Origin of the sequence: Paenibacillus sp. MY03, from assembly GCF_002165585.1 — a bacterium.
GTDB classification, from domain to species: domain Bacteria; phylum Bacillota; class Bacilli; order Paenibacillales; family Paenibacillaceae; genus Pristimantibacillus; species Pristimantibacillus agaridevorans.
This window is the reverse complement of record NZ_MXQD01000009.1, coordinates 1-115,343: the sequence shown is the minus strand read 5'-3', so window position 1 is coordinate 115,343 and position 115,343 is coordinate 1. Positions and strand designations below refer to the sequence as shown.

The following is a 115,343-nucleotide window of genomic DNA, read 5'->3' as shown; positions in this document are numbered from 1 at the left end:
CCTCGTAATCCGAGCGGAAAGCGGCGTTCATCCAGTTGCCGATGGCCCACAAGCTTTGAGCGTCGTCCGGTTTAATGGCCAATCCCCAAGGCAAGAAATCCGCGTCCGCCAACTGCTGGTTCACCTGCTTCCATTCGTTCCATGTCGCTGGAGGCTGCGCAACTCCGGCCTTTTCATACATTTCCTGGTTATAGAACAGCCCCAGGCTAAATATGGACCATGGCACCATGTTCGATCGTCCCGCCCCATCTCGCGTCATATCGATGTAGGGGGCGACAAAATCGTCCTTCCACGGCTTCTCCGTATCCGAGTACGGATTCGGAGTATTTAGATAGTCGTCGAGCGAAATGATCGAGTCCTGCGCCCGGAACGTATTCGCCTCCTCCGTAAACATGACGTCCGGCGCGCTGCCTCCAACCAGAGTCGTTTTCAGAAACGTTTCGTAACCTTCCCAAGGCTTGATCTGATAATCGACCGTCACATCGGGCTGTACCTTCTTGTATTCTTCGATTGCCTTTTCCAGCAGCGCCGTTTGCTCAGCCATTTTGTTAGAAAGGACGATCCTGCCCTTAAGCTTGCCTGAAGCATCGGGATTGTCCGTAGGCGTGTTTATTGTCGGACTGGGACTGTTGCCTTCGTTGCTGCAAGCAGATAAGCCGACCATAACCGCCAAAAGGCTAATCATTATAGTGCTCTTCGTTTTCGAACCGATAAATTTCATTTACTTTTCCCCCTTAAACAAATATATCACTAAGTATTAAGCGCTTTCATTATGCGTTTACAAATTATCTTTAACGATCGCATTTTTACCAGCGGCGGCCGCATGCACGCCAGCTTCCGGCGACACGTTGCCGGTAATGGTGTAGTAATCGGTATTGCCGCTGACATGAATGCCATACCGATCGAGACTGCCAAACACCCGATTGTCCGAGACGATGACATAATCTCCTCCAGTAATCTCCACGCTATCGCAAGCACAGCCGGAATTGACGTTTTCTTCGATTGTATTGCCTTGAATAATGACGTTGAATCCGGCAGAAAGTATGGCCTGCTTGCGCTGATCGCCAATTCTGTTGTTGGCGATCGTCACTTTTTGCGTTGTGTCCTCGATGACGATCCCGGCGCGGTCGTTCTTATCGTTGCGACTGCCCGCTCCGATCCACGAATCGGATACGGTGACCCGCTGCGAGCCTTCACCGATATAGATTTGTTCTTCGAGCGCATTTTCAATGATCGAATTGCTGATGTAGCGGGCGAAGCCTTTGCCAATGCTGACAATGCCCTTCTTGTAAGGCGCGCCGTTAATGACGGTCGTTTCGTTGATGTTGATACCGTTCGCATTGCCCGTCATCAAGATACCGACATGGGTCGGCTCTACGAATGTCGTATTAACCTTATAGTCCGCGCCTGACCAAAAAACGATATTTGCGCCGGGAAACGTCGATACCGGCTGCATGCTTCCGGAATACATGACATACGAATTTACAATATTCGTAAATTGGTTCGGAAACCCGTCCCCGCCCTTTTCGCCCACTCCGATGCCATAGGCTGCATTATAGACGATGACGCCATCCAAAGTAGTGAAGCGCGCACGCTCAACATGAATGCCGTACGAGATCTTTCCCTCGATATCCGGATCAGGCGGCACGGCACGGTCAATCGTCAGATTCGTTACTTTGTTATGCGTCGTATGCATCATTTCATTTTCGTTGCCGATTTTAATGACCGTACCGTCGCTCTTATCCATAAAAATGACCGAAGCCTTGCCCGCCCCCCGCAGCTCTACATTATTGCCTGATAGAAGCAGCGTTGACGAGACTTTGTATTTGCCGGCAGGGAAAAAGACGATTCCCCCTCCCGCGCTCTGCACATAGTCGATGACGCTGCGAATCGCCTCTGTGTCGTCCGTCGTTCCGTCGCCCTTGGCGCCATGCACCTGAACGTTGTAGACCCCCTCCTTCTCCAGGAAGCCCGAAGAAACGTTCTGTCCGCCCCGCTGGCTCCACAGAACAAAAAAAGCGATTGCCGCAGCTGACAACAACAACAAGGGCAAAAAAATGAACTTCGCTCTATTTGTCTTTACAAATGGCATATAACCCCCCTCTTGCCTGTATATTTCAGCCAGTAAGTTTAAAGTTCTGGCCAGAAACCAATAACTTCACTGTCCGATATGATTAAAATTAGCACGGTCGATTTGTAATGTCAACAATAATTTGTCATGATATTTAGGATTGACTCCTCCTAATTTAACATGATATATTCCACACGTAACCAGTTGTATTTTTTAAAAACGGGAGGTGAGGGAGCACCGTTCTCGCATTCAGTCATAATGGGCCTGACATGATCCATCTATCCTAAAGGAGGAACACAGTGTGAGGAGTTTACGGCTTGTCCTGCCAATCCTTTGTTTTACGATCATAGTAATGGGAGCGCTTGCAATGAAAAAAGCTGAAGCTTTTACCGACAAGGCCAGCCTTAATGGGACCTGGCAGATCTACCCGGATATAGAAAATGATATTCGCATCATCAAATACGATTCCGGCGTTCGCGACACATCAACGGTAATTGGGCGCTATTCACCCAATGGCAAGACTTACATCGAACGCATGGTATTGAATATTCCCGACAAAAACGATGTCCAATATGCCAAAATCATGGCTCAAATTCATGTGGGCAGCAATCTTACCCGTAAAACAGGGGAAACCTGTTACTGCTTAAAGGTGAATATTAATGATGGTCAATGGCAGCATGTAGATCTTCGCCAGTATATGGACAACAAGACACATTGGATCGAAATTCCCTTAAATCATGCCGATCTGCTCGATGGCGATAACGCTGTCACTTTCGATTCGACCATTGTTAGCGGCAGTAATATGGGGGATGATTCGCTGGACTTATTGGCAACAATCCCTGGCGGCACGACCCATTTGGCATGGTACAGCAATGACGGCGTCAACTTTATGCAAAACAGCGATCGACATTGGAATGTCCGCCTGCAATATTCGAAGCTTGATGATGCAGTCTGGCAAAATATTGCCGTTCCTTCGGCATGGGAAACAAGTCTGTCCTTTTCCGGTGTCAAAAAAAATTTTGTAAAAGTAAAACTAAATGACAACGAGTGGGTATCCGCCGATATTTCCAATCTGCAGGATAACGGCAACCATTGGATCGAAATCCCCGTTCCGATCAGTTATCTAAAGGCGGGCAATAACTCGATCATTCTTGATTCGACAATCGACAACCCCGGAAACATGCAAACGAATACGCTGGATTTATTCGCCAGCGGCAACGCTCCATCGGGAAACAGCTACTGGTCGAATGATTTAACGAATTGGACAGCCGCAACGGATCGCAACTTTAATATTCGGCTCATGACCTACAATTCCTCGCTGGGAGCTTGGGAAGAGTCCAAATACGATAATGGAGGAACGGACCATACGGTCGTTATCGGCCATTATAATCCAAACGGATTAAACTATTACGAACGTACGGATCATCATATCGGAAGCCTGTCCAACCTTTCCGCCGCGAAAGTCCGAATTTACGCTCACGTAGGCAGTACAATCGATTCCGTTTACCAAGACCCAAAACGATTCGACGGAGTAGGCTGGTACAAGACGAATATTTCGATCCCTTCGCTTGCATCCGATGAAATCAAGTGGCTGCAGTTCGATGCTGCCGACTATAAGCTGGAGGCATGGTTGAACGGCAAGTTCATCGGTTCTCACGAAGGCGGCTATGTGCCGTTTAAATTCGACATCAGCTCGATGAACAACATCGTTAATGCAGGCGGAACGAACTCGCTGATCGTTCGAGTAACCGATCAATTTGATTCGCGATTGAACTCCGGTACCGGGACAATTCCCGTTAAAGAGACGAATGCCGGCTTTCTTCAGGATACAATTGCTATTAATTACGGCGGAATTTGGCAAGACGTCAACTTAAGCACCTCCAAAAACATCTATATAGAAAATGTATTTATGAATCCCGATATCGATAATAATCGTGCAGAAGTGCGACTGAGCGTGCACAACAAGAGCAACATCTCAAGATCATTAACGTTTCATTCTGATATTGCGCCCCGCGCTGGGGGTGGCACTTCCTATTCAGGTTCGAGCTCCGTAACGCTGGACGCGCACGGGATGGCCGACATCAGCTTTTATGTAAATATGCCGTCCTTCGAGCTTTGGTCAACATCCGCCCCCCATCTCTATACTTCCACCGTATCGGTCAAAGAAGGGTCGTCCGTGCTCGATGCCGAAACCGTAGACTTTGGGATGCGAAAAATAAGCGTATCAGGCAAAAAAATTCAACTGAATAATGAAAACATCTTCCTTACCGGCATGCTTCACTGGGGACTTTATTGGGACACGCTTGCAGAGGCGCCTTCTGTCTCGCAAGTACAAAAAGAAATCACCGATCTAAAGAACGCAGGATTCAATACCATCAAATACACCCTGACGGTGCCGCCAAAGTATGTTCTTGATGAAATGGACCGGCAAGGCATGCTTGTCTACATTGAATATCCAATCTGGCATCCGGTCGAGTCGGATGACTTCTTCTCCCGATCGCGCAGCAATATAACCGAAATGGTGATAAAAGATCGTAACCATCCGAGCGTCATCATGAGCGACTTCAATTGCGAAATGATAACCTTCTCGCCAAAGATGGACTCGTTAATGTTCGATTTGTACAACATGGGCAAGTCGCTGGCTCCTAACCGGCTATTTCTGGACAACAGTTCGGGAGGGATGACGAAATACGGCGATTTCTACGCGACCCACCCCTACTATCAACTAAACAAATTCAAAGAAATTATCGATGTTTGGGCAAATGCCAGAGCTAGCGGCGGCGTTGATAAACCCCTTATTCTGGGCGAATATGCCGATACCGATACCATTCGCAATACGACCGCGATCAAGAACGCCAACGGCGGGACATTGCCTTGGTGGTGGACGATGTTCGGAACGAATGATCCCGAGACGATTTTGCAAAACCAAGGCTTCAGTCTCGCGCAAATCAATGCGTTTAGATCTTCTTCCATCGCAAATGCGCAAATGTCCAAGAAGCATTATATCGAAGCATCCAAAATGAATAGCAGAGTAGCCGGATTGTTCGTTACACACATTCGCGATATCGCGCAAACGCAAGCCGGTTTTTATGACGATAACGGCGATCTCAAGTTCGACTCGGCTGAATTAACAAAATCGACAAACCCGACGGCGTTGCTGCTTGATCGGCAGACACTCAACGTGTGGGGAGGTTCTTCATTTACCGTTGCCCCGAAGCTGTCGCATTACGACGGAACCGCAATTACGAATGGCTCAGTCACTTGGAAGCTGAAAGCAGACGGGACGATCATTTCGTCCGGAACGAGCCAGAACGGTGTAACACTTGCAAACGGCGATGTATACGACTTGAATGCTATTACATTTACCACACCGGACGACGCAAGCTCGTATAAATATACGCTTCAAGTGACGCTAACCGCCAATGGCGGAGATTATATCGTTACGAACGACTGGCCGGTCTGGGTATATTCGGATACACCTTTATCTAGTCCGGATAAATCGGTTCAGGTTTACGACCCTGCCAATAAGTTGGATCTGATAACCCGTTATCCCTGGATGACGGCTTGGGCTAACGACAATCCGGATCTACTCATTACAACAGATTGGAGCGCGACCATCAACAGCTATTTGAACAACGGCGGGAAAGTGCTTTATGTCGGTCACGGCGCCGGACCGGTCGCATCACAATCAGGCACATTTAATATCGGGGCGTTTGCCTTTATTCCGAATGAGCATCCCGCACTGGGACAATTCCCTCATGAAGGTTTCGGCAACCAGCAGTTTCTCGATTTGGCAACCGACTATTCGCTCGATTACAAAGGGTTTTACGGGGGGACGAATCTTGCGGCTCATCAACCTATCATTGCGAGAATGGATTTACGCGGCTATTCCGTAAGCTCCTACTTATCTAAATTCAATGTTGGCAGCGGCACGCTGCTTCAGACGACACTGCGCCTCGACAGCCTTGCGGCAGGCGGCGACCTGACCGGCGATCTCATTACGGATCATGACGCCAGGGAAAACGTGGCAGGAAAATATTTGCTGGATCAATTGCTGAAATATGAGTTAGGTCTAGTCGTAAGCGGCAACAAAGCGCCTGCAGCCAACAAATTGGAAACCTCTTCGGCCGATCCGACCTTAAATGGCGCCCTAACAATCGATGGCGTCAAACATATTTGGGGAGCCGGAGAATGGGCATCTAATGGCGAGGAGCGTCCATGGATCAAATTGACTTGGAACGCTGGCATTACAATTGAATCCGTCAAATTATATGACCGTTCTAATCCGTATGATAACATTCAGTCCGGTACGCTGACCTTCAGTGATGGATCGAGCATCGCTGTCGGAGCGCTCGATAACGCCGGGGCTCCGATTACAGTGACCTTTCCCGCAAAAAGCGGCATTACATGGATGAAGTTCCAAGTCGATTCGTCCAACTCTGGCTGGCTTAACAACGGCTTGTCTGAAATCGAAGTTTTTTAAAGAGTTGCCAGGAAGATGCTTCTCATATAAGAAGAAACTACTAAACACAAATAAACACGCCGAATGCGGCGTGTTTATTTCTTTAAGACGTTTTTTATCCCTTGGACGCCCCAGCCGTCAGCCCTTCCACCAGGAATCGCTGCAAGAACATGAACAACATGGTGACCGGAATGGCCACCAGCACGGCTCCGGCTGCAAACAATGTGAATTCCGTTGAATTGCGTTGGCTTACCATCCGATAGAGACCGACGGCCAGCGTCCGCTGCTCCTCCGTGCGGAGCACGAGATCCGCGAATATGAAATCCACGAAGCTGCCGTTAAAGATCATGAGGCTCGCATACGTCAGCATCGGCCTGGACAGCGGAATCATAATGGAGAAAAACAATCGCATATGGCTGGCGCCGTCTATCCGCGCCGCATCCTCCAGGCTTCTGGGAATCGTGTCGAGGAAACCCTTGGCCACGAACACGTTCGTGATGATCGCCCCGCTGCTGTAGACAAGCACCAAAGCCCAATGGGAGTTCAACAAGCCCACGGTATTAAGCAGCACATAGATGGCAATCATCGCCATAAATCCCGGGAACATCTGCAGGACGAGCAGCGTGGTGAGCGTTGTCTTCCTGCCCGCGAACCGATAACGCGAGATCGCGTAAGAGGATAACAACAGCAGAAACGTGCCGAGCACCGTCGATAGCGCCGCTACTTTAAGGGTATTCAGAAACCACAGCGGATAACTGGTATTTTGGAATAGATTTATATAATGTTCGAAGGTGAAACTTTTAGGTATGAAGGTGTCGCTGAACAAGCTGTTGCCGACCTTGAGCGAGGACATGACAATCCAGAGCGCCGGGAACAGGCTGATGCAGCTGAGAATAATCAGAATCACATAGCTTAACGATAATTTGGCGACAGCGGCCGGTCCTCTGTTCATGCGATCATGTCCTCCTCTTTGTAGGATCGCGTCCGCCTATAGCTCCAGATGGAGAAGGAAGCCACCAGCAGGAAAATAACAATGCCGATTACCGAGGCGAAGCTGTATTGCGACTGGTTGAGCGCCAGCTTATAAAGCCAAGTGACGAGCAGATCGGTATGGCCGGCATACTGATAATTGGAATTGACCGGATCGCCGCTAGTCAGCAGGTAAATGACGTTAAAGCTGTTGATATTGCCCGCGAACTGCATAATTACGATCGGCGCCGTTGCAAACAGCACCATCGGCAATGTAATCATACGGAATTTCTGCACGGAACCCGCGCCGTCCACCTCGGCTGCTTCGTACATATCCTTGGGAATCGTAGTCAGCACGCCAATCGCCAGGATCATCGTGACCGGAATGCCCAGCCACATATTGGCGAGTATCACCGTAACCTTGGCCCAAAACGGGTCCGTCAGCCACGGGATCCCCTCCAAACCGATTGCCCGCAGATAACCGTTAATGGGACCGAACTGATTGTTGAACATATTGCGCATGACCAGCAGCGAGATCATGCTCGGAATCGCGAACGGCACAATAAGAACGGTACGCCACAGCTTCTTGAAGCGGATGCCCGGTTGTTGAATAAGGACGGCGACCAGCACGCCGCCGACATAGGTCGTGAACGTAGCGATTACAGCCCATGTCAATGTCCAGGTCAGCACGCCGCCGAAGGTCGAGCTCCATACCTTGAGATTCACCATTTTCACGAAATTGTCAAAGCCCACCCAATCAACAAGATTGGCAGGCGGGAGAATGGGATCCGCATAGTTGGTAAAGGCAAGCAGAACGGAAAAAATAATCGGCAGGATCGTCAGGAACAAGATGGCAACGGCCGGCAAGGCAAGCACCATATAGGCAAAGTGCTTGCGATTAATCTCTCTAAGGGATTCTATGAAGTGATGGGGCCGCTCGCCTTGGTCGCGCGACCGCCCGACCAGCCAGGCGTCCCTGATATTCAGTCCATACAGGAACAGATACAAGATCAGCGCAAGCAAGGCGACCAATCCGTCGATCATCATGAAGATGGAGTGATCCCCCTCCACCATCTTGGTCAGCTTGCCTACCTTGACCATCGCGCTCGGCTGAACGCCGAGCGTGATGAGGCCGCGCAGATAGTCTTGCAGGTAATGAAGCATGCTGTATATGCCCGCTGCATGGATGAACAGAAACAGCAGCCCTTTTAAATATTGGCGGTTATACAGCTGCCCCGCACCCATAAACAGGATGGATAGAAGGACTGCGATTGTTTTTTTCTGCATGCCACAACCCACCTGTCATTTATTTCGAGGCGATATCCGCCTTAATCGTCGTTACCATCTGATCCAGCGTCTGCTTTGCATCCAGCCCGGCATCGTCCCATAGGGAGATAAACGCCGCCTTCAGCGGATCCCACACCGAGTTGATTTGGGAGATCGACGGCATCGGAACGGAATTCTGGAACTGCTGGAAGAAGCCGCTTGTAATGGGGTCATTTTTGATCGCCGGGTCTTCGCCCGCCTCGATATTAGCCGGAATGGCGCCTGTCATCTCGAAATTTTTGAGCTGGTTTTCCTTGCTGCTGGCGAAGTTCGCGAACAGCCGGGCCGCGATTGGGTAATTCGAATACGAATTGACGTAATAGGATTTTACGCCCGAGAATGACAGGGATGGCTGACCGTCAGGAGTCTGAGGCAGCGGGGCCACGCCGAAGTTCACCTTGTCCTTGAAGGCCGCCACGGACCACGGACCATCAATATTCAGGGCCAGCTTGCCTTCCTGGAACAGCTGGGTCTTTACGTCATACGTTACGTCGCCGGCATTCATCGGCAAAATGTCGCGAAGGCTCTGCAGGTACGTGAAGCCCTTGACTGCTCCTTCGTTGTTCAGCCCGATATCATTGGGGTTCATATTGTCTTCCCCGAAAATATAGCCGCCGAAGCTGCCGATGAACGGGTAAGAGTAGTAACCTACGAACTCCCACATAATCGCGTACTTGTTCTGCTTCGGATCATTATGGGTATTGGCGAAAGCGATCACGTCATCCCAGGACTGCGGAGCCTCGGGCAGCAGATCCTTATTATAGAACATGCCGTAAGTCTCCACCGACTTGGGATAGCCGTACAAGATGCCATCGTAGGTGGATGCGGTAACGGCGGCCTCTACCATGTTGGCGCGCGTCTCTTCTTCGAACAGATCATTGGGCAGAAGCAGCCCCGCCGTAACCGCCAGACCGATCTGGTCATGAGGGAGCGTCAGTACATCGGCTGCCAGCTTGGATGGCCCGTCTGTCGCCAGACGTCCGCCTTGATCGCCGCCTGCAACCTCTTCTACCGTAACCGGAACACCGAATTGCTCTTCGAAGGCGGCACCGACTTGCTGCATGTACGCCAGCTGTTCTTTGGCTTCCCATACGACCAGCTTCGCTCCCTCCTCCGGCGCAATCTCCTCTTCTTCGTTGCCGCCTGTTTCCTCCGGCGTCTCGCTATTTACGCCGGTATTGCCCGGCGAAGAAGTTTCAGCCCCATTGCCGCCTCCGTTGTTGCTGCATGCCGCCATCATCACCGCCAATGCCAGGCCCATCAGAAGCATTCCCCATGATGTTTTCCTTGCTCTCTTCGCTCCGTTCATTGTAATCGCCCCTTCTTCAATCAGAATAAATAGCATGGTTAATTGCTTCATCCTGCTTGCCCACCGTTGTCATTCGATCATTTGCGCAAACGCTATACCACCTGTCCATATAAGGCCATGCATGCAAAAAAAGAGTACAAACCCGCTGCACAAGGTGCCGAGGTTGTACCCTTCCAGGTAACATTGCCTTTAAATTATGGTGAATCAGTTGGTAAATCGTTGGCTCGCATTCATCATACAGCAATCGTAAAAGCGTTTGCAATTCGCTTATTCCCTTAAATTCACTCATAAAATGGCAGAAATCTTCCAAATTCTATTTATTCCTCTTCTATACTTGCTCTATCGGCCGTTTTCATCTTTCCGTTGCTGTTTTTCTTCTCCTAAGCTATGATTAGGAATCATCAGGTGAGCAAGCGCTTGCACAAAGGGACGGGAGGCTCTCATGAGGGTTACAATCAAAGATGTTGCCAATAAAGCGCAGGTATCCCCTTCGACTGTTTCGCGCGTCATTGCCGGCAATGGAAGGATCGGAAAAGATACCATTCTCCGGGTCAGGCAGGTACTCGACGAGCTCGGCTATCATCCCCACCATGCCGCCCAGGGGCTGGCCAAGCGCACAACCTGCACGCTTGGCATTATTCTGCCGCGGACACCGGATGATGTATTCAGCAATTTCTTTTTCCCCGAGCTGATCCGCGGCATCTCCACGCGCGCCTCCCGCTCCGGCTTCGATATTCTGATGGCCACCGGTTCCCTGGCGCAGGAAGAACGGGAAAGCCTTACCCGGATGGTTCGAGGGGGCCGGGTGGATGGCGTCGTGCTGCTCAGCTCGCGACTGGAGGATCCCCTGATCAGGCTGCTGGAAGAGGAGCAATTCCCTTATGTTCTTATTGGACGCAATGACTATTCCGCAAGCACGCTCTCCGTGGATACGGATAATATCCGGGCCGCCTATGAACTGACACAGCATCTGATCGCCCAAGGCAACCAGCGCATCGGATTCGTCGCCGGACCAGCCAATATGATCGTCAACCGGGACAGGCTGGAAGGTTACCGCAAGGCGATGGAGGAGGCCGGCTATCCTGTGCAGGACGAGTGGATCATCGACGGCGAGCTGCTTCAGCAGAGCGGATTCCGCGCGATCTCCATGCTGATGGAGCTGGAGGACCGGCCGACGGCGCTTGTCGTGATCGACGATGGGGTCTGCTTCGGCGTGCTGCGCGGGCTGGGAGAGCTGGGTTACCATGTTCCGCGGGATATCAGCCTGGCTGCCTTCAACAACATCGCTTTATCCGAGCTCTGCACCCCTTCCCTGACCAGCATTGATATCGGCACCTATCAGCTCGGCTATACGGCTGCACATCAGCTGTTGCTGCTGCTCGCGGGAGAGGAAAAAGCCAAATCACGCTTCATCATCCCCCACCGCCTGGTGGTTCGGGAATCTTCGCTTCGCAAATGAAAATGTTATTGTGTTGGCAAAGACGTTATGGTATGATTTAGAAAATTTAAAGGCAATGAAACTTTCGGGTTCAACCTCGTTCTTAACAGAGGTTGGCCCTTTTTTGTGTTTTCATGCCTAAGGAGGCCTGGTAATGATGATTATGCTGGAAGCCGTTTACCACAGGATGGGACAAAACTGGTCCTATGCCTACAATGATTCGACCCTGCACATCCGCATCCGCACCAAACGGAACAATGTCCCGCGCATCGACCTGCACTGCGGCGACAAATACAATTCGGAGAAGTACAAGGAAACGATATCGATGGAGCGTCTGGCATCCGACGGGCTGTTCGACTATTGGCAAGCCGCCGTGCAGCCCAGATTCCGCAGACTTGTTTATTACTTCGCGTTGCACTCGGACAATGGCGAGATCCTTTACTTTTTGGAGAAGGGATTTTTTGACCAGCCGCCCAAGGTCATGTACGAGGGATTATTTGACTTCCCGTATCTTAATCCGCAGGATGTTCACATGCCCCCGGCATGGGTCAAGGATGCGGTATTCTATCAGATCTTTCCGGAGCGTTTCGCTAACGGCGATCCATCAAATGACCCCGAGGGCGTGCAGGAATGGGGCGGTACGCCCAGCGCCGGCAATTTCTTCGGCGGTGATCTACAGGGAGTGATCGACCACCTGGATTACCTGAGCGAACTGGGGATTAATGCTTTGTATTTCAACCCGCTGTTCGCCGCCACCACCAACCACAAGTACGACACTGCGGACTATATGCGGATCGATCCTCATTTCGGCACAAACGAAAAGCTCAGAGAACTGGTCGATGCCTGTCATGCCCGGGGCATTCGCGTGCTGTTGGACGCCGTGTTCAATCATTGCGGCCATACGTTTCCGCCGTTCGTGGATGTGTTGAACAACGGTCCGGATTCGCGTTATGCGGATTGGTTCCATATTCGAGAATGGCCGCTGAGAGTCGTTGACGGGATTCCGACCTACGGTACGTTCGCATTCGAGCCTATCATGCCCAAGCTCAATACCGCTAATGAAGAAGTAAAGGCTTATCTGCTTAATGTCGGTCGCTTCTGGCTGGAGGAGATGGGGCTGGACGGTTGGCGTCTCGATGTCGCCAATGAGGTGGATCATCAATTCTGGCGGGAATTCCGGAGCGAGATCAAACGGATCAATCCATCGGCTTATATCCTGGGCGAGATTATGCATGATTCCATGCCGTGGCTGCAAGGCGACCAATTCGACGCGGTCATGAACTATCCCTTCACGAACATCCTGCTGGGTTTCTTCGCCCGCAGGCTAACGAATGCGGCCGAGTTCGCCCAGGCAATTGGCACGCAGCTCGCCGGTTATCCGCAGCAGGTTACGGAAGTATCATTTAATCTGCTCGGCAGCCATGATACGACGAGGCTGTTGACGCTATGCGGCGGCAATGTGGAGCGCATGAAGCTGGCGACATTATTCCAGCTGACCTATCTGGGGGCGCCATGCATCTATTACGGCGACGAGATTGGCATGGACGGAGAGCATGACCCCCTCAACCGCAAGTGTATGGAATGGGACAAGAGCAAGCAGAATACGGAGCTGCTTTCGTTCTTCCGCAGCATGATCAGCCTTCGCAAGGCTCACCCTGCGCTGCGCGGCAGCGGTCTGCGCTTCCTGCCGGTACCGGAACATCCGCAGTTGCTGGTCTATGAGCGCTGGGACGACAATGAGCGGTTCCTCTTCATGCTGAATAATGAGGATGCTCCTGCGGTCGCTGCGATACCGGCAGCACATCCGGCTGCGTCATGGCGCACCGTGAACAGCGAGCCATACGCAGTGGTTGAGGAGAGTGCGATACAGGTCGCTCTCCCTCCATACGGCTACACCATCCTGCATGCGCCAGCGGCAGGAACGGCCGGGTAGGAGCGCTCCGGGAGCGCAGCGATCGGGGAGCCCTCATCCAGGAACGATTGATGGGAGGGCTCCCTTGTTTTCCGGTCTGGTCAATTACACATGAGTGGCGAGCTTTCGCGAGATTGTCCGGTATGTTGTCGGTGACATGCCTTTTTTGGCATTAAATTGCTTGATAAAATAAGTGTCATACTCAAATCCGATAGATCCAGCAATATCATTAAGACTCATATCTGTGTGCGTCAATAGATCGCAAGCCATCTTCAAACGATGTGAAAGCAAATAGCCGATCGCTGTATATCCGCATCTTTCCTGAAATAATTGATTAAGCGTCACACGATTCATATGAGCGCATTTCGTCAAATCCTCTAATAAAATCTTTTTGGGATAATGAGTGTGAATATACTCTAACACAGCATCAACAGGCGAGTGTTGACTCATTCGATTCAAATCCTCTAACAATCCCAGTATTTGAATCAGATACTTTTTGATTCGGCACGCCCAGCGCTCATCGCTTTGCGCCTGTACTTCCGTACCCAGAACAAAAAACCACTGGAACAATAGCGGATATGCTTTTTCGGTCATACGAGGAACTGCCATAGACGGATGTTCTCTTACAAAGAAAGAGCGGCCTGTTTGTATCCTGGGCGCTGTTGGCAAATAATCCTCGGTCTCAACATAAATGGCGGATACAAGAAACTCAGGATGAAAATTAAACGATTGTGCAGCAAGCTTGTGCTTCTCCGTCACTTGCCATTCATCGTCTCCGGCCAAGCAAAGAATACCGGGAGCGTTAATGCATATAGGACGATCGTTTAATAACCCTTTTATACGGCCGGAAGTAATAAAAATTAGCGAAAACCGGTCCGCGTAAGGGAGCTGACTGAAATCCTCGACTGCGAAAAATTCAATATTTACGGCACGCTGTTTGTATCGATCTACTTGAGGCATCGTAATCACCTATCAAATCGTATAGTTCATTGCTTCATTTATAACAGTGTACCATACCCTTTCAAAGGATATAATGATCATGCAAACAGCAAAGGAGGATTTTATTATGACTGTCGAACGTTTCCATATTCATGTCTCCGATGAGTTGCTTGATGATCTCCAGTACAGACTGCAACATATTCGTTGGCCCGAGCAGTTAGAAAACTCAGGTTGGGAACGCGGAACCGAATTGCGTTATTTGCAATCTCTCGTCTCGTACTGGAAGGACCATTATGATTGGCGCAAGCAAGAATCCAAGTTGAATCGCTTTGCCCAATTTACTTGCGAAATTGATGAGATTAATGTGCATTTCATACATGAGCGCGGCAAAGGCCCCCATCCTCTGCCTATTATCCTGACCCACGGCTGGCCCGACAGTTACCTTCGATACGAAAAAATGATTCCTCTGCTCACTGATCCAGCCAGCTACGGCGGTAATCCTGAGGATTCTTTCGACGTCATCGTCCCTTCATTGCCCGGGTTTGGTTTCTCCAGTCAGCCTGCTTCTCCTGGCATCAATAACTTTCATGTCGCCGAGATGTGGACTAAACTCATGACAGAATTAGGCTACAACAAATTCGCCGCCGCTGGCGGGGACATGGGCTCAGGAGTCACAAGATACCTGGCGGCCAACTTTCCTGAGCGATTGGTCGGCATCCATCTGACGGATGTCGGTATTATTCGAAGTCTCCTGAATTCAAATGATTCGGAACACCTTTCTGAAGAAGAACGGCAATACAAAATAAAGGCTGCTACATGGATTGCTCAAGAGGGCGGGTATATATCCATTCAGTCCACAAAACCGCAGACTCTGGCGTATGGACTTTCTGATTCGCCGGTAGGATTGGCCGGCTGGATCCTTGAGAAATTTCGTTCCTGGAGCGATTGCGATGGTGACCTTAGTCAACGATTTAGCGAGGATGAGCTGCTCAATCATATTATGATCTATTGGGTTACCAACTCCATTGGCTCTACAGCGCAAATGTATTTTGAAAACTCACATTCTTTACCGCCATTAGGCCGCATCGAAGTGCCGACAGGCATGGCCCTATTTTCGGCAGATATCCTATTGCCCCCCAAGGAATGGGCCGAGCGCAACCTGAATATAACTCGCTGGACGTCAATGCCTCGGGGCGGACATTTTACGGCTTTGGAGGAACCGGAGCTTATGGCAGATGATATTCGTGCGTTTTATAGACCGCTTAGAAAATTGGATTAACGATGATCATGTTAATTTGTATCCCTTAAACAGCCTTGCGTTTGTACGCTCGCATCGCAAAGAGATAGGCGACGATCAGTATCCCTAAGCACCATGCTAACGCAATCCAAATATCATGCCCGACAGGCTGTTCGGCAAGCAATGCGCGGATGGCTGACACGATTGAGGTTACCGGCTGGTTTTCGGCAAAGACTCGGACGGCCATCGGCATCGACTCCGTCGGCACAAAAGCCGAGCTGATAAATGGCAGGAAGATTAGGGGGTAAGAAAACGCGCTTGCACCTTCCACCGTTTTTGCGGACAGTCCGGCAAGCGCCGCGATCCAGGTCAAAGCCAGCGTGAACAGTGCGAGTATTCCAGCTACGGCAAGCCATGACAATATACCCGCCGATGAACGGAAGCCCATCATGATCGCTACGAGAATAATGACGACTACGGAAATGGCGTTGGATACCACCGAGGTCAGTACATGCCCCCACAACACGGCGGAACGCGCGATCGGCATGGAGTGAAAGCGCTCGATGATGCCCCGTTGCTTATCCAGGAACAGGCGGTAAGCCGTATAGGATATTCCGCTCGCAATCGCAATAAGCAGAATGCCGGGCAACAGGTAGTTCACATAGTTATCCGTACCGGTCTGGATTGCGCCTCCTAACACATAGACGAACAGCAGCATCATCGCAATCGGAGTGATACAGACCGTGATGATGGTGTCCATGCTACGGAATACATGGCGCATGGAACGTCCCAGCATAACGCGCATATCGTTAAAAAAGTAGTTTTTTGAAGTCTCCATTTACTTCCCCTCCTTTTTGCCGACAATGGCGAGGAATATCTCCTCTAATGTCGGCTGTTTTTCCACATACTCCGTCTTTGCGGGCGGAAACAGCTTTTTCAGTTCTTCAAGCGTGCCGCCTGCAATAATTCTGCCCTCATGCAAAATGGCAATTCGATCGGCAAGCTGCTCGGCTTCCTCCAGATACTGCGTGGTTAATAATATCGTCGTGCCATTATTAGCAAGCTCTTTGACCGTCTTCCACACCTCGATGCGCGCCTCGGGGTCAAGCCCGGTCGTCGGCTCGTCGAGAAATATGATCGGCGGATTTCCTACAAGGCTCAAAGCGATGTCGAGCCTGCGGCGCATGCCGCCCGAATAAGTTGACGGCTTGCGGTCGGCGGCGTCTGTCAGCCCAAAGCGTTGCAGCATGTCATCCGCCACCTGACGCGGATTATTGAGGTGACGCAGCTTCGCAATCATGATGAGATTTTCCCTCCCGGTCAAAATCTCGTCCACGGCGGCAAACTGGCCGGCCAGGCTGATCGAACGCCTTACATGATCGGGCTTTGACGCGACGTCAAACCCGTTAATGACAGCGGCGCCTCCGTCCTGCGCAATCAGCGTGCTAAGGATTTTAACAATCGTCGTTTTGCCAGCGCCGTTGGAGCCGAGCAAGGCGAATATCTCACCTTGTTTCACATCAAAATCGACGCCCGTTAGGACTTCTTTGTCCTTGAACGACTTTCGCAGACCTCTCGCTTCGATTGCATTTCCCATCCCGATCCCCCCTTTACTTTGATTGATCCGTCGCCTTTTTCATGGCCTTGTTTACTTTTTGGTCAACCGTTTCTTGGTAGAGGTCGGCGTATGTTTTGGAATCTTTGATGAGTTCGTCGCAGAAAGCCGCTACGTCACTGCCCGTCACTTCGAGCACGCCTTTCCTCGAGGCTGCGCCTTCTTCAAAAAGATCAACAATTCCCGAGAGCAATCCCGTCCCGTCGGTTAACTCAACAGGGCCGACCTTAAAGAGATATTTTTGAATCTCTTTGTACACAATCCGATAATCTTGCGGCAGCGCTTTGACACGCGCCACATGCGCGCGCCACTCTTTTTTGCCTTGGATGATATCTTGTATGCTCATTATATTTCCCTCCTATTTGCCTAATTTTTTGGCGATATTATGATTCAGCTGAGCACGCCACTTGTCGCGGTAAGTCTTTGCCCCTTCTTCGCCGGCTAGCGCTGCACAGAAGCCTTTGATATCGTCACCCAATACCTCTTGGACACTCTGGCCGTCCGCCGCCGTTTCTTCGAGCAGGCCAAGCACGCCGTCAAGAATGGGCATGAGGTTGCGCCCCGTGAAATCGGAGTGCGGCCAAAGATGGGTTTTAATGTTTTCCCATGCCGCTTGATAATCGGCCGGTAGCATTTTGGCTCGCGATTCAAAAGCTTTAAATTCTTTAGTCATGTCGCTTCCCGTGATTTTTTCCCAAAAGTTCATTGTTTTTTCTCCTTTAACTCATTCATTTTTGATGATACGAACTCCCATCTTTCCCAGAACTTCTGTAGTTCCTTGCGTCCCGCGTCGTTGAGCGTGAAGAACTTTCTCGGCGGCCCCATATCGGAGGGCTTCTTGGCGATCTCTACAAGTTTGTTTTTTTCAAGCCGGATCAGGATCGTATACACCGTTCCCTCCACAACATCCTGGAAGCCGAGAGCGTTCAGCTGCCGCGTGATTTCGTAGCCGTACGTTTCGTTGCGGCTAATAATTTCAAGGACGCAGCCCTCTAGCGCGCCTTTTAGCAGTTCTGTTAAGTTTTCCAACCTCATCATTCCTTTGCTATTCTGTATGACTGGTATCAAGTATCACTTACTACTTCTACATAGTATTACGTAGTAGCCGGTTTTGTCAATAGCGACGGTACTAAAAATTTGGAAGCAAGTCCCTAAACAAAAAAGCCGCGGGATGGTTGGAATTCACACCTTTTATTTGCGCAACATTTGCAAACCTTCATCCTCCAGATTTTGCAGGGCTTGCTCAATCGATATTTGCCCTTCATAAACCTTGGTTAATTCCCTTTCACCTGCTTCGTTAAAAGCGGAATGAAAACCTTGAGGCAGCCTTTCTATCCAACCTGGGCCGCCCGATGTAATCGATAGGTCATAAAAAGCTGCATAATTATGGCCCTCTGTATCCTTTAGATAGCTCGTGCGCGAAGTCAGACCACCATTATTTAATCGAGCGGCTGATGATATCCTTGCATATTCATCCCCATTCACATATTTCACAAATTCCCAAGCGGCTTTCACATTGGGGGCCTTCGAATTTATTGTCACAACGTCTTCCAGCCAAATAAAACTGGAGAAATCGATCGTACGACCATCGCTAGGGATGGTCGCCATGTCCCAGTTTAATTTCTTTTCATGATCCAGCAATTGAACATCCTTAATTTGTTCTGCCAAAAAACTCCCGCTAATAACCATCGCCGTTTTACCCGATAGAAACGGATCTAAATGTAGAATGTCGTTGTAGGTCATCCCTGGTTGCGGTTGATCGGCATCGCTTGACTCATAAATCGACTTTGATTGAAATGACTGCACGGCCATTTCGAATATATGCCTCCAGTGTTCTCCGCTAATTGTGATTTTTTCTCCTTTGCCGTCCACATAACGCATACTTTTGCTAAGTCCAATTTGAATAGCCAACTGGAAAGGGCTTGAAGCTTGAGTCAGCATTAATCCATACGATTCGGTTCCTTCCCGATTAAATAGCTGGGCCAGTTGCAATACTTCCTCCCAATTCATTCCATCTCGAGGATAGGGTATGTTCGCACGATCGAATAGGTCTTTATTGTAATACAGCGCCTGACTATAAAATCGATTAGATAAACCGTATAATCTACCAGAGCCGATGCTTCGAATATAATCGGTTACCGTGGGAACCATACCCGAGAGAAACTGTTTATCTTTGTCTTGGTTTAGCAAAGTATCCAGTTCCATAAGCAAATTTTCTGAAGAAACATCTTTAAATTGTTGTTCCGAAAGGAGTAATATATCCGGTTGCTCAGATTCGATAAATTGAATCTGTTTGTCTTTGCGTTGCTGCGGGCTTTCTTCTAAAAACAACGGAAGCGTTACGACCTCGATATCCACGTTCGGAAACCTGCTCATAAAAGGCACCCCGTATGTAGAATAAAATCCTTTCTCACTGAGACTTAGAACCTTTAATTGGACTCTTTCATCATCGGATTCCGAAGACTCTGTACATCCCGCAATTATGTTAAAGAGCGAAATCATTGCTAGGATCATAACTGGCGTTCTGAGTTTACGTTTCCATATATAATCGTGCAAGTCGAATCATATCCTCCTTCGATAAATTCCCCATGATATGCATATCCAGAGCATGTTTTTCATTGGATGGATGAAAGCGAAGAGAAATTAGACCTTCATTTTTGTCATCAACAATAAAAAAGCCTATTGCTTCTTGAGTCTCTATTACTTTCTCCCATGCCCCTAAATAGTTCGAACGAATCTGAAGGCTCGGATCAACAGCCTCTACTCCTTGTATGACGATTGCCCATTTGTCATCCTTCCTATAAAACTGATAAATGGTTGGTTCAAAGCGCTTTTGATCATCCAAGACAGGATCCAGATTCGTATGAATCCACCCGGCAACAGTGCGGTCTAGTTTAAATGCAAAATCTGTAGCGGGTCTTCGAAAAATGGTAAACGGATAAACTTCGTCCATCTCGGATGGAGCAATTGTTTTAAGGATATTGTTTGGATCTGATAACTGTTCTTCAATTCTAAGTTTCGAGCTAATCTGACTCGTGCTGCCTGACTCTTCCGTTCCACTAGTCACAAAATCAATGTTGAACCATTTGAACTGTTGTACAAGGCCTGCGGCAGCAGCGGCTGTATATAAGGATGCAAAAGAAAGAACGAGAATGGACAAGACGATCACATATCTGGAATTGACAATCAGAGCTCGCCTTGCATTCTTTTCATGATTTATCCTGGCCTTAATTTGTTTCGATAGATCGATGCTCGGTATGTCTGTTTCAAGCATTGCTTTAACTTTCTTCTCGAATTCGTAATCGGAGCTGTTGATACAAATCCCTCCCTTCGCTGTCTCTGTGCTTCTTCACTTTTTTTCTAATCCGCTCATATCGTTTACGCAAGGTTGCAGAAGGAATATCGAGTATTTTACTGATTTCGTCGAATGTCTGATCATGGATAATCCGGAGGACCAGAATTTGTTTGTCAAGAATCGATAGTGTTTGAAACCACTCCACATTCGCCATGGTATGCTCAAAATATACTTCTTCCGTGCTCATCTGCGTGTCTATCATTTTGAATTTTGCAAGCAAATTATACAGCGTAGTTTTTCTTTTTAGTATCGTGCGGCATTCGTTTGAGGCTATTTTATAGATCCAGGGACGCAATGCTCCCCCTTCGCGGGAACGCCTAATATTTTTATATACTTTTATAAAAACCTCTTGCACAACATCTTCCGCCTCATGTCTATTGCGCAGCATGTAGTAGCAATATGAAAAAATACTCTGCTGAAACTGCATGATAATTTCGTCATAAGCTGTCTCCTCCCCGGCTTGAGCTCTTTTTAACAAGTCGTCCAAATCCAATGGTCTTCACCTCCATCCCGTCAAAACAACTTTCAACTTTCAAATCATATAACTAACGAGACACCTTATTTTGTGACAACTTTTATTATTTTTTCAAACTTTTATCGCTTTACCCGAACTGCTTTCCTCAGGCACCTGAACAGCCGATTACGATCTGACGTACCCAAATCGTCAAGTCGCTACGAATATTATACTTTATATGTAGTAACCGTTTAGGCAACAACAGGAGGATCGCAATGGAACCAGCAATCAACAAATCGAGAAATGCCAAGAAAAAGTTTAGCATATGGAAAAAGCCATCCCGGCGTTCGGTGCTTATCCTATCGATCGTCGTAGTCACCGTGGCAGCAATCGCCTGCTGGAGCGGATTCCGCCTGCTGGTGGCCGCCCAAGATATCAGCGAACTAGACAAGCCGCTTCCGGCGGCAACCATATTGTACGACCGCAACGGCAAGGAAGTGGAGCGGCTGTCACGCAGTGAAATCGTCCCCGTCGAATACAGCATGCTGCCGAAGCCGTTAATCGATGCAGTGACGGCCGTAGAGGATAAGCGTTTTTTCGATCATAAAGGGATGGATACGCGGGCAATCGGCCGGGCGTTTTATGCGAATATAAGGGCAGGCGGCACCACGCAAGGCGGGAGTACAATTACGCAGCAGCTTGCCAAAAACGTCTTTTTGTCCCACGAGCGCACTTGGATGCGCAAATGGAACGAAGTACTGTTAGCGAAAAAAATCGAAGAAAACTACAATAAGCAGGAAATCCTGGAGATGTACCTCAATCAAATCTATTTTGGCGAAGGGGCCTGGGGAATTAAAAGGGCTGCCGAGACCTATTTCGGCAAAACAGTTGACAGGCTGACGCTTTCGGAATCGGCTGTACTGGCAGGCCTTATTCGAGCGCCATCCGCCCTTACGCCTTACAAACATCCGGAGAAAGCGAAGGAGCGGCGAAATCTGGTACTTCGTCTAATGGAGGAACAAGGAAAAATCACATCCGCCGATTATAAAATCGCCATTAGCGAGCCGATAAAGCTGTCCGTAGCCAAATCAGACAAAGCGGCAGCGATGAAATATCCCTATTACGTCGATCAAATGATTCGCGAAGCGGTCGTCAAATACGGATTGACGGAAAACGAGGTATTACACGGCGGGCTGCATATTTATACCGCGCTGGATACGGGCATGCAGCAAGCTGCGGAAAGTGTATATGCTGACGAGTCGTTGTTCCCGGAAAGCAAAGCGGATCAGCTCATTCAGAGCGGCGCAGTGTTGGTCGATCCAAGGGACGGGGGAATTCGGGCGTTAATCGGCGGGCGCGGCAATCAGCCGTTCCGTGGCTTCAACCGCGCATCGCAGTTGAAACGGCAGCCGGGCTCCGCGATGAAACCGATCGCCGTTTATGCGCCGGCACTGGAGCGAGGCTACAAGCCAAGCGATACGGTTGTCGATGAACCGGTAGACTTCGGCGGCTACCGACCCAAAAATGTCACCGGACGTTACTACGGCGAAGTATCCTTATACGAATCGCTGGTACATTCGTACAATATTCCGGCGGTCAAGCTGCTCCATGAGATCGGAATCGACGCAGGTATGGATGCCTCCGCACGATTCGGTTTGGAACTGACGGATGGAGACCGTACGCTAGGTCTTGCGCTCGGCGGCCTGCAGGAGGGCGTTTCGCCGCTTGATATGGCGGAAGCGTTCGGAACGTTTGCAAGCGACGGCTCCCGCATGCCGGCCCATACGATCGTGCGCATCGAGTCCGCTGACGGTATTGTTCTTGCAGACGCCAGCCAACAAGCACCTGTGAAGGTGCTTGAACCGGAAGTCGCCCGTACCCTAACCGCGATGCTGGAGGGCGTCGTGCGTGAAGGCTCTGGCCAGGCAGCATCGCTTCCCGGAAGACCTGTCGCTGGCAAGACAGGAACGACCGGGATGCCCGGAACAGATGGCGGAATCAAGGACAATTGGTTCGTCGGCTTTACGCCGCAGCTTGTCGGCGCCGTCTGGCTCGGCTATGACAAAACGGACAGCGACCATTACTTGACGACCACTTCCAAAGCGGCTGCATCCGTCTTCCAGACGTTGATGGCCAAAGCGCTCGAAGGTGAGCCGGTCATCGCATTTCATACTGTGAAGGGCCTTAAGCAAAAAGATGTGAAAATTCGAAACGACGACAATGAAAAACAGGGCGATAAAAATAAAGATAAAGGAAAAGGCAAGGATAAGAAAAAAGACAAGGATCGCGACGATAAGAAGAAGGAAAAGGAACGCAGAAAAGCAGAAAAGAAAAACAGGGAACAAAATAAAAAAGATCACGATAGTGCTGACGATTGACCCTATCACACCCTAGCCGATCTCGCTGCCAAGCGCAAAAGAAGCTGTCCATGAACCATAACGGTCATGTGCAGCTTCTTTTCTTTTGAAAGCTTCTCCTTTTGGTTACTTGCATAAATCCCTATCGATAGGGAATGAATACTTGTAGAAAACCCGTACTTCGGAGGTTTATCCGTGACTCAATTCCATAAACGATTCTCGAAATCGTCTCTACAAAAACAGGCTCGGCGGGAAGCTTTGCTGCAAGAGAATCATGGCCATCCAAGCCAACAATTTGTTGCGGATTTAAATCAAAATGAACAAGCTATAAAGGAACTGTTTCGAAACTGTTCCGATGTTGTATACCGCCCTATTCAAATTCATGAAAAAAAGAAAGCTTTACTGATCTATATCGATGGAATGGTGGATACGAAAAGCTTAGAACAAACCTTGCTTATGCCCCTAATCCTCAAAGAAATGCCGGAAAGATCGAGCAACCTGGAGTCTTTGGATAAGCTTATCCGCGATCAAGCTATCGCTACCCGGCAAACAAAGCTGGCAAGCAGTGTATTAGAAACGGTGCATGATGTTTTAAATGGTCAAGTCGCGATTTTTGTGGAGGGAGAGAATCAAGTTTTACTCGCCGACCTCAAAGATTATGAAAAACGGCAAATTACAGAACCGGCAGTCGAATCCGTCATACGCGGTCCCCGTGAAGGTTTTACCGAATCGTTACAAACGAATACGAGCTTATTAAGGCGAAGATTGCGAAGTGCCAGATTGAAAATTGAATCTTTAACGATCGGTACATTGTCTCAGACGGATGTGGCCATTGTATATATTGAAGGTATCGCTCAAGATTCGATCTTGGAGGAAGTTCGAAAGAGAGTTGGCCGCATTCAGATAGATGCTGTATTGGATTCGGGATTTATTGAAGAATTTATCGAAGACAACCCCTTTTCTCCGTTCCCGCTGGTACAAAATTCGGAACGACCGGACGTCGTGCTCTCTAGCCTGTTGGAAGGCAAAATCGCTATTATAGTGAACGGCACACCGTTTGTGCTTATTGTCCCTCTAACGTTTTGGTCGGTCATCCAAGCTGCGGAAGATTACTATGAGCATTTCATCTATACAACGGCGATTCGATGGCTGCGGTTCATGTTGCTGGGTATTTCGTTCCTACTCCCGTCACTATATGTTGCAGCCACCACGTTCCATCCGCAGTTAATTCCAGCTGATTTCCTACTTAGTATCGCTGCCGCTCGAGAAGGCGTTCCTTTCCCCGCCGTTGTGGAGGCGTTATTGATGGAAGTCATGTTCGAGGCGCTTAGGGAAGCCGGCATCCGTTTGCCCAAACCGGTCGGTTCGACGGTCAGTATGGTCGGGGCATTGGTGATTGGGGAATCCGCGGTGCGTGCCGGCATCGTTTCGGCGCCCATGGTCATTGTCGTTGCGTTTACAGGCATAGCTTCGTTTACTATTCCCCGATACAATTTGGGGCTAGCTTTTCGAATTCTGCGCTTCCCGCTATTAATCTTGGCGGGCACGTTAGGTATTTACGGGATTGGCTTCGGAATAATCGCGCTCCTTATTCATCTGGTCGATCTTCGTTCGTTTGGAGTGCCTTTTCTAGCCCCGGTTTCTCCTCAGATTCCCGGGAATTTAAAGGATGTTCTGATCCGTTCACCGCGATGGGCTATGAATGCTCGTCCGACATACCTTGCAGGAAGGAATAAAAAGCGCATTCCAAAAGGGCAAAAGCCCGATGAAAAACGAGGGAGAAGCGAATAGGCATTGAAAATCGTATCCGATTAGCCATAGATAGGAGCGCTTACGAATGAAAATATCCGGACTGCAGCTTTTTTGGCTGATCGTAAATACGATAACCGGCCTTGGTATTTTGTTTACTCTGTCTCCAGCCATTGCCGAGGCTAAGCAAGATGCCTGGATTTCCATCGCATTGGCTGGAATAATCGGGCTCTGCATGATGATCCTCGCTGTAAAGGTAAGCCTTCTTTACCCCAAGCAAACATTTATACAATATAGCCAGACGATATTAGGGAAATGGTTAGGTAAAATGCTCGTCGTTCCTTTCTTTATGATGTGGTATTCGGTAAGCGGGATTATTTTACGCAATTCCACCGAATTTATATATGTTGCGCTGTTTAACGAAACTCCCTTAATCGTGTTATCGATCGTCATGTTAATTTTGGCGATTTATGTTGTTTATACGGGAGGCCTTGAAGGAATCGCGCGTTGCAGTGAATTGATAGGCCCAATTATTGTACTTATGCTTTTGGGCACTTTCGTTTTTAGCTTGAATCAGCTGGATTGGCAGCAATTAACACCCGTCTATGCTGATTCCGGTTGGAAATCCATTTTGAAAGGGGCGACCCCCCTCGTTGCTTTTTATGGCGATATCATCTTGTTTGTCATGGTGTTCTGTTTTCTAACAGATTTCCGTCAAATATTCACACGGTCCATGTGGGGAATGGCTGTTTCCTCTATTTTGACTATTATAGCAACGGCGATGATCATTATGACGTTTGGGCCGACGATCCCCTCGCGAATGTGGTTTCCTTTTTTAAGTATGACGCGATTCATTTCCGTCTTGGGATTTATTGAAAATGTCGATATCTTTGTCGTGATCATCTGGATGTTTTCTGTTTTTATCAAATTGTCTTTATACTTGTTTGTCACCATTTACGGAACCGCACAATGGCTCAATATGAAAGATTGGAGAAAGTTAATTTGGATTGTTGTTCCAATTATATTTCTTTACTCGCTGTTGCCAAAGAACATTGCGGAGGTCGTCGTCGGTTTCCAACAATCTTTGATACCTCGTGCCCTGCTTATCTACGCATGTGTTTTTCTCCTATTCTTATGGATTGTTGGGTTGATCCGCCAAAGTGATCCAACAAGAAGGTGAGGCCGCAATGAAACCAATACACTTTATGCTTCCTATCCTATTACTCTTGCTCTTGCTGTCGACGACAGGTTGCTGGGATCGCAAAGAACTCGACGACCAAGCCATTATCACCGCTTGGGGATTTGACTTGATCGAAGATGAAATGTATACGGGGACTGCGCAGTTTGCAATTCCTTCGAAACTAGGCGTCGGTGAAGGAAAAAGCCAGGACAAGGCTTTTTTTACCATATCGGGAAATGGGAAAAATATGTACGATGCCTCCAAGAATATGCGGTTAAAACTATCAAGGCCGTGGTTTGAAGGGCATAGCGGGGTAGTCATAATTGGGGAAACATTAGCGAAACATGGCCTTGCAAACATTTTGGATGAATTAGGTCGGGATCCCACTGTTCGGCTGCGAAGAGACATATTAGTCTTACGGGGAGGCTCGGTACAGGATTTTCTCGAATTGCCGTATCCTCTAGAGAGTCTATCCGCGCATGCTATTGTCAATATGCACGATACAGCTGGATTAAAGGCCAATCATACGTTACGAAACTTTTATATGGCTGCTGAGAGCGAGGAGAGCAGCCCTTTCTTGCCTGTGATCGAGATGACTGACAGTTCTTCTGTAAAAAGCTCTAAACGAACAGATCCAAAGATGAAGCTATGGGGTTTCGCTATTTTTAACAAAGACTCCCGGCTCGCCGGATATTTGCCGATGAATAAGGGCTACTACCAGCAATGGGTCAAAGGGCTATTGAAATCAATAATCGTCACGGTGGATATTCCTGGGGAGAAGGGAAACGTCGTTGTGGAGGCAAACCATTTGAAAAGCAAAATCGTGGCATCCCAGCGCGGCTCGAAAGTACATTTTCTCGTTACGCTTAGCGGAAAGGGGAAAATTCGGGAAAACAACACTCGCTTAGACTTGGCTGTTTCTAAAAACATAGCTCTGGTCCAAAACGAATTACATACACAAGTCGGTACAGATGTCCATCAGATCATACAGAAAGTGCAACCTCTCGGCACGGACATTTTCGGTTTTGGCGAAGCTTTTCACCGACAACATCCATATAAGTGGAAAATGTTAAAGAAAGAATGGCCAGAGAAATTTGCAGAGGCGGAAGTTTCCGTTTCAATGAAACTGCAGATTCAAGAAACAGGATTAACTGGCGCTCCGTATATTTTGAAAAATAGGGAGATCAAAAAATAAATGGGGAGACAAGCAACTAGGCTATGGGATCTGCAAAAACGGTTGCCCGCACATCGCGCGGACAACCGTTTTCTTCACTTCTCTTCAATTTGATCTATTTTCCATTTCCCATCTTCCAGCTTCAGGTGAATCGCAACGGCATCTTTGCCGACAATCTCGCCGCCAGCCATTCCAATGATATGCCCTTGCACTACACTGGCCGCATCATTAGTAAAAATCACGGATTGGACTTCTATCCGCTCTGGCCATGGACTGGATAACTCTCTTCCAGGCGTCGATTCGATGTGTTCCTTCCATGCCGTAATTAATTCTTTTGCAACATACGGCGTATAATATTGATCAATCAGCTCTTTCGTTTTTTCTTCCGGCACTGTAACGATTCTTACATGCTTTAGATTTTGCCCGAAGCCTTCTACTGTCTGAATCACTTGATCCTTCAGAGCCAATTCATCAACTGTTTTCAAGAAAGCGAGAAAATCCTCCTTCTTCTCCGTTAATGAGAAAACCGGCTTTTCCACTCTCGCTTGCGCCCATTCTCTAGTATAGAACAAGCTATTTTCCTCAGACTCACCTTTTAATTGGAACACAATTTCATCCACATTTCCAATTAAGCCATACAACAATAAAGCATTTTTGTGAAAATAAGGCTTGGCAGCTGCAAGCTGTTCAGCAGTGGGCAGTTGATGCTCTGTTACAGCTTCCTCCATCGCTATATACACAGTCAAACCATAAGGTTTATTTTTTGTTTGCAGCTCAATATGATCATATTTGAATGGTGCCGGATAATCCAAATGGCCGCTAATGCTGCTTACTTTCCCCGAATTGCCGACGTATTCCGTCCGATACTTCCACAACTGCTCATATTGTCCTTCCGGCTCTAAGGCTTTGAGAGGATTGGACAAAAGACCCACTGAAAAAATAATAACGATCGCAATCATTACACAACCAGTCCAAAAAACAGGTTTTTTGTAATTCATAATATTTCGTACTCTCTCCTTCACGTTGCTCTCCCCGAACGATAATGGCCCAAGGAAACCTCTTTGCTTGGATGCCAGCGATAACAGCGTATAAGAATAAGCCGCTCGCGTATCGCCTTCGGACCGTTTCATAACACTTTCATCGCAAGACATTTCCATATCCTTAATCATTAAATAGTAAGACAGCCAAATCATCGGATTAAACCAATGTACAGCCAGCACTAAAAAGGCCGCGGGCTTAATCAAATAATCATATCGTCTAATATGAGTCTGTTCATGCTTTACAATATAATTAAAATCCTCATTCGCTAATCCTAACGGCAAAAAAATACGCGGCCGCAGCATTCCCATTACAAAGGGTGCCTTAATTTGATCCGATTCATAAATATAGTCGCGTACTCTGGTGGCTATAGACAGCTTACGATGCAATCTAGCATAGGAAACGATCGCGTAGCTGACTAAAGCTAACATGCCAACGATCCATACTGCTGCCAAAGCCTCCATAATTATACCCATCGGGTTAACGGAGTTCGCTGGATTAGGAGCAGGCAAAGCCGCAATCGCATTGTTAACAGAATCATCTGCCGCATTAATTCCTGAATCTATTTTAGGCGTTAGTTCCGAAGTGATTTGCCCTGGAATCATATTCACTTTACCCGGAACTAAACTTAAAGGGCTTTCGAACGATATGGGCAGTACCAAACGGATGAATACAACCGCCCACAGCATATATGCAAATATGGTTGGCAGCTTCAGCCTCTTTAGCCCCCACCTGGCAATAAAAACAAGCCCTGCCACATAGCTCGCTGTGAGACTCATATTAAGAATGGAGATAAATAGATCCTTCATTTCGTTGCACCTTCGATCATTCGTTTGATCTTATCGGCTTCTTCCTTAGACAATTTTTTGTCCTTGAGAAAGGCTGCTATAAAGGAAGGTAAAGAGTTGTCAAAAGCTTTTTCCAGCAGCACTTCGCTCTCGTACTTCTGCACTTGTTCCCGATTAATCAGAGTGGTTACAACAGCCTGCTCATTTCTCAAAATTCCGCGTTCCGCAAGTTTACGTATCATATTATAGGTCGTTGATTTCTTCCAACCCAGTTCTTGCAAACAAAGCTTGGAAAGCTCTGTAGAATTAAGCGGCTCATGCTCCCAAATTAAACTTACAAACTTAAACTCAGCGTCAAACAGCTTATATGACTCCATCCGCTCCACCTCCCGTATAGGTTTGTTGCGATAAACCCTTTAGTAATGAGTTTACTCCGACAAACCTCTTGTGTCAAACAGATAATTTGCTCCGGCAAACCTTCACAAATAAAATAAAAAACGGCATCTCTGCCGTTTCTGATTTAAAGTATGGTGGAGCTAGAAACCACATAAAACCGTTTCAGAGATCACCGCTAGATAACTCATGCTCAATCAGGAATTCCTTTTTCGATATCTGCAAACGCCTCACGAAATGGCCGCACTTTTGATTTTTCTTAGCATCCAGTCCCTCATCCAGCAATTTATAAAGTTCAAACTTTCCAACCCGTTTTTCATATGTTTCAATACTCATCACATCCAGATCGCCTTGGCCATTCTTTGTAATGTAGACAGGTTCATCATATTTATGGCAGAACTCAGATATTTCACTGTATTTATTTCGCAAGTCTGAGCTTGGTCGAATAGTCGGCATGACACGTCCTCCTTGCAATTTCATGTCATTATTTTATCCAAATAATGATATGCAATCAATCCCATAGTATCTTGCTCATTGCCGTAACTCAATAAGGAGGGTTTGCAATTAACGACACCATTATAGACGTTCTCATCATTGGATTCCCTTGTTCTATTTACACCAAGAACGTACAGCGGACTTCCCGGACTATCTTTTCCGGGAGATAGGAAAGTATTCCCGAGCAAAAATGAAACTGCTGATTATTTGGAAAATTACGCAGATAAGTTTCATCTACCTGTTCACCTTAATACCTGCGTAACTAAAGTAGCAAAACATGATGGTTACTTTCATGCTTGGACGAACAACCGTAAGTATACATCCAAAAACATTATAATAGCCACGGGGCCATTTCAAAAGGGAAAGCTCCCCTCTTTTGCCTCCAACTTACCGGCTAATGTAAACCAATTGCATTCTTCTGACTATAGAAACCCTAATCAACTTCTCCCTGGAGACACTTTGATTGTAGGGGGAGGAAATTCTGGGGCTCAGATTGCTGTTGATTTATCCGGCCGACGGAAAGTTTATTTGTCGGTTAGTCATCGTCCTTTCTTCCTTCGGCGGGGTAGGCGAAGATGCTAAGTCTATCGCCCATATCATTAATCAGACTATGAACTCCACTACATAATTCTGATCGATTATGATCACCAGTCAATTTTCACAAAAAAAGGGGCTGTCCGAGTGAAGTAGCCCCGTTGTCCTTATGGCTCGATTATATGGGTAGGCTTGTATACAAAATTCAACAAAAGTAGCTTCACCGGGGTAAGTGTGTATGAAAATTCATACACAATCCACCAAATAAGCCTGCATCTGGACAAACGTGCATAAAAATTCATACACAATCCGCCAAATAGGCCTGTATCTAGCCAAACGTGTATGAAAATTCATACACAATTCACCAAATAGGCCTATATCTGGCCAAATGTGTATGAAAATTCATACACAATCCGCCAAATAGGCCGACATCTTGAAAAATGGGGTGCTGGACGTCCCGTTTTGGTTGAATGTTAAGTGGCAGGCAGCCACCTTGCTACTTTCCTGAAAAAGCAGGTACAAAAAAGTTGGACGGAAGTTTTTCACCCAACTTTTTTTGAGACTTATTGGACAGCCCCTACTTTTGTATGGAGCCTAGATGTAACGAGCCCGAGGAAGCGGCGTCGGGGCGTCATACGTAGAAGTCGGAGGCGCCATCACGCGCCCGCAGTTCATCGCGGAAGCGCGGGACGCCTTACCGGCTTCATCCATCCATTCAGGAAGTTTTATTTTGTATCGTCGAAAAAGCACATCCCGGGCGCGTTGCCGCGCTAATCGGAATGTGCTTAAATCAATTGTTTCCGCGTCTACTTCTGCTGCTGCTCCTCGATGAATTGAAGAACGCGATACAAGAACGTCGCCGCTTCCGCTCTGCTGGTCGTACTCTTCGGCTTCATATAGCCGCCCGAACCCGTAACCAGCCCATGCTCGAACATCGTTGCCACGCTGTCCGCAGCATATGGCGCAATCTGGCTCGCATCATGGAAGCCCTCAAGCGTTGAACCGGATGCGGACGGCTTGATTGCCCCAGTCGTTTGCAGCGCTCGGGTCAGCATAACCATAGCGTCCTGGCGGCTGATGGAGTCACGAGGAGCAAAGTTAACTTCGTTCACTCCCGAAACGATTCCCAATTGCTTGGCGATGGACACCGCATCGTAGTAATAATCATTCGGCTTCACATCGGCAAACGTCGAGGTAATCTCGGCGCGCAGATCAAGCATGTTCACCAGCATCAGGATAAAATCAGCTCGCGTTACTTGATTTGCGGGGCTGAAAGTGCCATTTTCGATCGAGGTGCCTTTGACGATGCCTCTTTCGGCCAGCTTCTCGATCGCCTCGCGCGCCCATTCATGCTTGCCTAGGTCAGTAAACGCAACCGGTTTCTTGCCGCCGACAGCATAGACGCCGACTTGGTCGATGGAGAATCGCAGTACGCCCTTGTCTTTGTCATAAGACGCGCCATCAATTGCCGCCGCGCTGTTGCCCGTCAGCTCAAAAGCTTGCAGATCAGCTGCTTGCTCTCCCGCTTGAAGCGAATATGGAATCGCAATGGAAATCGGTGCCTTCGCATTGTTCCAAGACAGAGCTTCTCCGTCCAGTTGCAATGCAATTCCCACGATTGGCCTGTTGCCGATCCGGCCAGCCGCTTCGTTGCCGCGATACTCGCCTGCACGGTCGCTTACGATAACGAGCAGCTTTCCGGCATTCTCCTTGACTCCAGCCAGCATGTCGCCAGTCAGAGCAAGCTGGGCATACGACGTGGAGAGATGCAGAATCAGATTAGACTGGTTCGTCAGACTAACTGCCGGAAGCTCCAAAGCATAGCTGCCAGCCGCGTTCGACGGCTTCAATTCAAGACGAATGTGCTTGTTGCCGTTGCTGTCGGCTGTTGCCTTGCGAATCGCGGCATTTAGATCCGCCGCTCCGACCGAAGCAGCAGCCTGATTGCCTTTCAATGTCGGGACAAGCACGGCTTTGACTGAACCGTCCGCTTGCAACGTATACGGATCTTGCGCCGGACCGCCTCCGATGCTGCCCCCATTGCCTCCGCCAGTGGAAGGCGGCTTGCGATATTCGAAGGTTGCCTGCTTTGGAGTCGTCATGTCATCCGTTTCCAGCTCGACCGTATACAGTCCTTGCTCTTCTCCGTTCAACGTAAAGGCGATGCGGAAGCTTCCGTCATCCTCGGTACCCGTCTGACCGGTATATTGAATGTTGCCTTTTGGGTCAAGCACTTTGACATACAAATGTTCTTTCTTGCCGTTCATGACCAACCCGTCGATCGTGACTTTCTTCGTGGAGGCGTCCACCGCGGCTTGTATGCCGTCCAATGTCTTCAGCTCTTGCTGCTGGGCAAGATCGTACACGCCAAATTCATAGAAGGAATAACCGTAGAACGTTGCCCGAGTCAGTCCCTCAAACTTGATATATCTTGCCGTCGTTGCAGGGAATACCAGCGTGTTCTTGCCGTCGGCAGCTTTAACCACGCCATTGTTGCCGACTTTCAAGGGCTTCCACGTCTGATTATCATCCGATACGCTCAGACGGTATTGGTCCGCGCGCGCATATTCCCAATCGATGCGGATCGTATCGAAGGTTTGCCGGCTGTCCAGATCGACCTGGAACCAAGACGTGTCGCGCACTTCGCTCGCCCAGCGCGTGCCCGGTGCGCCATCCAGCGCCTTAGAAGGCTCCAGACCTGCGGCTTCCGTCGATGATGCTTCAGCTTCTTTGTCTTCCGCAATGCTGCCAATCTCGTAATACACGCCTTCCTTCAGCGCCGTATAAGCGCCTTCCGTTACAAACTCAAGACCTTTAGCCTCTTCCAGCTTTGCATGGAATGCCAGCAAATAGTTTTTGGCTTGCTCAGGGTCGCTCTCTTGCGTACGCTTCATCATGATCAAGGCGTTGCGCATCACACGTACCGTATTGGCATTGCTAAGCTGCTTGTTGTCCGCGTACTTTTCAACAAGAGCCAATAGGCCTTCAGCGCCCAAACGTGCTTCGATTACGAATTTAACCGTCTTGGATTTGGCGGCTGCCACCGTCAGCTCCAGCACGTGCTTGCCCGGCTTGCCCGTCAGATCTACAACAGTTCCTTGCGTATAAGGTTTGCCGTCATACTTGGCCGTAACTTTAACGATCCCGCTGCCGTCATCTCCCGGAATAGTCCAGGTGAAGGCAGCTTGTGTCGTATCAGGCACAATCGTATGCTCCGAGATCGGCTCCCCGTTCATGAGCGCTACAACATCAGGCGGAGCGGCGTCTTGCTTCTGATAAGTGCCTTTCGTGAATTGATAGAGCCAATCGTAGAGGACGCGAGTTGCAGGGTCCGCGCTTTTCGCCGCGTTGTAAACGGCGTTGTTGCCTTGATAGTAAGCTTTATACCCTTGCTGCATCAGCCCTGTATCCACGCCGCTGTTCAAGTAATCGATGAACCGCTCGCGGAAGACGGCGTCGTTGATCATCCGGTCGTCGAACTCCAGCTCCAGCGACATGCCGTACCGTTTCGCCATATCCGCTGTATCATCCAGACGCGAAGGGTCCAGTTTCTCGAAGAAATAGTTCGGCTGCAGAGAAATGGCATCAATGCCGACATCCTTCCACATGAATGCCTTATAGGCCATAAAATGAGGAATCCAGAACATCTTCAGGTCAGCGTTATGAACGATATCGCTCGCCCTCTTGACCATCTCCGGACCAGTCGAATGCGTGCTGATTTGCTCCTCCAGCCAATACATGCCGACGAGCTCCAGATTCGAGTAGCCCGCAGCCGCCCATCTTGCTTGCACTTCATCGGTCCACCACTGAATCGCTTTGGTCCGGTTGTTCAGCGATGCGGCATTGCCGACCACACTTAGATCGAAGTTCAGATTTTCACCGTTAATGCTGCCGAAATCGGACTGATATTCGCCCGGATCGGGAATCATCATAACAACCTTCGTCTTACGGTCGGGCTCGCCAAGCTTCGCGCCTACCTCGGCCGTCGCCTCGTTCAACGCGCTCATATCGCCGCCAGCGTTAAACGTTTTATTCAAATACCATTCCCATTCCACTTTTCTGGCTTTGCCGGCCGCATCCGTCGCTCCGAAACCCCTGCCGTTCTCCGACGTCAAACCCAGATAAAGCACGCCGTCGAACAGCCAATCGACAGGCTCCCCTTGCTTATCCACATAGCTGATATTTGGAATAACCCGTTCCTTTGTCCAAGTTCCTGTGCCGTCCGGGTAATGCCCGTTATACAGCAAGCCCAGATTCTGAATCCCGCCAGTAGCTTCTCCAGACTGCTGGAGACCGTAAGGCTCGGGCTGCACCGTCTGAGCTCCGTCGAGCAAGCCGTCCGCGCCGGTAATCGTCACCTCGTCGATCATGCTCCATGCCCTCGGATGCATGGAGAACACCACTTTCACATACCGAGCGTACACGAGTCCTTCGGTATAATCGCCACGCTTGACGACTCCGGTCTCCGGGCTGCCGTCCCACGTAAACGTCTCGATGTTGGTTTGATCGCCCCATAACAATTGAGTCGCATTATGGGACAATACGCCCCAGTTTACCCCATCGTCCGACGCGTAGAATGAAACGGTGAGCGGTACGAGCGTTTCGTTGTTCGGCCAGTCGTGCAGGAAACGCGCGCTCACGTCCTTGATCGTCTTTTGCTCGCCTAGATCAAACACGACCGAACGGGATTTCATGTTGCGGTGGCCCACCCAGTTGCCGCTGTTACGCGATAGATCGGCAGCATTGCCGTCCGTCAGCTTCGTCCCGTCATCCGGGAAAGCGTCCTCCGGCTGGTCCGACCAAGTGTACGTTTTCCCTTGGGCCACATTGTAGAAGTCGGCGTTTTCTCCGCCCGCATCCTCCGCATACACGGAGGATATCAACGAGAACAGCATGACCGGAACAAGCAGCAAAGCAGTCAAACTTCGTCTAGTTTTCACCTAAGCTCACGCTCTCTTTCTATACATAATTAGTTCTGCTCCTGCGCCTGCAATTCTGCAAGAGCATCGAGCATGTTCAGAATGACGACCACAGCTTCAGCACGCGTCGCCGAGGCGGCCGGGGCAAACCGGTTGTCCCCGCGACCGTTCATGACTCCCGCTTCCTGGGCTGCCGCCACGTACGGCTTCGCCCAAGCCGGGATTTGATCCGCGTCCGCATAAGAGAGCTCATGCCCTTCCGCAGTCTTCAGGCCCAAGCCGCGAACGATCATCGCTGCCAGCTCTGCTCGGCTGATCGAAGCCTTCGGTCGGAATGTCCCATCCGCATAGCCGCCGATCAAGCCGGATTCCAAGGCTTGCGCAATATAAGGATTCGCCCAGGCTTGAATCGAGCCTGCGTCCGCGAAGTTCAGCGAACGGTTCGTACCTTGCAGCTTCAACGCTTTGACCAGCATGACGACGAATTCGTCCCTGTTGACCGTCTTATTCGGCTTGAACGTCTCGTCGGTATAGCCCGCTACGAATCCAAGCTCGACCGCCCGTTTGATGGACGCTTCTGCCCAATGGCTCGCGATATCGTTCAGTCGAACCGTTGTCGATCCGCCGGACTCCCCGCCATTGCCGTTGCCGTTTTCATTACCATTGCCATTGCCTGGATCTCCGCCGCCCGGATTCGAACCGCCGTTTTGGCCTTCTTCCGGATCCGGAGTTACTGGAGTCGGAACCCATCCTCCGCCACCGGAGCCAGGCAACGCTTTGATTTTGATCTTGAACGTTTTCTCCGCGGATGCAGCTCCCTTGCTGATCGTCGCGGTCAGCACGACCTCCATGTCGCTGGTTGACGGTCGTTGCAACAACTGTCCGTTGGCATTCAGATAATCGGGCTTCGAGCTGCTCCAGACGATACGCGTGCCGAGCTGTCCTTTCTGCGGAAGATAGAGATTCGCGGCAATGCTTTCATTCACGTTAAGCTCGATCAGACCCATTACGTCTTCGATTGTTAGACGATCGCGCGCAACGCTCAGCCCGGCATACGCCTGCTCGGCCTCGGGACGAGTCAGCTGGGCGGTTTGAATCGCCGCAGTCGCTTGCACCATTGCCTGTTGAAGCTGTGCCCAGCCCTCAAGAGAGTAATGGTCCTCCACAAGCTTGTCGTTCTCGATAGCCGCCAACAGGTCGATAATCGGCCGTAGATTGCCAAGCTTATATTCCTCGCCGTACACTTCGAATTCCTCAAAGGAATAGCCGAACATGGTAGCTCTGGATACGCCCTCGAACTTCACGTATCTGGCTGGCGTGGTTTGGAAGGTCGTCACGACGCGTCCCGGCTTGCCGTTAACCTCGCCGTTGTTGTCTTTCACGACGTTCGTCCAGTTCTCCTTGTCCTCGGATACGAGAATGCGGTACTTCGAACCGTAAGCCGTTTGCCATAGAATAGATACAGCATCAATGTTCTTCACTTCACCCAGATCCACCATGAACCAGGTATCGTCCACCCAATCGCTGGACCATCTGGTATCCCCTCTGCCGTCCACCGCTTTGTCCGCCGTGTAGGACGAGGATTCCGGCTGCGAGGATTCGGCTTGCTTATGCAAAGCCAGATTCCCATGCAGGTCCACGTAGGTGTTTCTTACGATGAATTCGTCAATCAGGCCTTTAAAAGCGTTCGTTTCGCTGCCGATTTTGGCTACCGGCAATACGAACGTTTCCAGCTTGGAGCCGTCTTTGAGAGTCGCCGTATACTCACTGCCGTTAATGAAGATGGAGGTCCCCGTGTCGTCGCCGATCATAATGACATGGGTCCAGCGGTCGGTCGGCAGCTTATAATTGAATTCGCTGACGTAGTTTTCTTTCGTGATGGCCAGTTTGCCGCTGCCCCCGATGTTATATTTCAGCCCTCCGTCCGGAGATTCCAGCAGCACAGCTCCTTGCGGGTTGTCAGCGTCCGGTTTGAGCCACATGGACATTGTCCATCCGAAACCAAGCGTGCGCAGCGGCGTTTCTACATAGCTGGCCCCGCCTTTGAGCCTTACTGCTTGCCCGAAGATTCCCTTCTCCGTGCCTGCATTCACCGCGTTGCCGTCAAAGCCGTTGCCCGAACGATCCGCGAAGCCCTCGTCGAAAGTATAATCGAGCACAATATTGCGCTCATTGTCGACTTGAAGCTTGTGCGACTGATGAACACCCGGCGGGTCCACGTACTTTGCGGCATCCACCTGGAAGCTTGCAAAGTTCCGGTCGACGCGGTTGCCTCTCCACAGCTTCTCCGCCAACACTTGCATGGAAGGCAAGATACGCTGATGCGAGTCCGCCATGGAGACGCCTTTCTCTACGGACACATCGTTCCAGAGCGCGAACATGCCGCCTTTTACCTGCGGGTGCCCATAAGGAAGCTTCGTCTCCAGCCAATCGTTAGGCTCCCATTCGTTGTAGATGAAATCATAACTTAGATAGTTGCGGTACAGCTGTGGAACGATATAGAGCAAATTCGTGTTGGTATTGATAATGTCGTAGCCTAGCTCTACCGCATGCTGCGCGCTTCCGTACGGCTCATACCAGATGTCCATCGTCGCATTGTTGCTGACCGGCGTCGTGCCGTCGTATGCGGACAAGCTGCCCCACAGACGGGCATGCTTGCCTTTGCTGTTAATGTGGTTAAGGAGCATATCCGCATATCTGCGGAACGCCTCCTTGTCGTCGCCGAAATATTCATCCGTGCCGACATGCACATCCGGGCCGACGAAGGTCGGATTGCTGCCGTCGAGATACTCGTCAAAAAGTTCTTTAATGAAGTCGAGCGTCTCCGGACGTTTGATATCCAGCTGATTGTTGCTGCCCAACCTAGGGTCGTAAGCGATGAACGCGCCGGAATGGCCCGGCGTATCGATTTCCGGCACGACGTTTACGCCGTATTCCATCCCAAGCAGCTGCAGGTCTCTGAATTGCTGCTTCGTATAGAAGCCGTCCTTGCTCGTCACTCCCGGGAATTTCTCGCTCTCCAGACGGAAGTAGCCGACATCGCCGACATCATCGTTCAGGTGAATCTGGAACCGGTTCATCTTATAGTAGGACATCAGTTTGACATAGTCCCGCAAAAATTCGATCGTATAAAACTTGCGGCCCACATCGAGCATGAAGCCTCGATCCGCGTATTTCGGATAATCGCGCGATTGCCCCTTGGGCATCGTCTTATAATCGGCAGCGTGGCCAAGCAGCTGCAAGATCGTTCTTGTGCCGAACATGACGCCCTTCTGATCGGTGCCGGCGACGGAAGCATATTCGCCGATATTCAGTTCATATCCCTCAGTCCCCAACCGTGCTTGCGCGGCATCCAGAACCAAGTAGATGTCCCCCTCTTGAGGTGAACCAACCGTTACCGTCAGCGGCAGCTTCGTTAAATCAAGCAAGTCCTGCTGCAAAATATCGGCCGTCCCCCGCAGAGCCGCTTCATCCTCCGCGCGAATGACGATTTTCGACTTGTCCGTCAAGCGGAACTCACCTGTTGCGCCCAGCCACTCACGCAAAGAAGGAATGACGCGTGGCTCCGGGTTCCGATCGCCCGTCTGATCGTAGAGACCGGGCACGGTGACTAGCGCATTATCCGTTAAGAGATAGGTGGGATCGCTGACGCTCTGGATTTGCAGCAGCAGCTGAACCTGTGTATCGACAAGCGGCGCTTGGATATTGCCCTGCGCGTCGATCACCGGCAAGCTGTCTGTATTCACCAACGACAGCGTATAACCATCCGGTACAGCGGGCAGTTTCAGCTGAGTGTCCCCTTCGGAGACGACGATGCTGTTTTTGACCGCGTCCATCATAGGCGGCAACAGCGGTTTGCCTTTGTAGACCTCGAATTCCCAGAAGGAGTATCCGTAATAGATACCTTCAATTGGACGTCTCGTTACTCCTTGAAACTTGACGTATCGCGCCAGCGTCGGCTCGAAATCGATCGTATCCTCGACTGGTCCGCTGGCGACGAGCACGCGGTTGTCCGCGAATACGTTCCTCCAGCTTACCGCATCGTCAGATACGAGAACTTGATATTGTTCCGCCGGCGTCTGCCAGTTGATGATGACTCTTCCGATTTCTACGGGCTCGCCTAGATCAACGTAGAACCACTGGTTATCCGTTCTTTCCGATGACCAGCGGCTTGCATGCTCCTTGCCGCCGTCGACCGCTTTCTCAGGCCCGAAAAAGTCTACTTCGTTCGACGATGAAAAAGCCGTCTTTCCTAAAGCCAAGTTCCCTGTTGCGGCTTCGGACTTCTCCGATGAAACGGCAACTAAGATGAAAGCGATAACAAAAAACACTAAAAAAATATTCCTATACCGTAAATGCACTAAGATCCCCCCCGTTGTTTATTAGCTCGAATTTTACTCCAGCTATCCGCATGACCCTCCATGCTCAACTGCTGCAGCAATTTTATTATAAGTAGGGGCATTCTTTTCATCGATATACTTGTGTTTACAATCCATATACAAATGTGGACATTCGGCCTTCTACGGTGTAGTGAAAAAGAAAAAAGCCATTTCAGTAGAAGTGGCTTTCCTGGATTGGATCTAATTTAAGCGATGAACCATTTCATATTTATTTCCGCAAGGATCTGCAAAGTATACGGCGTAATAGGTCGGGCTAATCGGGAATAGTTGAGGACCGCCGCTTATGTTCCCCCCAAATTCTTTAACCAACTTAGCGATACGATCCACTTCTGCCCGATCTTTCGCCCAGAAGCCTATCAAATTCCCGTTCGGTTTATGGTCCGCTTCCTCGGTAATAGCGAAATAAGGAACGCTCGGAAGTTCTCCATCAGCGGCAAACACTTTCCAATTAGCGCTGTGATAGGTTCGGGTAAATCCCAATTCAGGCAGAAGCTTTTCATAAAAAGGCAGAACGTTTTCCATATTATTTACACGAAGATCAATATGGCTGAACTTATTCATAGGTATTCATCTCCTCATTATGATTAAGTGAATAACTTGTTTTTTCCCTGACCGCAGTTAGCACGTCTTCCCAATGAAGCTTCATTTGTTCCCGTATACCCGGATGATCCAGGTTCTCTTGATGAAAGCTGATCGTTGTTCTGTCAGGCTTATCGGATATCAATCGGATTTGCAGCGTGGATGGTTTGTCCCATCCGATCTTTCCCCACTTTAAGCGAATTTGTCTAGGCGGTTTAACCACTCTGAATTGCCCTGTAATTCCCTCATCGGATGTGAAGGTCTCCCCCTCCTTCAATTTACGGAACGAAACGGTTCCAATCCATAATTTCAAACCTTCAGAGGAGGTAAGAAATGCCCATGCCTGTTCCGGCGAAATCGGCAACGTCCTCCGAACCCCGATTTGAAAGCCAGCAGATGCGGTTTGCCCAACCAATCTGACGTTTTCGGTTTTATTCAATCCCTAACACCTCGCCCATTAAGATTGTTAGTACTAACTAACTCAATGATCAAAAAAAATTATGGGGTTAAAGCCCTCACAAATAGCTCGATACTCGAATTCATAAAACTTTGCAGCGTAACTTTAGTCATAGTCGGACCGAACAGCTGCGACATGAAAGCACCGTAATTAAGCCACATAAACGTGATCGCCTGGGTTTCCGCATCCGTAGATATCATTTTGTTTTTACTCTGCATCTCATTAAAATAATCCGTTAATAACTCCAGCAATTTGCGCGGATGCCTCTCAGCCTTCTCTCGGATGCCAGCCAGTTCGTTGTCACCCAAGACGATGATAAACAATTTACGGTTACGATGCATGATTTCATGGTACATACGGCAAATCGTAAGCAAGTCTTCTTTCAAATCCCACTTCATATTTTCTTTAAAGAGATTTTCCATTTCAACCGAGTAATGATAACGATCAACTGCTTGCTCAAGCAGATTCAGCTTGCTCCCGAAATTGCGGAACAAGGTCATTTCGCTGACACCTGCCGCTGCAGCGATTTCTTTAGTCGATACCCCTTTGTATCCTTTTTCAGCCATTAAATCGATGGCCGCCAACATCAATTTACTTTTATTGTCCATGGTCGGCGTGTTCACCAAGTATGTACCTCCCTCTGCTTAGTTTGCGGACGTCATTTTGTTAGTTAGTGATAACTAACATTTGTAATCATCATAAAGCCAATGACTACAAAAGTCAATCTATTCGAGTTGATGACCCGCCGATCTTATAGGATAATATAGAAAAAGTATCCACTTGAATAAGGGATGGGAGTGATTCCTCTTGTTACAATTAAACAGCGAGCTGTGGGGCAAGCTTACCGGTCCTTACGAGTCGGGCGAACAGGTACCTGAATTGTTGGAGCGTCTGATGCTTGATTTCGATAAAGAAGTTTTCGAAGAGCTATTCCAGGAGCACTTGTATCACCAAAATACGATCTATACCGTCACTTACGCGGCAGTACCTTATCTGGCCAAACTTGCTCTTGCATCAAAAAACAAGGAAGTTCGCCATGAAATCTACGTCACTTGCGGGATTATCGAGTCGTGTCATGACAAAACAAGATCAGAGCCGTATCCCTCGGATTGGACCGAACTCGCTGCTGAAGCGGGAACCGAGGTTTGCGCGGAGATGTACCAATCTTACTTAAAAGCGATAACGGAGCTTGCTTCGCTGGTACCAGAGATGTTGGCCTACGCCAAACAAGAAATAAGCAGCGATACCGAAAAAAGATATGTTCTCATTGCCGACGCGGCTTATCGGGAATCCCAGAGCGTGGCAAACATGTTTCTGAATTTTACGGCTGGCGACGAATATGTGGCCGTTTGCGGAGCATGCGATCAAGAGGCTTACTTGTGGCCGAGCGGAGAAGGCGGTCGTATACAAGCATTCGCGGAAGATCCGGTATTCGAACCCCTTCAGGCGGCACATGAGGTTACTCCCGTTGAGGCATTCGTTGAAGCGGAACTTCAAATACTGGCCGAGCGAGCCGATCAGCTGGGCGATTCCTCTTTTTTGAACCAATTGCCGTATTTGGCCGGGGAAATGAATTGTCCTTCATGCGGCGCCAGAATGCAGGTATGGCCTAGTTTGCTTTCGACTTTTGGAAGGTAATAAACAGGGGCTGGATATCGCATCCAGGCGAACAACAAGCAATCACAGCCATTGCCTGAAAACTAATATCCATAATAAAAAGGATGGGATTATTATGAGCACGCTTCAACCGATTGTTCATGTCTTGCAGCATTCGTCCGATGAAGCCGTCGTGGAGCAGTTCTTCGAAAACGAGTCGTTAATCTGGATTGACTGGAGGGAATACGAAGAGGACGTCATTAAATACTTTAACGATCAACTGCCGGAATCTCATCAAATCAAGTACGAAATGATCGAAATCGACAAACCGAGAGGAGTCGATATCGTGTTAAGTTCGGGCGATCGCAAGCTGACGATTCCGTTCGCCGATGATCGGACTGATCGGGACAGCGCCATTCGGGCCATGCAGGAGATGATCGCTCCCCGATATCAGATTCGATGGTTTATGGAGTCTCTAGGCAACGACACGTTAGCCTTTCTTTTATTGTCAACGGAGCAGTGGTCGGAGTTAGAGAGGCAGTTCGGGAAGGATAAGCTAGAATTCCACTTCCAGCCGGTAACGAGCGAAAGCATTATGTTTTACCTCGACATGGATGACGTATTCGCCCTAATCAAGGTAAGGGAACAAGCACGTACCTCTGAATAGCAACGACAATTCGTTGGTAAATGGATGACGTTGAGCTGGGAGCCTAGGCATGTCCGAATCCTCATTATAGGATGACGAAGCCGACTCGACGTGGACCTTTAGCGGTAGATTCAGAGGCCGTGCTCCTCCGTGAGACAGATTCAGTGAAGTTAACTCATCCACTCCGTCCGCGCGGACTGAACCCCGGGGTTCGCCCCCTATGGGCTCCACCAAACACAAAAAAACACGCCAAACTTGGCGTGTTGATGTTTGTGTTTGGTGGAGCCTAGCTCGTATTCCGCAGGCGCAAGCGTCCACCTGCTACTCTCCATTCATGAAATCAAGCGTACGTAAGTTGGTTATTAGAAAAGGCAGCACTTGTTCAATAAAGTCTTCAGCTGATTCCTCCTGCGAATGACTCCATTTCAGAACCACACCGTAAATCGACCAACTGATCATCGTTGCAAGCCTCTCCAATCTTCTCAGTTCATGCACCGGAATGTCTTTTATATGTGCTATGCACGAGACAATAACATTATATAGTTGTTGTTTGGCCTCTTCCTCCATCGCATGCGATAGGGTTCGCCGTGAGTTTAGCCGCTTCGTCGTTTCAATCTGCCATTCACAAACAGCCATCATTAACCTTCGCAACAATTCCGGGCCCTGCATTACTGTACCCGAGGGAATCCAAGCGGATAATGTATCTGTAAATGCTTCCTTCATGGTCAACTCTAGCAATTCATATTTATCCTGGTAGTGATTATAAAAGGTTGCACGATTCAATCCTGCCCGATCCATAATATCTTGAATAGATATAGCTTCAAAGTCCTTTTCCGTGAGTAAATCAGCGAATGCATTTTGTATATAATTTTTCGTTCGCTTTGCTCGAGGGTCATTAGGATTAGCTAAACTCAAACTTCATCCTCTCCTTGTACCACAATCTTTTTTGAAAAAAAACTACAATTGAAGCAAATTGTTGTTTACACAACAGATCCGAAACTCTGCTTATTGATCACCTTTGAACATTAATATTATTATACTAATTGACAGTTGTCGTCTAGTCAACATCTGTAGTTTTAATTTATATGCAAGGGAGTTGGAAGAATGAAAAACTTATTCATAGCGGGTGGAACTTCCGGAATGGGCAAAGGGTTAGCGATTCACTATTTGCGCCAGGGAAGCAAAGTGACCGTTACCGGGAGCAACCGTCTCAGGGGAAAAGAATTTCTAGATGAGGCAGCAAGTTTGGGTGCTGCTAACCGCGCCTCCTTTATTCGAGCTGATCTGTTATCTTTGTCGGAAAATCGCCGTGTCATTCAAGAGGTTCAAGCACGACATGAGTCGATAGACGGATTGGTACTCACAGCGATGCAGCAATTCCCTAAACGCAAATTAACGCTGGATGGATTTGAGAGTACGTTTGCTCTCTACTATATTAGCCGGTTTATTCTGAGCTACGGTTTGACGGATTTGCTGGAGAAGGGGAAAAATCCTGTTATTGTAAGCATCGGCGGTACCGGAATGACAAAGGGGGAAATTCATTGGGATGACCTTAATCTTCAGAACAAGTACGGGTTGCTGAAGGCTACTCTGCAAGGAGGGCGAGCAAACGACCTGCTTGGGGTCGCCTACGCAGAGAACAATAAGAACGCGAAAACACGCTTCATTCTAAATCATCCCGGATATACAAACAGTGGTACGAATCATCTAGCTCAGCCGTTTAAATCTATTATGCGCATCATGGGAAAGCTTTTTGCTCAACCGGTGGATAAAAGTATTCAACCGATTATCAAGCTCATGGATCATCCTCCATCACAGCCTCTAATTGCCTGGGACCGGACTAAAGCTGTCGACCTCTCGCTTCCCACACTTAACAAACTGAATGCGATGAAGTTATATCAATTAACGAAACACCTTCTTTAATGCTGTAAAGTGACTACGTATGAAGGAGCAAAGTGGGATAACGAAATCCTGCTTCAATTGGCTGACGAAGCGGATTCGGCGTAGCAGATCGCAGCGGTAGATTTCGATGCCGCGCTCCTCCGTGACGTCACTTAAGCTCTCTTTTCATCCACTCCGTCCGCGAGGACTGACCCCCGGGGTTCGCCACCTTTGGGGCTCAAACCGCAAAAAGCCGTCCCTTTGGATCGGTTATTGATGCATTATGGAGCCTAGGGGACACAGCTCGTCCTACCTCGCTGTATCATCATGGGATGTCCGAATCCTGATCTAATGGCTGACGAAGCCAACTCGACGAGGACTTTTAGCGGTAGATTCAGACGCCGTGCTCCTCCGCATTCGCTCCGTCCGCGCGGACTGAACCCCGGGGTTCGCCCCCTATGGGCTCCACCAAACACAAAAAAACACGCCTGAATCGGCGTGTTGACGTTTGTGATTGGTGGAGCCTAGGGGGATCGAACCCCTGACCTCATCGCTGCCAGTGGAGAGATGGGGTTTTGTACGTTAGGGGGAATGCTGAGGAAAGCCTTGTAGTACAAGACTTTCTCCTGCTTTTCCATCTCTATGTTCGAGTGCGCCGCGGCGCACCGAAAAGAAAAAGTGTGACCAAAAGTGTGACCATAGGCCCTCCGCGATATTCCAGCGTCAGGCAACGCGGCTTGCATCGCCATTGCATTGCCTCCCATCGCGCGTAGGTCGAACCCGCCAAGAGGCTCCAAGTCAAGCCGTGACTCGGCGGTTACTAGATTCGGGTTTCAAAGGTTACTTTTTTTGTACTATACAAAATGCTTGTGTTTTAATTTTAAAAAGGGATATGTAATTTTATATCCTGCAAAATCTACTACTTGTTCTTCACACCAATAATCATCATTTAGTTTAGGAAGTAATGCATCTGAATTTATTTCTTGGATTAGATTAAGCAACTTTCCTTTATGTCTTTTTAGTAAATTCTCAAAATTGATTGTATCTAAAATTTTTATATCTTCATAAATACGTGAACCTAAATTGTTTTTTGAAATCACCGTAAAGCATATAGTTAAGTTATCTGGTATATCTTTAAATCCAAAATATTTTTTTAATAATTCATTAGGATTACTATAATAATAATCTTTGATCTTAGAAATCTGAGAAAAACCTTTGTTTAAACCTTCTTCATTTTTACGCCCTTGTACATTTAGATGTTCTGCAATTGTATCTGCTCGCAAAAAATTTTTTAGTTCAGAAACTATGATTGAATTGCTTTCGCTGTCGTATAAAACCATATCTATGTCTGTCAAGTTTTCATTTGAATTTTCTTTGGGGATTTTTATGTTAAATTTATAACTAATATTTTTATAGGATTTTAGCATTTCAACAAGTTCGTTATTGAGCGACTTTTCTTTAAAACTTTTGTCGCTAATTTTATACTTATTGTCTAATAAAACAAATGCATTCCTCTCAATATTACTATATAAAAATAATCCATATGAAGTAATATAGCTCTTTTTATTATTGATATCCAATATTTCAATTAATGGAGTGCAAATTAAATCAAGTTTTTGTCCTGGATTAAATGTCAAATCTTTCACAATAATCCTGATTTTTTCCACTGGTATATTCGTTAATGTATTAATTTTCTCAAATGTTTTTTCACAATCAATGTACAAAGGATTATATTCGTTATTATATTGATTCAATTGTCTATTTAGTAATACATACGTATATATACTTAGATATACATCATAGAAATCTTCTAAACTGTAATTTTTAAATTCAATTGTATTGTCAAATTCTCGAACCTTTCTAAAATAAGAATGGCGAAGATATTTGTATACATCCTTAGGCGGTCCTTCATCACCTTTTCTAAAGTTCAAACTTTCAGAAAGATTTTTGTTATTATTTTGATTTCGATTAAGTTTGTTATATAGATTTAAAGCCTCTACTGCAAAAAAAGTTTGATTATAATTGAATTGAACGCGATTTTCTTTTTTTAGGAATTCAGCTTTTCCATTACAGCTTAGGATATAATAATCTCTGATGTGATTATACGTTTTTACATCTTCGAAATATTTATCCAATTTTTTCAGTAAATTAGAGTCTTTTCTACAGGAATCACTACAATGCTGAAATGTCAGTTTTAAAGAAGTATCAAGTATATCTAACTCATGATGTATCTCGGTCTCAGCTGTTATTTTTCGTGAAACGTCATCAAATCTTTTTTCAAATTTAATTAAAATACCTTGGATCAAATATGATAATCTATTTCTAAATATATTTTTATTGCTCATATAAGAATCTATATCATTTTCAAACTTTTTTTGTTCTTCACTAATCATATAACACCTCTCAATTATGTTTAAAAATGCTGAGTTTTTCAGAAATCCTACTATTTTTAGAGAAAAAGTTTCTTCAATTCCAAACCCAAGTTGTATTCATCATTTCTTACTAAGCAGCAGCAGTTGATAAAGAGAAGGAAGTTGTATGTTAATTGAATAGCAGGAGGACAAGGATTTTTTTGCATTTTGTGTCTCTACGTTCGAGTTCGCCGTTACCCTTAGATTATCAAGTTTTATTGATGCTAGCTTGGTTAGGAGCATGTTCTCTCAAGCTTATCTCTAATCTTGAATTATCAATAAAAAACTCACCATGATTATTATCTATCCAAGCATTAATTTCTGTAAGTGTCTCAATAACAAAACCCTTATAAAATCGTAAAGATTCAGGAGTCAATGTGAATTCATGTGTCAGATTTTCAATATGATCTTTTCTGTGAATATCACCGAAGTCTACTACAACTCCCTCACCCTTATCATTATCAATAAGTTTTAAAAGAATAATACGATTAGATAATTCTTTGCTCTGATTCTTAGGAATCACTCTATAATTATTGTTAACCTGCTGAAGGCTGTTCAGTCTTGAGATGTCGCCACGTCTATTTAGTTCCTTATCATATATTCTTAAGATAGTTATCAACCTTACTAATGGTACATAGTAGTCATCATCAAAATTTCTTAATGAGACAATCTTCTCAAGCTGTTTTGAAAGTTTATTTATGCACTCATCATAAGATTTAAATAATTGAAACCCTATAAATATTGAACGAGTTAGAGATTCTTCTACCTCAGAATCTGTCATATTCAAAACTTGCTTTATATTCTCAATAGATGAGTTGTTGTTCTCATATCCAAACATCATTTTAGAAAAATCAACTATTAAACCAAACAAACTTAAATATATATCGGAATTAAAGTAGTCTAGTAACTCATTAGCAAAAACTGTCCTTTTGTAATTTTCTATTAAAGCTCCGTGGAATGTCCTTTCAATATTCTTCTTTACCTCAGGCTTATTATCCGGATTAAATTCATAAGTAAGAATGCGCCGATTTCTAAGATCAAAAGGTAAATCATTGATTTTGCCAAATTCGGAATTAAAGACACAAATAACTTTTTCCCAACCTAACTTCTTTGCGGCATAACCTAGCTCAATTAATACATTGGGATTAGGTGTTTTTTTATATTTTCTTGAAGTTCCATTAATAATGCTAACGTCTGCAATAAAAAAGCTACATTGATCAATCTTTTTGAAAATTGACTCAGTAATATCTGGTGTTCCAAGTGTCGATTGGGTGTCTCTATCTATATTTAACTCTAAAGTGTAGTTAACATCTTTTTTTAGGTTTTCAATAGACTTTAATAAGCAACTCTCAATAAAGCTCCTATTTTTGTTATTTGGCAAGTCTGCTTGCCATGAAAAGAAAACAGTATATTGCATATTCTAGAAATCAACCTCCAGTCTTAGGTTTGCGGATTAAGTGAAAATTATAGCTCGAACAGATCAAATGAGGGGGCTTCCAATCGATTATAGACATGTCCGTCTAACTCAGCTATTTCCGATATCCCCCATATAAGAGCACCAAATTCATCTTTTTTAGATTGATCCCACGTATCCCATGACTCTGGATTTATTGCAATATTCTCACTGATGATGGGAAGTGTATTATTTATATAGTTTTTTCTCTGTTGAATGTTCAAACCTTCGAGTTGTTGACGGTACTCATAAAAGAGGTCATCATTACTATTGAGCCAGGAAATGATGCAGTACGTCTTGTCCTCTTCAGAAAAGACAGAAATAAAAATATGCTTCACGGGTGTTGTTTTGTCCAAAAGATTTTGTATTTTCTTACCCCGCAGATCTGTACTGGGTGCTTCAAAGCCTGTAGCTGCAAAATTTATGGTGCTGGGGAATTCCCATATTACACTTGATAAAACGCCATATTCACCAGTAAGCAAAACATTATCAAATGCTTGCTTTACTGGTTGAAAATCATCAATAGCCATTTCCATACCACCAAATGGATTATCAGGCATACCTAATATAGAAGGCTTACGTTTAAAAATGCTTTTTTGCATATTAACAACTTCTTGCTTTTTGTGATATTCAACAGCAAAACATCGATATGTATATAAGAAAACATGTAATTCACTCTTATCAAAAAGACCGTCTTCAATTGGCTGGAAAACCGTCTTGTCATGATGACCGCAAAACCCAGTAAACACTGTTGCTTCTTTACGTCCCCATTTTGTCATCGCAGCGAAAGGATTATCTGCTTTTGGACAGGGCATATAAACATCTCCATTGCTCGATAGACGTTTCAGTAATTTATTGTTCTGTATAGAATGAGCGCCGATAATTTTCTCTGAGCAAGATACGCCGTCTGGATGTAGGCATTGTTTAATTCTTGCTTCTTTTCTTACAGTTTTATAATTCTTTAAAAAATTAACTGGATTTGAAAATTCCTCATCATCGTGTTTATCTAAGCAACATTTTTTATATTTAATTCCGCTACCACATGGACATGGGTCATTTCGTCCTACCTTTTTGTTCAATCCAATTCTTCCTTCCGATATTTTAATCAATGCAAAAAACGGCATAGATGCCGTTTTTTGCATTAAGTGTTAATTATGAAAAAGAGATCGAAGTTGCTGACTCACAGGGACAGGACAGCTCCTGCAGTTGCGCTGACCACCATAGCCCATAAAGTCTCAAGCAATGACGACAAAAAGAGCTTAGTATTCATACGCATCCCCTCCTTGTTTGGGACAGAAATCAACTTAAGGCTGAAGAATCTAATCAGCGTTAATCCTGCAATTATAGACAAGGCAACGGGCTCTGCACATAGCATGGATAACTGTCCTGTATAGAGGCATCCTGCCCCTGTCAGCCAGCAACAGAATTTTGTACCGAACGATTAACTTCTACCTAACAAATCTCTGGTCATTTCGGTTGACCAACAAATTAGGATACAAAGACCGTTATCAGTAATTCCCCATTTTCTTCGTTCCCTTCCTGCGTACCCACCCCAGTAAGACTCCAATCCATCGTGTATAAATTTTCTGTCATCATGTTCAAACATACTAAAATCTAAACCAATATCCGTCCCAAAAGGATGCTCCTTTTCTAACCACTCTATCACATTCTTATCTTCAATATGACGATTAACCTCTTCTAAAGAATACTTAACTCCTTTATCCAACAAAAAAGCTATTTCCATAATAAACTGTGTTATTGCCGTTGATTGTCTCATTATTACCCCTCCTCTACATGAGCATACATCATTTTCCAATAACCGACAATAGGTCAAATTAATACACCCCTCGTTAGAATAACTTTAGGTTACTAGTTAAATGCTAAACTTTAATTCTATATTATTCCCCTGATACCTAGGCATGATAGGTAGTCCTCGCGAGAGGCTGATCATGCATGTGCCGGACACGATCAAACGTGTTCGGCATTTTGTATTTCTCAACTAAAATTCAGGAGGAGTATTTAATGAACAATTATCGCAATGAGGAACTGAAAAGGTTGATTTCAGAATCTCTAAGGGAGCGTCCAGACAGCTATCTTATTCAGCAGCTATTTGAGCAGTTCCCGACAACGACAGAATTAATGAACGTATCTGAACAGCAGTTAATCAGAATAAAGGGGATAGGTCTGTGTAAGGCTCGCCAGCTCACTGCCGTGTTAAAACTGACTAATGCTCTTACTATCCCAGCACAAAATCGATCTACTATTCGTAGCCCAAAAGATGTGTTTGATCTGCTTGAACCTGAATTTAGACATTTAAACAAAGAGCATTTTACATGTTTATTTCTTAACACCAAAAATAAAGTAATCTTCAAGGAGGTCATTTCCATTGGGAGTCTTAACGCAGCTATCGTCCATCCAAGAGAGGTATTCCACGCCGCTATAAAAAGATGTAGTGCCTCTATTATTTGCGCTCACAATCATCCGAGCGGAGACCCGACTCCTAGTCCAGAGGATATCGAATTGACGAAACGGCTAGTCAGCTCAGGGGATTTGGTGGGCATAGAAGTCCTAGACCATATTATTATTGGAAGTCACCGTTATGTAAGTCTTCGAGAACAAGGTTTGATATGATTGAGGTTTTTTCTAACAGCTTGCTTGTCTTCCTAAGAACAAGTATGATTGTAGATGAAGTTGGTTTTAATCAGTAACTAATAATCGGCAGAACAATCTGCCCAGCCGCAAAAATAGCTAATATTTTTGCATTAGCTGCCAATAATAATCGACATTTAAGACGCAGACACAAGACAACAGTAAAGATTCATGAGATCAAGCATTCTTTCTCATGTAATCTAGCTGTTGCCTCGTAGAAGGCGTCTTTTTTATTTGAAAGAAAAGGGGGAATCGTACATCTAACCATTTTATTAAATGACATACGCGGTAAATCATATTCATACCCACTTATTTACCGCTTATACAATATTGAAACACCGATAAGGAAAGTTTATCCTTTTGATAGAGGTGATAAGATTTGAATACAGTACAAATAATTGGAGATAAAATTCGTCTATTGCGGTTGAAAAAAGGGCTAAAGACGAAAAGCAGCACCCGAACCATTACATTAATTGCACGAACATTGGATAGCTTAAAGGAACACCGAAAGAAAATCGATAAACATAGAAAATCCGCTGGTTCGTATTATAAGGACTATGATTTGATTGTGTGTACGAAGCTAGGCACTCCTGTAAATCCACGGAACTTGCTTCGGACGTTCTATGATTTGATGAAGAAAGCGAAAGTCCCTAAAATTCGCTTTCATGATCTTCGCCATACTGTGGCCACGTTAATGCTCAGCAGTAACATAAACCCCAAAATTGTAAAGGAAATTCTTGGGCATTCTGATATTCGAGTGACCCTCGATACGTATTCCCATGTTTTACCATCCGTTCATAAGGAAACGGCACAGCAGTATGGCAACATGATTTTCGGCTCGCAACTTGAGAGCAAAGAGAAAGATTTTTTAATTACTGCCGACACGAGCAACCCGTTATAATTTGATACTGAATCGTTAATGACGATTCAATAATTAGCTCTCAACTTACTGACCGCCTTTCATCGAAGCATTCAGAACGGAGTCAAAGTAAATCGCCCTGCCTTCAAAAGAGGACAGGGCGATTATTTATGATCGAGAAATACAATCGTCTGATCGGAGTCCCACTTTCTTCACAAAAGATGAAAATCATCAAAAAAAATAGGTTAGTGTGACCAAACGTGTGACCACGTCTTCAAATCATCATTATCTAGGCATAGAAAAAAGCCTTCAAACACTCGGAAATCCTTGTGTTTAAAGGCTTTTTTCTTTATGGAGCCTAGGGGGATCGAACCCCTGACCTCATCGCTGCCAGCGATGCGCTCTCCCAGCTGAGCTAAGGCCCCGTGTTATTGTGGCGACAAGAAAGATCTTACCATACAGCAGGAAATTCTGTCAATTCTTTTTTGTATTCCATTCCGCACATCGCAGTTTACTCCCCTTACAAGGCAATTAGCCCTCGTCCTTTGGGGATAAGGGCCGGCCTTATATGGGGATGGCTGACGGACAATTAACCGAACTTGCCCGTGATGTAGTCCTCGGTTTGTTTGTTGGAGGGGTTTGTAAACACTTTGCTTGTTACGTCGGTTTCGATGATTTTGCCGTTAAGGAAAAACGATGTGATATCTGAGATCCGGGCAGCCTGCTGCATGTTATGCGTTACGATAACAATCGTATAGGATTGCTTCAGTTCGTTGACCAGCTCTTCCACTTTTAGCGTCGCGAGCGGATCAAGCGCGGATGTCGGTTCGTCCATAAGTACGATCTCCGGCTCAACAGCGAGCACGCGAGCGATACAGAGACGTTGTTGCTGACCGCCGGACAATCCCATTGCGGAGGAATGCAGACGATCCTTGACTTCGTTCCAGAGCGCGGCTTGCGTTAAGCTGCGTTCCACGATTTCGTTGAGCTGAGCTTTTTTCTTGATGCCGTGAGCTCTTGGACCGTAAGCAATGTTGTCGTAGATGCTCATCGGGAACGGATTCGGCTTCTGGAACACCATACCGACTTTTTTGCGCAGCTCGACGACGTTAACCGACTTGTCGTAGATGTTTTCGTTGCCGATACGAACCTCGCCCTTGATGGATACGCCCTTTACAAGGTCGTTCATACGGTTAAGCGTACGTAAGAATGTGGATTTACCGCAGCCCGATGGACCGATAAGGGCCGTAATTTGTTTCTCCGAGATATCGAGATTGATTTTGTGCAGCGCCTGGAACTCGCCGTAGAACAAATCCAGGTCTTGAGCTACGATTTGCGGAGCGGAATTTCCGGTCTCGACTGTATTGCCGGCCGGCACTGCGCCGCTAATGGATTTTATTTGAGTGGTAGCCACGTAAATCCTTCCCTTCTAGTCTGTATTGTTCTACGAGTTCTACGAGAACCGCTTGATCAATCTGCGGAATAACCAGGTTGCCGTCAAATTGATGATAAGAATCAGCACGATCAACACGGCTGCCGTTCCGAATGCCATATCCATGGCTCCCGTCTCCATGGCCACCATGTAGAGATGCAAGGACAACGTTCGGCTTCCGTCCAGCAAGGAATTCGGGATTAGAAGCGTGCCGCCCAGCGTCAAAAGGAATGCCGCCGTCTCGCCGACAACGCGTCCGATCGACAGGATCAAACCTGTAATGATACCTGGCATTGCGGTTGGCAGAATCAAACTTTTGATCGTCTGCCACTTGGTCGTGCCAAGAGCGAGACTGCCTTCACGAAGCGTGTCCGGTACAGCCTTCAGCGCTTCCTCGGACGTACGAACGATGGTAGGCAATACCATGGTCACACCAGTCAACGAAGCCGACAGAATCGACCAACCACCGGTGATCGGCTCAAGCAAGATAACGAAGAACGCAAAACCGAACAAGCCGAAGACGATTGAAGGAATACCTGCGAGAGCTTCCGTAGCGAAGCGGATCATGGAAGTAAGTTTGCCGCGTGCCGTGTACTCGTTCAAGTAGATCGCCGCCCCTACACCGATAGGAGTAGCAATGATCATCGTGGTCCCGACCAGATACAAGGTACCTACAATGGCTGGGAATATACCGCCCTCCGAACCCATTTTGCGAGGATTCGAAGTCAGGAATTCATAGTTGATCATGGAGACGCCTTGACTCAGAATGTATCCGATAATGAAGATTAGCACCAACACCGTCAATAAGCCGAGTCCGCTAAGGCAAGCAAAAGCGATTTTTTGGTTTCTGACTACATTGTTCATAGTTTTTACTTCCTCGCTTTCCGGCGTACCAGCAGTGTCGTGACGGAGTTTAATACGATGATGAACATAAACAATACGATACCTGTGGCAAACAGAGCTTGTTGATGCTCCGGTCCTGCATAACCCATCTCAAGAGCGATGTTCGCGGTCATGGATCTCGCAGGCGCGAACAATCCCGTCCAGTCCATTGCAGGTACTAGCGGCGTATTGCCGATAACCATAATGACGGCCATCGTCTCGCCGAGCGCGCGTCCAACACCTAGTATGACTGCAGTAATAATGCCGGATTTCGCAGCGGGTACAAGCACTTTGTAGATCGTTTGCCAGTGGGATACGCCAAGCGCCAAGGAGCCTTCCTTGTACTCGCGCGGAACTGCCTTAAGGGCGTCCAACGAGATATTGATAATGGTTGGCAAAATCATAACGGCGAGTATGATGGCGGCCGTCAAGATCGAGTAGCCCGTCTGGTAGTTGGCTGGCAAATATTCCGCAAGGGGCCCCCGCTCAAGACTCGAAATGACGCCGCGGACGGCGAACATTCCGAACAAGCCGTATACAACGGATGGAATTCCAGCCAGCAGTTCAACAGCGGGAATAATAATCCGGGATATTCGTTGATGAGCAATTTCCACAAGATAGACAGCTACTCCCACGCCCATCGGGGCGCCGATCAGAATAGCCACGAAAGTTACGTAAATCGTACCTACGATCATCGGCCAGATGCCATACACCTGATTCGTAGGGTTCCACACCGTTCCGAATAATACATCGACAATGCCATACTTGAAAAAGATGGGCAAACCTTCGATAAAGATGAACACACCGATTAACAATACGCTAAATACGGCCGTAATGGCTGTTATGAACAACAAGGTTTTAACAATTTTCTCTTCCAGGATCCTACTCAACGACAATCCCCCCACGTCCAGCGGTCAAAATCAGTCAATCTCCATAACAAGCGCGAAGGATAGCGCATGATCTGCTATCCTCGCGATTGCCATTCTTGCATATTGGATACTTATTTTACGGTTACATAACCGTTTTCTGCTACGATCGCCTGTCCTGCGTCGCTGAGAACATAGTCGATGAAAGCTTGGGCTACTGCGCTAGCATCTTTGGAATCGCCAACCAGGAAGTTAAATGGACGTTGGATCGGATAAAGGCCGGATTTGATGTTTTCTTCAGTCGGCTCGTGCTCATCGACTTTAACGGCTTTAACGGAATCGTTCAGGCCGCCAGTGGAGATGTAGCCAATTGCGTTAGCGTCTTGGCTTACCGCTTCGCGAACTGCGCCAGTCGAGTTCTGGATGATCGCTTCAGCTACGAAAGGCTCTTCGCCAAGCACGATCTCGCCGAAAGCGTCGCGCGTGCCGGATCCTTCTTCACGGTTGATAACGACGATGTTGCCGTCTTTGCCGCCAACTTCGCTCCAGTTTTTGATTTGACCGGAGAAGATTCCTTTAACTTGATCAACGGTCAGGTTTTCTACTTCGTTAGCGGAGTTGGCTACAACCGCGATACCGTCGATTGCGATAACAATTGGCTCGATGCCAGTCTCATCGTCTTTAATGGCTCTGGAAGCCATGCCGATATCGGCTGTTCCGGCTTGTGCTGCTTTTACGCCTGCGCCGGATCCGCCGCCGGATACTTCGATCCGTGCATCGCCGTTTGTACCCATATATGCTGTTCCAAGCTCTTCCGCAAGTGGTTGTACGGACGTGGAGCCCGCTACCGTTACAGACCCGCTAACCTTTGTTTCAGGGGATGGCGAAGCCGCTTCCGTCGGAGCATTGGTAGGTGCGTTTGTCGCCGCGCCGCCCGAATTATTCGTATTGTTGCCGCCGCAACCCGTTACGATCATGGCCGATGTTACTACTGTAAGAATTGCCCCCGAGAACATTTTTTTCTGTTGGATCTTTTTCATTGGTTTCATTCCTCCACCTTTATATTTGTTGGCTACAAACTGAATTATAGAGAGCTTTTTTAAAGCGCGTATATGCGGAGTGTAAATTCAATGTAAAATGTATGCTGTTTGCATGAAAACTTTGTAATCGTCCTGTAACAAAAAAATCCGCTCCCCAAAGGGAACGGATTTCATTCTCGCATATGTCGAATCGGGTAATTACGACCGGTCTCCGCCGGTCAAAGGATGTTTAGACAATAGACTGTTCAGTTCCTTCATGAACATGTCGATATCCTTGAACTGGCGATAGACGGAAGCAAAGCGAACGTACGCCACCTCGTCCACGGGATACAGCTGGCTCATCACAATGGTGCCGATATCGCTGCTGTCGACTTCGGCGACCGCCGTCGTCCGCAGCTCCTTCTCTACCTCGGAGACGATGACCTCGAGCCGTTCGACGGACACGGGCCGCTTCTCGCAAGCGCGAATTAACCCGCGCAATATTTTGTCGCGGCTAAATTCTTCGCGGCTTCCGTCTTTCTTGATGACGATAAGCGGAGTCTCCTCAATCATCTCGAACGTTGTGAACCTGCGACTGCACTTCTCGCACTCGCGGCGGCGGCGAATCGACTTGTTTTCGTTGGCAGGTCGCGAGTCCAGCACCTTTGTTCCGGCATAATCGCAATACGGGCATTTCATAGGCTTGGCGCCTCCTTTCTAAATTTTAATATTCAAAATACGTGTTCAAAAAGTTTGTTTTTCGGATTTTTTGAACAACCTTTTTTTGGCATACCTTTCCTGTAATGATATTTGGAATAACGCACATAATACAGTTACCAACCGCAAGGAGGTGAACATCAATGAGCTCGAACAACAGCAGCAGCAACAACCTGTTAGTACCACAAGCGACAGCCGCTCTGGACCAAATGAAATTCGAGGTCGCTCAAGAGCTGGGCATCGCGATTCCGCAAGACGGCTACTACGGCAACATGGCGACGAGAGACACAGGCTCCATCGGGGGTTACATCACGAAACGCCTGGTCCAAATCGCTGAGCAATCTCTGGCTGGCCAAGCAGGCCAACGTTAATGTTGATTTATTAGGCTCGTATGTATAACAGAGGTCTTGAAGGTGCTTGTCCCGAAGAGGCGAGCCCTTCAAGGCTTCTCTGTTTATGTTCAATGATCAGGATGCTCAAAATTCCGGATATAAATCCTTGTACTTATTATAATAATAAAAAACTCGTTGTACATAGTGTCTGGTCTCGCCAAAAGGAATCTCGCTTACGGAATCCAGCTCCCCGTCCCATTTGCCGCTGTCCAGCCACTTGTTGACATTGCCTTGACCGGCATTGTATGCCGCCACGGCTGCTATGGCGTTGTGATCAAATTGATGGTGGAGCCAGCCGAGATACCAGGAGCCTACCTCGATGCTCACATCGGCCCTATGCCGCAGCACATCGTCGTTGACGGCATCGAATCCAGCTTTCTCCACGACCCAATGTGCCGTTGTCGGCATTAGCTGCATAAGACCCAGCGCGCCTTTTCTGGATTCCCTGCCCGTCTCGTAATTGGATTCGGAACGAATAATAGCCGCGATCAAATGCGGTTCCAAATCATAATTTTCGGCGCTGGCCCGTATATCGTCCTTATAATGAACGGGATACATCCATCTCGCCATCCAGTCCGACTTCAAAAACAGGAAAGCGATCAGCGCCACCAGCAGGATCAGATAAAATCTCTTTTTTACTCGTATTCGTTTTTTCTTCATGGCTGCCAGTCCTGCTGCTTCCATAAGTCGTCGATCTGCCGCGCCGTATTTTCTATCGTGCCGCTATTGTCGATTACCCAGTCCGCCAGTTTGCGCTTCTCCTCAATGTCCATCTGCAGCGAAACTCTTTGCTCCGCCTCCTCCTTGGACATGCCGTTACGTTCCGCTAGACGATGCACTTGCACATCCGCTGGAACATAGACGACCATAACCCCATCATACAGCTGAACCTGCCCCGTCTCGTAGAGGAGCGGTATATCGGCAACGATCAGCCGACGTGGATTCTCTGCCGATAGTTTATGTATCTTCTCCTGCATGCGCCGCCTAATGGCGGGATGCGTAATACTCTCCAGCATCTTAAGCTTATCTTTATCGCCAAACACGATGTCGCCTAGCGCCTTCCGGTTAAGCGAGCCATCTTCCTGAATGACGGCTTGTCCGAACAGGACCGCGATTTCGTCCAGCGCGGCTTCCCCCGGCTGGACGACTTCCCTGGCGACCGCGTCGGCATCAACCAAAGCGGCGCCGCGTTCGACAAGCAGCCGGGAGACGGTGCTTTTCCCGCTTGCGATGCCGCCGGTCAATCCGATAATCATGGTCTCACCTCGCACTCGTAACGATTTAGAACAATTTGAAAAGCCCCATTATGATCAACATGATCCCCGGTACAACCGATAAAGCGCCCATCCCCCGCTTCGAAGCGAATCGCAAGCCGAGCTGCGTGCCGCACACGAGAAAGATCGCGCTGGACACCGCAATGACGATGGCAGTCAAGAGAGCAGGCAAGCCGAGCAGCGCCGCTCCAAGTCCCGCGCCGAACGCGTCAAGCGACAAGGCGACTCCCAACATAACCGCCTCGGAAGCGGAGATGATGCCGGAGCGGTCGACGTCCGCCGCCTGCGGCGTGCGCAGAATCTGGATAACGAGGCCGAGCCTCTTGAGCTCCAGCTTAAACATCTGCATGGCGGCGTCTTCCCCGCCCGCCGAAGCAAGACGGCCGTCGCTAATGCCAACAGCGGCTACTACCGGCCCATGATCATCAACCGAATCCGGCTGATGTTTGCCTCGCCACAGCTGCACGAGAGCGAAGCATCCGATCACGATAAGGATGGAAGCTCCGACGACCCTGGCGACGTATTCCGAGACAAAGCCGCTCAGCCAGCCCCCCGCCTGCATGGACAACCCTATAATCAGCCCCGAGCAGCAAGCGATGATCAACACCGACAGAATCGGAATTCGAATCTTCCTCAGCCCGTACGTCACGCCGACGCCGAAGCCGTCCAAGCTGACGGCAAAGGCCAGCAGAACCAAGGATAACAGATGTGCAATCAACTTCAGGCTCCTCCCCGCAATCAGCGAATGCCGACTAACGACATGATGGGTTAGAAGGGCATTCGCCTATCGTTCGTAACACCATCATCATATGCGGGGAGTGCGCTGCGGTGCACAAAGACGTTTTCCTAACGTGCAGGTGAAGGCGAGTTCACCTTGGACTTCAGCGGCTGGCATCGTTCGCAAATATGCGTTCCGCGCCCGCCGACCACGAATTTGGTGATCTGTCTAGCACAGTTCGGACAAGGCTCGTCCTTGCGGCCATAGACAAGCAACTGATGCTGGAACATCCCCATCTCGCCTTGACCGTTCACATAGGACTTGACGGAAGAGCCGCCCGCCTCCACTGCGCGGGACAATGTCTCGATAATGGCCGCATACAATCGCTTCCATTCCGGTCCGCTCAAACTGGACGGCTCCCGTTCCGGGTGAATGCGGGCCTGAAACAGCGCTTCGTCGACATAGATATTGCCAAGTCCGACGATCAGCTCCTGGTTAAGCAGCAGCGGTTTGATCCTCGTTGCGCGCTTTTGAAGGCGTTCGCGAAGCGCAGACAATGTAAACCCGGGCTCCAGCGGCTCCAATCCCAGTTTGTTAAGCGGCGGCAGCAGGAACTCCTCGCCCGGCGAGAACAGATGCATCGTGCCGAATTGTCTGACATCCTTGTACCGCAATTCGGTGCCGTCTTCGAAGCGGAACAGCACATGGGTATGATTTTCTACAGGCTCGTCCGCTTCGAACAGACCATAACGGCCCTCCATGCGCAAATGCGATACCAATATCAAACCGTCGAGCACGATGCGCAAAAACTTCCCTCTGCGCTCCACCGTCTGCACGGTGCGTCCGACAAGCGCCCGCTCAAATGCTTCGGGCTCCGCCGGCCGCTGTATAATTCTAGGCAACTTTACCTTGACCGATTGAATGGTCTTGCCGCCGATCAGCTGAATTAATGTACGTTTTACCGTTTCTACCTCTGGTAGTTCAGGCATGTCTCCTCACCTCTGGCTACCATTATACTGCATCCGAGGGGACTGTGCGTATACTTCCTTTACTTCGCCTCATACCAATTATCGCCGTAGCTGACATCCGCCTTTAGCGGCACATCCAGCTTAATCGCGTTTGACATCACGTCTGGCAGCAGCTTCTTCATCTGCTCCATCTCTTCCGACGGAACTTCGAATACCAATTCGTCATGTACCTGCAGCAACATACGGCTCTTTAAACCGCGTTCGCGAAGCTGCTCGTCCATCTGCACCATGGCCAGCTTGATAATATCGGCAGCCGTGCCCTGGATCGGCGTATTCATCGCGGTACGTTCGGCAAACGATCGCAGATTGAAGTTGGAGGCCTTAATCTCGGGCAGATATCTTCTACGGTCGAGCAGCGTCGTTACGTATCCATTTTCGCGCGCCTTTACGACAATATCGTCCATATACTTCCGTACGCCCTTAAACACATTAAAGTATTGTTCGATAAACGCCGAAGCTTCCTTACGCGTAATGCCCAGGTTCTGCGACAAGCCGAAATCGCTGATCCCGTACACGATGCCGAAGTTGACCGCCTTGGCGGAACGTCTCATATTGCCGTCCACTTCCTCCGCGGTCACGCCGAAAACGTCCATCGCCGTCTTCGTATGAATGTCCATATCGTGAATAAACGCTTCCTTCAAATTTTCATCGCCGGAAATATGGGCAAGCACGCGCAGCTCGATCTGCGAATAGTCCGCCGCGAGAATGGACCAGCCCGGCTCCGAGGGCACGAATGCCTTGCGGATCTGGCGCCCTTCTTCCAGCCGGATCGGGATATTCTGCAGGTTCGGGAATTGGCTGCTCAGCCTTCCCGTAGCCGCGATCGTCTGACGGTAATACGTATGGACCTTGCCCGTCTCCTCGCGAATCTCCTTCAGCAAACCTTCCACGTAGGTAGATTGCAGCTTGGCCAATTGCCGGAAGTGAAGGATCGGCGGTATAATCTCCGAATATGGCGCCAGCTCTTCCAGCACTTCGGCATCCGTGGAATAGCCGGTTTTTGTTTTTTTCCTGGCTGGAAGACCCAGCTTCTCGAACAAAATTTCTCCAAGCTGCTTCGGAGAGTTGATGTTGAACTCCGCTCCGGCCTTGCTATAGATATCGGCCATAATGGAAGTCAGCTGCGACTCCAGTCTCTCGCCCAGCGACTGCAGCTCACCTCGCTCCACCTTGATCCCTTGGTGTTCCATGCCTGCCAACACTCGTGACAGCGGCTGCTCCAAATCAAAATAAAGCCCGCTCATTCCCGTCCTCGTCAACTCTTCGTTAATAACGGGCACAAGCCGCCGCACGGCGTCAGCCTTAAGCGCGAGGTGACGATGCAGCGTATCCGGCTCAGGCACCTTAAACTTTGCTCCCTTGCCGTATACGGCTTCGTCCGAAGGAACGCCCGTCTGGCCTAGCCGCTCATTGATGGCGCTCAGCGACAACTGGGTATCCGTCGGATTAAGCAGATAAGCCGCTAGCTGCACATCCAACGCGGCTCCTCCGAGAGCGATACCCGCCCAGCGCAGCGCCAGCTCCGACTTGTGCAGGTCGAAGCCGTATTTCGGACGCTCCTCGGAAGCCAGCCACTCGCGCAGGCCTTCTGCGTATCCTGCCTTCAGCTCCTCCAGCGGGAATACGAATACTTCATCCTCCAAGGCGAGGGCAAGACCAAGCAGCTCTGCGTGATGCGGATTCTCGCCGATAGCTTCTATGTATAGGCCATGCTTGTCCGACGATTCCAAGGACTTCAGCAGCCTGCGGATCTCTCCTTCGCCATCCTTCCCTCCCGTCGGAACAGTCACATTAAGGCTGGATGCGGCTGCCTTGGCGTCGGATTCGCTTGCGCCGCTCTCCGAAGCCAGCTCCAGCCGCTCCAGAAGCGTCCGGAATTCCAGCTTGCGCAGCGACTCGCCGAGCTTCGCAGCGTCGTAGCCGTCCCAGCGCAGATCCTCCGTCTCCCGATCCAGCGGCACCTCGCGGTAGATCGTCGCCAGCTTCTTGCTCATGACGGCGTCGTCCTTGTGAGTCTCGATATTGTCTTTGAGCTTGCCCTTGAGCGCCGCCAGGTTGTCCAGCACGTTCTCCACGCTGCCGTATTCGTGCAACAGCTTAAGCGCCGTCTTCTCCCCCACGCCCGGCACGCCGGGAATATTGTCTGACGTATCGCCCATCAACCCTTTGAGATCGATGATCTGAAGCGGTTTCAGTCCGTATCGCTCGTCGATGGCTTCCGGCGTATACCAGTCCACCTCGCTGACGCCCTTGCGCGTAACCGCAACCGTTACGCCGGGCGAGGCCAGCTGCAGCATATCCTTGTCGCCGGTAACGACAATGGCTTGCACGCCGGATTCGTCGGCTTGTTTCGTAAGCGTGCCGATAATATCGTCGGCCTCATAGCCGGATAACTCGAATTGCTTAATGTTAAAGGCCGAGATCAGTTCTTTGAGCACCGGAAATTGCTCCGACAGCTCCGGCGGCGTCTTCTGCCTTCCGCCTTTGTATTCGCTGTAGCCTTCGTGGCGGAACGTCACCTTGCCTGCGTCGAATGCGACCAGCACATGCGTAGGCTTCTGCTCCTCCAGCATCTTGAGCAACATCGTCGTAAAGCCGAAAATCGCATTTGTATGCAGTCCGGCAGAATTCGTGAGCGGCGGCAGCGCGAAAAACGCCCGATAAGCGATGCTGTTGCCGTCGATTAACATCCATTTTTCCATAGGTTCGACTAGCACCTCGTTTCCAACAGTCAATAACTTCCCCTTATTATAACACAAAAAAAGTCCATCCCAAGCAACGGAGCCGCAGCTTGATGAAGGACTTTTCTGTCATAACCTTGTTACCGAATATGAATCAAAGCTAGCCTAAGAATGCAATAGACCGTTTCACTTTTCTCGCGAATGCAATGGGATTATCGATCGACTCCCAATGAATATACATAAGACGCGGGTTCTCAAACAGCCAATGATTATGGACGGCTGTTACTTTGATCCCGTTTCTGCGAAGGTTTGACAGCAATTGATTAACTTGACTCTGAAAAAGGGCCGTTTCCCCTAAACAGAGTGCGCGGCCTGAACTGTCCAGTGATTCAAACGAGAACAGCTGATAACGGATTAAAGGTGATGTAGTGCGTCTCCCTAAAATTGTTGCATTGATTCTCCTGTTTCTGGACACAAAACAAACTGGACCTCTTGTTATTTCATGTTCCGTTCCGCCTAATATAGATGAAAATTGGTTGCAAAGTCTTCTAAAACGAGGACTTGCTGTCACTTGAGCTGCCACAAGCTATCATCCTCTCGCAATAAGATAGGAATACAATTTGAGCGATTAGCCGCATTAACCCAAAAATGCAATGGATTCCTTGGTTTTTCTGGCAAATACAATAGGATTCTCAATGGCTTCCCAGTGCATATACATTAAACGAGGGTTTTCATTTAGCCAGTGATTGTGGAGCGCAGTCACTTTTATCCCACGTTTACGAAGATTCGATACCAATCGATTAACTTGATTTTGATGAATGGCGGTCTCGCCCAAACAAAGCGCGCGACCCGACCTGTCAAGAGATTCGAACGAAAACATTTGCATTTGAACCAGAGGGGAATGCGTTCTTCTTTTCAGGATCGTCGCCCTTAAGTTTGTCATTCGCGTGACAAAACAAACCGGACCTTCTTCAATTTCCGATTCACCGCCCAGGATTCTTCCGAATTGGGTACAAAGTCTTCTAAATCGGGGGCTAACGTTCATCTTTGCCGCCATATAAAGCCTCCTCATATTAATTTCCGAATATCATATGATTAATGAAGCAATGGTGAATGGGTAAACCACTATGGTACAAGTATAAGGTGCAACTTTAGGCCACCATCACCGTCTCACGTTTCCCCAAAATATGAAAAAGCCGATCGAAATTCAGAACAAACCTGAATTTCGTCGGCTATGGAGCAATCAATTGCTCATGTTACATATGGAAGTTCAAGTCAAGAGGAATATGCTTTGTCTAATCAATCACCCCCCATCATACGCTAATAAAGATAACGAAGTCCGGGAGGGATACAATGTTGAAAAAAGTTAAAGTTCGTTTACAGCCCATTGTTAGCGGGATAAATATGCCGACGATCATAAAAACAACGATCTTTCCAGGGGACTCGATCGAAAGCATCATTATTGCAACCCAGGTCGGAGAGATCTTTTACATTAGACAAGGAGTTATCGGGACATTTGCGGATATTCGTCAGTACATTTTAAAACTAGGCGGCTCCAGTGGCGGATACGACGAGCGAGGACTATTAGGTCTGGCTTTTCACCCCCAATTTCATTATAACGGTTTGTTCTACCTCCATTACTCCGTAGCCGGAAGCCAAGGTCCAACAGCCTTTTCCGAATCTTTTAAGCCTAACCCTTGTGATGCCAGCACTATAAATCTAAAGTGGATCAATAGGGAGAAACAATACGACCATATTGATACCGTTGAAGAATGGATTCTGCTTCCGAACGGACAACCCCAAAAACGGCGAACGCTCCTCCTTTTAAGAAGGCCCTTTTTAAATCATAATGGGATCAACAGCTTAAACTTTTCGCCTGAATCAGGAAAACTGGTTTTAACGACCGGAGATGGCGGATCGGCCTATGACCCCTTTAATTTAAGTCAAAACATGATGGAAATCGCAGGAAAAATAATTGAAATCGATGTAAGCTTAAATACTTTTACCGGTACTCCTCCTGTCGTAACTCGATTTAATGAGCTGCCCGTGCCTACTCAAGAATCGCTTACGGTTATTGCCAAAGGAGTACGCAATATTACGGGCATTTCATATCAAAGATTCAATAACAGGTATGTTAAATACGCAGGAAATGTCGGACAAGATCTGGTAGAATCCGTCTTTTCATTCGTTCATTATATACCAATGCCTGTTACTCAAATTGTTCGAGCCTCAACAATGGGTTCCGAGCTTATCCAAGAGGAACTCACCAACTTTGGCTGGCGAGGTTGGGAAGGCGTTTTGCCTACTTGTGTGCCAAGAGACTGCCCTGCAAACGCGAGGTTGAAGGAGAAAACCATTGCCTATTACGATGAGACCTTGAGCACTTCGGTGCAGCGTTTACAACCTCTTACTAGTTACTATCATGAAGATCCCCGCCCCGATAAGTTTGGAGGAACGGCACTCACAGGCGTTCAGGCCTATAGCGGGATCGGAATCCCCGATTTAATGGGGAGCGTTGTGTTTACCGATCTTGCTCAAAAAAAAGCAAACTCCCCTGTTAGGGGTGTTTTGGCATATACCCAGGTAAAAGCCGATTGCACGCCAAATGATTATTCTGTTATTGAAACGGATCATCATTTTGGCTCTCAAGCTGCTTACTATGTTTCACTAGGAGCAAATAGGAATCAAACCCGGCTATATTTAGGGGTTTACAATTCTATAAAAGTGACAGATTTTAACCAAGGCTCCGTATTTGAAATCGTTTGAGATTTACGGCAAAAAGGTACAGCCTCTTCAACTTGATTGAAGAACTGTACCTTTTTCTTTAATAGGAACGATCAGTGAAAAGGTTTATAGCTGGTTAAAAATGATTCATGCAAATCCTCGCGAAGAGATAACAAATCCCCTGTCGAAGCCATATGATTTCGTAAACGATTGAGCAAATCTTTAATCATTTGACCTATCCTGCCATCGTCTTGAGCAAAAACAAGATTGTTATGCTCCTCGGGATCACTCTCCAAATCGTACAGCTCTATAAAGGTCTCATCCTTGAACATATCAACGATTAACTTATACGAGTCATGTACGACGCAGCGTTGAAAATTCCCCCTTGCACCATTCCCATCGTACTGTATGAAAATGTCCTCGCGAATCTTCGATTCGTTTCCTTCGATTAAAGGAATGAGCGACTTCCCGCTTAAACCTGCAGGCGGTTCGACTCCGATTACATCGCATATCGTAGGAAAAACATCAATACTGCTGACAGATGTCTTAATCGATGAGGGAGCATAACCTTTACTTTCGGGAAATTTCATCAAGAGCGGAGTTCGCACTGATTCCTCATACATGCACATTTTTTGCCATAAACCGTGCGAACCCAACATTTCACCATGATCGCTTGTAAATACGATTAATGAATGATCATACAGATCCTGTGCTTTTAACTCCTCTATGATTCGACCAACGCAGTCATCTAACAACGAAACCAAACCAAGATATTTGGGCCATATTTGTTTCCACTCCTCGCGACTGTATCGAACGCCAATCGCGCCTGTCAAATTATACAGTTGAAGCGGCGACTGATTCGGACTCCATCTTCCCACGTTTTCGGGTATATCCGTTTCTTTCACTTTCGAAAACCACGGTTCAGGAATATCTAGAGGCGGATGCGGAGCAAGAAACATACTATTTAACAGGAACGGCTTGCTCCGGTCATGATTGCGAATGGCCTCCAAACTATCATTTAAAATAAATCCGTCATAAAAAAATTCAAATCCTTCTTCGTAACATCCAATCGTAGGTAATGAGTATGACTTCGCTCTAGTTATCGTACCCCGGGCCATCTCTGGCACCATACCTTTAAATGCTGCGCCTCCGGGCTTTCTTCTTCCATTGGATTCCAAGAATGCTTCGAAGCGTTCTTCGAGCGGCAGCCAATTTGTTTTGCTGGTCGGGTCCTTCTCTAGCTTGGGAGCAGTAAACAAATGCTGTTTGCCCGTATGCCAGCTATCCCAGTTCTGCTCTAGCCATTGGTATAAATTCGGATGTCCTGATCTGACATAACCATGCAGTTCGTCTACAACATCCCACGGGTTAATGAGTGACCCATTCTCGTTCGGATACTTTCCGGTAAAAAAAGCTCCCCGAGCAGGAACGCATAGCGGAGATGCGCAATAGGCTCTCTCAAAAGCAACGCTTTCGTCCATAAGTTTGTTGATATTGGGAGTATAACGGCCGATTGCGTCGATTCGCAGTTGATCAGCCATAATAATGATTATATTTGGCTTTTCAATTTTATTATCCAATATGATCGATCCTTTTAATGTTAATTGTTTTCTCTAATCGATTGAGTCAGCTTTTCAAGTCCTGCGTTATTCATTTCTTTTATATACGCGTCCCAATCTTTTTCAACATCGTTTTTGCCGGTGATAAAGTTTACGACCCAGTCGCGCTGCTTCTGTTCGATGTTTAGCAAGTGGGTTGCCGCATCGCCATAGGACAGCGGAGTTAGTGGCGGAGAAACAGCATTTTTATCTACATCGGCATATAACTTCTTCAACTCTTCGCTTACATCTTGTTTCGCTAGGCTATAATCCGTAAACCCTGCAATGAGATTGCCTAATGCAGGTATGATGTCACGATCATATTGTTCCGTACGGACCATCTGTCCATCCTTCATGTTGTAATGGACGCCTTCCATTCCGAAGTTAAGAATTTTAACGCCTTCCTCTGTGTGCATATAATCCATTAACAAGGCAACTCTTGCAAGGAAATCCTCGTCCTTATCCTTCTTAATAGCTACAACAGGCGAAGTATAAGGAAGCAATGTTCCATATAGCGGGCCTTTCTGTCCCTCGAGCCATGGATTAATTATGCTGATTTTAGCATTTTTATCCGAATCGGTTATCGTTTTTTCCAATACGGCTACACGATTTGGAGCAGTGAGTATCGCTGCGGCTTGACCGCTTGTGAACTTAGCATGCTCTTGTGATTCATTATTCGTAAATATTTCTCTGTCTAACAACCCGTTTGCATACATATCCTTCCAATATTGCAAGAAGCCTTTGTACTCCGGCATAGCCTTCTCGTAAGTCCATTCTCCGTCTAACTTGCCCCATTCGTAGGAGCCCGTCCAACCAACCGATGAAACGCCTATTCCAGAAAAGAATCCAAAACTCGATACAAGCCCGACTGTTTTATCCCCGCCAAGTTTATTATCCTTTATCAACTGAAGATGACTTTGCAGCTCGTCCCATGATTTAGGCGCCTCAAGTCCGAGCTGGTCCAACCAGTCTTCGCGAATAAGGATCGGTGAAATCTCCTTGCCAGGGCTGGAAGGAAGCTGATACATCCCATCCTCTTCTTTAAATTCGTCCATTTCTGGAATACTCATATATGCTTTTAATCCATCTAATTTATATTTATCTGCGTACTCGGCAAAGTTCATCAAGTAACCATCTTCGTATAAATGCCTGTATGTGCCAGGCGTATTCATATTGTAACGGAAAATGTCGGGCATATCGCCAGATGCAATTCTCACTTCAAGGTTTTTCGTATATTCTAATGACAGAACTCGCTCAACCTTGAGGTCAATATTAAATTTTTCATTCAAATGCTTAACGATCGCATCGTCCTTGTCCAAATCCTTTGGTCCCCAAGTAAACATTTTGATCGTATACTTTTTACTTAAATCCACTTTATTTGATTCAGCTTGATCGGAAGGGACCGGGCTGCTAGTGCTGCTCGAGCCGCCTGAGCTGGTGGAGTTTTTCCCGGAATCCGTATTAGCTTGGCAACCTGCAGTAACAACAAGCAATGAAATGAGTAGCGAAAATATTTTTACGTTTTTCGACATGTCTAACACGCCCTTTTTTTAAATTTTATTAATCCGTACATAAGTTCTTTCACTGCTATTTCCAATCGAGCTAACCTAATCCCCCCTCTTCTTAATTAACCTTTAACGGACCCGATCATAAGACCTTGCACGAAATATTTTTGTAAAAACGGATATACCGTTACAATCGGCAGCAGCACTAACACGATATTTGCTAATCTTAACGTATTTACGTTGTATGCAAGCTCTCCTGTATCCGCCGAAATAATTCCTTCTATATCGGAGCTATCCGTCACTAATCGTTGCAAATATTCCTGTACAGATTTCAAATCGTTTTCTGTGATAAAAAATACGGACTGCATATACGTATTCCAGAAGCTAACTGCTAAAAACAGACCAATCGATGCAAACAAGGGTTTAGATAAAGGCAAAACGATCGTAAAAAAGATACGGAAATGATTGCAGCCGTCTATTTTGGCCGCCTCTTCGAGCTCTTTTGGAAACTCGATAAAGCTTGCTCTCATAATAATTAAATAAAAGGTATTAATTAGAAATGGCAGTATATAGACAGCAAAATGATTAATGAGTCCTAAGCTTTTATAGTTCAAATATTCCGGAATTAATCCTGGATGCAAAAACATCGTCATAACGATAAAAAACATAACGATAGAAGATCCACGGAAAGACTTTGATAAACCATAAGCGGAATATCCCGTAAAGAACAGGCTGGCAAAAGTGCCTACGATTGTAATTAAAACCGTCACTCTTAAATGAATAAATAATTCGCCATTATTGAAAATCGCTTTATACGCCGCAAATGTCGGTTCTGCAACGTACAGCTTTAAAGGAGAGCTTAAATATTCGGCTTCCGTCATAAAGGAAGCAACGACTGTTTGCCAAAACGGATACAACATAACGAGACATAACAAACTAATAACGATAATAGAAACTACTTCCCACAAAGAAAACTTTTTAATGGTCACTTTCTTCATGCTCCTCGCTTATAAAATTCCACGATGTCCTAACATTTTGGCCAAACGATCTGCGCCAAATACCATAATGCCCGCGATTACGGTTTTAAATAGTCCCGCTGCAGTCGCTAAGCTATGCTGGCCTTGCTGCAATCCAACCCGGAAAACATAGGTGTCAATAATGTCTGATACGTCTTGAACCATTACGTTGCCAAGAACTAAAATTTGTTCGAAACCAACGTCTAGCAAATGTCCTGTTTGAATAATAAAAAGGACTACAATCGTTGATGATATGCCGGGAATCGTAATATAAAAGAGCCGTTGAATTCGAGTTGCCCCATCGACATATGCTGCTTCGTACAAGGTTGTATCGACACGCGTCAAAGCTGCAAGATATAAGATTGTCCCCCAGCCTAAATTTCTCCACACTTCCGAACCGACTAATACAGAACGGAAATAAGCAGGATCCCCCATAAAGAAAATAGACTCGATGCCGAAAAAGTTTAAAATGCTATTTACTAGGCCCTGATCTACAGACAATATATTGTAAAGCACGCCACCGAGTACAGACCACGATATGAAATGCGGTATATACAGAAGAGATTGGCTTAAACGTTTAAAGCGTTCGCTACGAAGCTCATTTAATAACAGCGCCAGCAAGATTGGCAGCGGAAAGCCGACTGCGAGCTTATAAAAATTTATAATGATCGTATTCATAAATACTTGTTGAAAATCGCTTGAGCTAAACAATTCCTGGAACTTTTGAAAACCGATCCACGGGCTGTTTTCAATCGGACGTGTAATCCGATAATCTTTGAAAGCAATTTGCAGAAAATACAGCGGCTTGTACTTAAACACGACGTAAAAAACGATTGCCGGAATAATAAAAAGAAAAACTTCATGCCTGGAATAAATCTTTTTGAATTTCTCAACATGCAGATTCATGTTAGCTTCACCTCGCAGTAATTTAAATCAATTGTAAGCCTTTTCAAAGGGTTGAAACAGTAGGTGAATCGCATCAAAAAAGTGGCTTTTTATACAAACGATTTGCTAGAAATAAAAAAATAGCCCCCTTTTTACGAGGCTATTCTTAGAAAAATTAACTGTTTTTATTTTTGGCTTGATGCTTCATTCTATACTCTCTCGGATTCATGTTGAAGTGCCGAATAAACAATTTGGTGAAGTGCTTTTCATCGGTGTAGCCAACTTCTGCGGCAATCTTATAAATTTGCAGCGTTGTACCCATCAGCAATTCGCAGGATCTATTCAACCGTTTATTAATAATATACTGAGTAAAGGTTTTTCCTGTATATTCTTTAAATTGAAGCGATAAATAGCCCGAGCTGAAATGAAAATGTTCGGCAACCCCAGACAAGCTTAGCGGGCTCGTATAAAACTGATCGATATATTCTTTGACAAGAGTAATGCTTATATTTTTTTGCATTTGAATATTATTATGAATAAGCTCGCATAACCGCTTGCAATGATCAATCATATAGCTTTCCAACTCATGCAGCGAATCATAGTCCTTTAATTCTTCAAAAAAATTGGAATCGTCATTGCAACTCTTTTTAGCTGAGCGCATCGCGGATACAAATTGCAAAAGCACCTGGATACAGATGGTCTTCATGTCCTTCAATGTCATGTCCTTAGCCATATAAGCTTGTTTAAATAGATCAGATAACCAGGCAAGCAACCTCTCTGCATCTCCGCTATATACCCAGTTGATCCATCCTTCATTTGTACCGTTAAGGTCTAACGTATGTGGTGCAGCATCAACCCATTCCGAGTAAATCATTTTTGCTTGGTCGTCTTTCAGACAGCGTAAATAATCAACCGTTTTCATTGCCTCGCGGAAGCTATCCGGCAGTTCTGCTACCGTAGGCTTGACAGCACCTATACCCATTGCATAACGTGTTCCATGAAATTCGTGTTTAAGGCATCGCTCAATAGCTTCAATGCCTTTCGAAATCTGCTGTTGATGTGTCTCAAAGTGATTGCCTTCTTGAAATAAAATAATATGAATATATTGACTTTCTGCCCCCATTACATGCGGCAAGCCGTCAATGGACTGGGCCATACGTTCACTAGCTTCATGCTTCTCCTCATCCATCCATATACTAACCACACTGTACAGTGTATCCTGGTTGGAAAGCGTAATTCCCGTCGGCATTTTACCACGAATAAATCTCAGAAAAAGATAATTGTTTTTCAACTGCTGAAACTGTAGTAAACTGCTGCTTTGGTTTCTCTTTTCATCCAAATGCTTTCGGAGTCGTTCCAACACGGCATCCAATTCCTGAAACACTTTTATTTTTAAAATATAATCAAATGCGCCGAGCCGAATACCACTCTTTGCGTAAGAGAATTCCTCATAGCCGCTTAGCAACACCACCTCTGTATCGCTATTCTCTTCTTTTATTTGTTCGAGTGCGGCCAGCCCATCCATTTCCGGCATTTTAATATCCATAATAATAATATCCGGACGAACCGCTCTAAATTTTTTAATCGCCTCTAACCCATCGCTCGCAGTTGCAGCAATAGTAAAGCCGAATTGCTCCCAGTTAATCGCTTCCTGCAATCCATCCCTTATTATTTTTTCATCATCAACAATCATTACTGCGTAATCCGCCACTTAGTTTCCCTCCAATCCGTAAGGCAATCTAATCGAAACGATCGTTCCACGCTCCATAGATTGCTCGATCAATAAACCATAAGGGGGGCCAAATTCAAGGTAAATCCGTTCATGAACGTTAGATAAGCCGTAATGAGCCGTTTGAGTACGTTTTTCCAATTGATCGCTTATTTCATTAAAACGTTCTGGCGACATTCCCTTTCCGTCATCGATGATAACGATGTTAAGCGTGTTAGGTCCCTCCAAATAACATTGAATACGAATGGTAAGCAGTCGATCCTTCTCCAGTCCATGATGAATCGAATTTTCGACGATGGGCTGTAAAATAAATTTCGGCGTAAGAATTTGTTTAAACGGCACATCGACATCGATGACTAATTTAAGCTGATTTTCATGACGTATGTTCTGCAGTTTCATGTAGGCGTTTACATGCTCCAATTCATTTTGCAAACGAACTAATTCACTCGTCCCGTACAGGCCCGACTTTAGAAATTCCGCCGTATCGACCAGCATATTAGCAGCTTTATCATTTTTTCCGGATTTTAAAAGCATCATTATGGAGGTAAAAATATTGTGAAGAAAGTGCGGGTTAATTTGCGCTTGCAGAGCTTGTCTTATCAGCTTATGAATGCGCCGCTCAAGCGAAACATTTTCCAACTCTTTTAATGTTAGCTCATCCGTCAACTGCTCTAATCGTGCAAGCATCTGATTGAAGTTTTTGGCTAATACAATAAATTCAAATTCCTTCTCCGCGCTATCAAGTCGAGCATTGATTTGCTCCGGGTAGATTTCCATAACTTGAATGGCGCGAACGATCGGTGCGGTCATCCGTCTGCCCAAGTGACTCGAAATCCAAATCATAATAAGCAGCATACATGCAATTTCAATGGAATAGAGAAGAATAAATACGTACTTCTGTTTATTCCAATCATTCGACGCTTGGACCTCAAGCTGTAGTTTATCTTCCTCTAATGGCAATTGAATAAAGGTTGTTTTTTTCGCTCTATTTTCCATGGATGTAGTAAGCGGGAATGACTGTCCTCCCTTATCAAGCAAATGGATAGCATACTCGTTAGCTGGTAAAAGGTTTGTAGATGTAAATATATTTTGTATACCCAGTTCAATAAATCCCATGTAGTCGAATTTTTTCAATTCTTCGGTTGGATCAAGTAAAGATAAGATTGATTTTTTCATTAATACGACAGGCGGCATAGAGTCCAGTTCATTTTTAACAATTTCCAGCTCTCTTGCATAACCAGTAACACCTGAAACCTTTTCATTTAAAAGATTCTGTCCATTGGGCTGACTCACGTTGGAGTAGATTAGCCGATTATTTGCGTTATAAATCGATACCGTGCTAACTTCCTTATTCAATATTCCTTTTCGTACTAAAAGATCAGAGAATGCTGCATGAAAGGATTCTGTCTCATCATTTCCTGCTAAAAGCATTAAGCTTTGAAATTCTCTATCCAGTGACAAATAACGAATATAGAACGTATACGACCGAATATTATTTTCAATGCCGTCCTTCGTCTTATTTATAATATTGTGCAAATCCTGCTTCGAATTAGATTCGATAATTTTGTCAAAGGAAAAAAAAGAAACAACAACTACAATAGATACAGGGATGATTATAAGAAAATAATATTTAAATATATGGCCGGCAACTGTAGCTTGTCCTTTGTAGGAAGAAATATAGTCCTTCATTAGTTGCCTATCTTCGTAGCCTTTTATTTGTTTCAGCTTATTAATAAAATCATAAATTGGACTTAAAATTCGAATCGCTACTTTATTGGATATGATTGCAAACAATAGGATGAGCAGAAGCGATAGCGCTATTATAATCCAGATGATTTGTCCAAAGCGATCGCTCAGCTGGCTAATACCATGAATAAGTACATAACGCTCCTGCTTATCGGTTGTATAGGATGAAACAATTTGTTGATTTTTTTGATAGGTAAAAATGGTCCCTGTACTATTTTTTTCAGGCTTAAGTATCGTCGTTATTTTTTCTTGCTTTTCTCCACTGCTAAATACAACTTGCTCCTTATTGTTCATATAGGTCAGACTAACATTGTTTAATAAAGCCAGATTTTGCAAATCCAAAACAGCTACTATAAAAGCGCCTTCATTTATTGGGATGAGTTGCATATTTTCTTCCGTCAAGCTGTCTTTCGAGAACTGGCCATTTTGAATAAGTAAGTCTTTGAAGTACTTTCGTGAAGCAGCAAGGTTCCCGGAAAGCGGAATTTCAGTTGTTTTTGTAATGAGCTGCGTATTTAAGGATGTCCCAATCAATTGCTGGTTATTAACAATATACATGCCCGTAAATTCTTTGTTCGTATATAAAAAAGCTAAAATATCCGAAATGATTTTTCTATTATAGCTATCTAAATTTTCATTAAAAGGTCTTTCTGTTACCCATTCATGTATGGTGGGTTTATAATCCTCTACAAATAATCTGAACTGCTCCTTGCTTTTTTGCATTAAGTTTTGCATCGTTTGCATACTTAATAGCAATTCACTCTCGTTAGAGGCCTTAATATTATTAATAATTAGCTGTTTGGATACGACATAACTAATGACAGTTGACAGCACAATAAAAATGACCATCAGCATAATAAAAAGCGAGTGCAGCTTCGTTTTAAAAGAAACGTTCATGACAGTCCCCCACACCCATTATCGCCCTTCACTAAAAACAATATCTTTGCGAATGCCTAAATTCTCCTTAGCCATCCATTGTCCCGGCGTAATTCCTTCCATTTCTTTAAAAACGCGAGAAAAATGATGTACGGTTTTGAAGCCTGCTTTTTCGGCAATTTGTTTAATACTTAAATCAGAATACGTCAACATTTCCTTGGATCGATGTATTCTAACTTCCTTTAAAAAAGCTGTAATCGTCAAGCCTTTGTATTGTTTGAAAAGCTGGCTTAAATAGCTTGGACTGTAGCCGATACTTTTAGACATTTCCGTAATTGTCCAATTTTGATCCGCATGCTGCATAATCCATTGCTCCAATTTTTCTGCTGGAGATAGGTGAGTTCGAGAAACCGGCTGCTCTAGCAAACCGACCTCCACAACACTCTGATCACGCTGATTCGTAAACGTCTCTAAAGAACGTGATGATAGATAGAGTAATTCAACGACACGAAGCTCAGCAAGCTCCAAATAATGGATTGTCCTTATCAAGCCCTCCTGCCGAATAAGTTCAAGCAGTCTAGGAATCTCCCTGCTCGGATGCTGAACTTGAATAGGAATAGGGTCAACTGAACGGGCAAGCTCCTTTGAATCAATATGAAATTTAATATCTAACGTTTTCAAGGATTGTTCATTTGATACTGACAAACCATGGGGTTGATTCGGCTTTATAAAGAAGAGGGTGCCAGGCTTCAGCTCGTATATTTCATCACCATGATGAAATACGCCACTGCCATCCGCGATCCAAATCATTTGATAATAGGTATGTCTATGCAGCTTGAGACGTTCACCCTTCACGTAATCATAACGCGCAGTCCATAATATTCGAACGCCAAATTTACCCATGACATCTCCCCACTTCATGATGCTTTTCAAGATTATATCATAGCCCTGGATAAAAAATTCTAAGAGCCAGACAAATAAAAAAGAGGTTGGATTTCATATAATAGGATTCATATCCAAACTCAAATATCATGAATGGAGGTTGCAGCTATGCTTATTAGCGAGAAATTCCCTCGATATACCGAATATAATCCAGCCGTGCCTGTTTGGTGCGTTACTCCTGGCGAAGGGGGCGGATTACACCGTTTTTTTGATACCTCGCCCGTCAGCCCGTCGGGAAGATATTTGGCTGTAATCCGGATGCCTTATCTAGATCGGATCAATCATGCCGGTGAAGCTGCCGATGTTGTCCTTATTGATTTGCATACTGCCGAGGAGCAGGTCATTGCGCAAACCTATGGCTGGGAATATCAATTAGGCGCCAACATTAACTGGGGCAGCGATGATCATTCGCTGTATTTTAATGATGTTGACACTGCAACCTGGGAGCCGCATATCATTTGTATCGATCCGCTTAGCGGTGCAAAACGTCAGCTAGAAGGGTCGATCTATCGAATCTCTCCAGACGGCAGTCAAATCATTTGTGCCAACACGATTACAATGCGGCGAACGCAAACCGGGTACGGCGTTATCGTTCCCGAAGATCGAGTTCCCCGAAACTTTGGCTTTTCGGACGATGATGGCTTGTATATGACAGATACGAAATCGGGTAAGCGTAGGCTTGTCGTCTCTATACGTGAAATTTTCGATCAAGCTCAACCTAAAATAGATTCATCATTCTATGAAAAAGGGGAATGCTACGGGTTCCATTGCAAATATAATCCGCAAGGAACCCGGTTAATTTTTACAATGCGTTGGTATCAATCCGATGAAGCCCAGCCATGGAATCAAATTAATAAAAAGCTCGATTATTGGGTGCTGACGATGAAGCCGGATGGATCGGACATTTATGTCGCAGTCGGTCCTGAGCAATGGAGAAAAGGCGGACATCATATTAATTGGTTTCCGGATGGAGAGCATTTATCGATGAATCTGGACATTAATGAAGAAGGCCAGGTTAAACTTGTTCAGGTGCGGCATGATGGAACTGATTTGCGTATGATAACCGATCGTATGCCTGGTTCTGGACATCCAACCGTACACCCCAACGGTCGCCATATCGTTACGGATACCTATGCCTGGGAGCCAACTGCATTTGGAGACGGAACCATTCCGATCCGTTGGATTGATCTCCAAACGCAAACGGAGCAGACGCTTATAAGAATAAATGTCGTTCATCCCGCTTCCAGCAAAGATGGCTCGCTTCGTGTAGATGCTCATCCCGCTTGGACGCCGGACAATCGCCATCTTGTTTTTAACGGCTTTGTAGACGGTGCCCGACGTGTATTTCTTGCTGATCTAAGCCGGGTATTGGAGACATAAATATAAAACATTTTATACCTTTACGCACTCTTATAACAGTAGGCAATTCACGGCAATAAGGTGGGTTTTTATACGAAATAGCCCAAAGAAAAACCAGTCCGATTTGGATGGACTGGTTTGGTGGGCATTCGGCGAATTAATGCTCTGAGATTTACTTCAAGCCTGGCTCCAATGTCAGCATTTGAAACAGCATCATTGCCACTTCCGCACGCGTCGCCTTCACTTCAGGCACAAACATGTTGTTACCTTTTCCCTTGATGTATCCGGCTTGATGCAAGGCAGCTACATGTCCGATTGCCCATGCCGGGATTTGTTGCGAATCGCTGAATGCGGCATTTGCAGAAGGATGGATCGTCAGGCCAAGCGCTCTGGACATCAGCACCGCCATCTCTGCACGACTAATATGCCGCTCGGGAGCAAATCGCCCTTGGTCAATCCCTGTTACCAATCCTGCAGCAACAGCAGCTTTAATACTGCCCGCATACCAGGCATTTGCATCAACATCCGTAAAAGTTAACCCATCTTCCGGAATCTCCAATTGCATGCTGCGAGCCAGCATAGCCACAAATTCAGCGCGCGTAATCTGGCCCGAGGGGTTAAAACGGTTTCCGTTCTCCCATTCGATGACTTGTTTTGCCGCCAAAGTTTGAATGGCCTCCATGGCCCAATGCGTGCTCGGAACATCTGCATAATTCTTCTTGTACTCCATTGCCACATAAGGATGCGGACTGATTTGTTTAAGCTTAAGAGTAATTCGTGCCGGTTTCGATTTTACAGAGCCTCCATTATAAACCCATTTCTTATTCACAGTATCATACTCGTATATACCCGTTAGTTTACTGTCGATGTCACTGGCCAGTAACGGGAGTTCTAAACTTACGCCAGCAGCCGTTTGTTCAAGCTTGATCTTCTTGCCATCGGCCGTAACAAGCAAGACCGATACGGTATAGGCTGGACTCACGATGCGAATAGCTTCATCCGTTTTTTTGCCAGCAGCTTCCTTCAATACTTGCTCACTTGCTTGCGCAAACTCAATCTCCAAAGTCGCACCCGCCGTATTGCCCACTCTTTCCAGCAAGGCGTTCAACTCAGCCGATTCAATCTTTAACAGTGCTTCTCCTGTTTGAACCTGCAATGGGTATCCAGAAATCTGACTTATCGGTATTGTTACCGACTTCTGGCTATCTTTCATGCGAACGACCGCGATGCCGTCCTCGATTGCAACTGCCGCCAGGCCAGAACCTGAATCCCCTCCGGTTCCACTGCCGCTTCCTGTTCCGTTTCCGTTTCCATTGCCGTTTCCGTTTCCATTGCCATTGCCGTTTCCATTTCCGTTGCCATTGCCAGGCTCTTCTGAGCTCTCCTCATCATCCGCATTCAAAATAAGACGCTTCAATTCACTCACATTCAGCTTCCGCTGATAGATACGAAAATCATCCAGATAACCGTGGAAATTCACGCCTGTCTCTTGCAACGATGTACCCAATACAGTTCCTGAGGAACCCTGTGAGAGATATGTCGCATTGTTAGGTTCGCTCGCCAAATCACTATTTATATATAATGCCGCTCCTGCTTCCCCATCGTATACAACCGCGACATGCGACCAGTTATTTGTGGAAACCGGCCCTCCTGCTACAGTAGTCCATACTCCCTCTGCAGAGTCTGACAACATTTTGAGTTGCAGCGCCCCTGCTTCATTGATCTCCAGTACGACGTTTTTATTAGAGTAGATGACCATTCGCCGCCCGATCTCATAAGGCTTCAACCATGTTGCGATCGTAAAGCTTTGTTCATCGAGCACGCCGGTTTCCTGATTGGCTACATAATTATGGCCTCCGTCCAGGTACATGGAATTGCTTCCGATTTTACCGGAATAATACGCGGGAACCCAAGGAATCTCATTCGTTGGAACGCCATCAACTGTTCTTATAATGCTGCCATGTCTGGCAAGAGCAGTCGAGTCATAGGCGTTTGTGCCTCTGCCTTCATCGAAGGTCCAGTGAAGGGCAAGATCGTCGACAAGCATATCCCTGCCCGTTGCCGTAAGACTAAAGTCATCCAGCCAAACCGTACCAGGAGCAAATACCGAGTTCAAGCGAATCTCAATCAAACCGTTATTCACGACGGCCGGTGTCACAAAACGCGTAACCAAACGTGTCCATTCCTTGGTCCCGAACAGAGGTTCGGATTCATATCGATAGGTTGCGGCTCCTTCTACGGACATACGCAAGGACAAGCCCGTCCCCTTAATCTGATCCGTTTTGCCCCATGTACTCAGCTCATACTCCTTGTTCGGCTCCAGATTTACGCTTTGTCTCATAACGGTACCTGAGGCAGCTCCCGCTATTTGCAGGGATGTCCCGCCGGAGCGCGAAGCACTCGCATCCAGAACGGGAGTAACGGAAGACGGGAACGTCCATCCCGCTGGGACGCCTTCGTTATTCTCACCTTCTTCAAAAGAAGGATTTTGCACCTTGTTTCCGCTGCCGAGAACCATAATATGGACGGGTTGCGACTCAGCGACAACCCCTTGGCCGCTGATTGCTTTTGCCGTTATGGTGTAGCTGCCCGCCTTCAGCTCTTTCCATTCCATCTTGAAAGGAGCAGATGCGGCTGTTCCTATTCTCTTTCCATTTGCCCAGAACTCGACTTTGGCAATACCTTGCGGATCGGTTGCGCTTGCTTGAAGCGTAAGCGCACCATTCTCAGACAAAATCGTTCCTTGAACAGGAGTCGATAATTGAACAACCGGGCTGGTTCTGGAAGTCGTCGGGATCACTTCGAACAATTTGCCGTCTCCCGGCAAGAAGCTGATTGCGGAAGTTCCAATTTCATAAATCTCGCCCGTTTCCAGGTCCTTCAAGCTGCCTGTATAATAAGCTGAGCTTAGCGTCAGTTCCTGTTGCTGTTCGGCATCCGTGTTTACAGCGACCACGTAGGACTTGCTCCCGTCCCGTTTCACCAATGTACTAACATATGGCTTCGTGTTACCGGTTCCCGCGATTGTAAATCGATCCTCATCCTTCTTTGCATTCAATAAAGTCTCTTTCAAAGGCCGAACGCGATTGGCTAACGAACTGACTTCATCAAAGTGTGCAGGGCTGTCCTCAAGTCCAAGCCAGCTTTGCTGCGTGCCATAAATAAACCAGAATATGCCTGTAGCTCCTTCTCCTATGGCCATCCAGTTCTGCATTCTCAGCTCGCCCACAACAGGAGTCCGCGTGGAGAAGCGTCCTGAATCAAATTTATGCGTTTGCAATATCATCCATAAAGGAGTATCTTCCGGCTTTTCTTCTACTACTTTGCGGACATAGCTGACAAAGTCCCATGCCGAATATCCGAAGGCGTTTAACGTAAAGTCGCCAATCTGGTTGTGCTTCGCGGCGGGGTAAACGTCAATAAGCAAGGTATCCAGGCCAGCCGCGGTGAAGATGGGACCCACCCGGTCCAAACCGACGAGCGGAGTGGAAATTTTCAGCCCCGGGGCATTTTCATGAAAATATTCGGTTGCGACGACATGATTGTTTAATGCCTCCAGAAACGGTTCATCCGACAGATTAATGCTTTTGATGCTCGGATGATCTTTTAATTTATTAATAATATTATCCGCGATAGGTTGAAATAGCTGTGAATCGGCGGCCTCGCTATGCATCCAGTCATACGTATTCGCATGCGGCCCGTAATGCACGCCCACTCCGTATTTGTCAGTTGCCTCGAACATAAAGTGGTCTTCGTCCACATTGCCGTTCGTAATCATAATAGAGTCCAAGCCATGGCTATGCAGATCTGCAATGATTTCCTTGAATCTTTGTTTATTGCCTCTTATCTGGAGCGCATCCTCGAAGACCCCGATCGGGAAGTCGCTTGGCGGAAACGGCTCCAGATCGACTGGATATTCAGGCTCCATGGGAGCCGCTACGCCCTTAACGATAAAGTTTTTGATCCTCTGGCCGTTCGCGGTCGCATTGCTGAACATGAAGGACGCATGATTTATGTCGGGAATGAAACCTGCGACCTGGCCAACATTATACTTGTCCACGATTACCTGGCCATTCATCCATATGCTTGCTGTATGCTCTAAAGCATTATATTCGACCTTCACTCTCGTATAGCCGTTTGCATCAAATCCCGGAGCCACTCCATTTTTGACTACATTTTGCGTCCTGTCCAAAAAGGCTTGGTATTCTCCGTTCTTGTTCAAGTAAATCCATATTTGGCCGTCCAGCCACATGGCGCCCGTACCTTTATTCAGCCCCAATCCGATCCAGTCCTCTACGCCAGCCGGATAAATATCCGCCTCCACGCTGGATACCGGTCCTACGGACTTAAATGGGACACTGGCAGTGGAAGAGCCTCGAACCGAACTGGTAATATAGCTTTCGCTTTCATCCCCCGCGAACACCAGATTTTGACCGGCTTCCCACTTTCGGCCGTCGAACTCCGTCTCTTTTTCCTTGAGAGAAGCGCCAACCGTGCGATTCGTCCCATTAATTGCCAACGTATCCGAAATAGCCAATGTTTCCCCCCGAACGCTCAGGTTTTTCACTCGTTGTCCATATGCCGTTGCACCGCTGAGCACAAATCCCGCATGCGATATGTTCGGAGCGAGCCCTTCGATCCCGCTAATGTCAAGCTGATTTACGACAAGCTCTTCATTGAGCCAGATGGAGATCGTAGCATCCGCCGAATTTAACTGCACCTTAACTTTCGTGTAACCGTTTGCATCAAAGGATAGCAGCGCTCCGGACTTCACCAAATATTTGGTGCCATTAACGAAAGCCTGGTACTCTCCATTCTTATTGACATAGATCCATACCGCTCCATCCTGCCAGATCGGGCCAGTCCCCTTCAGCAATCCAAGCCCTACCCAATCTGTCACCCCTGACGGCTTAATCTCCGCTTCTATGCTTGCAATCTCTCCGACCGAACGAAAGGGCACGCTTGCATTGGCAAGCATTTCAGCGCTGCCGCTAGTCACATAGCTTTCATTTTCGTCCTCGTAATAGACCAGTGATGGACTAGCCGTCCACTGCACGCCTCCCGCTTCAACATCGCTTCCGGCAACCTGAGTACCGGATGCGCGATTCGGCGGTTCTACACCCAGTGTGTCCGCGACTGCGACAGGCATATCCGACTCAGTTGCCGCGTGCACGTTCACGCTTCCTATACCGGATACGGGCAACAGTGTCAGGCAGAGAACCAGCGTGCATACCATTTTGACCAATCTCATTACAATCCCTCCCATTTATAGTGGTAGAAGATAATCTCTTCTGACGAGCTTAATTATACTGTCACTATTAAATGGCTAACCACTTTCCGATTTCCACTTTACTATCTTTTGGCTACTGATTCGCGGCACAAGGATAAACGGCTAACGTCGTCCTTTGGACGAGCGCGTTTACCGATGAATTATAAGCCTAATTATAAAAGTGAAACTTTATAAATTCTTATAATTTAAAAAAACCGCTCGTTCCCGATAGGGTTCCGAGCGGCTTCAGCGTTCATTTTTCGGAATATACATCTATGAGGGTAACCCCGCCAGGTTGAAGCTTGACCTCAAAACTTTGCTTATAGGTTGACCCGCCAACATAATGGTGGGTAAGCCCGCCTGTTGCCGCATCCTTGTAACGGACTGGCAGAATAGGAAAGCTGGAGACAGTCCGTGTATCCGCGACAGGCTCTTTCATCGTAACAAAAGCGCGCCGGTAATGAACGTCGTTGTCATTAAACAAGTAGAGACGGCATGTACCATCCTTAAGCCGATAGGCCAGATAAGGTTTATCGCATGTTAACGGACAGTCGCCAATATCAAGAAGGAGACGGGCAAGCGCGTCGCGAAAGCCTGTTGTTACTTTGACGAATGGCAGAGTGTCGACAAGCGTATAAGGGAAATCCGGCGCATCGGCTGGATCGCCTTCCAGATTCGGTTTGCCGTCATCTTGAGTGAGCAGTGCTTCGATTGCGGCACGGGTATCATCATCCGGCGAAGCCCCGAAAGCAAAAACAGTCAACGGTCGATTGCTAAAGCGGTCCGAGAACAGAATGGTTGGCTCGATACCGTAAGCAGCAGGCTCGAAGCCTGCACGAGCTGTACATACAATCGAGCCACGATCGTATGCCGCTACTTTGCGTTGTTCTTCAAGAGACAACATATCAAAGTCAGGAACCAGCAATGTACCGCTAAACGAATCGAGATCCTCCGAACGAACGCAAGCGCCGCAATGAGTTCCGGCCTTTGCAAGCTCGTAGAACAGCTTGAAGGGTGTCCAGCGCCGTGTTTGGATGTATTCGTTCAACATGTTCTCATAAGCATGGTCGGACCAGAGCATCGTAGGCGAGAGCGTTCGATCGACATCCGCGGAAAAGGCGATTTCCATGCGTTCTCGCTCCCAGTCCCAATCGGCGCGTTTGATTCCGTCGCCAAGGCAAAGGAAATAACCTTCAAGTGCACGTCGCGAACCACCCTTCTCTGCAAGCTGGTAGGCCATCATGGTATAAAGATCACGTTCGTGCAGACAGGGCACATGTTTCATCATGTCCCATTCCTCTGTTGCATCCTGCAGACCAACCATCGAAACCAGATGGCCTTGTCGAATATGTGCCGCGGTAATCGGAGCAATGGCCATATAGCGGTGGAAATAGTAATCTTGCGTATCCCAAGGAGACGCGATAAAACAACTGGTCGGCAAAATATTGGCGGTGAGGTAATCAACGCCGGCATTCATGATGCGAGCCAAATCCGTGCCAAGACAATACTTCGTCTCGAATGGATCCGTACAGTACATGCCAAGCACCATCACTTCGCGTCCGATTGCGTGAACGCGCGCGCAGATTTTTTTAAAGAAGCCCTCCCATCGCCAGCACATAAATTCGATCCACTCCGCACGGACATTTTTCCAAATCCAGTCTGCGCGGGCGTCTTCTGCCTCTGCTTCATCATTTCCAAGCGCAGCAGCAATACCGTCAGGCAAAATCAGTCCTGTATGGTCGATGAACTGTGTCACCATATCGGTTGAGTAGTCGCCATGGTAAATGTTTCCGCTTGGGCTAAATCCGTCCGCAAGATGTATACCCTTAAATCCATAATCAACTAACGTACGACAAAGCTGCTCTACGAAAAAATCCTCGTAGTAAGCGCCATTTTTAAAGCGTTTGAGCGCGAATAAACCGCGCCGTTTGCCGCCTCTCGTATGAAACTGTAATTCTGGATGATCGCTAATCCATTCTTGGTGAAAGGAATCTCCGATGGACACCCCCATAATACCCGCGTATAGCCCGGTCCCGCTGTCAGACAAGTTGCCGGAAAGGTCGCGAAGGTTATAATTCGTCCAAGGTTGTCTTTCGCGTTCTGCATTGCGCGGTATGCCGTAATAGGCACAATTATCGGCGGGAAGTTCGTATTCCTCGTCCATACCCTTGTACTGATTGACGAAATCGGGGTGGAACAGCAGCGCACATGCGCCATCGGGAAGAAATCCTGTCTGATCTAAAAACCTCGCTGCCCCTCGATCGGAGTCCTCTCTATCGAAACCCAGCAATTGCATCCAGATGAAAACCTTCCCGTTCTTGAGTTTCTCCACAACATTCACTCCTAATATCGTTAATAGATTTACCCTTTTACGCTGCCCAATACGATTCCTTTAATAAAGTATCTTTGAAGAAAAGGATAGATGAGCAGCACCGGGAGGCACGCGGCGAATATTTGTGCCGATTTGGATGTCTTATCTGATATACTAGACATCAATATCGCATCCTGAGGCGACAATTGACTAAGTTCCCTGCCTATGACAACGGTCTGCAAATAGCTGGTTAAAGGATAATTGGTTGGATTATTCATTAAAATGAGCCCGTCAAACCATGCATTCCAATGCCCTACAATACTAAATAGCGTAAGCGTTGCAAGCGCAGGGGCCGAGAGCGGCAAAAACAGTTTGAATAGAATAACCCAGTGATTGGCGCCGTCGACAAATGCCGCTTCTTCAATCTCCCTAGGCAAATTCCGAAAAAAATTAAGCAAAAGAACGACATTAAATACCGGAACCGCTCCTGGAATAACCAAAGCCCATATCGAATCCAGCATGCCTACAGACCGGATCGTCATATACCAAGGAATAAGACCCCCGTGAAAAAGAATCGTAAACACGAATACCCATACATAAAGGGTTCGAAATCGAAAGCTGTTTTTTTCTTTGGACAATGGATATGCCGCTAATAAGGTCAGCAACATACTAAGCGATACTCCCAGCACGATTCTCTTTACGGAAATGAACATGGAGTCGAGAAATTGTTGTTTTCCAATGACATATTGATAGGATTGGAAAGTAAAATCAATGGGCCAGAACGTAACCATTCCCGCATCGGCCGCAGAAGCGCTGCTGAGAGAAATAGCTAACACATGAATTAACGGCAAGACGCATGAAACAGCGAGCCCAATTAAAAACACATAGATAACAACAGTTGCGACTTTTTCCAATTGTCCCGCATGAGCATTCAATGTTGTTTCCTCCAAACTTAGAAAATGCGATAATTTGCAAATCGATAGGCACACCAGTACGAAAGCGATATTAAAATTAATGAAACAACGGATTTAAGCAGCCCTACAGCTGTTGAAACGCCAAAGCTCATTTCCACCAAGCCGGTTCGATAGACCAGTGTATCAATGATATCTCCCGTCTCATAAACGACAGGACTATAAAGATTAAAGATTTGATCAAAACCGGCATTCAGAATATTCCCCATACTTAATGTTGTAAGCAGAACAATAATGGGCATCATCCCCGGTATGGTAACATGCCAGGTTTGCTTCCAACGATTTGCTCCATCCGCTTTGGCCGATTCATACAAAGCGGGATCTATGCCTACAATGGCAGCAAGGTAAACAATCGTGCTGAATCCAAATTCCTTCCATGCATCGGATACAACCACGACGAAACGAAACCAGTTATTGTCTCCCAGGAAAAAGATAGGATCTACACCAAAGGCGAATTGAAGAAATTGGTTCACAATCCCCTTCATTGACAGAATGTCAATCAGAATGCCTGCCAGTACGACCCAAGATAAAAAATGCGGTAAATAAATAAGGGTTTGGATGCCTGAACGGGTAAGCTTGTGATTGACTTCGTTCAACAATATAGAGACAATCAAGGGCAGCGCAATTCCTACAATAATTTTCATCACCGCAATGATAACCGTATTCCACAAAACCTGTATCGTATTCGGCAATTTGAACATAAATTCAAAGTTATCCCAACCCACCCACTTCGAACCTGATATCCCCAAAGCAGGATAAAACTTTTGAAAAGCAATAACTACGCCCGTCATCGGTACATAGGCAAATAGGATTAGAATAAAAAGTGCTGGTATAATCATCACATGAAGGGGCAATTCTCTCGCCCAGTTACTATATCGCATATTTAACCCCCTTCGTCATAGACAAGGGCGAAAGAATGTTCCGCCCTTGCTATACTTTAATCATGCACGCAATAAATGCTTATTGTTATTGCATTTGTTTCCACTCATTCACTTCTTTAGTAATCTGATCTCCACCCAATGCATGCCAATCTTTAACGAATTTATCAAACTCATCAATTGAAACCGCGCCCATAATGATTTTTGTAAATACTTCGAGTTCCATCGTTGCCAAGGTAGCCGATTTATCCGTCATGGTCGGCGTATTGCCGCCATAGAAACCGTCGTTTACAAATAAGCCTTTATCCATAATATCGAAAAAGATTTTCCAGGCGGGATAATACAATGCCCATCCATATACGCTGCCTTCGCCATTAATCGCTTTCAAACGATTATCCCAAAGCAATTTTGCTGTCGGATCCACAGCCAAAGTCTCGTCATTGGCGTCAACGGCATCTATAAACTGTTGAAACGGAAGATCGGTTGCGTCATTGGAAAATACGGGAGCCAATTTCCATAATTGAATGCTGCCATCCTCAGGATCATACATGAAACGGTCATAGGTCTCCTTGCCGGCATCTTTACCTACCGTTTTTTCAAAGACATAGTTAAATAATTTGACGATAGCTTCCGGATGCTCGTAACCTTTTCTGACCACGTAATACTCAAGAACAGGCGCATTCAAGCCAACTTTAGCGGGCTCATTATCAATAGACGGCAGCGGGTAAGGCACCCATTCGGATTTTGGATCATTATCCTTTAATTGATGCGGACCTAACTGGCCAAAGAAATGCGCGCTATTGATCATTCCTACTTTTCCTGAAGCGATCATCTCGATTGTTTTGGCTGCATCCTTAACCGTAAATTCGGGATCAATAACCCCTTCGGCGTACAGCTGTTGCAACGCTAGAAGGGCTTCTTTGGCTTCCGGCAGTGTACTGCCATACACAAGTCCGCCATTGTTGTCTTCAATCCACAACCCCGGATAAGCATGAAAGCTATTAAAAAAACCGGAAGCTGATAATCCGCTGTTTTTAACTGTATTGTCAAATGTGAAACCATACGTATCCTTCATGTTATTGCCATCCGGATCATCATTTGTAAAAGCTTTTGCTATAAGAATAAAATCTTCTATTGTTTTAGGCTCTGGCAGATTTAATTTCTTCATCCAGTCCGCCCGAACCCAGATGAGCGGGCCGCCCGCTCCGCCGATCGCGGATGCCGTATTAGGCAGAGCATATAACTTTCCGCCAACCGACGACTGCTCAAGCGCAATCCCGTCTCCGACCGCAAACTGCTTTTTTGTTTCTTCCGAAGCGTATTGATCGAATATTTCTGTTAAATCCGCTATACTGTCGGTTTCGACCAGTTGTTGCAGTTGTTGGCCGTTGACGCGCATTAAATCAGGCAAATCCCCGGAAGCCATCGTCACGTTCAATTTGCTGTCATATTGGCCAATATCCGCACTCCATTGCACTTTAATGTCAATGCCCAACTCTTCAAGAATCGCATCGCTCCACACGTTTTTTTCATAGGTTTGACCACTCGGCAGATTCATGCTTGCATCGATTCGTCTTACCGTAGTCATCGAAATAGGTGAATCATATTTGCCTAAAGGATCAATCACAACCGTTTGTTCGGAAGTTGCCGACGGTGCTGGCGACGATGTCGCTTCGCTGCCCTTGTTCCCATTTTTGTCGTTCGAACAAGCAGACAGCGCCAACACGCATAACACAAATATAATTGTTGTCATAACGATCCTTTTTCTCTTCATGCTTTATGCCCCTTTGGAATTGGATTTATCAAAGGAAATATCCTTGATATGTTTAAAATTATACAAGCGGGTAAAACCGCTAACCACTTTCTAATTTCCACATTTAATATCTTCTGTCCACTACCTTATATTTCGTATAATCCATGCAAAAACCCGATATGAATAGAGAACGCAAAGAAAGGAATTCGAACGCTGTAATCAGGATTGTATCCATCCAATTAAGCGGCAAATTCCCATCTTTACATGCTATTTTACCAATCACTCCGAATATCCCATCATTCCTATATAGGCCAAATTGGGTTGGGCAATGTCCATTCTGCCATACTGAATAATGACTTCAATATCGCTGCGGAAACGAAGGGAATATTGGACTTGTCTATCCAGTGCAATTCCACCAATCTCTTCAGGATGATCCATGCGAATGCACTTTACTCTTCTGGCATTTACGTTTAGCTTGATATCTTGGTCAGGCTCTCGATCTTCATAAAAAATATCCATGAATATAGTGGCATCAGCATCATGACAATTCAGTATCATAATGGCTTCATGGCCTTCAAGCAGATCCTGTTCCATTTTCCCCTTGTATGGCAAATATCCATCAATTACATACCAGTTCCGGGCACCTTCTTTGTTCATGCACGATTCCTCCTCAGTTCACCGATATTTCCCTGGTGGCTCTCCATGTCTTGCTGAGATGTCTGACCAGCTTCGACATCGATTCATAACCGTTATCGGTGACCAGAAGACTTTCTTCAATCCGGTTGGAGCCATGAGGATGGCCAAATAAACTGACATCCGTATTCACGGTCATACCTGCTATGAATATCGCGGCGGAATTCTCGTCCGGGTACGGCGATTCGGCTTCCGCCAGGCCACAACCGTGGAGCGGCGGGTATAAATCATATTGCGTCATTCCATGCTTCTGGAAACAGTCTTTAACAGCGCGTACCACTTCGCTCTGCTTGGCGCCGGCTTTAATCCGGGCAAGCCCGCGTTCCTCCGCTTCGACGAGAACATCGATAAATGCCTTCTGCTCTTCTGTCATTGTCCCGGCAACAAACGGGAAGTTCACAGTTGCTATATACCCCTCGACCTGTACGGCTATAGCGGCCAGGATCATGTCTCCCTCTTCAATCACTTTGCTCGAAGGCCGCCCGATAATCGTCTTGACCCGATCGCCGCTGGTTATTAGACAGAACGGCATATGTTCCGCTCCTTGACGCGTACATTCGCCATAAGCCAGTGAAGCCAGTTCCAGTTCTGTCATCCCCGGCCTTACCTGTTCGATCATTAACTTATAACCTGCATCGGCAATTCTGGCGGCCTCCTGCAGACAAGCAATCTCGTTCGCAGACTTGTTCATCCTCAGCTTAAACAACAAATCGGCTGCATCCACGATTGCAATCCCTTCAAAACTGGACTCGATGATATTCATTAACGGTACGGGAATCGCATCTATCCCCGCCACACCCAGTTTGTGGAGGGAATGGCTTTCCTGCAGTTGTTTGCTAATTGCGGTCAAGCTAGTATAATGAGCGAGCGGATACTCAATATTGTCGGGTACAGTTACACAATTAAATTCGGGTAACAGTCGAACATCCGGCCAAGCGCTCATTTCGCGACAAAACATTTCCCCTTCCGGCGCGGCTAAAATAATGGGATCGCCGCTGAGCGGGACAATTACCGCCCCTCGTTCGAATAAAGGCCAGTAGTTGCCCATATAACGCAGGTTTTCCTTCCTGTACTCGTCGCCATAAATCAGGCAAGCTTGCAAATCTTGATCTCTCATGAGTTCTCTTAAGTTTTCGATTCTAGTTAGAAATTCTTTATTGGGAATTTTAATCAAATGTATCCCCCTCCTCATTTTAATACCTTAGTAGATCACTTTTCTTATTCCCATAAAATCGGCAATCATCGAAAGTTCCTCCGTAAAGTCGCCGTATGCAATAATACAATGATGAGCAAAGCCTTCCTTGATAAGCGTAGTCAAAAATGGCTTGATTGGAGTATCAAACCTTACAACGCCTGTAATTTCCTCACAAGGAATATTGGTTGGAATATGCAAAGCCTCGGCTTTTACAATAAGCATTTTGTATCCTTCCGCATCAATGATCAGATGACTAATCGTCACTTCTCCGGGCTTAAGTGTATATTCGAAACCAAATCCCGCTCCCTGCAATCCCCATTGTTCAGGCGAACGGTTCACCTTAACCGTATTTCTGTCGGTTGCATAATTGGTATTCGCATAACCATGATGAACCATGAGCAGAGCATTCAGCTCCTCATCATATTCGCCCCACTCGGCATAAGTCGGCATTTGTCCGCTGAGCTCATTCATGATGGTCATGATGATCAGACCATGTACATCCCCCTCGGTATTCACGATATACTTGCCTTCCTCATGGATCATGGTATTGGCCAAGTATGAGGTCGTTCCCGTTTTCTGTTCCACATAATGCTGACCGAGCAGCGTAAGCGCATCCAATCGGAATCGCTCAAGCGTTCTCCGAAGCGCTACGTAAAATCTTGATGATTGATAGACATCGTGATCGCTTAGTCCCACGATATTAAACCTGCTCTTCGTTTCTGCTTCGATCAATTTTATTTCTTCTTCGTCAGCTTGACTAAACTGATCGAGCAAATGGTCGACCTGAATTGCAATAATATTGGGTCCGACCGTTCCCTTGATCATCGTCTTGTCGTATTCGAAATCGTACATGCCTCTGAATACATGGCCAATAACACCGATATTCGTATTTTTTAGTTGATGAAAAACCTTGTATGCCCGTATATACTTCTTTATTTCTCCGTAGGCCGAAGTATCGTGGATTGAACCAACAACAACCTTTAAGTCGGGGTACCATCCCATCTTTCTAAATGTGGCTGCCAATTGAAGACTGGCGATTAAAGCGGAATTTCTAAGAATGTTCTCGTAGTTGGTTTGCAGATTTATTTTATTGCTGGATTGCGTATTGAACAGGAGAACCGGAGCATGACGAATATGCTCCAAAGCCTGGATAGCCATATAATCCGGGCAATAGGTGCCTGCAACATATACGATTATATCGACTCTTTCTTCAGCCAGCTTCTTCCCCGCTTTATCAGCTGCGTCAAGCGTATCAATTAAACCTGGCCAGATAACTGCATCTTGATCCAGTACTTCGCATAAATGGGTATAGACGCAAGTCATATCCTCATTTACATTGGCTCTCATGGTTCCGGGGAACATTCGCCAGTACTCGAAGAAACCTAGCGTGAGCAAACCGATCTTCAATGAGCTGTTTTTCTCTTTTAACGTCAATAAATCACCGAATGTATTGCCTTTAGCCGTTTCAAACGACTCTATGATATCCGACATTAACGATTCAAACCTTTCCTAAGTTGTTTTTTGGCCTGGATGCCCGCGAGCAAGCGAATTGCGTTATGATGGATAATATTTTCGATATCCTGATCGCTAATGCCGGATAGGAGCACGCTGCCCAGCATATAATGGGGGTCATACCAAGGGAAATCGGTTCCAAACAGCACCTTTTCAGAGGAGGCTTCCTGCACCATTTTTAAGATAACCCCATTAAGACGTCCGGTATCGCACAATTCCAAGTAAACATTAGGACGTTCCTTGGCAAGTGAAATCGCATAATCCGTTTCCCCGGGCGCGGAATGACCCAGAAGGAATTGGATATTCTCATATTCGCGTGACAGCTCTGCAATCATCTGCGGAGGATTATATGGACTATGTCCCCATGTATGCGAAAGTAGCAATAAACCGCGTTCGTTCGCAAATTCATATATTTTGCGATACTTCTCCCCGTTAAGCGGATATTTGTGATAGTCCGGAAGAAATTTGAACCCCACAAAACCTTCGAAGCTATCAAATTGTTCCAGATCACGATCCAGATCATGATCATAATGCGGATTTACCGCGTAATAACCATAAACCTTTCCGGGATATTCGCGCATAGCAGCGCGGATATCCGAGTTGCCGCGTATAGGATCAAACAAGGCACTATGCGGCGCCGAGATAATCCACTCGATATTCTGTCTGTCCATCGCCTTGATCATCATTTCCAATTTCGCTTCAGGCAAATAAGTGCCGTAAAAAGCACCCATATGGGTATGCATATCAATGATCGAAATGCTGCTCAAGCGGCCCGTTTCAAAAAACTCTTTCGCCAGAAGCGATTTACTGGTCATTGTTTGCAAACTCATAATTTCACCTCACTCAGCATTCTTTCCGCATTACGATAAGCGATGTTCTCCAGATGTTCGGTTGCAATGCCCGATCCGAAGAGCGTTACTAGTGGACCGCCTATCCCATTGCTCGGAAATTCAGAACCGAAGAGCAAACGTTCCGAACCGAATTTATTGCATATTTCCCTTATCTCTCCGGCTGTCTGCATATCTCCGGTCTCGATATAAAAGTTTTTGTAAGTTTTGAGCAACGGAAATGTCAGGCGAGAATGGCTCCACAAGCCGTAGTTATAGAGAATAACCGTAAGATCCGGGTATTCCTGCAACACTTGGTATATGCCATCCCATCCCTCGCTAGACGACAGGTACAGCGGAATTTGGGCAGCAACGAGTTCTTGCAGAAGATCCCCCATGACAACGCCATTTAACAAATATCGGTTACGTTCCGGATATGCCCTCAGCAATTTTACGCCACTTGCTTTCATTGCCGGGAATAAATGTTCCGGTGCGTACTGTTCTTCCGTAATGGAAGGCAGGATCGTCCATGTAGGAATTAAACGTTCCGGCGCTTTAGCCGTCTCTGCAATCAATGCCCGGTTTCCGTAATCCGGATCGACATCCGCCATCGTATTGTGACCCACTATTGCGCGGTCAACGCCACAATAGTCCATCGCAATTAGCAATTCCTCCGCGTCACGTACTTGTTTCACTTTTTCGCGAACAAGCAAATGCTCATGATTGACGACCTCATAATTAATCGTTTTAAATCCAATGGAGCAACTGCAATCGATAATCCGCATTTTCTCCCCCCCTTTTTTAATCGAATGGATTGTTCAGAAATGTGGCTGGATTGTCGCACATCATCATCCGGATTTGTTCTTGTGTTATCCCTTCGTCTTCCATCATCGGCACGATGTTCGTCAGTATATGGTCGAACCCCCAGCCTCCATACTGATGCAAACAGGTTTTCAGACAGACATCGTTTGATACCAGTATTTGCGACAGATAACCTTCATCGATTAACTGCTTGATCGCTTTTACACGCTCAATATCTCTTGCGAACAAGCCTTGCAGTATACTTCTGTGCCTTCTGTCGGCATAAAACTCCTTGCCGAAATTATCAAATTCGATATATACCCCTTGCTGAAGCAAAGCTCTCAAATAATCCATCCGCAAATCAACATCAATGTGGTTTATGCATATTTTTTCAGTTGAGGCTCCTTGCTCCTTCAGAATCCGGATGACCTCATGTCCTGTTGTGCCCCACAAATAGGTATGCACATGCAGTCCTAATCCCGTTTCCCGCTGAACTAACCCCGCGGCCATCAACGACTTCTCCTCATTGGGATAGATGATTTCGCTCGTGCCGATTTCGCCAATCACTCCTGCTCTAATATTCGTCCCATCTATCCCATAGTTGATCTCCGCCAGCATTTCTTCCGCGATATCCTCCATTGTTTTTGCATCCATATCCGGAGGGTGGGACGCATGGATATAATAACCGCAGCCAGCAACAATTTGGATCCCCGTCTCCCGAGACACGCCCGCAAGCAATACCGGGTCTCTCCCGATATCGCGAAGGGTCAGATCAACAAAAGTACCTCCGCCCGCTTTTTTGAAGGCCAGGAGTTCATCCCTGACAACCTTCTCGTCATCGATCACGGCATTATCCAGCACAGCGTATGGATTGCGCGACAAGTGACCCAAATTAGTCAAACTTACTTTTTCTTGCGCCATTGATTTGGCCGAGATTGTTTGCGGCGACGGCACAAGATTGCGTAAATCAATAAAAGCATGCTCGTGAGGCAGCACCCAGCCGAGATTATCTTTATCTACCTTGCCGGTTACTGTCATTACAGACATGGGCAGTCCTCCCTGCATAAATAACAATCGCCTTACATCATTTATTATAGATAGACTGTTCAAAGGCGGACTACTCACCGATTTCCACTTTTCCTATCTTCTGTCCACCGAATGGATCTCCCTATATTCCTGAGGAGTCATTCCAGTTGCCTTGCGGAAAAATCGGTAGAAATACGGCTCTGACAAAAATCCGACAGCGCTTGAAATTTCATAAATTTTCAAGGATGTTTCTTGCAGCATGGTTTGCGCGTGCACCAACTTTGTTCGGCTAATATAGCTTGACAAGTCCTCTCCCGTACTTTTTTTGTATAACCGGGATAAATACTTTGAATTATGTCCTACGACATCGCCAATTCGCACGAGCGACAGATCTCCGTCCAGATGATGTTGTATGTACTTCTGCACCTTATTTATAACAACGTTTTCCTCATGCTCCATGCCTACTTTCTTTTCGGCAAATATAGTAGACGATAGCTCCTTGAAAAAGTCGGTAATGTCTCCCCACGATGTATGCGCTTCCAATGATGTTAACTTGTTAATATTCGAATGATATCCAACCTCTTCCGAAAAATAGCGATTCATGTGAGAAAGAAATATCGGAACGAGTGAATAATAGATTTCTTGTTCTATCCTAGGTTCATTTGCATGGTCGAAGCCTGTAAGCAGAATGTCGGACAATACCGTTTCAAAATTTTCCTTTTGTCCATTCTGAAGATACAGCCTCAACTGATCCAACTGTTTACCAAGGTGATTGTCATTTAACGATGTTAGCTTGGGCTCGCAAACTTTTTCTTCTTTCTCCTGATACACCCATAGAAACTCCGACCCCAGACCAAGTCCCCGCGACATCCATTTCGTGCATTGCCCGTACACATCGCTAACCCGCGGCCACGGTGTCGGTCTTTCTTGCAAAATGAAAGAAAGCGGCGTACCCAATAAATCCTTGCAGGTTTGTTGAATGAGCTCCAGACTTCCCATTAAAAAGTTTTTGCTGTCTGCCCAAGTAACGAATGGATTTGATGCGGGGATCTTGGGTTGAATAAACCACAACATTCTGCTAGGGTTCAGTTCAACCGGGAGCAAGGCGAGAGATGACTGCAAGTACTCTTGAGCTACATTCTGTATACTGTAGACTAATAAGTTGCGATCATAAATGCTGTATTCCTCTCGAAAGCTGTCGACTCTTACTAAAACCAGCATGACCGGATGATCTGCATGAAGCGGGATTTGCAGCTCGGCGAAATGCTCGGCAAGTCTTGAAATCGAATATAAATCCCCTTGCAATATATGTTGCAAGAACTCCTTTTGCAGCAAAGGGATTGTCTGACGCAACTGTTTGCCCGCCTGCGCGATCAACTCTTGCATCTTGACTTCTTCTTTATTAAGCTCTATCGCCTTTTCCACAGCCTTGAATATGACTTCATCGCCTTCGCCTTTCAGCACATAGTCAATCCCTTGATTCCGCAAAGCATCTCGAATATATTGAAATTCACTGAACCCGGTAAGGATAATAACTTTGCATTGCGGCCATGCTTGATTGATTCGTTTTTGCAGCTCCAGACCATCCATTTCAGGCATTCCTATGTCAGTAATGACGATGTCCATTCTGATTTGCGAAAGCAGCTTTAATGCCTCCGCTGCGGAATGAGCGCCATATACTTCTAATGGCAGCATATCTTGCTGCACAAATAAATCCACCAACCCATTCACGATAATGGATTCATCATCCACGATTAATAGTCGATTCACTTTTCATCTTCCCCTCTATTCGGAATTTCGATCGTTACTTTCAGTCCCCCCAGCTCGCTCCTCTCAAACTGTAAGCCAAATGGTACGCCAAAATAGATTTGAAGCCTGCGATGAACATTGATCAACCCCGTTATTTCTTGTTCATTCATTCCTTCTGCCAGCAGGCTTCTCAAATGATTTAAGTTTGCTTCACTTAACTCGCTGCCGTTATCCTCCACCGATATCAAAAGAGTATCCTGTTGCGTTTTGGCGATATTCACTTGTAGAAGGGCGTTGCTTCCTCTTTTCTCCAGCCCGTACTTGTAAGCATTTTCGATGAGCGGCTGAATGATCATTCTAGGCACTTTGATCTTCCGATAGGACTCGTTAAGAGCGGGCCACTCTATTCGGATACGATCTGCAAAACGTATTTTTTGAATTTCTATGTATACATTTGCATGTTTCCATTCTTCGTCTAAACAAATCTCGTTGACACCGGTTCGTGTCAGGAACAAAAAATACTTTCCTAAAAGATCTGTAAAACGAGTCACATCCGGCAAGCCATAAGAGGCGGCCATTCGATGCAGCATAAATATCGTATTATACAAAAAATGAGGATTGATCTGAGACTGCAATTGCTTTAATTCTGCTTGTTGGGACAATATACGCTGCGTATACACTTCATGGATCAGCTCTCGCAACCGATTTACCATCAAATTGAATTGACCGTACAAATACTGAAATTCATCATGCTTATCGTGTCGTAGCGCCACATTCAGATCTCCAACTTCTACTCTGCGTAATGCACGAACGAATACCTGCAGCGGACGATGGATAATGAGATACATGCGATAAGAAAAAAATAAAACGACAAATATGGCGGCAATCGATAAAAACCAGAAAAGATAGGTAAATCGATTGAGAACTTTAAAAATCTGTCGTTCAGGAACGGCTACCAACAGTGTTGTATCCAAATATTTAGAGCTTCGATAGGCACCCAGATAAGATTGTTCATCCAATGACATATTATAAAATCCGCTTCCATGAAGAAACGTATTTCCTTCCAAAACATCCTGAAAATCAGCAGCTAACCCCACACCGCTTGAAGTATTGGATAACATCCAAGTATTGGCATTATCGATTAGAAAGTACTTTCCATCTTCTTTTGCCGTTATTTGCACCAGAGTTTGCTTCATGCGTTCGGGGGACAAAATGATTTTAAAATAAAAATTCGATCTTGCGCCGGAGTAAGGGGGATCATACAAAGCGAGAATTAATTGTTCTTTCCACACCACAATTCGGGGACTTCTATTGGCATTTGTTTCACGGATCATCAACATTTCGTCTTCCTCCATAGGTTCTAAGTAACTGGAAGCTCGAATTGTTTTTTGAATATTAGGGATGTAAATTTGAACATCTTCTATAAATCGACTCGACTCTTTAAACATAAAAAGTTTATTGGACAATCGTTTAATCGCTGCTAGTCGCTCATATTGCGTTAAAGCAATCGAAACTGTGCTCAGCTTCTGCAAATCTTCATCGGCCAGATAATCCGTTTTCAACTGGGCGATGTGATTAATTTCGGAATCAATCAATTCCGAGTAGGAACTGATTCGCGATTCCATGGAACTTGCAATTTCATTACGAAGTATGGAGCCGCTTGTATGATTAATCGTGAACACCAAAATATAGATGGGCAATATAACAATCAGAAAGAGGAACAATATACGCAGAAATATATTAGGATTTCTAAAAATACTCAAATCTCTCAACTCCATCTGGCCCGTTTTTGAGTTGTTATATTTTTGGTATCATCCAAAATTATATCGCCTCCATTTTCCTCACGACACTACCTTTTTTCTACTTCTACTATCTTTTTTCCACCTGCGAGTTTGGGCGAAAAAGGATATATAGATATTTCGAATAAATCGTATTCTATAAATCTATTATGACTATATTATAGTTTTGAGTAAAATAATAACAGGCGACAGACCAAGGAGGATTCGAATGATCGAGCATATCGGAGTTTTAGGAGCGGGAACGATGGGGTTGGCAATTGCCAGCTTATTCGCGGAGCATGGTTTCGAGGTCTCTCTGTACGAGCCCAATGATGAAATGTTACGTAGCGTAAAAAACCGACTGAACAAAGGGACTTTAAACATCCAGTTAACAAACAATTTCGAGAAAGCGGTTGCAAATGCTGATCTCATTATCGAATGTGTTCCTGAGCAGCTTACCGTCAAACGCGAGGTTTATAGGCAGCTGGCCTCAGCCATCAGGCATGAGGCGATCGTAGCCTCAAACACCTCAACCTTCCCTCTTCAGACATTGGCGCAAGAACTGCCCTTTGCTAATCAAATGGTCATTGTCCATTTTTTTAATCCGGCGCATCTGATTCCGTTAGTCGAAATTGTTGGCTTGCCCGACACACCGCCATCGATCCTGGAAGAGCTCGCGGCTCTGCTGCGGAAATGCGGAAAAACACCCGTTGTGCTAAATAAGGATATCCCTGGCTTTATCGCGAATCGACTACAAGCTGCTTTAATGAGAGAAGCCTGCTACTTGCTGGACAACGGCGTAGCCAATGCCGCACAAATCGATACGGTGGTAAGCGAAGGACTTGGACTTCGATGGGCAATAAAAGGTCCATTTGAGATTGCAGACCTGGGAGGACTTGATATATGGGCCAAAGTGACCGGACAACTTTTCCCAGCATTAAGCATCAGCACCGATACTCCCGGAACAATCGAGAAGATGGTCGCTTGCGGAGATCTCGGAGTTAAGAGCGGCAGCGGCTACTATCAGTATGACGATCCCGCCGCCGCCGCAGCGGACATGAACAAAAATCTACAACGCCTGATTGCTTTGAAACAAAATGGGAATGCTGAGCTAAATGACAACTAATTATGTTCTAACTGGCGACAGAGCCGCCACTAATGATATCCGAGCATGTCATGATGAAAACGTACTAACCCAGTAAATGGAGAACCATATGATTCGTTCAATACGAAAAAATGGTCCTCCTATTTTCTTTACAACAATCGCCCTATAATCGATGCCGCTTCCGCACGGGTCGCGTGAGCCTGGGGTCTTATCGTGTTGTCCGGGTAGCCGGTAATCAGTCCGCTTTCCGCCGCGGCAGCGACTGCTTCCCTCGCCCATTTCGAAATTTTGTTTTGATCCGCAAAAGTTCTAACGGATGGTATAGTCTCCAGTTGCAGAGCATTCATAATCATCATCGTCATTTGCTCGCGCGTAATGGGATCGTCGGGAGCGAACGTATTGTCGTTATAGCCGTGAACAACCCCATAAGCATGAGCCGTCGAGACGGCTTGCTTGGCCCAATGGTTCGCCATGTCGTTAAACGTCTTGCCTTCTTTGTCGGTATAATCCAGTGCTTGAACCAGAATCACGGCGAATTCCGCCCGGGTAATCTCGAGATCAGGCATGAAGCTGCCATCGGTATAACCGTGCAACGCGCCTTTTTCCGCCAATTTCACAATGGACTTCTCCGCCCAATGACCCTGGATATCTGTAAAACGGACGCCTGACTCAGCCTTTTCTTCGGTTACCGCAATGACCGCGAATTTGGTGAAATGGTTGGTCGTTCCGCCTGCGATACCTTTCTCCCAATCTACTTTACGATTATCCAGTGGCATCCACTGGCCGGTTTCTTCATTAAGCCAGCATAGAAGGACTTCCGTCCCTTCATCCCGTACCGATCCGACATCAAATTGGAAATGGATGCCAACGTCTTTATCAAACTCTCCAGCTTGATCCTTCGTAACTTCGAAAACTCTGCTCACCAGTCGTTGTCCGTCGGACAACGGCAGTGTATTTGGATCGGCAACCTCGGTAATCTTCACAAGGATCGTACGGCCGATGGCTCCCGCAGGGAAGATAATTTGGCCCCCGTCAAAAGTAATCGTCTCTCCGTTCATTCCTACCAAATAAGTACCCTTCGGCAGTGGATATCCGCTTGCTCCTGAATTTCCGCCTTCGCTTCCCGTTCGGGATATCAACCGGAACCGATCCGATACCCGAACGCTCTCGTTGCCCGCAGCATCCGACACCCGAATATGCAGGTACCAGTCTCCGTCTACGCCGCTTTTCGCCAGGCCGGTTCCACTCACGAACGGCGTCCAGCCCGAAGACGGGGTCGATGTATCCGTTGTCCAAACATATTGAAGCGTAGAGGCGTTCACGCCACTCGCCGCATCATCTGCCGTTACCGTTGGCGAAGCCGATACAGCCTGCGTTTCGCTGCCGCTTGGCTCATAGACAACCGATGGCGGCGACTTATCGATCTTCACTTCCAGCTCAACGGATACGGTATGGCCCGCTCTGTCCGTAACTTGGAAGGTAAGCGAGTTGGTCCCTTCCTCTGTTATCACGATTGGCGACCCGTTCGTATAAGCTTGCTCCAACCCCCCGTTCAATGAATAAAAAAACTCGACCATGTCGTCGGCTCCCGCCCCGACAATAGCGATTACGGTCACGCTTTGGTTTGTCCAACCCCCGTCCTCATAGTCGCTGGCGTCCGCTTTCTTCATCATGATTCCGATCACCGGCAGCTTATATACAATCTGGCCCGCCAAGCTGCTCATCGGGTTGCCTGCCAGATCGACGATATTGCCCAAAAGAGCATCGTAGGAAAAGATAACTTCCGCCCCTTGCTCGAACGCATCGGATACGGTAAAGGCAAGAGTCTTCGTACTTTCGCCTTCTACATCGATAATAGCTGTGCCGACTCCGTCGGATTCTATCATGACCCCGTCCGCGTCCGTCAAGCGAACTTCTTCATCGAAGTGGAGGAGTATGCGATCAGGCTGCTCGACATCCATTACTGCGCTGACAACTGCAGGGGGAGCGATATCCCGTCCGATATTGCCGATAATGTTTCGCAAAGCGGGATAAACTTTTCCTTCCTCGATGGTCCAAATATGAACGAAATCCCAATCCGGCTCAAACGTTGCCCGTTGCTTCATCTCCGCCGTCGTTCGGGGAGTGCCTTTGTCGGCATCGCCGTGACCGGATGTCTGGCTATTGTAACGACCGGAAATGACGGGTTCGAAATTTCTTCCCACCAGTCCGCCCACGCTGCCTTCGGCAGCCGTGACTTTGCCTACGGAGTAGGCGCGGTTAATGGAGCCGACATTCCGCCCCGCCAGTCCTCCGACTTCAGAGATGCCGTTGACGAACCCGGTACTATAAGCGTCGTTGATCGTTCCCCTTTCGTTGCGCCCAATCAAACCGCCAACGGCAAATCGACCGGCAATGCTGCCGGTCGCAAAGGACTGACTGACGATGCCTCCGATATTGTTCTGTCCAACCACTCCGCCAACATTATTGGTTCCGCTAACGTCGATCGATGAATAGGATTGTGCAATCGTACCTCCATAGCTCTCGCCGACCAGAGCTCCCGTCGAAGACCTCCCGCTGACGAAGCCGCCTTCAAGCCCCACATTTCGTACGACGCCGCCGGAACCGAGATTGCCGAACAGGCCGACGAAATCGGTAGAAGGCCGGTTTATCACCATATTTTCGATCAGATGGTTCGAACCATCGAACTCTGCGACATAAGGATTGCTCATGCTGCCGACCGGCGCAAAACCGGAGCCCTCTCCGTGACGGGTCGCCCACATGTCGGAGCGGCTGCTATCCGTGAACACGGTCTCGAAATCAATGTCCCGGGCCAACGTATAATTTGCTCCTGGATTCATCGCCATCAATTGCAATTGATGCGTATTCGCGACGGTCTGCGACCATTCGGAACGCAGGAACGGCCGCGTCGAACCTTCGACCATGAACCAGACATTCGTGAAATCCCAACCGGAATAACTGCCTGGCACAAGAGCTTGCTCCGTGGCGAGGCCCATCGACGGGCAAGTTACGCCGTAACCATCGGTATTGTTGCCGCAAGCAACGCTCTGTCCGGCAGCCTCCCAATCCCAGAAACTATCTTCGATTAACGCACCATTATTGCTGCCAACCAGACCGCCGGCGTAACCGCTGCCTTTAACGGCGCCGCTGGCGTAAGACTGCCGTATTAAGCCATAATCCGTCATCCCTACCAACCCGCCGGCCGTATCTATACCGCTTACGGCGCCAATCGCATAAGACTGAATGATTGTAGAACCTGCGATAATCCCCGCCAAACCTCCCGCATGCCCCCCGCTAGCGTTAACTTCGCCCGAGGCGTAGGAACGAATGACCTCTGCGCCTTCCAGATTACCCACAAGCCCGCCAACTGCGGAAGTACCGCTAGCAGAACCGGTCGCGTAAGAATCGCTTACCGCACCGTCTTGTCGTCCTGCCAAACCCCCTACATAAACAGAGCCGTTAACAAAGACGCTGGAGTAGGACGAACTGATCGAGCTGCCAGTGACGCCGTACCCTACGAGCCCGCCTGCTGCACTATTCCCGGTAATGGAACCTTCGACAAGGCCGACGTCTCTTATTATTCCGCCGGAGCCGACGATCCCGAACAGACCGACGAAATCGGTCGTTGGCCGATTGACGGTGAGATTCCGGATGACATGTCCCGCTCCGTCGAAAGTTCCAGTGAACGTGCTAGCGGCATTGCCGTTGCCGCCGATCGGCTCGAAACCTTCGCCGTCATTCCAGCCGGCCGTCTCCGAGGCATCGATATCCGCCCCGAGCTTATAATGCGACGTCAAATTATTCCGCACGGCGTCCAACTGTTCCAGCGCCATAACTATATAAGGATTGGCTGGCGAACCATCCCCGGTCATTGCGGCATCCGAGGCGGCGAAAACCTGTAACGGGAAAATTCCCGTCACTAACAGAATGGTCGTTATACATGAGAGGAATTGCTTTAGCTTCATTAGATCCTATCCTTCCTATTGTCGCTCGATAGCGTCGATATATAACGAATTATATCGAATTCCGCTACCCGGCGAACCTAACCGCGGTTATAGGACCGGTTATAGATGAGCCGTTACCCCTGCAATTCTTTGCCCCGTTTAATCGCTTCTATACGGTTTTTTACCTGGAGTTTGCTGTAGATGCGATTGATATGCGCCTTCAGAGTACCCATGCTGATACCAAGCGTTCCGACGATCGCCTGATTGTCCATCCCTTCCTCCATATAGCGAAATACCGTATACTCCTTCGGAGTCAGCAAGGACTCCAACGCGGGGGGTGATTCAATGGACAAGAGCTTGGTTCCACCGTAACATGACAAAATTTTGCGCACATAGGCGAGCGAAGGCGCGTTGTTGTCCCGAATATTTCCTTTCTGCCGCTGCCCGATGTACTCCGAGAGCAGTTCCGCGACCCGCTCGCCTTTGTCTACGAACACGCGGACATAATCGTCGGGTTTGCCGTATTTCAGCGCCTCTTCCAACTTCAGCAGCGCCTCCTCCGGCTTGTCCGCTTGACGCAGCATGATCGCCTGAAGAATTTGAATGTCCAACGCTTCCATCGGACGATGGCCTTTCACCGCTATCAGGAACAGCTTTTCCAATAGAGACCACGCCTCCTGTCGATGACCGGTCTCCATCAACACCCTGCCGAGGAAAATATAAACGAACAACTGGTAGACGGATACCGGATCATCCGCCGAGAGCCTGTAGCGCTCCATCCACCGGACAGCCGCGGAGGGATCGCCCTGGTCCATCCGCAGAGCGGACATCTCCGCTTCGATCAGGATCGACGCGGCTTCCGCTCCATCCTCCAGCGACCTTCGGCAGGCCTCCTCCAGCCATTTCTCGGCTTGCTCGAAGTCTTGCCTGGCTTTGCTGATACGCGACAGGAACAAGCTTGCGGGAACGTACACCTTCTCCGGCTGATAATGAGTCTGGCTGTTGCCCGCGAGTCCCAGCTTCAAATAATGCTCCGCCTGCTCCAGCTCGCCCCTTTCGTAAAACAATTCTCCATAACAAACCAGAATCGAATCCTGCAGGCCCATCAGTCTCATGAAATCGATCATGCTCTTGAAAAAATTGTCCGACAGCTCCCTTGGCAAATGTTTGCCGCGTTTGCCATTGTACGATCGGTAGATGGATGGAGCCAGAGGCATGTAGGGGGATGCGAAAATCAAATCCGTTCCTTCCGGGCTATGTCGAAGCGACAGTCGGATGTATTCCAGTCCCGAAATCATATCCATATCGTACTGGGTCGCCTTGAAATTCCGGACGAAATACAAATAACCCAAATAGCGATTCCTATCCTCCAGGCTCCAGCTTGCCGAAGAGGTCTCAAAGTGCTGCTCGGCCAGTTGCAAATGTTGTTCCGCCGGATCGAGCTCATGAGCCCACAACAAGGAGAAGATGTACGAAAAGTAGAGATATGGATGCTGCATCAGCAGTTGCTCGGGGATGGCAGACAGCCATACTCTGAGCGCCTGAAATTCCCTGCGAATCATAATGCTCCGCATCTGTTCAAGCAGACGTATGGCTTCCGTATATTCGTATCCGGCCAGGTAGTAGTCCACGGCCTCTTCCAACAGCTCGTGCGACTCGCACCATACCGCGGCCGCACGGTTCAGCTCTTCCGTCTTGCCGGGATCGCAGCGTCTTTGCTGCTTCTTCAGAAACTCGCAGAATAGATGATGTAATCGAAACCAGGTCTTGTCCTCATCCAGCGGGATGAGGAACAGGCCGGCGTCAACCAGCTTCGCGAGCTTCTCCGAGCCGTTCTCCCCACCAACCGCTTCGCTCAATGGTCCATTCATCCTCTGAAGTACGGATATGTTCATCAGAAATTGCCGGGTGGGACCATCCAGCGCTTCGAAGACTTCCTCCAGCAGAAACTGCTCGACATGTTTGCCGTTCCCGGAATGGCTGAGTCCGAATTCCGCCGTCCAATCTCCGTGACGCAGTGACAACGAAATCAGCTTCAGTCCCGTCACCCAGCCCTCGGTTATGGCCAGATGCCGCTCAACTTGCTCCCTTCGCATCTCCCGTGCTGCGAAGATCCGGAAGAAGTCCACCGTCTCCCGCAGATCGAAACGAAGCTGCTCGACGTTCATTTCCCGGGTCCACCCCCGACTGATCCATCTCGCCTTCGATAAGCCGGCCAAGCTCCGGCTGGCGAATATAAGATGCACGGAAGGCGGCAGATACTCCAGGAAATACGAAACAGAAGCGATAATGTCCTTATCGGTGATGACATGCCAATCATCCAGCAAGATTGCCAGCGGCTCACGCACGCTGTTCAATTCATTTAGCAGGGCGACGAGAAACGGCTCGTACTGGCCGGGGCTCAATGTGGAGGCAACTGCCCCAATAGAATCGGGCAAGCCCCCGAGCGCCTGCTCGAGCGCCTTCGTCATGTAGTTCCAGAATCGAACCAAGTCATTATCCTTCTCATCCAGCGACAACCATCCGACTGCCGCTTGTACTTGCCGAGCCCAATCGGCGATTAAAGTCGTTTTGCCGTAGCCTGCCGGAGCGATAAGGAAAGTTGCCTTGAAGGATAACCCTTCATTTAATCTCGCTATCAAATGGGGGCGGGGCACGGAATGAGACAGGGGCTGTGGTATATGCAGTTTAGATAAGAGCACCGTATAGTTGTCGTTCTTCTCGCGGTTCATGAAAACCATCCTCGTCACAGTTTCTATGTATTTTACCATTCTACACCTATTGCAACTGTAGGGGGAGACTTCCGCAAACCTTGGAAAAGAAAAAACAGCCTCCCCCATAACGGAGAAACTGGTCATTTTTGATCGTAACAAAGCTCATGCAATCATGCCGGAAATGGCGCCGGCCGTCCCAGCAGATAACCTTGCGCGAACGGGATTCCCATGTGGAGCAGCTTGTCCAGCTCCTCCTTGCGTTCGATGCCTTCGGCAATCAATTCCGCGCCGATCTTGCCGGCTACATCCTGCAGCGTCGTCAGGATATGCTCCTTCACTTCGTCCTTATGTATGTTCTGAATGATTGACCGGTCTACCTTCATGTAATCCGGTCTCAGCTCCACGATGGATTGCAGCGAGGAATAGCCCGCTCCCACATCGTCGATTGCGATGCGGTAGCCTTGGCTGCGATAATGCTGAAGCGCCTTCTTAACGGAAGGATAGTCTTCGATGGAGCTGCGCTCCGTAATTTCGAAAACGACCTGATGCGGGGACAGATGATGCTCCTCCAGCAGACTGATCGTGCGGCCCGGCGAGAAACGCGGGTCCTCCATAATTTGCGCCATGACATTGATAAACAGCTTCTGTCCTTGTCCAAGCCTCAAACATCCGTCGATCGCCAGCTCCCGCGCCATACGATCCAGCCGATAGACGCCGCCGCTTTCCTCCGCGAACCGGAACAGATCCATGGGCCCCCGGAAGTAGTTGTTGACGGGCAGACGGGTCAATGCTTCATAGCCGAACACTTCGCCTTGCTTAAGCGAGAAGATGGGCTGATATACGGGGTATAACGATCTTGCGGTTAGCAGCTCCTTAAAATAACTGTCCCGAAGCAACCGTTCGGCGCCGCCTTCGACTTGGGCGTTTACGATCGCCTGCTTCATGGCTTCGTAATACAGTCCGTCTACGCATGATTCCGACTCGCATGCCAGAGCGCCTAATCCGACGCGAAGCTTGCCGCCAGGATGAAAGCCGGACAGTCTCTCCCGCTCTTCGCGGAAGGCTAGTTCAAGTCTGTTCGCCGTACGTACCGCATGCGCGCTCAATTCGTACTCCGGATGTTCTTCGTCGTTCGAATGGAATTGGAACGAAATGAACAGGTCATTCGCCAACCATTGGTGGTGACCCCGAACGTCGGACGACGGTACGAATTCGCCGATCGAACGTTCCGCGAAGCTCGCCCAGGCTTGCTGCAGCTCTCCACGCTCTGTCTTGCTCGTCCTCGCATCCGGACTTGTCCCGTCCCACATTAATCCGATCACGGCCAAGTAATTACGCCGCTGCGGCTGGGCAGAAAGGCCTCTTTGCCCGCTCCCCCATACTTCGTGCTGCTCCATCAATAATCTCACTTCTCTCTCGGCTGGCTGTTTTTCCATTCACCGGCGACATACACGCTGCCCTTGATCGATTTGGCTCTTTTCTTCAATCTGGCTGCACTTACGGATATATCCTCCAGGTTCATCTCTCCGGTACCGTCGCATTGGAGCAGCGATAAGGACAAGGTGACGCCATTCTGCTCCACCTTCTGTCCTTGACGATTCTCCACGACGGAAATATCGACTCCGCCATAATACCGATGGACGCCGCCGTCGAAAGCTTCGATCAAACGCTCGCATACTCTTTCCGCGTACGGAGGATCCACGACGCCAATGAAGTCGTCACCGCCGATATGACCTACAAAAAATTGCCGGCTGTCGCTGTTTGCGAACTCTCCTACCATAAGCTCGGCCAAGTATCGAATCAGCTCGTCACCGCGGGCGAAGCCGAAACAATCGTTAAACCATTTGAAATAATCCAGATCCGCGTATACGACCGAAAACGGCTCCCGATTCGCGATTCTGCGCGATAATTCCGCTTCAATCCCCGAGTTGCCCGGCAATCCCGTCAAAGGATTCGCAATTCGGGCTTCCTCGGTGCGGAGTGCCGTCATGCACTCCAGAATGCCTCGGATCGTCGCCGCTCCCATGACGATGCCATCCTTGACCATCACGACAATATCGTACAATCTGGACTCATCCCTTGACATCGCCAGCTGAGACACCCTCTCGACCGGCGTATATTCTTCGACGATAAGCGGATCGCGATCCATAACAAGCTCAACGGAACGGCTGGCATACAAGGCATGACCGAATTGGCCGGCCAGCTGCTGATAGAGCCGATCTCTCATGATGACCCCGGCTGGGCGGCTATCCTTAACGATAATGACGCCTTGCACGTTCGGATTGGCGTCGAACAAATTGGCGACTTCGGATACTTTCGCGTTGCATTCGAACAAGGGGACGGGAGAGGCGAGCTTCCCGATCGGATAGCCGCTTCCGATCTCGCCGCGATTGCCCTTGGCGGCAATCGCGGGCTCGCTTGTGCCCAAAGTCAGGTGACGCTCTCCTCTTTCCACCGCCTCTTGAATGCGGCTTAACAAGTGGGCTTCCGCCATCTCCGGCGTCGTCATCGGTCGCGTCCATGCAGCTCCGACTCCGAAACGTCTCGCCCCGCCGTCGGAGAAGCCGCTGCTTGAGAGCGTTCCTCCTGACAGCCTTTGGAGCTCCTCCGTCACTCGCTGGACGATCGCCTCGGTCGAGATTCCGGCAGCGGATATTTCAAGCCAATACAAGATACCGGATTCCAATGATTGCTTCCAGAATACGCCTGGCTCGCTTGCAGCCCACTTTTCGATCGCTAAGGCCGTTTCATGCTGCGCCGGCATGAACTCTACGTACAGAGCGACCACGCCGCCGGTCTTCCAGCGATCCATGACAACGCTAACCAATGCTTCGTGCAACAATCCCGTTCCGACCTTACTCACGACTATCCCCTCGATCCTCGGGTGCGCCACACCGCTGTCAGATGCCCCGCAGTGCCGATATTGCTGCCGCGTTACGACCTATTGGTTCAGATCGGGACGCTCGCTTGTCACCAGGTACACAACGCTTTCCCCGATATTCGTCGCATGGTCGCCGAAGCGCTCCAAATGTCTGCTGACGAAGCTGAGCAGCGAAGCCTGTGCGATGTTGCGCGGATTTTCCATCATAAGCATCATCAATTCGCGCGTAATTTGGCCATACAACGCATCGACCTGATCATCGTCCTTGGCCATTTTGTACGCCAAATCCACGTTTTCGTTGATGAAGGATTGAATCGATTCGTACGTCATCGTGGCGACGATCTCTGCCATGCGCGGCAGATCGATCAATGGCTTTATCAGCGGCTGACCTTCCAGTCGAAGCACCGTCTTCGCGATATCGACGGACAAATCTCCCATTCGCTCCAGATCGCTCGCGATGCGGAACGCGGACAGGATTCGTCTAAGATCCTTGGCCACCGGCTGCTGGGTCGCAATCAATTTCGCGCCGAGCTCCATAATTTTTTCTTCCATTGCATTAAGCTGGTGATCGGCTTCGATTACCTCTTTCGCGCGCGCCGTGTCGACGTTTTTTAATGCGGATACTGCTTCAGCCAACGCTTTCTCAACAAAATTGCCCATCTCGACAATCCACTGATGAAGATTTTCCAAACCGTGATCAAATTCTTTTCTGACCGTCATTGTTAATATGCCTCCCCGAATCGATGAACTGGATTCCCAGCCTGTATTTTACTCGCAGATTGTTAATGGAGCATTTCTCGTTTGTTAAGCGGAAGTAAAAACAATCTGAACCGCGCTTTCCCCCCCATCCGCTAAGCTGTGATCAGGAGTAAGTTTGGCGCAGCCGCTCCATCTCCTGCGAGACTTGAGCAGACAATTCATGGGCCTTCTCCGCCAGCTCTCCAATCGTCTGCGAGCTGGCGCGGTTGTCCGCCGCCGATTTAAATATCTCCTGAAAGACGATGTCCGCCGCTTCCACGCTGTTTACGCTGGACGCCGTCTGTCTCCGGCCTGCTTCAACAAGCTCGACGGCCTTGACGATGGACTGCACAATGTTGTTGGTAATGGCCGTAATTTCAATAGCGGACTTCTTGGTCTGGTCTGCCAAGTTCATAATTTCTCCCGCTACAACGGAGAAACCGCGGCCATATTGCCCCGCCCTCGCCGCTTCGATCGAAGCGTTGATCGCAAGGATGTTGCACTGCTCCGCCAGCTCCTTGATCAGCTTCGACACCGCGCTTATCGAGCCCGTCTCGCGCTCCAGCTCCTTCATTCGTTCGGCTTGCCGAACGGAGCTGTTTTCGATACTTTGGAATGATTCCTTGATGCTGTTTAACTCGGTCTTGCCCTGAAGGGTTAAATCCACCATTCTCATGGATAAAGTGTCACCGAGCTGCACAGAATCGCGAACGCTCTCTACAGCTTCATCGATGCCGTTGATCCGCTCTTTCGCAGAAAGCAGCGTCTCCTTCTGCGCTTCCATCGCCTGCAATTGAAGCTCCTTGGAGAGACGGAGCAGATCGCTGACGGCCAGCACGCCTTCATACCGCCCATTGGAGACGAGAACGATGCAATCGTACAACGAATCCCCCTGACGGGACATGGCCAAATCAATGATCTCCCGGGGATCCGAGTCAATATCGACGATGATCGGGGCCGTATCCGAAAGTCCGAGGGCCGGTTTATTGTAGAACAAGGCGACACTGTATCGATGGGCAAGCTTGTACGAGAACCGGTTGCGCATCGCGAGTCCGCTGATGTTGCCGGAGTTGCTGACCATGACGATGCATTCGCAATCGCCTTGCTCCTGGAACATCTCGAGCAGATCTTTGCATAATGAGTCTTCATGAACGACTGGAGCCGATCTTGCGAAATCACGGAGACGGATGATCCCCGTCTTTGACTTGGACATGGATGGAGACTGCAACATGATCGGCTTCGTCTCCAATACCGGTTCTTCCGTACTGGATCCTGCCGTATTCCGACTTATCATCGTTGTCGTCATGATTCAATCCTCCTATTGACAAAGAATGTTTTATCGAATTATAGACCTATTGCATTATCCCGATTTCATGGCACTGTTATCGGAATGTTAAATGTAGCGCTCGTCCAATATGTTATAATGGAAGTTGATAATCGGGTGAAGGATGGTTGCAACGATGAGTAAACAATTGGCATTAGCCGTCATTGAACAACAAGCGGACGCGTTCCGCGACATAGCGACAAAAATCGGCAGGCAGCCCGAGCTTGGCCATCAAGAATATTTTGCATCGGGACTGTTGACCGACATGCTTGCCCTGGCGGGGTTCGAGGTCGAGAAAGGCGTGTTGGGACTGGAAACAGCCTTTCTCGCCGTCTACGATACCGGCAAGCCCGGCGCGGTCGTCGCCTTTCTTTGCGAGTACGACGCTCTGGAAGGGCTTGGCCATGCATGCGGCCACCATCTCATCGGTACGATGAGCGCCGCAGCGGCCATTGGACTTAAGGCTGTCGCCGATGAGCTCGGCGGCGTTATCCGCGTCTACGGCACGCCGGCCGAAGAGACAAAAGGCGCTAAGGTGCCGATGGCGGAAGCCGGTCTGTTCGACGACTGCGATATCGCGCTGATGGCGCATCCCTATCACAGCTTCGAGCGCTCCGGACAATCGCTGGCGCTGGATCCCGTCCGCTTCGAATTTAGCGGGCTCGCCGCGCATGCTGCGGCAAGTCCGCATGAAGGCATTAACGCGCTGGACGCGGTTCTTGCGCTGTTCGGCAGCGTCAATGCCCTTCGCCAGCAGACCCGCAGCGATGCCCGCATTCACGGCATTATCGACAACGGCGGCACGGCGCCCAACATTATTCCGGACTATGCGTCGGCGAAGTTTTACGTGCGTTCTGCTTCGCGGGCTTACACGAACGAGCTGACGGCCAAGGTCAAACGATGCGCGGAAGCTGCCGCGCTTGCGACTGGCTGCGGGCTCCAGGTGAGCAGCTACGAATATTCCTACGACGAGCTGATGACAAACGAGATTTTGTCCGAAACGTTTATGAGCAATCTCGCCCAGGCAGGCATCGCACCGGAAGAAGTGCAGGACGGCAAGGATCACGGCTCGCTTGATCTTGGCAACGTGTCGAAGCGCTGTCCGGCCATTCACCCTTATGTGAAAATCGTCGAGGACCGGCTCTTGCTGCATACGGAGGCGTTCCGGGATGCGGCCATGACCGATGCGGCGCTGGACAGGATGCTCGTCGGAGCCAAGCTGCTGGCGGCAACGGCTTATGACGTCATGGCGGACGGCGAGCTTCGGGCGGCCATACGCGAGGAATTCCGCCAGCGGACGTCGACAGCGTTATGACGTTAGACACGACAACGGATTTGACGATGCCAGCAGGTACGTCTGCGCATACATTAGCTGACATAACGCCAGAGCAAACACATGTCATTACGCAGACCTGCCTGCTCGCCGGCAAAATTATTTTGCAGAACGGCGGCGAGACGTACCGCGTGGAGGATACGATGGTGCGAATCGCCGCCGCTTACGGCATCGAGCAGTCCCATAGCTTTGTGACGCCGACGGGGCTGATCTTCGCGATCGACGGAGCTTCGCATGTGACGCGGCTGATCCGGATCTCGGAGCGCAACACCAACCTGAGCAAAGTAGCCATGGTCAACGACATCTCGAGACGAATCAGCGGCGGCGATCTAGGGCCGAATGAGGCTTATACGCTGCTAAAGGAGATCGATGCGGCCAAACATGAGTATCACCCCGGACTTAAGGTGCTGGCCGCGGCCGTAGCCAGCGGATGCTTTCTTATTATGTTCAGGGGAGGGTGGCATGACTTCTTCCCCGTATTCGTGACGGGCGGTTCCGGGTTTCTGTTTTTCCTGTTTATTCATCGGATCGTGCCGATCAAGTTTTTCGCGGAATTTCTGACCGCTCTGATTATCGGCAGTCTGGCGGTCGGCGCGGTCAAGCTTGGATTCGGCCATGATCTCGACAAGATCATCATCGGCTCCGTTATGCCTCTGGTGCCGGGACTGCATATTACGAACGCCGTCCGGGATCTGATGGCCGGACATCTCGTTTCGGGCTTGTCCAAGGGGGCCGAGGCGTTTTTGACCGCCTTCGCGATCGGGTCCGGCATCGCTGCTATTTTGTCTATTTTCTAATAAGGTAGTTCAAAAAGTCCGCTTTTGATCACGAAGTATGCCAAGAAGCCTACTCGACATCGAATATTGAATTCAGGCGAAACTAAGCGTATGCTTTCGAAGTATGTTTCCTCCGGAAACATTGCAGGTGCTCACGTAGCTTCCACTACGCTCCGCTCCTCAGTTTCTACCTTCATCCAATCTTCTACAGCGTTTTTGAAAAAAACGCAGCATCGGAAGCATACGCTCATGTGCTGAAAACCGAACTTTTTGAACTTTCACTTCTGGGCAGTACGAATGTGTTGTGTTGCACTTATCATGTTACTTAGGAGCGCCTGTCGGCATGGAAATTGTCTATCAGCTCGTAACGAGCTTCATCTCGTCCGCCCTGTTCGGATTTATATTCAACTCGCCGATCCGTCAGCTGGCCCGCTGCGGCTTCGTCGGCATGTCCGGCTGGCTGGCTTATTATATCTGCATCGAGCTTGGTCTCGACGTTATCCCGGCAACGCTGATCGCCGCGTTCCTCGTCACCGTCCTCAGCCAGCTGTTCGCCAAGCTGTACAAGACGCCGATCATCATATTCAGCGTCGCCGGCATTATTCCGCTCGTTCCGGGCGGCCTCGCCTACGATGCCATGCGGCATGTCGTCGAGGATCAATACGATACCGCCGTGCAGCTAGGGGTAAAAGCGTTTATGATATCGGGCGCCATCGCGATCGGTCTCATTTTCTCCGAGGTCATCAATCAAATTATACGGCGAACGGCTCGCTGATTAGACGGGAGGGGCCCTTATTGGACGCATTCAACGAGAAGGTCCGTTACGAGAATCCTCTGCTGTCGGTTCGTATTTTCCGAACGCAGCGCGAGGGTTCGGATTTTACGAATTGGCATTATCATAAGCAGCTTGAGCTGCTGCTTATTTTGAGCGGTCATCTGGATGTCTATCTGGAGCAGGACAGCTATCATCTGGGTCCAGGCGACCTGGTCATCATCGGGGCATCCGAGCTGCATCGGGACAAAAGCGAGATGCTTCTCGATTACATCGTGCTGCAGTTCGACCTGGAGCAGTTTTTCGACCATAGCTCCATCCCTTATATTCGTTACTTCTCGGCAACCCATGCGCCGCTTTCCAAGGCGAATTATATTTTTGAGGAGAATGCTGCAGTAAAGGCGGAGATTGCGACTTGCGTCACGCGCATACTGGACGAAGCGACGGGCAAATCGACGGGGTACGAGCTTGCGGCGAGCATTTTGATCAAACAAATATTGCTGCATCTTCTCCGGAACGACACGCGCAAAATGCTGATCGAGCAGGACAACTTCGACAAGGTGCGGCTGAAGCCCGTGCTCGACTACGTGGAGAACCATTTGACGGACCGGATACAGGTCGAAGAGGTGTGCAAGATCGCCAATATGAGCTACTACTACTTCGTCAAATATTTCAAAAAAACGATCGGGCTCTCCTTCACGGAATACGTTAATTACCGCAAAGTGAAGTGGGCCGAACGGATTCTGCTTACGAAGGATCTGAGCATCTCCGAGGTTGGCGAGCGAATCGGCATGCCGAATATGGCCCACTTCTACAAGATGTTCAAAAAGTACAACGATTGCTCGCCCAAGCAATTCCAGCGCAAGATGCTGACTTGGCAGCGGAATTGATGCTTTGCGCGGGCTATCGCTCTCGCCAAGGCAGGCTGCGCTTCTTTAGCCCGACTTTTTCGGGCTATT

The 115,343-nt window shown here is 47.6% G+C and carries 86 protein-coding genes, 1 tRNA gene and 2 pseudogenes (1 of these 89 running past the window's edge); 22 read left to right on the top strand and 67 right to left on the bottom strand.

Going from position 1 to position 115,343, the window contains the following annotated elements; genetic code table 11:
- The 3 genes and pseudogenes from B1748_RS11040 to B1748_RS37995 all read right to left on the bottom strand — a co-directional run.
- Positions 1-721 carry the 5' portion of an ABC transporter substrate-binding protein gene (locus B1748_RS11040; protein ID WP_087567956.1) on the bottom strand. The gene continues 839 nt to the left of window position 1, outside the view, so only the first 721 of its 1,560 coding nucleotides appear in the window; it begins with the start codon at positions 719-721; its stop codon lies beyond the left edge, outside the window.
- A 57-nt stretch (positions 722-778) separates the two neighbouring features.
- Positions 779-1,351, bottom strand: a pseudogene (locus B1748_RS38000) (right-handed parallel beta-helix repeat-containing protein); the annotation flags it as partial.
- Positions 1,352-1,552: 201 nt separating this feature from the next.
- Positions 1,553-2,092 (bottom strand): annotated as a pseudogene (locus B1748_RS37995) (glycosyl hydrolase family 28-related protein); the annotation flags it as partial.
- Positions 2,093-2,438: 346 nt separating this feature from the next.
- On the opposite strand from B1748_RS37995, the gene B1748_RS11030 reads away from it, so the two are divergent.
- Positions 2,439-6,554 (top strand): glycoside hydrolase family 2 protein, encoded by a 4,116-nt coding sequence (locus tag B1748_RS11030; protein ID WP_179215524.1) that lies wholly within the window; start codon positions 2,439-2,441, stop codon positions 6,552-6,554.
- Positions 6,555-6,648: 94 nt separating this feature from the next.
- On the opposite strand, the gene B1748_RS11025 is transcribed toward B1748_RS11030, so the two are convergent.
- From B1748_RS11025 to B1748_RS11015, 3 genes are read right to left on the bottom strand one after another with little or no spacing between them, the layout of a single operon-like run.
- On the bottom strand, positions 6,649-7,485 hold the full coding sequence (locus B1748_RS11025; protein WP_087567953.1) for a sugar ABC transporter permease: 837 nt from the start codon (positions 7,483-7,485) through the stop codon (positions 6,649-6,651).
- Positions 7,482-8,789 (bottom strand): carbohydrate ABC transporter permease, encoded by a 1,308-nt coding sequence (locus B1748_RS11020; RefSeq protein ID WP_087567952.1) that lies wholly within the window; start codon positions 8,787-8,789, stop codon positions 7,482-7,484. Before B1748_RS11020 ends, B1748_RS11025 begins: the two co-directional genes overlap by 4 nt.
- Positions 8,790-8,808: 19 nt before the next feature.
- Entirely contained in the window at positions 8,809-10,188 is a 1,380-nt protein-coding gene (locus B1748_RS11015) for a sugar ABC transporter substrate-binding protein (protein WP_256975620.1), read from the bottom strand.
- Positions 10,189-10,579: 391 nt separating this feature from the next.
- On the opposite strand from B1748_RS11015, the gene B1748_RS11010 reads away from it, so the two are divergent.
- Positions 10,580-11,596, top strand: a complete 1,017-nt coding sequence (locus tag B1748_RS11010) for a LacI family DNA-binding transcriptional regulator (RefSeq protein WP_087567951.1) — start codon at positions 10,580-10,582, stop codon at positions 11,594-11,596.
- Between the two features lie 136 nt (positions 11,597-11,732).
- On the top strand, positions 11,733-13,508 hold the full coding sequence (locus B1748_RS11005) for a glycoside hydrolase family 13 protein (RefSeq protein WP_087568083.1): 1,776 nt from the start codon (positions 11,733-11,735) through the stop codon (positions 13,506-13,508).
- Between the two features lie 84 nt (positions 13,509-13,592).
- Here the strand turns inward: B1748_RS11005 and B1748_RS11000 are convergent, their stop codons facing one another.
- Positions 13,593-14,447: an AraC family transcriptional regulator gene (locus tag B1748_RS11000; RefSeq protein ID WP_087567950.1), complete on the bottom strand. Its 855-nt coding sequence runs from the start codon at positions 14,445-14,447 to the stop codon at positions 13,593-13,595.
- Positions 14,448-14,553: 106 nt separating this feature from the next.
- Here B1748_RS11000 and B1748_RS10995 point away from each other — a divergent pair, with 106 nt between their 5' ends.
- Complete coding sequence (locus tag B1748_RS10995; protein WP_087567949.1) at positions 14,554-15,705, top strand: epoxide hydrolase family protein; 1,152 nt, start codon at positions 14,554-14,556, stop codon at positions 15,703-15,705.
- 25 nt (positions 15,706-15,730) lie between these two features.
- Here the strand turns inward: B1748_RS10995 and B1748_RS10990 are convergent, their stop codons facing one another.
- The 8 genes from B1748_RS10990 to B1748_RS10955 all read right to left on the bottom strand — a co-directional run bounded on the left by B1748_RS10990 (position 15,731) and on the right by B1748_RS10955 (position 21,126).
- Positions 15,731-16,501, bottom strand: coding sequence for an ABC transporter permease (locus tag B1748_RS10990; RefSeq protein ID WP_087567948.1), 771 nt, complete (start codon positions 16,499-16,501; stop codon positions 15,731-15,733).
- Complete coding sequence (locus B1748_RS10985; protein WP_087567947.1) at positions 16,502-17,260, bottom strand: ABC transporter ATP-binding protein; 759 nt, start codon at positions 17,258-17,260, stop codon at positions 16,502-16,504.
- Positions 17,261-17,273: 13 nt separating this feature from the next.
- Complete coding sequence (locus B1748_RS10980; RefSeq protein WP_087567946.1) at positions 17,274-17,624, bottom strand: DUF1048 domain-containing protein; 351 nt, start codon at positions 17,622-17,624, stop codon at positions 17,274-17,276.
- 12 nt (positions 17,625-17,636) lie between these two features.
- Positions 17,637-17,984 (bottom strand): DUF1048 domain-containing protein, encoded by a 348-nt coding sequence (locus B1748_RS10975; protein ID WP_087567945.1) that lies wholly within the window; start codon positions 17,982-17,984, stop codon positions 17,637-17,639.
- Positions 17,981-18,316: a PadR family transcriptional regulator gene (locus B1748_RS10970; protein ID WP_087567944.1), complete on the bottom strand. Its 336-nt coding sequence runs from the start codon at positions 18,314-18,316 to the stop codon at positions 17,981-17,983. Before B1748_RS10970 ends, B1748_RS10975 begins: the two co-directional genes overlap by 4 nt.
- A 153-nt stretch (positions 18,317-18,469) precedes the next feature.
- On the bottom strand, positions 18,470-19,654 hold the full coding sequence (locus B1748_RS10965) for an ABC transporter substrate-binding protein (protein ID WP_373271270.1): 1,185 nt from the start codon (positions 19,652-19,654) through the stop codon (positions 18,470-18,472).
- Positions 19,655-19,808: 154 nt separating this feature from the next.
- Positions 19,809-20,552 carry a hypothetical protein gene (locus tag B1748_RS10960; RefSeq protein WP_087567942.1) on the bottom strand — a complete coding sequence of 248 codons (744 nt, stop codon included), beginning with the start codon at positions 20,550-20,552 and terminating at the stop codon, positions 19,809-19,811.
- A gap of 4 nt (positions 20,553-20,556) precedes the next feature.
- Entirely contained in the window at positions 20,557-21,126 is a 570-nt protein-coding gene (locus B1748_RS10955) for an RNA polymerase sigma factor (RefSeq protein ID WP_087567941.1), read from the bottom strand.
- Positions 21,127-21,362: 236 nt separating this feature from the next.
- Between B1748_RS10955 and B1748_RS10950 the strand changes: the two genes are divergently transcribed.
- The 4 genes from B1748_RS10950 to B1748_RS10935 all read left to right on the top strand — a co-directional run bounded on the left by B1748_RS10950 (position 21,363) and on the right by B1748_RS10935 (position 27,568).
- Positions 21,363-23,465 (top strand): transglycosylase domain-containing protein, encoded by a 2,103-nt coding sequence (locus tag B1748_RS10950; RefSeq protein ID WP_087567940.1) that lies wholly within the window; start codon positions 21,363-21,365, stop codon positions 23,463-23,465.
- A gap of 174 nt (positions 23,466-23,639) precedes the next feature.
- Complete coding sequence (locus B1748_RS10945) at positions 23,640-25,235, top strand: spore germination protein (protein ID WP_373271268.1); 1,596 nt, start codon at positions 23,640-23,642, stop codon at positions 25,233-25,235.
- 46 nt (positions 25,236-25,281) lie between these two features.
- The gene (locus B1748_RS10940) at positions 25,282-26,373 is read left to right on the top strand and encodes a GerAB/ArcD/ProY family transporter (RefSeq protein ID WP_087567939.1); all 1,092 of its coding nucleotides are present in this window, start codon (positions 25,282-25,284) and stop codon (positions 26,371-26,373) included.
- A 7-nt stretch (positions 26,374-26,380) separates the two neighbouring features.
- Positions 26,381-27,568, top strand: coding sequence for a Ger(x)C family spore germination protein (locus B1748_RS10935; protein WP_087567938.1), 1,188 nt, complete (start codon positions 26,381-26,383; stop codon positions 27,566-27,568).
- 74 nt (positions 27,569-27,642) lie between these two features.
- Here the strand turns inward: B1748_RS10935 and B1748_RS10930 are convergent, their stop codons facing one another.
- From B1748_RS10930 to B1748_RS10920, 3 genes are all read right to left on the bottom strand, one after another.
- Positions 27,643-29,394, bottom strand: coding sequence for a M56 family metallopeptidase (locus tag B1748_RS10930; RefSeq protein WP_087567937.1), 1,752 nt, complete (start codon positions 29,392-29,394; stop codon positions 27,643-27,645).
- Positions 29,391-29,750 (bottom strand): BlaI/MecI/CopY family transcriptional regulator, encoded by a 360-nt coding sequence (locus B1748_RS10925; RefSeq protein WP_087567936.1) that lies wholly within the window; start codon positions 29,748-29,750, stop codon positions 29,391-29,393. Before B1748_RS10925 ends, B1748_RS10930 begins: the two co-directional genes overlap by 4 nt.
- Positions 29,751-29,931: 181 nt before the next feature.
- Entirely contained in the window at positions 29,932-30,222 is a 291-nt protein-coding gene (locus tag B1748_RS10920) for a type II toxin-antitoxin system Phd/YefM family antitoxin (protein ID WP_087567935.1), read from the bottom strand.
- Positions 30,223-30,360: 138 nt separating this feature from the next.
- Here B1748_RS10920 and B1748_RS37990 point away from each other — a divergent pair, with 138 nt between their 5' ends.
- Positions 30,361-30,843, top strand: a complete 483-nt coding sequence (locus tag B1748_RS37990; RefSeq protein WP_087567934.1) for an NAD(P)-binding domain-containing protein — start codon at positions 30,361-30,363, stop codon at positions 30,841-30,843.
- Between the two features lie 758 nt (positions 30,844-31,601).
- On the opposite strand, the gene B1748_RS10910 is transcribed toward B1748_RS37990, so the two are convergent.
- The 5 genes from B1748_RS10910 to B1748_RS10890 all read right to left on the bottom strand — a co-directional run bounded on the left by B1748_RS10910 (position 31,602) and on the right by B1748_RS10890 (position 41,758).
- Positions 31,602-35,735: a DUF4855 domain-containing protein gene (locus B1748_RS10910; protein WP_087567933.1), complete on the bottom strand. Its 4,134-nt coding sequence runs from the start codon at positions 35,733-35,735 to the stop codon at positions 31,602-31,604.
- A 29-nt stretch (positions 35,736-35,764) separates the two neighbouring features.
- Entirely contained in the window at positions 35,765-40,075 is a 4,311-nt protein-coding gene (locus B1748_RS10905; RefSeq protein ID WP_087567932.1) for a discoidin domain-containing protein, read from the bottom strand.
- 219 nt (positions 40,076-40,294) lie between these two features.
- A complete protein-coding gene (locus B1748_RS10900) occupies positions 40,295-40,675 on the bottom strand; it encodes a VOC family protein (protein WP_087567931.1) in 381 nt (126 codons plus the stop codon).
- Positions 40,668-41,132 carry an SRPBCC family protein gene (locus B1748_RS10895; protein ID WP_256975619.1) on the bottom strand — a complete coding sequence of 155 codons (465 nt, stop codon included), beginning with the start codon at positions 41,130-41,132 and terminating at the stop codon, positions 40,668-40,670. The genes B1748_RS10900 and B1748_RS10895 overlap by 8 nt, the downstream gene beginning before the upstream one ends.
- 59 nt (positions 41,133-41,191) lie before the next feature.
- Positions 41,192-41,758: a TetR/AcrR family transcriptional regulator gene (locus B1748_RS10890; RefSeq protein ID WP_087568080.1), complete on the bottom strand. Its 567-nt coding sequence runs from the start codon at positions 41,756-41,758 to the stop codon at positions 41,192-41,194.
- Between the two features lie 199 nt (positions 41,759-41,957).
- Here B1748_RS10890 and B1748_RS10885 point away from each other — a divergent pair, with 199 nt between their 5' ends.
- Positions 41,958-42,788, top strand: a complete 831-nt coding sequence (locus B1748_RS10885) for a hypothetical protein (protein WP_087567930.1) — start codon at positions 41,958-41,960, stop codon at positions 42,786-42,788.
- Between the two features lie 94 nt (positions 42,789-42,882).
- Positions 42,883-43,413 carry a glutathione reductase gene (locus B1748_RS10880; RefSeq protein WP_087567929.1) on the top strand — a complete coding sequence of 177 codons (531 nt, stop codon included), beginning with the start codon at positions 42,883-42,885 and terminating at the stop codon, positions 43,411-43,413.
- Positions 43,414-43,713: 300 nt separating this feature from the next.
- Here the strand turns inward: B1748_RS10880 and B1748_RS10875 are convergent, their stop codons facing one another.
- The gene (locus B1748_RS10875; protein WP_087567928.1) at positions 43,714-44,307 is read right to left on the bottom strand and encodes a TetR family transcriptional regulator; all 594 of its coding nucleotides are present in this window, start codon (positions 44,305-44,307) and stop codon (positions 43,714-43,716) included.
- A gap of 189 nt (positions 44,308-44,496) precedes the next feature.
- Between B1748_RS10875 and B1748_RS10870 the strand changes: the two genes are divergently transcribed.
- Positions 44,497-45,315, top strand: coding sequence for an SDR family NAD(P)-dependent oxidoreductase (locus tag B1748_RS10870; RefSeq protein WP_087567927.1), 819 nt, complete (start codon positions 44,497-44,499; stop codon positions 45,313-45,315).
- A gap of 812 nt (positions 45,316-46,127) precedes the next feature.
- Here B1748_RS10870 and B1748_RS10860 read toward each other — a convergent pair.
- The 4 genes from B1748_RS10860 to B1748_RS10845 all read right to left on the bottom strand — a co-directional run bounded on the left by B1748_RS10860 (position 46,128) and on the right by B1748_RS10845 (position 50,914).
- Positions 46,128-47,666, bottom strand: a complete 1,539-nt coding sequence (locus B1748_RS10860) for a hypothetical protein (RefSeq protein ID WP_087567925.1) — start codon at positions 47,664-47,666, stop codon at positions 46,128-46,130.
- A gap of 226 nt (positions 47,667-47,892) precedes the next feature.
- Positions 47,893-49,101: a TIR domain-containing protein gene (locus B1748_RS10855; protein ID WP_087567924.1), complete on the bottom strand. Its 1,209-nt coding sequence runs from the start codon at positions 49,099-49,101 to the stop codon at positions 47,893-47,895.
- Between the two features lie 47 nt (positions 49,102-49,148).
- Positions 49,149-50,216: a YecA family protein gene (locus tag B1748_RS10850; RefSeq protein ID WP_087567923.1), complete on the bottom strand. Its 1,068-nt coding sequence runs from the start codon at positions 50,214-50,216 to the stop codon at positions 49,149-49,151.
- Positions 50,217-50,578: 362 nt separating this feature from the next.
- Positions 50,579-50,914: a hypothetical protein gene (locus tag B1748_RS10845; RefSeq protein WP_087567922.1), complete on the bottom strand. Its 336-nt coding sequence runs from the start codon at positions 50,912-50,914 to the stop codon at positions 50,579-50,581.
- A 245-nt stretch (positions 50,915-51,159) separates the two neighbouring features.
- On the opposite strand from B1748_RS10845, the gene radC reads away from it, so the two are divergent.
- Positions 51,160-51,768, top strand: a complete 609-nt coding sequence (gene radC, locus B1748_RS10840) for a RadC family protein (RefSeq protein WP_087567921.1) — start codon at positions 51,160-51,162, stop codon at positions 51,766-51,768.
- Between the two features lie 397 nt (positions 51,769-52,165).
- Positions 52,166-52,687, top strand: coding sequence for a site-specific integrase (locus B1748_RS10835; protein ID WP_087567920.1), 522 nt, complete (start codon positions 52,166-52,168; stop codon positions 52,685-52,687).
- Between the two features lie 310 nt (positions 52,688-52,997).
- On the opposite strand, the gene B1748_RS10830 is transcribed toward B1748_RS10835, so the two are convergent.
- The 6 genes from B1748_RS10830 to nrdR form a co-directional block, all read right to left on the bottom strand.
- A tRNA-Ala gene (locus B1748_RS10830) sits at positions 52,998-53,070 on the bottom strand.
- 164 nt (positions 53,071-53,234) lie between these two features.
- A complete protein-coding gene (gene pstB, locus B1748_RS10825) occupies positions 53,235-54,023 on the bottom strand; it encodes a phosphate ABC transporter ATP-binding protein PstB (RefSeq protein ID WP_087568079.1) in 789 nt (262 codons plus the stop codon).
- 75 nt (positions 54,024-54,098) lie between these two features.
- The gene (gene pstA, locus B1748_RS10820; protein ID WP_087567919.1) at positions 54,099-54,941 is read right to left on the bottom strand and encodes a phosphate ABC transporter permease PstA; all 843 of its coding nucleotides are present in this window, start codon (positions 54,939-54,941) and stop codon (positions 54,099-54,101) included.
- Positions 54,942-54,946: 5 nt separating this feature from the next.
- Positions 54,947-55,849, bottom strand: a complete 903-nt coding sequence (pstC, locus tag B1748_RS10815) for a phosphate ABC transporter permease subunit PstC (protein ID WP_256975616.1) — start codon at positions 55,847-55,849, stop codon at positions 54,947-54,949.
- Between the two features lie 110 nt (positions 55,850-55,959).
- Entirely contained in the window at positions 55,960-56,865 is a 906-nt protein-coding gene (locus B1748_RS10810; protein ID WP_087567917.1) for a phosphate ABC transporter substrate-binding protein, read from the bottom strand.
- A 198-nt stretch (positions 56,866-57,063) separates the two neighbouring features.
- Entirely contained in the window at positions 57,064-57,543 is a 480-nt protein-coding gene (nrdR, locus tag B1748_RS10805; protein ID WP_087567916.1) for a transcriptional regulator NrdR, read from the bottom strand.
- A gap of 161 nt (positions 57,544-57,704) precedes the next feature.
- Between nrdR and B1748_RS10800 the strand changes: the two genes are divergently transcribed.
- Complete coding sequence (locus B1748_RS10800) at positions 57,705-57,932, top strand: alpha/beta-type small acid-soluble spore protein (RefSeq protein ID WP_087567915.1); 228 nt, start codon at positions 57,705-57,707, stop codon at positions 57,930-57,932.
- A 105-nt stretch (positions 57,933-58,037) separates the two neighbouring features.
- On the opposite strand, the gene B1748_RS10795 is transcribed toward B1748_RS10800, so the two are convergent.
- From B1748_RS10795 to B1748_RS10765, 7 genes are all read right to left on the bottom strand, one after another.
- Positions 58,038-58,613, bottom strand: a complete 576-nt coding sequence (locus B1748_RS10795; RefSeq protein WP_087567914.1) for a lytic transglycosylase domain-containing protein — start codon at positions 58,611-58,613, stop codon at positions 58,038-58,040.
- Positions 58,610-59,209 (bottom strand): dephospho-CoA kinase, encoded by a 600-nt coding sequence (gene coaE / locus B1748_RS10790; RefSeq protein ID WP_087567913.1) that lies wholly within the window; start codon positions 59,207-59,209, stop codon positions 58,610-58,612. The genes B1748_RS10795 and coaE overlap by 4 nt, the downstream gene beginning before the upstream one ends.
- A gap of 25 nt (positions 59,210-59,234) precedes the next feature.
- Positions 59,235-59,945, bottom strand: a complete 711-nt coding sequence (locus tag B1748_RS10785) for an MntP/YtaF family protein (protein WP_087567912.1) — start codon at positions 59,943-59,945, stop codon at positions 59,235-59,237.
- Positions 59,946-60,073: 128 nt separating this feature from the next.
- Positions 60,074-60,934 carry a DNA-formamidopyrimidine glycosylase gene (gene mutM, locus B1748_RS10780; RefSeq protein ID WP_087567911.1) on the bottom strand — a complete coding sequence of 287 codons (861 nt, stop codon included), beginning with the start codon at positions 60,932-60,934 and terminating at the stop codon, positions 60,074-60,076.
- A 59-nt stretch (positions 60,935-60,993) separates the two neighbouring features.
- Entirely contained in the window at positions 60,994-63,675 is a 2,682-nt protein-coding gene (gene polA, locus B1748_RS10775) for a DNA polymerase I (RefSeq protein WP_087567910.1), read from the bottom strand.
- 139 nt (positions 63,676-63,814) lie between these two features.
- Positions 63,815-64,237, bottom strand: coding sequence for a DUF1259 domain-containing protein (locus B1748_RS10770; RefSeq protein WP_087567909.1), 423 nt, complete (start codon positions 64,235-64,237; stop codon positions 63,815-63,817).
- 54 nt (positions 64,238-64,291) lie between these two features.
- A complete protein-coding gene (locus B1748_RS10765) occupies positions 64,292-64,711 on the bottom strand; it encodes a DUF1259 domain-containing protein (protein ID WP_087567908.1) in 420 nt (139 codons plus the stop codon).
- Positions 64,712-65,010: 299 nt separating this feature from the next.
- Here B1748_RS10765 and B1748_RS10760 point away from each other — a divergent pair, with 299 nt between their 5' ends.
- On the top strand, positions 65,011-66,420 hold the full coding sequence (locus B1748_RS10760; RefSeq protein ID WP_087568078.1) for a PQQ-dependent sugar dehydrogenase: 1,410 nt from the start codon (positions 65,011-65,013) through the stop codon (positions 66,418-66,420).
- 71 nt (positions 66,421-66,491) lie between these two features.
- Here the strand turns inward: B1748_RS10760 and B1748_RS10755 are convergent, their stop codons facing one another.
- From B1748_RS10755 to B1748_RS10725, 7 genes are all read right to left on the bottom strand, one after another.
- Complete coding sequence (locus tag B1748_RS10755; RefSeq protein ID WP_087567907.1) at positions 66,492-67,958, bottom strand: sulfatase family protein; 1,467 nt, start codon at positions 67,956-67,958, stop codon at positions 66,492-66,494.
- Positions 67,959-67,978: 20 nt separating this feature from the next.
- Positions 67,979-69,508: an extracellular solute-binding protein gene (locus B1748_RS10750; protein WP_087567906.1), complete on the bottom strand. Its 1,530-nt coding sequence runs from the start codon at positions 69,506-69,508 to the stop codon at positions 67,979-67,981.
- A gap of 95 nt (positions 69,509-69,603) precedes the next feature.
- On the bottom strand, positions 69,604-70,470 hold the full coding sequence (locus B1748_RS10745; protein ID WP_179215522.1) for a carbohydrate ABC transporter permease: 867 nt from the start codon (positions 70,468-70,470) through the stop codon (positions 69,604-69,606).
- An 18-nt stretch (positions 70,471-70,488) separates the two neighbouring features.
- Positions 70,489-71,403, bottom strand: a complete 915-nt coding sequence (locus B1748_RS10740) for an ABC transporter permease (RefSeq protein ID WP_087567904.1) — start codon at positions 71,401-71,403, stop codon at positions 70,489-70,491.
- A 154-nt stretch (positions 71,404-71,557) separates the two neighbouring features.
- On the bottom strand, positions 71,558-73,093 hold the full coding sequence (locus B1748_RS10735) for a response regulator (protein WP_087567903.1): 1,536 nt from the start codon (positions 73,091-73,093) through the stop codon (positions 71,558-71,560).
- The gene (locus B1748_RS10730; protein ID WP_087567902.1) at positions 73,094-75,754 is read right to left on the bottom strand and encodes a sensor histidine kinase; all 2,661 of its coding nucleotides are present in this window, start codon (positions 75,752-75,754) and stop codon (positions 73,094-73,096) included.
- An 18-nt stretch (positions 75,755-75,772) separates the two neighbouring features.
- Positions 75,773-76,636 carry a helix-turn-helix transcriptional regulator gene (locus B1748_RS10725; RefSeq protein ID WP_179215521.1) on the bottom strand — a complete coding sequence of 288 codons (864 nt, stop codon included), beginning with the start codon at positions 76,634-76,636 and terminating at the stop codon, positions 75,773-75,775.
- Positions 76,637-76,783: 147 nt separating this feature from the next.
- Between B1748_RS10725 and B1748_RS10720 the strand changes: the two genes are divergently transcribed.
- Positions 76,784-78,055 carry a TolB family protein gene (locus tag B1748_RS10720; protein ID WP_087567900.1) on the top strand — a complete coding sequence of 424 codons (1,272 nt, stop codon included), beginning with the start codon at positions 76,784-76,786 and terminating at the stop codon, positions 78,053-78,055.
- A 151-nt stretch (positions 78,056-78,206) separates the two neighbouring features.
- On the opposite strand, the gene B1748_RS10715 is transcribed toward B1748_RS10720, so the two are convergent.
- The 13 genes from B1748_RS10715 to B1748_RS10655 all read right to left on the bottom strand — a co-directional run bounded on the left by B1748_RS10715 (position 78,207) and on the right by B1748_RS10655 (position 98,782).
- Positions 78,207-83,285 (bottom strand): S-layer homology domain-containing protein, encoded by a 5,079-nt coding sequence (locus B1748_RS10715; RefSeq protein WP_179215520.1) that lies wholly within the window; start codon positions 83,283-83,285, stop codon positions 78,207-78,209.
- 271 nt (positions 83,286-83,556) lie between these two features.
- Complete coding sequence (locus tag B1748_RS10710; protein WP_087567898.1) at positions 83,557-85,635, bottom strand: hypothetical protein; 2,079 nt, start codon at positions 85,633-85,635, stop codon at positions 83,557-83,559.
- 29 nt (positions 85,636-85,664) lie between these two features.
- Positions 85,665-86,549, bottom strand: a complete 885-nt coding sequence (locus B1748_RS10705; RefSeq protein ID WP_087567897.1) for a carbohydrate ABC transporter permease — start codon at positions 86,547-86,549, stop codon at positions 85,665-85,667.
- Between the two features lie 17 nt (positions 86,550-86,566).
- Positions 86,567-87,466: an ABC transporter permease gene (locus B1748_RS10700; RefSeq protein ID WP_087567896.1), complete on the bottom strand. Its 900-nt coding sequence runs from the start codon at positions 87,464-87,466 to the stop codon at positions 86,567-86,569.
- An 85-nt stretch (positions 87,467-87,551) separates the two neighbouring features.
- Positions 87,552-89,237, bottom strand: a complete 1,686-nt coding sequence (locus B1748_RS10695; RefSeq protein ID WP_087567895.1) for an extracellular solute-binding protein — start codon at positions 89,235-89,237, stop codon at positions 87,552-87,554.
- 258 nt (positions 89,238-89,495) lie between these two features.
- The gene (locus B1748_RS10690) at positions 89,496-89,873 is read right to left on the bottom strand and encodes a sensory rhodopsin transducer (protein WP_087567894.1); all 378 of its coding nucleotides are present in this window, start codon (positions 89,871-89,873) and stop codon (positions 89,496-89,498) included.
- Between the two features lie 13 nt (positions 89,874-89,886).
- Positions 89,887-91,083, bottom strand: a complete 1,197-nt coding sequence (locus B1748_RS10685; protein ID WP_179215519.1) for a M24 family metallopeptidase — start codon at positions 91,081-91,083, stop codon at positions 89,887-89,889.
- Positions 91,084-91,110: 27 nt separating this feature from the next.
- Positions 91,111-92,595, bottom strand: coding sequence for a hypothetical protein (locus B1748_RS10680; protein ID WP_087567892.1), 1,485 nt, complete (start codon positions 92,593-92,595; stop codon positions 91,111-91,113).
- Positions 92,595-93,446 carry an amidohydrolase family protein gene (locus B1748_RS10675; RefSeq protein ID WP_087567891.1) on the bottom strand — a complete coding sequence of 284 codons (852 nt, stop codon included), beginning with the start codon at positions 93,444-93,446 and terminating at the stop codon, positions 92,595-92,597. Before B1748_RS10675 ends, B1748_RS10680 begins: the two co-directional genes overlap by 1 nt.
- The gene (locus B1748_RS10670; protein WP_087567890.1) at positions 93,443-94,228 is read right to left on the bottom strand and encodes an amidohydrolase family protein; all 786 of its coding nucleotides are present in this window, start codon (positions 94,226-94,228) and stop codon (positions 93,443-93,445) included. Before B1748_RS10670 ends, B1748_RS10675 begins: the two co-directional genes overlap by 4 nt.
- Positions 94,229-94,244: 16 nt before the next feature.
- Positions 94,245-95,291: a phosphotriesterase family protein gene (locus B1748_RS10665; RefSeq protein ID WP_179215518.1), complete on the bottom strand. Its 1,047-nt coding sequence runs from the start codon at positions 95,289-95,291 to the stop codon at positions 94,245-94,247.
- Positions 95,292-95,384: 93 nt separating this feature from the next.
- A complete protein-coding gene (locus B1748_RS10660) occupies positions 95,385-97,022 on the bottom strand; it encodes a response regulator transcription factor (protein WP_256975615.1) in 1,638 nt (545 codons plus the stop codon).
- 14 nt (positions 97,023-97,036) lie between these two features.
- Positions 97,037-98,782, bottom strand: a complete 1,746-nt coding sequence (locus B1748_RS10655; protein WP_179215516.1) for a sensor histidine kinase — start codon at positions 98,780-98,782, stop codon at positions 97,037-97,039.
- 244 nt (positions 98,783-99,026) lie between these two features.
- Here B1748_RS10655 and B1748_RS10650 point away from each other — a divergent pair, with 244 nt between their 5' ends.
- On the top strand, positions 99,027-99,923 hold the full coding sequence (locus B1748_RS10650) for a 3-hydroxyacyl-CoA dehydrogenase family protein (protein WP_087567886.1): 897 nt from the start codon (positions 99,027-99,029) through the stop codon (positions 99,921-99,923).
- Between the two features lie 128 nt (positions 99,924-100,051).
- Here B1748_RS10650 and B1748_RS10645 read toward each other — a convergent pair whose 3' ends face one another.
- The 6 genes from B1748_RS10645 to B1748_RS10620 form a co-directional block, all read right to left on the bottom strand.
- A complete protein-coding gene (locus B1748_RS10645) occupies positions 100,052-103,867 on the bottom strand; it encodes an S-layer homology domain-containing protein (protein WP_087567885.1) in 3,816 nt (1,271 codons plus the stop codon).
- A gap of 113 nt (positions 103,868-103,980) precedes the next feature.
- Positions 103,981-106,578 (bottom strand): winged helix-turn-helix domain-containing protein, encoded by a 2,598-nt coding sequence (locus B1748_RS10640; protein WP_087567884.1) that lies wholly within the window; start codon positions 106,576-106,578, stop codon positions 103,981-103,983.
- Between the two features lie 152 nt (positions 106,579-106,730).
- On the bottom strand, positions 106,731-107,957 hold the full coding sequence (locus tag B1748_RS10635; protein ID WP_179215515.1) for an EAL domain-containing protein: 1,227 nt from the start codon (positions 107,955-107,957) through the stop codon (positions 106,731-106,733).
- 8 nt (positions 107,958-107,965) lie between these two features.
- Positions 107,966-109,423 carry a GGDEF domain-containing protein gene (locus tag B1748_RS10630; RefSeq protein WP_087567882.1) on the bottom strand — a complete coding sequence of 486 codons (1,458 nt, stop codon included), beginning with the start codon at positions 109,421-109,423 and terminating at the stop codon, positions 107,966-107,968.
- A gap of 78 nt (positions 109,424-109,501) precedes the next feature.
- Complete coding sequence (gene phoU / locus B1748_RS10625) at positions 109,502-110,161, bottom strand: phosphate signaling complex protein PhoU (RefSeq protein WP_087567881.1); 660 nt, start codon at positions 110,159-110,161, stop codon at positions 109,502-109,504.
- Positions 110,162-110,303: 142 nt separating this feature from the next.
- On the bottom strand, positions 110,304-111,485 hold the full coding sequence (locus tag B1748_RS10620) for a methyl-accepting chemotaxis protein (RefSeq protein ID WP_087567880.1): 1,182 nt from the start codon (positions 111,483-111,485) through the stop codon (positions 110,304-110,306).
- A 154-nt stretch (positions 111,486-111,639) separates the two neighbouring features.
- On the opposite strand from B1748_RS10620, the gene B1748_RS10615 reads away from it, so the two are divergent.
- The 4 genes from B1748_RS10615 to B1748_RS10600 all read left to right on the top strand — a co-directional run bounded on the left by B1748_RS10615 (position 111,640) and on the right by B1748_RS10600 (position 115,274).
- Entirely contained in the window at positions 111,640-112,818 is a 1,179-nt protein-coding gene (locus tag B1748_RS10615; protein WP_087567879.1) for a M20 family metallopeptidase, read from the top strand.
- Between the two features lie 26 nt (positions 112,819-112,844).
- Positions 112,845-113,633 carry a threonine/serine exporter family protein gene (locus B1748_RS10610; RefSeq protein WP_087568077.1) on the top strand — a complete coding sequence of 263 codons (789 nt, stop codon included), beginning with the start codon at positions 112,845-112,847 and terminating at the stop codon, positions 113,631-113,633.
- A gap of 322 nt (positions 113,634-113,955) precedes the next feature.
- Positions 113,956-114,387, top strand: a complete 432-nt coding sequence (locus tag B1748_RS10605; RefSeq protein WP_087567878.1) for a threonine/serine exporter family protein — start codon at positions 113,956-113,958, stop codon at positions 114,385-114,387.
- 20 nt (positions 114,388-114,407) lie between these two features.
- Complete coding sequence (locus B1748_RS10600) at positions 114,408-115,274, top strand: helix-turn-helix domain-containing protein (RefSeq protein ID WP_087567877.1); 867 nt, start codon at positions 114,408-114,410, stop codon at positions 115,272-115,274.
- Positions 115,275-115,343 lie beyond the last annotated feature (69 nt).

Coding starts and splice junctions, on each gene's coding strand:
- B1748_RS10960 (WP_087567942.1), bottom strand. CDS start 20,552: ATGCTTGAAACAGACATACCGAGCATCGATCTATCGAAACAAATTAAG.
- B1748_RS10610 (WP_087568077.1), top strand. CDS start 112,845: ATGCCAGCAGGTACGTCTGCGCATACATTAGCTGACATAACGCCAGAG.
- B1748_RS10855 (WP_087567924.1), bottom strand. CDS start 49,101: ATGCAATATACTGTTTTCTTTTCATGGCAAGCAGACTTGCCAAATAAC.
- B1748_RS10970 (WP_087567944.1), bottom strand. CDS start 18,316: ATGATGAGGTTGGAAAACTTAACAGAACTGCTAAAAGGCGCGCTAGAG.
- B1748_RS10680 (WP_087567892.1), bottom strand. CDS start 92,595: ATGTCGGATATCATAGAGTCGTTTGAAACGGCTAAAGGCAATACATTC.
- mutM (WP_087567911.1), bottom strand. CDS start 60,934: ATGCCTGAACTACCAGAGGTAGAAACGGTAAAACGTACATTAATTCAG.
- B1748_RS10670 (WP_087567890.1), bottom strand. CDS start 94,228: ATGCGGATTATCGATTGCAGTTGCTCCATTGGATTTAAAACGATTAAT.
- B1748_RS10750 (WP_087567906.1), bottom strand. CDS start 69,508: ATGTCGAAAAACGTAAAAATATTTTCGCTACTCATTTCATTGCTTGTT.
- B1748_RS11030 (WP_179215524.1), top strand. CDS start 2,439: ATGAAAAAAGCTGAAGCTTTTACCGACAAGGCCAGCCTTAATGGGACC.
- B1748_RS10665 (WP_179215518.1), bottom strand. CDS start 95,291: ATGTCTGTAATGACAGTAACCGGCAAGGTAGATAAAGATAATCTCGGC.
- B1748_RS10935 (WP_087567938.1), top strand. CDS start 26,381: ATGAAACCAATACACTTTATGCTTCCTATCCTATTACTCTTGCTCTTG.
- B1748_RS10730 (WP_087567902.1), bottom strand. CDS start 75,754: ATGAACGTTTCTTTTAAAACGAAGCTGCACTCGCTTTTTATTATGCTG.
- B1748_RS10795 (WP_087567914.1), bottom strand. CDS start 58,613: ATGAAGAAAAAACGAATACGAGTAAAAAAGAGATTTTATCTGATCCTG.
- B1748_RS11000 (WP_087567950.1), bottom strand. CDS start 14,447: ATGCCTCAAGTAGATCGATACAAACAGCGTGCCGTAAATATTGAATTT.
- B1748_RS11025 (WP_087567953.1), bottom strand. CDS start 7,485: ATGAACAGAGGACCGGCCGCTGTCGCCAAATTATCGTTAAGCTATGTG.
- B1748_RS10860 (WP_087567925.1), bottom strand. CDS start 47,666: ATGATTAGTGAAGAACAAAAAAAGTTTGAAAATGATATAGATTCTTAT.
- B1748_RS10800 (WP_087567915.1), top strand. CDS start 57,705: ATGAGCTCGAACAACAGCAGCAGCAACAACCTGTTAGTACCACAAGCG.
- B1748_RS10605 (WP_087567878.1), top strand. CDS start 113,956: ATGGAAATTGTCTATCAGCTCGTAACGAGCTTCATCTCGTCCGCCCTG.
- B1748_RS10810 (WP_087567917.1), bottom strand. CDS start 56,865: ATGAAAAAGATCCAACAGAAAAAAATGTTCTCGGGGGCAATTCTTACA.
- B1748_RS10645 (WP_087567885.1), bottom strand. CDS start 103,867: ATGAAGCTAAAGCAATTCCTCTCATGTATAACGACCATTCTGTTAGTG.
- radC (WP_087567921.1), top strand. CDS start 51,160: ATGAACAATTATCGCAATGAGGAACTGAAAAGGTTGATTTCAGAATCT.
- B1748_RS10615 (WP_087567879.1), top strand. CDS start 111,640: ATGAGTAAACAATTGGCATTAGCCGTCATTGAACAACAAGCGGACGCG.
- B1748_RS10675 (WP_087567891.1), bottom strand. CDS start 93,446: ATGAGTTTGCAAACAATGACCAGTAAATCGCTTCTGGCGAAAGAGTTT.
- B1748_RS10635 (WP_179215515.1), bottom strand. CDS start 107,957: ATGGAGCAGCACGAAGTATGGGGGAGCGGGCAAAGAGGCCTTTCTGCC.
- B1748_RS10900 (WP_087567931.1), bottom strand. CDS start 40,675: ATGAATAAGTTCAGCCATATTGATCTTCGTGTAAATAATATGGAAAAC.
- B1748_RS11005 (WP_087568083.1), top strand. CDS start 11,733: ATGATTATGCTGGAAGCCGTTTACCACAGGATGGGACAAAACTGGTCC.
- B1748_RS10980 (WP_087567946.1), bottom strand. CDS start 17,624: ATGAGCATACAAGATATCATCCAAGGCAAAAAAGAGTGGCGCGCGCAT.
- B1748_RS11010 (WP_087567951.1), top strand. CDS start 10,580: ATGAGGGTTACAATCAAAGATGTTGCCAATAAAGCGCAGGTATCCCCT.
- B1748_RS10690 (WP_087567894.1), bottom strand. CDS start 89,873: ATGAACAAAGAAGGTGCCCGGAACTGGTATGTAATTGATGGATATTTG.
- pstA (WP_087567919.1), bottom strand. CDS start 54,941: ATGAACAATGTAGTCAGAAACCAAAAAATCGCTTTTGCTTGCCTTAGC.
- B1748_RS10940 (WP_087567939.1), top strand. CDS start 25,282: ATGAAAATATCCGGACTGCAGCTTTTTTGGCTGATCGTAAATACGATA.
- B1748_RS11015 (WP_256975620.1), bottom strand. CDS start 10,188: ATGAAGCAATTAACCATGCTATTTATTCTGATTGAAGAAGGGGCGATT.
- nrdR (WP_087567916.1), bottom strand. CDS start 57,543: ATGAAATGCCCGTATTGCGATTATGCCGGAACAAAGGTGCTGGACTCG.
- coaE (WP_087567913.1), bottom strand. CDS start 59,209: ATGATTATCGGATTGACCGGCGGCATCGCAAGCGGGAAAAGCACCGTC.
- polA (WP_087567910.1), bottom strand. CDS start 63,675: ATGGAAAAATGGATGTTAATCGACGGCAACAGCATCGCTTATCGGGCG.
- B1748_RS10975 (WP_087567945.1), bottom strand. CDS start 17,984: ATGAACTTTTGGGAAAAAATCACGGGAAGCGACATGACTAAAGAATTT.
- B1748_RS10920 (WP_087567935.1), bottom strand. CDS start 30,222: ATGCCGACTATTCGACCAAGCTCAGACTTGCGAAATAAATACAGTGAA.
- B1748_RS10990 (WP_087567948.1), bottom strand. CDS start 16,501: ATGGAGACTTCAAAAAACTACTTTTTTAACGATATGCGCGTTATGCTG.
- B1748_RS10930 (WP_087567937.1), bottom strand. CDS start 29,394: ATGAAGGATCTATTTATCTCCATTCTTAATATGAGTCTCACAGCGAGC.
- B1748_RS10995 (WP_087567949.1), top strand. CDS start 14,554: ATGACTGTCGAACGTTTCCATATTCATGTCTCCGATGAGTTGCTTGAT.
- phoU (WP_087567881.1), bottom strand. CDS start 110,161: ATGACGGTCAGAAAAGAATTTGATCACGGTTTGGAAAATCTTCATCAG.
- B1748_RS10650 (WP_087567886.1), top strand. CDS start 99,027: ATGATCGAGCATATCGGAGTTTTAGGAGCGGGAACGATGGGGTTGGCA.
- B1748_RS10640 (WP_087567884.1), bottom strand. CDS start 106,578: ATGAACCGCGAGAAGAACGACAACTATACGGTGCTCTTATCTAAACTG.
- B1748_RS10925 (WP_087567936.1), bottom strand. CDS start 29,750: ATGGAGTCATATAAGCTGTTTGACGCTGAGTTTAAGTTTGTAAGTTTA.
- B1748_RS10740 (WP_087567904.1), bottom strand. CDS start 71,403: ATGAATCTGCATGTTGAGAAATTCAAAAAGATTTATTCCAGGCATGAA.
- B1748_RS10890 (WP_087568080.1), bottom strand. CDS start 41,758: ATGGACAATAAAAGTAAATTGATGTTGGCGGCCATCGATTTAATGGCT.
- B1748_RS10620 (WP_087567880.1), bottom strand. CDS start 111,485: ATGACGACAACGATGATAAGTCGGAATACGGCAGGATCCAGTACGGAA.
- B1748_RS10725 (WP_179215521.1), bottom strand. CDS start 76,636: ATGGGTAAATTTGGCGTTCGAATATTATGGACTGCGCGTTATGATTAC.
- B1748_RS10715 (WP_179215520.1), bottom strand. CDS start 83,285: ATGAGATTGGTCAAAATGGTATGCACGCTGGTTCTCTGCCTGACACTG.
- B1748_RS10695 (WP_087567895.1), bottom strand. CDS start 89,237: ATGAAGAGAAAAAGGATCGTTATGACAACAATTATATTTGTGTTATGC.
- B1748_RS10965 (WP_373271270.1), bottom strand. CDS start 19,654: ATGAGCAGGTTTCCGAACGTGGATATCGAGGTCGTAACGCTTCCGTTG.
- B1748_RS10720 (WP_087567900.1), top strand. CDS start 76,784: ATGCTTATTAGCGAGAAATTCCCTCGATATACCGAATATAATCCAGCC.
- B1748_RS10765 (WP_087567908.1), bottom strand. CDS start 64,711: ATGGCGGCAAAGATGAACGTTAGCCCCCGATTTAGAAGACTTTGTACC.
- B1748_RS10985 (WP_087567947.1), bottom strand. CDS start 17,260: ATGGGAAATGCAATCGAAGCGAGAGGTCTGCGAAAGTCGTTCAAGGAC.
- B1748_RS10880 (WP_087567929.1), top strand. CDS start 42,883: ATGAGCACGCTTCAACCGATTGTTCATGTCTTGCAGCATTCGTCCGAT.
- B1748_RS10950 (WP_087567940.1), top strand. CDS start 21,363: ATGGAACCAGCAATCAACAAATCGAGAAATGCCAAGAAAAAGTTTAGC.
- B1748_RS10870 (WP_087567927.1), top strand. CDS start 44,497: ATGAAAAACTTATTCATAGCGGGTGGAACTTCCGGAATGGGCAAAGGG.
- B1748_RS10700 (WP_087567896.1), bottom strand. CDS start 87,466: ATGCGATATAGTAACTGGGCGAGAGAATTGCCCCTTCATGTGATGATT.
- B1748_RS11020 (WP_087567952.1), bottom strand. CDS start 8,789: ATGCAGAAAAAAACAATCGCAGTCCTTCTATCCATCCTGTTTATGGGT.
- B1748_RS10845 (WP_087567922.1), bottom strand. CDS start 50,914: ATGAGACAATCAACGGCAATAACACAGTTTATTATGGAAATAGCTTTT.